Source organism: Azoarcus sp. PA01 (genome assembly GCA_001274695.2).
Taxonomy (GTDB): Bacteria; Pseudomonadota; Gammaproteobacteria; order Burkholderiales; family Rhodocyclaceae; genus Aromatoleum.
Genome location: LARU01000002.1, coordinates 917,785 through 1,033,127 on the forward strand (window position 1 = coordinate 917,785; position 115,343 = coordinate 1,033,127).

General features: G+C 67.4%; 102 protein-coding genes, 1 pseudogene and 2 riboswitches (2 of these 105 only partly in view). Of the genes and pseudogenes, 57 read left to right on the plus strand and 46 right to left on the minus strand.

Annotated elements, in window-relative coordinates:
* From PA01_05345 to PA01_05365, 5 genes are all read right to left on the minus strand, one after another.
* Positions 1-319, minus strand: partial view of a TolC family outer membrane protein gene (locus tag PA01_05345; GenBank protein KON81112.1) — the start only. The gene continues 1,046 nt to the left of window position 1, outside the view; only the first 319 of its 1,365 coding nucleotides appear in the window; it begins with the start codon at positions 317-319; its stop codon lies off the left edge, out of view.
* A gap of 17 nt (positions 320-336) precedes the next feature.
* The gene (locus PA01_05350) at positions 337-660 is read right to left on the minus strand and encodes a rhodanese-like domain-containing protein (protein KON81113.1); all 324 of its coding nucleotides are present in this window, start codon (positions 658-660) and stop codon (positions 337-339) included.
* 84 nt (positions 661-744) lie between these two features.
* Positions 745-1,398 (minus strand): protein-L-isoaspartate O-methyltransferase, encoded by a 654-nt coding sequence (locus PA01_05355; GenBank protein KON81114.1) that lies wholly within the window; start codon positions 1,396-1,398, stop codon positions 745-747.
* A 71-nt stretch (positions 1,399-1,469) separates the two neighbouring features.
* Positions 1,470-4,697: an efflux RND transporter permease subunit gene (locus tag PA01_05360; protein KON81115.1), complete on the minus strand. Its 3,228-nt coding sequence runs from the start codon at positions 4,695-4,697 to the stop codon at positions 1,470-1,472.
* Entirely contained in the window at positions 4,694-5,791 is a 1,098-nt protein-coding gene (locus PA01_05365; GenBank protein KON81116.1) for an efflux RND transporter periplasmic adaptor subunit, read from the minus strand. Before PA01_05365 ends, PA01_05360 begins: the two co-directional genes overlap by 4 nt.
* A 302-nt stretch (positions 5,792-6,093) precedes the next feature.
* On the opposite strand from PA01_05365, the gene PA01_18580 reads away from it, so the two are divergent.
* The 6 genes from PA01_18580 (at position 6,094) to PA01_05390 (ending at position 8,899) form a co-directional block, all read left to right on the plus strand.
* Complete coding sequence (locus PA01_18580; GenBank protein KON81117.2) at positions 6,094-6,519, plus strand: hypothetical protein; 426 nt, start codon at positions 6,094-6,096, stop codon at positions 6,517-6,519.
* Between the two features lie 180 nt (positions 6,520-6,699).
* The gene (locus tag PA01_05375) at positions 6,700-6,972 is read left to right on the plus strand and encodes a hypothetical protein (protein KON81118.1); all 273 of its coding nucleotides are present in this window, start codon (positions 6,700-6,702) and stop codon (positions 6,970-6,972) included.
* Between the two features lie 92 nt (positions 6,973-7,064).
* Complete coding sequence (locus PA01_05380) at positions 7,065-7,346, plus strand: hypothetical protein (GenBank protein ID KON81119.1); 282 nt, start codon at positions 7,065-7,067, stop codon at positions 7,344-7,346.
* A gap of 69 nt (positions 7,347-7,415) precedes the next feature.
* Positions 7,416-7,706: a hypothetical protein gene (locus tag PA01_05385; GenBank protein ID KON81120.1), complete on the plus strand. Its 291-nt coding sequence runs from the start codon at positions 7,416-7,418 to the stop codon at positions 7,704-7,706.
* A 157-nt stretch (positions 7,707-7,863) separates the two neighbouring features.
* Positions 7,864-8,055: a hypothetical protein gene (locus PA01_18585; protein ID KAI5913039.1), complete on the plus strand. Its 192-nt coding sequence runs from the start codon at positions 7,864-7,866 to the stop codon at positions 8,053-8,055.
* A gap of 79 nt (positions 8,056-8,134) precedes the next feature.
* Entirely contained in the window at positions 8,135-8,899 is a 765-nt protein-coding gene (locus PA01_05390) for a protein phosphatase 2C domain-containing protein (protein ID KON81121.1), read from the plus strand.
* 28 nt (positions 8,900-8,927) lie between these two features.
* On the opposite strand, the gene PA01_05395 is transcribed toward PA01_05390, so the two are convergent.
* The 7 genes from PA01_05395 to PA01_05425 all read right to left on the minus strand — a co-directional run bounded on the left by PA01_05395 (position 8,928) and on the right by PA01_05425 (position 21,440).
* Positions 8,928-10,247 (minus strand): sigma-54 dependent transcriptional regulator, encoded by a 1,320-nt coding sequence (locus PA01_05395; protein ID KON81122.1) that lies wholly within the window; start codon positions 10,245-10,247, stop codon positions 8,928-8,930.
* Entirely contained in the window at positions 10,244-13,309 is a 3,066-nt protein-coding gene (locus PA01_05400) for a peptidase domain-containing ABC transporter (protein KON82325.1), read from the minus strand. Before PA01_05400 ends, PA01_05395 begins: the two co-directional genes overlap by 4 nt.
* Positions 13,310-13,324: 15 nt before the next feature.
* The gene (locus PA01_05405) at positions 13,325-14,077 is read right to left on the minus strand and encodes a peptidylprolyl isomerase (GenBank protein KON81123.1); all 753 of its coding nucleotides are present in this window, start codon (positions 14,075-14,077) and stop codon (positions 13,325-13,327) included.
* 34 nt (positions 14,078-14,111) lie between these two features.
* Entirely contained in the window at positions 14,112-15,485 is a 1,374-nt protein-coding gene (locus PA01_05410; GenBank protein ID KON81124.1) for an HlyD family efflux transporter periplasmic adaptor subunit, read from the minus strand.
* Positions 15,463-17,952: an FHA domain-containing protein gene (locus PA01_05415; protein ID KON81125.1), complete on the minus strand. Its 2,490-nt coding sequence runs from the start codon at positions 17,950-17,952 to the stop codon at positions 15,463-15,465. Before PA01_05415 ends, PA01_05410 begins: the two co-directional genes overlap by 23 nt.
* Positions 17,953-18,041: 89 nt before the next feature.
* Positions 18,042-19,475 carry an efflux transporter outer membrane subunit gene (locus PA01_05420; protein ID KON82326.2) on the minus strand — a complete coding sequence of 478 codons (1,434 nt, stop codon included), beginning with the start codon at positions 19,473-19,475 and terminating at the stop codon, positions 18,042-18,044.
* Between the two features lie 39 nt (positions 19,476-19,514).
* Complete coding sequence (locus PA01_05425; GenBank protein ID KON81126.1) at positions 19,515-21,440, minus strand: FHA domain-containing protein; 1,926 nt, start codon at positions 21,438-21,440, stop codon at positions 19,515-19,517.
* 675 nt (positions 21,441-22,115) lie between these two features.
* Here PA01_05425 and PA01_05430 point away from each other — a divergent pair.
* On the plus strand, positions 22,116-24,179 hold the full coding sequence (locus PA01_05430; GenBank protein ID KON81127.1) for a serine/threonine-protein kinase: 2,064 nt from the start codon (positions 22,116-22,118) through the stop codon (positions 24,177-24,179).
* A 61-nt stretch (positions 24,180-24,240) separates the two neighbouring features.
* Here PA01_05430 and PA01_18590 read toward each other — a convergent pair whose 3' ends face one another.
* Both PA01_18590 and PA01_18595 read right to left on the minus strand, forming a co-directional pair.
* Positions 24,241-24,891 carry a formylglycine-generating enzyme family protein gene (locus PA01_18590; protein ID KAI5913040.1) on the minus strand — a complete coding sequence of 217 codons (651 nt, stop codon included), beginning with the start codon at positions 24,889-24,891 and terminating at the stop codon, positions 24,241-24,243.
* A 29-nt stretch (positions 24,892-24,920) separates the two neighbouring features.
* Positions 24,921-25,415 (minus strand): hypothetical protein, encoded by a 495-nt coding sequence (locus PA01_18595; protein KAI5913041.1) that lies wholly within the window; start codon positions 25,413-25,415, stop codon positions 24,921-24,923.
* 348 nt (positions 25,416-25,763) lie between these two features.
* Here PA01_18595 and PA01_05440 point away from each other — a divergent pair, with 348 nt between their 5' ends.
* The 3 genes from PA01_05440 (at position 25,764) to PA01_05450 (ending at position 27,497) form a co-directional block, all read left to right on the plus strand.
* The gene (locus PA01_05440) at positions 25,764-26,150 is read left to right on the plus strand and encodes a DUF4399 domain-containing protein (protein ID KON81128.2); all 387 of its coding nucleotides are present in this window, start codon (positions 25,764-25,766) and stop codon (positions 26,148-26,150) included.
* Positions 26,151-26,204: 54 nt separating this feature from the next.
* A complete protein-coding gene (locus PA01_05445) occupies positions 26,205-26,636 on the plus strand; it encodes a DUF4399 domain-containing protein (GenBank protein ID KON81129.1) in 432 nt (143 codons plus the stop codon).
* Positions 26,637-26,906: 270 nt separating this feature from the next.
* A complete protein-coding gene (locus tag PA01_05450) occupies positions 26,907-27,497 on the plus strand; it encodes a hemerythrin domain-containing protein (GenBank protein KON81130.1) in 591 nt (196 codons plus the stop codon).
* A gap of 99 nt (positions 27,498-27,596) precedes the next feature.
* Here PA01_05450 and PA01_05455 read toward each other — a convergent pair whose 3' ends face one another.
* Together PA01_05455 and PA01_05460 are read right to left on the minus strand one after the other, a co-directional pair.
* Positions 27,597-28,142 carry a hypothetical protein gene (locus tag PA01_05455; GenBank protein ID KON81131.1) on the minus strand — a complete coding sequence of 182 codons (546 nt, stop codon included), beginning with the start codon at positions 28,140-28,142 and terminating at the stop codon, positions 27,597-27,599.
* Between the two features lie 19 nt (positions 28,143-28,161).
* Positions 28,162-29,331: a glutathione-dependent formaldehyde dehydrogenase gene (locus PA01_05460; protein ID KON81132.1), complete on the minus strand. Its 1,170-nt coding sequence runs from the start codon at positions 29,329-29,331 to the stop codon at positions 28,162-28,164.
* Between the two features lie 211 nt (positions 29,332-29,542).
* Between PA01_05460 and PA01_05465 the strand changes: the two genes are divergently transcribed.
* Positions 29,543-30,496, plus strand: coding sequence for a YihY/virulence factor BrkB family protein (locus PA01_05465; GenBank protein KON81133.1), 954 nt, complete (start codon positions 29,543-29,545; stop codon positions 30,494-30,496).
* Positions 30,497-30,615: 119 nt separating this feature from the next.
* Here the strand turns inward: PA01_05465 and PA01_05470 are convergent, their stop codons facing one another.
* Together PA01_05470 and PA01_05475 are read right to left on the minus strand one after the other, a co-directional pair.
* Entirely contained in the window at positions 30,616-31,812 is a 1,197-nt protein-coding gene (locus PA01_05470) for a hypothetical protein (protein KON82327.2), read from the minus strand.
* Between the two features lie 188 nt (positions 31,813-32,000).
* Positions 32,001-33,014 (minus strand): carbonic anhydrase family protein, encoded by a 1,014-nt coding sequence (locus PA01_05475; GenBank protein ID KAI5913042.1) that lies wholly within the window; start codon positions 33,012-33,014, stop codon positions 32,001-32,003.
* 158 nt (positions 33,015-33,172) lie between these two features.
* Here PA01_05475 and PA01_05480 point away from each other — a divergent pair, with 158 nt between their 5' ends.
* Positions 33,173-34,048, plus strand: a complete 876-nt coding sequence (locus tag PA01_05480) for a site-specific integrase (protein KON81134.1) — start codon at positions 33,173-33,175, stop codon at positions 34,046-34,048.
* A gap of 7 nt (positions 34,049-34,055) precedes the next feature.
* Positions 34,056-35,222 (plus strand): IS91 family transposase, encoded by a 1,167-nt coding sequence (locus PA01_05485; protein ID KON81135.1) that lies wholly within the window; start codon positions 34,056-34,058, stop codon positions 35,220-35,222.
* A gap of 344 nt (positions 35,223-35,566) precedes the next feature.
* On the opposite strand, the gene PA01_05490 is transcribed toward PA01_05485, so the two are convergent.
* Positions 35,567-35,965, minus strand: coding sequence for a hypothetical protein (locus PA01_05490; protein ID KON81136.1), 399 nt, complete (start codon positions 35,963-35,965; stop codon positions 35,567-35,569).
* Between the two features lie 163 nt (positions 35,966-36,128).
* A riboswitch (yybP-ykoY riboswitch) is annotated at positions 36,129-36,304 on the plus strand.
* Positions 36,305-36,310: 6 nt separating this feature from the next.
* Between PA01_05490 and PA01_05495 the strand changes: the two genes are divergently transcribed.
* From PA01_05495 to PA01_05520, 5 genes are all read left to right on the plus strand, one after another.
* Positions 36,311-36,889, plus strand: a complete 579-nt coding sequence (locus PA01_05495; protein ID KON81137.1) for a TMEM165/GDT1 family protein — start codon at positions 36,311-36,313, stop codon at positions 36,887-36,889.
* A gap of 86 nt (positions 36,890-36,975) precedes the next feature.
* A riboswitch (TPP riboswitch) is annotated at positions 36,976-37,077 on the plus strand.
* A 45-nt stretch (positions 37,078-37,122) separates the two neighbouring features.
* Positions 37,123-37,968: a bifunctional hydroxymethylpyrimidine kinase/phosphomethylpyrimidine kinase gene (gene thiD / locus PA01_05500; protein ID KON81138.1), complete on the plus strand. Its 846-nt coding sequence runs from the start codon at positions 37,123-37,125 to the stop codon at positions 37,966-37,968.
* 62 nt (positions 37,969-38,030) lie between these two features.
* Positions 38,031-39,947: a phosphomethylpyrimidine synthase ThiC gene (thiC, locus tag PA01_05505; GenBank protein ID KON81139.1), complete on the plus strand. Its 1,917-nt coding sequence runs from the start codon at positions 38,031-38,033 to the stop codon at positions 39,945-39,947.
* Between the two features lie 780 nt (positions 39,948-40,727).
* On the plus strand, positions 40,728-41,261 hold the full coding sequence (locus PA01_05515; GenBank protein ID KON81141.1) for a DUF2478 domain-containing protein: 534 nt from the start codon (positions 40,728-40,730) through the stop codon (positions 41,259-41,261).
* A gap of 88 nt (positions 41,262-41,349) precedes the next feature.
* Positions 41,350-41,604 (plus strand): YkgJ family cysteine cluster protein, encoded by a 255-nt coding sequence (locus PA01_05520; protein ID KON82328.1) that lies wholly within the window; start codon positions 41,350-41,352, stop codon positions 41,602-41,604.
* A gap of 88 nt (positions 41,605-41,692) precedes the next feature.
* Here the strand turns inward: PA01_05520 and PA01_05525 are convergent, their stop codons facing one another.
* The gene (locus PA01_05525) at positions 41,693-43,891 is read right to left on the minus strand and encodes a PhoX family phosphatase (GenBank protein ID KON81142.1); all 2,199 of its coding nucleotides are present in this window, start codon (positions 43,889-43,891) and stop codon (positions 41,693-41,695) included.
* A 193-nt stretch (positions 43,892-44,084) separates the two neighbouring features.
* Here PA01_05525 and PA01_05530 point away from each other — a divergent pair, with 193 nt between their 5' ends.
* From PA01_05530 to mgtE, 9 genes are all read left to right on the plus strand, one after another.
* Positions 44,085-44,909: an undecaprenyl-diphosphate phosphatase gene (locus tag PA01_05530; GenBank protein ID KON81143.1), complete on the plus strand. Its 825-nt coding sequence runs from the start codon at positions 44,085-44,087 to the stop codon at positions 44,907-44,909.
* Positions 44,910-44,970: 61 nt separating this feature from the next.
* Positions 44,971-45,555: an esterase gene (locus PA01_05535; protein ID KON81144.1), complete on the plus strand. Its 585-nt coding sequence runs from the start codon at positions 44,971-44,973 to the stop codon at positions 45,553-45,555.
* Positions 45,552-46,463 (plus strand): methyltransferase domain-containing protein, encoded by a 912-nt coding sequence (locus tag PA01_05540; protein ID KON81145.1) that lies wholly within the window; start codon positions 45,552-45,554, stop codon positions 46,461-46,463. The genes PA01_05535 and PA01_05540 overlap by 4 nt, the downstream gene beginning before the upstream one ends.
* A 90-nt stretch (positions 46,464-46,553) precedes the next feature.
* On the plus strand, positions 46,554-48,461 hold the full coding sequence (locus PA01_05545) for an RNB domain-containing ribonuclease (GenBank protein KON81146.1): 1,908 nt from the start codon (positions 46,554-46,556) through the stop codon (positions 48,459-48,461).
* Positions 48,462-48,473: 12 nt separating this feature from the next.
* Positions 48,474-48,962, plus strand: a complete 489-nt coding sequence (locus PA01_18600) for a hypothetical protein (protein KAI5913043.1) — start codon at positions 48,474-48,476, stop codon at positions 48,960-48,962.
* On the plus strand, positions 48,959-49,408 hold the full coding sequence (locus PA01_18605; GenBank protein KAI5913044.1) for a TonB family protein: 450 nt from the start codon (positions 48,959-48,961) through the stop codon (positions 49,406-49,408). Before PA01_18600 ends, PA01_18605 begins: the two co-directional genes overlap by 4 nt.
* A 2-nt stretch (positions 49,409-49,410) precedes the next feature.
* The gene (gene aroE / locus PA01_05555; GenBank protein KON82329.1) at positions 49,411-50,244 is read left to right on the plus strand and encodes a shikimate dehydrogenase; all 834 of its coding nucleotides are present in this window, start codon (positions 49,411-49,413) and stop codon (positions 50,242-50,244) included.
* Positions 50,241-50,933: a monofunctional biosynthetic peptidoglycan transglycosylase gene (gene mtgA, locus PA01_05560; protein ID KON81147.1), complete on the plus strand. Its 693-nt coding sequence runs from the start codon at positions 50,241-50,243 to the stop codon at positions 50,931-50,933. Before aroE ends, mtgA begins: the two co-directional genes overlap by 4 nt.
* A gap of 182 nt (positions 50,934-51,115) precedes the next feature.
* Entirely contained in the window at positions 51,116-52,558 is a 1,443-nt protein-coding gene (mgtE, locus tag PA01_05565) for a magnesium transporter (GenBank protein ID KON81148.1), read from the plus strand.
* A 44-nt stretch (positions 52,559-52,602) separates the two neighbouring features.
* On the opposite strand, the gene hemL is transcribed toward mgtE, so the two are convergent.
* From hemL to PA01_05580, 3 genes are read right to left on the minus strand one after another with little or no spacing between them, the layout of a single operon-like run.
* Positions 52,603-53,886 (minus strand): glutamate-1-semialdehyde 2,1-aminomutase, encoded by a 1,284-nt coding sequence (gene hemL / locus PA01_05570; GenBank protein KON81149.1) that lies wholly within the window; start codon positions 53,884-53,886, stop codon positions 52,603-52,605.
* Between the two features lie 46 nt (positions 53,887-53,932).
* Positions 53,933-54,559, minus strand: coding sequence for a thiamine phosphate synthase (gene thiE / locus PA01_05575; GenBank protein KON81150.1), 627 nt, complete (start codon positions 54,557-54,559; stop codon positions 53,933-53,935).
* Entirely contained in the window at positions 54,552-55,397 is an 846-nt protein-coding gene (locus tag PA01_05580; protein ID KON81151.1) for a hydroxymethylpyrimidine/phosphomethylpyrimidine kinase, read from the minus strand. Before PA01_05580 ends, thiE begins: the two co-directional genes overlap by 8 nt.
* A 135-nt stretch (positions 55,398-55,532) precedes the next feature.
* Here PA01_05580 and PA01_05585 point away from each other — a divergent pair, with 135 nt between their 5' ends.
* The 11 genes from PA01_05585 to PA01_05635 all read left to right on the plus strand — a co-directional run bounded on the left by PA01_05585 (position 55,533) and on the right by PA01_05635 (position 68,468).
* Positions 55,533-55,685: a rubredoxin gene (locus PA01_05585; GenBank protein KON81152.2), complete on the plus strand. Its 153-nt coding sequence runs from the start codon at positions 55,533-55,535 to the stop codon at positions 55,683-55,685.
* Positions 55,686-55,789: 104 nt separating this feature from the next.
* Positions 55,790-56,176: a response regulator gene (locus PA01_05590; GenBank protein ID KON81153.1), complete on the plus strand. Its 387-nt coding sequence runs from the start codon at positions 55,790-55,792 to the stop codon at positions 56,174-56,176.
* A 29-nt stretch (positions 56,177-56,205) separates the two neighbouring features.
* On the plus strand, positions 56,206-56,565 hold the full coding sequence (locus tag PA01_05595; protein KON81154.2) for a response regulator: 360 nt from the start codon (positions 56,206-56,208) through the stop codon (positions 56,563-56,565).
* A gap of 5 nt (positions 56,566-56,570) precedes the next feature.
* The gene (locus tag PA01_05600; GenBank protein KON81155.1) at positions 56,571-57,086 is read left to right on the plus strand and encodes a chemotaxis protein CheW; all 516 of its coding nucleotides are present in this window, start codon (positions 56,571-56,573) and stop codon (positions 57,084-57,086) included.
* 51 nt (positions 57,087-57,137) lie between these two features.
* The gene (locus tag PA01_05605; GenBank protein KON81156.1) at positions 57,138-59,279 is read left to right on the plus strand and encodes a methyl-accepting chemotaxis protein; all 2,142 of its coding nucleotides are present in this window, start codon (positions 57,138-57,140) and stop codon (positions 59,277-59,279) included.
* Between the two features lie 19 nt (positions 59,280-59,298).
* On the plus strand, positions 59,299-64,575 hold the full coding sequence (locus tag PA01_05610) for an Hpt domain-containing protein (GenBank protein KON81157.1): 5,277 nt from the start codon (positions 59,299-59,301) through the stop codon (positions 64,573-64,575).
* A gap of 134 nt (positions 64,576-64,709) precedes the next feature.
* Positions 64,710-65,276, plus strand: coding sequence for a YqgE/AlgH family protein (locus PA01_05615; GenBank protein KON81158.1), 567 nt, complete (start codon positions 64,710-64,712; stop codon positions 65,274-65,276).
* On the plus strand, positions 65,269-65,739 hold the full coding sequence (ruvX, locus tag PA01_05620; protein KON81159.1) for a Holliday junction resolvase RuvX: 471 nt from the start codon (positions 65,269-65,271) through the stop codon (positions 65,737-65,739). The genes PA01_05615 and ruvX overlap by 8 nt, the downstream gene beginning before the upstream one ends.
* A complete protein-coding gene (gene pyrR / locus PA01_05625) occupies positions 65,726-66,226 on the plus strand; it encodes a bifunctional pyr operon transcriptional regulator/uracil phosphoribosyltransferase PyrR (GenBank protein KON82330.1) in 501 nt (166 codons plus the stop codon). The genes ruvX and pyrR overlap by 14 nt, the downstream gene beginning before the upstream one ends.
* Positions 66,219-67,190, plus strand: a complete 972-nt coding sequence (locus tag PA01_05630) for an aspartate carbamoyltransferase catalytic subunit (GenBank protein KON81160.1) — start codon at positions 66,219-66,221, stop codon at positions 67,188-67,190. The genes pyrR and PA01_05630 overlap by 8 nt, the downstream gene beginning before the upstream one ends.
* Positions 67,191-68,468, plus strand: coding sequence for a dihydroorotase (locus PA01_05635; protein KON81161.1), 1,278 nt, complete (start codon positions 67,191-67,193; stop codon positions 68,466-68,468).
* 95 nt (positions 68,469-68,563) lie between these two features.
* Here PA01_05635 and PA01_05640 read toward each other — a convergent pair whose 3' ends face one another.
* From PA01_05640 to PA01_05655, 4 genes are read right to left on the minus strand one after another with little or no spacing between them, the layout of a single operon-like run.
* Entirely contained in the window at positions 68,564-68,857 is a 294-nt protein-coding gene (locus tag PA01_05640) for a DUF167 family protein (GenBank protein KON81162.1), read from the minus strand.
* A 4-nt stretch (positions 68,858-68,861) separates the two neighbouring features.
* On the minus strand, positions 68,862-69,440 hold the full coding sequence (locus PA01_05645; protein KON81163.1) for a YggT family protein: 579 nt from the start codon (positions 69,438-69,440) through the stop codon (positions 68,862-68,864).
* 6 nt (positions 69,441-69,446) lie between these two features.
* Positions 69,447-70,271, minus strand: coding sequence for a pyrroline-5-carboxylate reductase (proC, locus tag PA01_05650; GenBank protein KON82331.2), 825 nt, complete (start codon positions 70,269-70,271; stop codon positions 69,447-69,449).
* Complete coding sequence (locus PA01_05655) at positions 70,268-70,969, minus strand: YggS family pyridoxal phosphate-dependent enzyme (GenBank protein ID KON81164.1); 702 nt, start codon at positions 70,967-70,969, stop codon at positions 70,268-70,270. Before PA01_05655 ends, proC begins: the two co-directional genes overlap by 4 nt.
* A gap of 104 nt (positions 70,970-71,073) precedes the next feature.
* Between PA01_05655 and PA01_05660 the strand changes: the two genes are divergently transcribed.
* Positions 71,074-72,117, plus strand: a complete 1,044-nt coding sequence (locus tag PA01_05660; GenBank protein ID KON81165.1) for a type IV pilus twitching motility protein PilT — start codon at positions 71,074-71,076, stop codon at positions 72,115-72,117.
* Positions 72,118-72,258: 141 nt separating this feature from the next.
* On the plus strand, positions 72,259-73,392 hold the full coding sequence (locus tag PA01_05665; protein ID KON81166.1) for a PilT/PilU family type 4a pilus ATPase: 1,134 nt from the start codon (positions 72,259-72,261) through the stop codon (positions 73,390-73,392).
* Positions 73,393-73,429: 37 nt separating this feature from the next.
* Here the strand turns inward: PA01_05665 and PA01_05670 are convergent, their stop codons facing one another.
* The 3 genes from PA01_05670 to PA01_05680 all read right to left on the minus strand — a co-directional run bounded on the left by PA01_05670 (position 73,430) and on the right by PA01_05680 (position 76,003).
* On the minus strand, positions 73,430-74,590 hold the full coding sequence (locus tag PA01_05670) for a THUMP domain-containing protein (GenBank protein ID KON81167.1): 1,161 nt from the start codon (positions 74,588-74,590) through the stop codon (positions 73,430-73,432).
* Positions 74,591-74,696: 106 nt separating this feature from the next.
* Complete coding sequence (locus tag PA01_05675; protein KON81168.1) at positions 74,697-75,116, minus strand: CopD family protein; 420 nt, start codon at positions 75,114-75,116, stop codon at positions 74,697-74,699.
* Positions 75,116-76,003: an SDR family oxidoreductase gene (locus PA01_05680; protein ID KON81169.1), complete on the minus strand. Its 888-nt coding sequence runs from the start codon at positions 76,001-76,003 to the stop codon at positions 75,116-75,118. Before PA01_05680 ends, PA01_05675 begins: the two co-directional genes overlap by 1 nt.
* Positions 76,004-76,024: 21 nt before the next feature.
* On the opposite strand from PA01_05680, the gene PA01_05685 reads away from it, so the two are divergent.
* Positions 76,025-77,050, plus strand: coding sequence for a CDP-6-deoxy-delta-3,4-glucoseen reductase (locus PA01_05685; protein ID KON81170.1), 1,026 nt, complete (start codon positions 76,025-76,027; stop codon positions 77,048-77,050).
* 4 nt (positions 77,051-77,054) lie between these two features.
* Entirely contained in the window at positions 77,055-78,191 is a 1,137-nt protein-coding gene (locus PA01_05690; GenBank protein KON81171.1) for an HDOD domain-containing protein, read from the plus strand.
* Between the two features lie 105 nt (positions 78,192-78,296).
* Here the strand turns inward: PA01_05690 and PA01_05695 are convergent, their stop codons facing one another.
* Entirely contained in the window at positions 78,297-79,379 is a 1,083-nt protein-coding gene (locus PA01_05695) for an IS630 family transposase (GenBank protein KON81172.1), read from the minus strand.
* A 122-nt stretch (positions 79,380-79,501) separates the two neighbouring features.
* On the opposite strand from PA01_05695, the gene PA01_05700 reads away from it, so the two are divergent.
* Both PA01_05700 and PA01_05705 read left to right on the plus strand, forming a co-directional pair.
* On the plus strand, positions 79,502-81,493 hold the full coding sequence (locus tag PA01_05700; protein KAI5913045.1) for an ATP-binding protein: 1,992 nt from the start codon (positions 79,502-79,504) through the stop codon (positions 81,491-81,493).
* Positions 81,494-81,544: 51 nt separating this feature from the next.
* Positions 81,545-83,707: an EAL domain-containing protein gene (locus tag PA01_05705; GenBank protein KON81173.1), complete on the plus strand. Its 2,163-nt coding sequence runs from the start codon at positions 81,545-81,547 to the stop codon at positions 83,705-83,707.
* 76 nt (positions 83,708-83,783) lie between these two features.
* Here PA01_05705 and PA01_05710 read toward each other — a convergent pair whose 3' ends face one another.
* Positions 83,784-84,092 (minus strand): c-type cytochrome, encoded by a 309-nt coding sequence (locus tag PA01_05710; GenBank protein ID KON81174.1) that lies wholly within the window; start codon positions 84,090-84,092, stop codon positions 83,784-83,786.
* 406 nt (positions 84,093-84,498) lie between these two features.
* Here PA01_05710 and PA01_05715 point away from each other — a divergent pair, with 406 nt between their 5' ends.
* Positions 84,499-84,852, plus strand: a complete 354-nt coding sequence (locus tag PA01_05715; GenBank protein ID KON81175.1) for a hypothetical protein — start codon at positions 84,499-84,501, stop codon at positions 84,850-84,852.
* 48 nt (positions 84,853-84,900) lie between these two features.
* Here the strand turns inward: PA01_05715 and queF are convergent, their stop codons facing one another.
* On the minus strand, positions 84,901-85,752 hold the full coding sequence (gene queF, locus PA01_05720; GenBank protein ID KON81176.1) for an NADPH-dependent 7-cyano-7-deazaguanine reductase QueF: 852 nt from the start codon (positions 85,750-85,752) through the stop codon (positions 84,901-84,903).
* Between the two features lie 160 nt (positions 85,753-85,912).
* Positions 85,913-87,367 (minus strand): TolC family outer membrane protein, encoded by a 1,455-nt coding sequence (locus PA01_05725; GenBank protein KON81177.1) that lies wholly within the window; start codon positions 87,365-87,367, stop codon positions 85,913-85,915.
* Positions 87,368-87,710: 343 nt separating this feature from the next.
* On the opposite strand from PA01_05725, the gene PA01_05730 reads away from it, so the two are divergent.
* Positions 87,711-88,289: a transglutaminase-like cysteine peptidase gene (locus tag PA01_05730; GenBank protein ID KON82332.2), complete on the plus strand. Its 579-nt coding sequence runs from the start codon at positions 87,711-87,713 to the stop codon at positions 88,287-88,289.
* Positions 88,290-88,312: 23 nt separating this feature from the next.
* On the plus strand, positions 88,313-90,265 hold the full coding sequence (locus PA01_05735) for an EAL domain-containing protein (GenBank protein ID KON81178.1): 1,953 nt from the start codon (positions 88,313-88,315) through the stop codon (positions 90,263-90,265).
* Here the strand turns inward: PA01_05735 and PA01_05740 are convergent, their stop codons facing one another.
* From PA01_05740 to PA01_05765, 6 genes are all read right to left on the minus strand, one after another.
* On the minus strand, positions 90,266-91,489 hold the full coding sequence (locus tag PA01_05740) for a glycosyltransferase (GenBank protein KON82333.1): 1,224 nt from the start codon (positions 91,487-91,489) through the stop codon (positions 90,266-90,268). It abuts the gene before it with no gap.
* A 73-nt stretch (positions 91,490-91,562) separates the two neighbouring features.
* On the minus strand, positions 91,563-94,232 hold the full coding sequence (locus PA01_05745; GenBank protein KON81179.2) for a retention module-containing protein: 2,670 nt from the start codon (positions 94,230-94,232) through the stop codon (positions 91,563-91,565).
* A 213-nt stretch (positions 94,233-94,445) separates the two neighbouring features.
* On the minus strand, positions 94,446-94,790 hold the full coding sequence (locus PA01_05750) for a hypothetical protein (GenBank protein KON81180.1): 345 nt from the start codon (positions 94,788-94,790) through the stop codon (positions 94,446-94,448).
* Between the two features lie 3 nt (positions 94,791-94,793).
* Positions 94,794-95,417, minus strand: a complete 624-nt coding sequence (locus tag PA01_05755) for a response regulator transcription factor (protein ID KON81181.1) — start codon at positions 95,415-95,417, stop codon at positions 94,794-94,796.
* On the minus strand, positions 95,414-96,832 hold the full coding sequence (locus tag PA01_05760) for an HlyD family type I secretion periplasmic adaptor subunit (GenBank protein ID KON82334.1): 1,419 nt from the start codon (positions 96,830-96,832) through the stop codon (positions 95,414-95,416). The genes PA01_05755 and PA01_05760 overlap by 4 nt, the downstream gene beginning before the upstream one ends.
* On the minus strand, positions 96,832-99,060 hold the full coding sequence (locus PA01_05765) for a type I secretion system permease/ATPase (protein KON82335.2): 2,229 nt from the start codon (positions 99,058-99,060) through the stop codon (positions 96,832-96,834). Before PA01_05765 ends, PA01_05760 begins: the two co-directional genes overlap by 1 nt.
* A 296-nt stretch (positions 99,061-99,356) precedes the next feature.
* Between PA01_05765 and PA01_05770 the strand changes: the two genes are divergently transcribed.
* From PA01_05770 to PA01_05785, 5 genes and pseudogenes are all read left to right on the plus strand, one after another.
* Entirely contained in the window at positions 99,357-99,809 is a 453-nt protein-coding gene (locus PA01_05770) for a transcriptional repressor (GenBank protein ID KON81182.1), read from the plus strand.
* Entirely contained in the window at positions 99,806-100,069 is a 264-nt protein-coding gene (locus PA01_18610) for a hypothetical protein (protein ID KAI5913046.1), read from the plus strand. The genes PA01_05770 and PA01_18610 overlap by 4 nt, the downstream gene beginning before the upstream one ends.
* Positions 100,066-100,833 (plus strand): ABC transporter ATP-binding protein, encoded by a 768-nt coding sequence (locus PA01_05775; protein ID KON81183.1) that lies wholly within the window; start codon positions 100,066-100,068, stop codon positions 100,831-100,833. Before PA01_18610 ends, PA01_05775 begins: the two co-directional genes overlap by 4 nt.
* Positions 100,830-101,699, plus strand: coding sequence for a metal ABC transporter permease (locus PA01_05780; GenBank protein KON82336.2), 870 nt, complete (start codon positions 100,830-100,832; stop codon positions 101,697-101,699). The genes PA01_05775 and PA01_05780 overlap by 4 nt, the downstream gene beginning before the upstream one ends.
* Positions 101,700-101,727: 28 nt before the next feature.
* Positions 101,728-102,637 (plus strand): annotated as a pseudogene (locus tag PA01_05785) (metal ABC transporter substrate-binding protein).
* 26 nt (positions 102,638-102,663) lie between these two features.
* On the opposite strand, the gene egtB reads toward PA01_05785, so the two are convergent.
* From egtB to ilvD, 6 genes are all read right to left on the minus strand, one after another.
* Entirely contained in the window at positions 102,664-103,965 is a 1,302-nt protein-coding gene (gene egtB, locus PA01_05790; protein ID KON81184.2) for an ergothioneine biosynthesis protein EgtB, read from the minus strand.
* Between the two features lie 40 nt (positions 103,966-104,005).
* Complete coding sequence (locus PA01_05795) at positions 104,006-104,812, minus strand: sulfite exporter TauE/SafE family protein (protein ID KON81185.1); 807 nt, start codon at positions 104,810-104,812, stop codon at positions 104,006-104,008.
* A 461-nt stretch (positions 104,813-105,273) separates the two neighbouring features.
* A complete protein-coding gene (locus PA01_05800) occupies positions 105,274-105,576 on the minus strand; it encodes a cell division protein ZapA (GenBank protein KON81186.1) in 303 nt (100 codons plus the stop codon).
* Between the two features lies 1 nt (position 105,577).
* Positions 105,578-105,772 (minus strand): hypothetical protein, encoded by a 195-nt coding sequence (locus PA01_05805; GenBank protein ID KON81187.1) that lies wholly within the window; start codon positions 105,770-105,772, stop codon positions 105,578-105,580.
* A gap of 32 nt (positions 105,773-105,804) precedes the next feature.
* Complete coding sequence (locus PA01_18615) at positions 105,805-107,031, minus strand: HDOD domain-containing protein (protein ID KAI5913047.1); 1,227 nt, start codon at positions 107,029-107,031, stop codon at positions 105,805-105,807.
* 237 nt (positions 107,032-107,268) lie between these two features.
* Positions 107,269-109,119: a dihydroxy-acid dehydratase gene (gene ilvD / locus PA01_05815; GenBank protein KON81188.1), complete on the minus strand. Its 1,851-nt coding sequence runs from the start codon at positions 109,117-109,119 to the stop codon at positions 107,269-107,271.
* 165 nt (positions 109,120-109,284) lie between these two features.
* On the opposite strand from ilvD, the gene PA01_05820 reads away from it, so the two are divergent.
* From PA01_05820 to PA01_05840, 5 genes are all read left to right on the plus strand, one after another.
* Positions 109,285-109,971: a YceH family protein gene (locus PA01_05820; protein ID KON81189.1), complete on the plus strand. Its 687-nt coding sequence runs from the start codon at positions 109,285-109,287 to the stop codon at positions 109,969-109,971.
* Between the two features lie 43 nt (positions 109,972-110,014).
* Positions 110,015-110,809, plus strand: coding sequence for a prolipoprotein diacylglyceryl transferase (gene lgt, locus PA01_05825; GenBank protein ID KON81190.1), 795 nt, complete (start codon positions 110,015-110,017; stop codon positions 110,807-110,809).
* Positions 110,810-111,186: 377 nt separating this feature from the next.
* Positions 111,187-112,566 (plus strand): malonyl-CoA decarboxylase, encoded by a 1,380-nt coding sequence (locus tag PA01_05830; protein ID KON81191.2) that lies wholly within the window; start codon positions 111,187-111,189, stop codon positions 112,564-112,566.
* Positions 112,567-112,578: 12 nt separating this feature from the next.
* The gene (locus tag PA01_05835) at positions 112,579-115,026 is read left to right on the plus strand and encodes an EAL domain-containing protein (protein ID KON81192.1); all 2,448 of its coding nucleotides are present in this window, start codon (positions 112,579-112,581) and stop codon (positions 115,024-115,026) included.
* On the plus strand, positions 115,023-115,343 hold the 5' end (the start) of the coding sequence (locus PA01_05840; protein ID KON82337.2) for a hypothetical protein. The gene runs 906 nt beyond the window's last position; only the first 321 of its 1,227 coding nucleotides appear in the window; its start codon is at positions 115,023-115,025; its stop codon lies beyond the right edge, outside the window. The genes PA01_05835 and PA01_05840 overlap by 4 nt, the downstream gene beginning before the upstream one ends.

Consider the following 115,343-nt stretch of genomic DNA (forward strand, 5'->3'; position numbering starts at 1 on the left):
CCTGCTTGTACTGCACCCAGTTCTGCCAGCGAAACAGCGGCTGCGTCAGCTGCACGCCGTACGCGTTGCTGTTGTAGCGCCGCTCGCCGAACTGGCTGCTATCGACGTCGTTCCACGTCGTGTCGGCCGACGCGCCGACCACCGGCAGCAACCCGGCGCGGCCCTGTACGACCCGTTCCTGGCCGGCATCGAACTGCGCGCGAGCGGCCGCATAGCGTGCGTCGTTCGCCAGCGCGTCGCGATACACTTCGAGCAGATCGGCGGACCACGCCGCTGCCGGGATCAGGCTCGCCACCCAGATTGCCAGCGCGCGCTTCATCGGCTTCCCCCTCCGCTTCAGTACCGGGCCATGGCCGGGTCGACCTGCGCCGCCCAGGCTGCGACGCCGCCCGCCAGATTGATGACGTTGCGAAAGCCCTGGCGCTCGAGGAACATCCCGACCTGGGCGCTGCGCGCACCGTGGTGGCAGATGACGACCGTCTCGGCGCCGCCGTCGAGCTCGCCGAGGTGGGCCGGCACCGTCGCCATCGGCATCGGCTGCGAACCTTCGATGTGGCAGGTTTCGAATTCCCACGGTTCGCGCACGTCGAGCAGCACGGGCTTTTCGCGCGACGCATCATTGAGCCGGTCGGCGAGTTCGGGAGCGGTCATCTGGCGCATCGTCACATCCTCCAAAGTGGAGTTTCGCTTACTCTCGCAGCGGTGGCATGCGCCCGCGATCCGGCAGGCGGAAGCCGCCGCTGCTCAGAACCTGAATTCGTCGGGGCGCTGCGCGTTCTTCAGCATCGGCACGACGGTCTCGAAAATGTCCTCGCTTTCGTACGCCCCTTCGCCGACACAGGTCACGAGCCGCGCTTTCATCACCGGCGCTTCGCCGACGAACGCGAACAGGCGCCCGCCGACCTTGAGCTGGGCGAGCAGCGCGGGCGGCAGCATCGGCAGGCCGCCGGACATGACGATGACGTCGTACGGGGCGCGGCAGCTCCACCCCGCGGCCGCGTCGCCGTCTTCGACGATGACGTTCTCGACGCCGTAGCGGGCAAGGTTTTCCGCGGCGAGCTTGACGAGTTCGGGCTCGATGTCGATCGTGCGCACCCAGTCCGAGCACGCGGCGAGCAGCGCGGCAAAGTAGCCGGAACCGGCGCCGACTTCGAGCACTGTGTCGGAGCGCTTGACCTGCAGCGCCTGCAGGATCTTGCCTTCGATGACGGGTTTCAGCATCGCCTGGCCGCAGCCGATCGGGATTTCGATGTCGGCAAAAGCGAGCGTCTTGTAGGCGGCGGGAGCGAACTCCTCGCGCCTGACCGCCATCAGCAGATCGAGCACGTCCTGATCCAGCACATCCCAGGGGCGGATCTGCTGCTCGACCATGTTGAAGCGGGCTTGTTCGAAATTCATTTTGGGCTTCCTGTGCAAATATTAGCACACGCTAATAGAGTGCGCGACCGGATGAGAAAAACCTTCGCATTCTAACGCACTTGCGACACCGCGGCGTTCGCCGCGGGGCGTGCGGCGCGCTCGTCCTCGGGCGGTTTCACGCGGTACCAGGCCGCGTACAGCGCCGGCAGGAACAGCATCGTCAACACCGTCGCGACCGTGAGTCCTCCCATGATCGCGACCGCCATCGGGCCGAAGAACGCGCTGTCCGACAGCGGGATCATCGCGAGGATCGCCGTGGCGGCAGTCAGCATGATCGGCCGGAAGCGGCGCACCGCCGATTCGACGATCGCGTCCCACGCGCTGCGCCCGGCTTCGCGGTCCTGGCGGATCTGGTCGATGAGGATCACCGAGTTCCTCATGATCATCCCCGCCAGCGCGATCGTGCCGAGCATCGCGACGAAGCCGAACGGCTGGCCGAACAGCAGCAGGAACGCGGTGACGCCGATCAGGCCGAGCGGCGCGGTCAGCAGCACCATGAACACCAGCGAGAAGCTGCGCAGCTGCAGCATCAGCACGGTCAGCACGACGACGAGGAACAGCGGCATGCCGGCGGCGACCGAACTGCCGCCTTTCGCGCTCTCCTCGGCCGAGCCGCCGACTGCGATGCGGTAGCCGAGCGGCAGTGTGTCGCGCAACGCGCCGATGCGCGGCGCGAGGTCGGCGACGACGCTCGCCGGCTGCGCCGTGCCGTACAGGTTCGCGCGCACGGTAACGGTCGGCAGCCGGTCGCGCCGCCAGATCACGCCCTGCTCGAAGCCGTATTCGGCGGTCGCGACCTGCGCGAGCGACACGCTGGTCCCGCTCGCGGTCGGGATCGCGAGGTCCGGCAGGAGCCCCAGATGCACGCGCTCGGACTCGGCCCCGCGCAGCACGACTTCGATCGTCTCGGTGCCGTCGCGGAACTGCGTCACCGCGAGACCCTGCAGCGACGTGTTGAGCAGGTTCGCGATGTCGCGCGTGCTCAACCCGAGCAGGCGCGCCTTGTCCTGGTCGATCTTCAGCCGCACCTGCTTCGACGGCTCCTCCCAGTCGAGGTGCACGTTCGACAGCGCCGGGTGCGCGCGCAGCGCCGCCGCGACTTCGTGCGCGATGCGGCGCATCTGGTCGAAGTCCTGGCCGCTGACGCGGTATTGCAGCGGAAAGCCGACGGGCGGGCCGTTCTCGAGGCGGTTGACGACGCCGAGCACGTCGGCCGGCCCTTCGTCGAAAAGGCGGATCAGCTTCGTGCGCACCGCTTCGCGCGCGGCCGGGCTTTCGGTGAGGACGACGAACTGCGCGAAGTTCGTCTGCGCGAGCGACTGGTCGAGCGGCAGGTAGAAGCGCGGGCTGCCGCCGCCGACCCACGCGACGTAGTTCTCGATGCCTTCCTGCTCGTCGAGGAAAGCTTCGAGGCGCCGCACCGCCGCGTCGGTCGCGTGGTGCGACACGCCTTCGGCGAGCCGCAGGTCGACGAGCAGCTCGGGCCGCGTCGAATCGGGGAAGAACTGCTGCGGCACGAAGCGCCCGAAAACGACGATCGACCCGGCGAAAATCAGCACGGTCAGCGCGATGACGACCCAGCGATGCCGGACGCACCAGCTCACGAGCGCGCGCAAGCGCGTGTAGAAGCGCGTGTGGTAGATCGCGTACTCGTCGTGCAGCTCGTGCCCGTACGCGGCGCGCGCCGCGAAAAACCGCCCGAGCCGCGGCGACAGCCGACCGGCGACGCCTGCGAGCCGCGACGGCCGCGTGCGCCGCGCGCGAAAGTCCGGCAGCAGGTGGAAGCCGAGGTAGGGCACGAACAGCACCGCCGCGACCCACGACACGAGCAACGCGATGACGGTGACCTGGAAGATCGAGCGCGTGTATTCGCCGGTCGACGACGCCGCGGTCGCGATCGGCAGGAAGCCGGCGGCCGTCACGAGCGTGCCCGACAGCATCGGCATCGCGGTCGAAAAATACGCGAAGCTCGCCGCCTTCGCGCGCTCCCAGCCTTCCTCCATTTTCGTCGCCATCATCTCGACGGCGATGATTGCGTCATCGACCAGGAGGCCGAGCGCGAGGATCAGCGCGCCGAGCGAGATCTTGTGCAGGCCGACGCCGAAGAGGTTCATGAACAGGAACGTGATCGCGAGCACGACCGGAATGATGATCAGCACGACGATGCCGGTGCGAAAACCGAGCGACAGCAGGCTGACGATCATGACGATGACGACCGCCTCGGCGAGCACGGTGACGAACTCGCCGACCGAGCGCTGGACGGTGCGCGGCTGGTCGGCGACGCGTTCGAGGCGCACGCCGACCGGCAGCTGCGCGACGATGCGCTCGACCGCGGCGTCGAGCCCGCGGCCGAGCGCGATGATGTCGCCCCCCGCGCGCATCGACACGCCGAGCCCGAGCGCGTCCTCGCCCATGAAGCGCATGCGCTCGGCCGGCGGGTCGGCAAAGCCGCGCTTGACGTCGGCGACGTCGCCGAGCCGGAACGCGCGGCCCTGGGCACGGATGACCGTGTCGGCGATCGCCTCGACGTCGTCGAACGCGCCCGACGGCCGCAGCCACACGCGCTCATCGGCGGTCTCGAAGAAGCCCGCGCCGGTCAGCGCGTTCTGCTCGGCGAGCGCGTCGACGAAGTCGCGCAGCGACAGGCCGAACGTCGCGAGCTTGGGGTTCGACAGCTCGATGAAAATGCGCTCGGGCTGCTCGCCGAACAGGCTCACTTTGGCGACGTCGGGCACGCGCAGCAATTCGCTGCGGATCGCCTCGGCGTAGCGTTTGAGGTCCGCGTAGTCGAGGCCGTCGCCGACGAGCGCGAAGACATTGCCGTAGGTGTCGCCGAACTCGTCGTTGAAGAACGGGCCGATCACGCCCTGTGGCAGCAAGGGGCGGATATCACCGATCTTCTTGCGGACCTGGTACCACACGTCCGGAATCTCGTCCGCGGGCGTCGAGTCCTTCGCGACGAAGAACACTAGGGATTCGCCCGGTTTCGAGTAGCTGCGCAGGTAATCCCCCTGCACGACCTCCTGCAGCTTCTTCTCGATCTCGTCGGTGACCTGCTCGGCGACCTCGCGCGCGCTCGCGCCGGGCCACTCGGTGCGCACGACCATCACCTTGAACGTGAACGGCGGGTCTTCGGACTGGCCGAGCCGGGTGTAGGAATAAAGCCCGATCAGCGTCAGCACGACGATGAAGTACAGCACCAGCGACGGGTGGCGCAAACCCCATGCCGAGATGTTGAAGCGGCCGTGACTGCCGCTCTCTCCGGCGCCGCCGCTCATCGCTTCACATCCACCGCGACCGGAGCGGCTTCGTCGACCGGCCGCACCGTTTCGCCTTCGATCAGGCGATGCACCCCGGCGACGACGACGCGCGCGCCCGGCGGCAGGCCTGAACGGATCACGACGCCGTTCTCGCGGAACTCTCCGGCCTCGACTGCGAGCGGGTGCACCGTCGAAGCGTCGTCGACGATCCAGACGACATCGCGCCCGTCGACGTGGGTCAGCGCCGGCAACGGCAGCACCGTCTGCGCCGTTGCCGCGGAGGCGAACGCGACGCTCGCGGTCGCTCCGAGCGCGAGCGCCTCGCCGGCGCGCGGGACGCTGACCCGCACCGCGAACGAGCGCGTCGCGGCGTCAGCCGACGGGGCAATCTCGCGCACGACACCCGCGAATTCGCGGTCCGCATCGGACCACGGGCGCACGATCGCTTTCGCGCCGACCGCGAGCGCGCCGACGCGGCTCTCGGGCACGTGGATCAGCACTTCGCGTTCGTCGAGCCGCGCCACGCGCACCACCGGTTGACCGCTGGAAACGACTTCGCCGGGCTCGGCAGGCGCCGCAATGACGACTCCGTCGTGGTCCGCGACAAGCGTCGCGTATTCCGTCTGGTTGCCGGCGCTCGCCGCTTCGGCGCGCGCCTGGCGCAACCGCGCCTGCGCCGCCTGCAGGGCGCTGCGGCGGCTGTCGAGCGCGGACTCGCTGATGAAATTGCTCTCGCGCAGGCTCTTGCTGCGCTCGAACTCGCTGCGCGCGAGCGCGACGTCCGCTTCGGCCGCGACAACCTGTGCACGGGCCGCGTTCGCGGCGAGCCGGGCATCCTGCGGGTCGAGCCGTGCGAGCACGTCGCCCCGCCGGATCCGCGCGCCGACATCGACGCGCCGCTCGGTGATCTTGCCGCCGATGCGGAATGCGAGATCCGTTTCGAAGCGCGAGCGGACTTCGCCCGTATACACATTCATCGTCGGCACGGACGTCTCGGCGACGCTGCGCACGAGCACCGCGCGTGGCGGCTTGTCGGCGACCGGCGGATCGGAACAGCCTGTCAGCAGCGCCAGCAGAACCAACGGGGCAGCGAGAAAAATCGGAACCTTCATCGGAAACCTCCGCCCGTGCGGAAACAACCGCGAGAGCGTCCAGGATCGAGTCGAAATGGAATTCGGCGTATCGGTCGGTATCCGCTGCGCAGCAGTACCGGCCGAAAGAATAGCGCGATCGCGGGCAATGCCGTAGCGGCGCAACGCTCCGCGTCGCCGTTGGATCGACTTCGACCGGGCGAAACGACGCGGCGCTGCGCTTCAGTCACCGACGAAAACGGGCGCGAAGCGACGCCGCGCTGCGGAAAACCGGCGCTCGATCCCGGCGCCCCGCGCGCATCCGCGCCAGCGAAAGCCTGCTGTTGCGAACGAGCAAACAGGATTGCGTCGACCTGTTCGGCTGGAACCACCATCGCTCGTTTCCACGCGCGACGCCGCAGCGCATGGATCTCGATGATTCACGATATATCTTTTCTTTTTCAATGCCTTGCGTAAAGCATCTGCTGTCTCCAGACAACTGGCACGATCTCTGCGATAGGTCTGCTGAGCGCGCGAAAGTGCTCGATGCAAATCCAACCCTTAACAGAGCTCTCAGGAGAACGACGATGAAATCCAACCTGATCATCAAGGACCTGTCCCTCGACAAAGCCCTCGACCGCAAAGCCATGTCGTCGGTTCGCGGCGGTGTCGGCAACCAGGCGAACGCGACCCAGCAGGGGAACTTCCAGGAAATGTTCGCACCGGTTGCGGTCGGCAACGGCGCCAATTTCGGGGCAGTGGCCCAGTGAATTTCCAGGTCACGTCCACGCCGACGCAAGACGCGTGGAACGACGCCGACAACACGAACAAGGTCCGTTATCCGCACTACTACGCCTACGCCGCGTAATACCGGCGGCCCGGCGAAGACCTCGCTACCGCCACCGGTTTTCGCCGCATCAATATCTCAGCAGACATTCAGGAGAATCATCATGAACTCGACTCTGACCATCAAGGACCTGTCCCTCGACAAGGCGCTCGATCGCAAGGCGATGTCCGCGGTACGCGGCGGCTTTTTCGATCAGGCCAACGCAACGCAGCAGGCGAACGGCCAGACGATGACGGCGCCGGTCGAAGTCGCGAACTTCGCCCACTTCGGCGGCAGCGGCCCGGTGAATATGCAGGTCACGTCGGAGCCGACGCAGCACGCGTCGAACGACAGCTACGGCAAAAACAAGATCGGCCAACCGTACTACTACTGGTAATCACGACGGTCCTGGCGGAAGCGGCGACCGCCTCCGCCAGCTTCCGCCGGATCAATACCCGCTTGCCCAACCGACGTTTCAGGAGAACTACCATGACTTCGACTCTCACCATCAAGGACCTTTCCCTCGACAAAGCGCTCGATCGCAAGTCGATGTCCGCCATGCGCGGCGGCTTCTTCGATCAGGCGAATGCGACTCAGCAGCAGAATTTCCAGTCGATGTTCGCGCCGGTCGCGGTCGCCAACGGCGCGAACTTTGCCGGCAGCGGCCCGGTGATCATCCAGGTCGACTCGATGCCGACCCAAGTGGCCTTGAACGACAGCGACAGCAAGAACCGCAACCTCTTCAATGACCTCTTCCGCGGCTTCGCCTGACACCGCGACCCCGGTGGAGGCGCGACACGGCTTCCACCGGATTCGAGAAAAGCTGCACCGGAGGTACAAATGGCTGCCATCACCGTCAAGGACCTGCGGACGGACCGTACCCTCGACCGCAAGACGATGTCCTCCGTCAAGGGCCGGGGAGGTGCGCCGTGGGTGTATGGATGGATAAGCCCTTATATCGGGCATGCGTCGACGCGCGTCGGCGCCGTGACGAACTTCTACCAGACCAACAACATCTTCGTCGCGGATCAGATCAACCATCAGATCCAGGTGATCGACATCGACAATTCCGCTGCCAATGCGGTCATCAACGTCGCCGCGACGCAGACCGCCGTCAACTTCAAGCGGTAGGCGGGACGGTGACGGCCCGCGCAGTTCGGCCCGTGACGGCGCAGGCTTTGCCATTCCCGCGCCAGCGCGAGCTACCGCTGCGGACAGCTCGCTTCGGTGACCTATACTGGGACATCGGGCGGTCGTCATTCCAGCCACGAACTTCGAGGAACACACCATGGCCACGATAGTTATCAGGGACTTGCCGGAAAACACCGCGCTCGACCGCGAGGCGATGCGGGCGATCAGCGGCGGCGCCCGCGTCGGCGGACGTGCGGCGGGCCCGCGCTTGGCACCGCGCACGGTTTTTCGTCCCGCTGCAGCCGAACAGGCGCCGCGCCGCGCCGCGCCGACGCTGCTGTTCGAGTAGCGGCCACAACCGCCCGGCCGACGAGTCGCTACCGGAGCGACACCAATAGCCGGCGACCCGCCGCTACGGCAAACCCCTCGTGACTCCTGCCGACCGGATCCGCTGGACTTCAGCGGCCCGCTGCCACGTGGGCCTGGTCCGCGACGTCAACGAGGATGCTTTCCTCGACCGGCCGGAGCGCGCCCTGTGGCTCGTCGCCGACGGCATGGGCGGGCACGAAGCGGGCGACCTGGCGAGTCGCATGATCGTCTCGGCGATCGACGGCCTCGCGCCGAGCGCGGACCTGACGACGCTCGTCGCCGCGGCGCGGCAGCGCCTGCAGGCCGTCAATCGCCAGCTTCGCGCCGAAGCGGCGATGCGTGACGTGCCGATCATCGGCAGCACCGTCGTCGTCATGCTCGGCTGCGGCGCGTTCTGTGCGTACCTGTGGGCGGGCGACAGCCGCATCTACCTCTATCGCGCCGGCCGGCTGATGCCGCTGAGCCGCGACCACAGCCACGCCGAGGAGCTGCGTGCGCAAGGCCTCGTCGACAATGAAGCCCTCGCGTCCGCGCAGAACCTGATCACGCGCGCGGTCGGCGCGCTCGACACGCTCGAGCTCGACGAAGGCACGCTGCCGGTCGTCGACGGCGACATTTTCCTGCTGTGCAGCGACGGCCTGACGAATTACGCGAGCGAGCGCGACATCGCCAGCGCGCTCGCCGCGGGCGACTGCGCGCAGGCGGCGGATGCGCTCGTCGAGCTCGCGCTGAAGGGCGGCGGACGCGACAACATCACCGCAGTCGTCGTACGCGCCGAAGACTGCTGCGACTCCGACAGGACGGTGCTCAATCCGGCGGTGTGACGCGGTTCCGGGCGGCTACGCCTGCGGGTCAGCGCTCCCCGTCGCCCTGCGACGGTGGCCGATTGCGGAAGTCCTTCGAGCGGATGCCGTGTTTTTTCAGCAGCGTCTGCAAATGCGAGCGGTTCATGTCGCAGCGCCGCGCAAGCTCGGCGACGGTGCCGCCGACCTGCTGCAGGCCGCGCTCGAGGAACAGCTTCTCGGCTTCGTCGCTGGCGGCGCGTTTCGCGTCGCTGAGCGATGTCGAGGCGGCCATCACGGCCGACGCGCCGCTCGCGGTGGGCAGCGCGGTCGCGGCGTTCGCCGGCGCCAGCTGCGCCGCATCGGGGCGGATGTCCGCGGGCAGATGCTGCAGGTCGGCGGTCTCCCCGGCCAGGCACGAGATGCGGTAGATGATGTTGCGCAGCTCCCGTATGTTGCCGGGATAGGGATAGCGCAACAGGAAGTCGCGCAGCCGCGGCGTCATGCGCACCGGGCGGCGCTTCAGGGCCGCCGCGGCCTCGTCGCCGAAGAACGCGAACAGCAACGGGATCTCGTCGCTGCGCTCGCGCAGCGGCGGCAGCGTCACGTGGATGACGCCGAGGCGGTAGAACAGGTCTTCGCGGAACCGGCCTTCTTCGCTCAGGCGGCGCAAGTTGCGGTTCGTCGCCGCGACGATGCGCGTGTCGACGGCGATCGGCTCGTCGGAGCCGACGCGCTGGATCTCATGCGATTCGAGCACCCGCAAGAGCTTCACCTGCCCGGACAGCGGCAGTTCGCCGATCTCGTCGAGGAAGATCGTGCCGGTGTGCGCGCTTTCGAACTTGCCTTTGCGGTCGCTGACCGCGCCGGTGAACGCCCCTTTGCGGTGGCCGAAAAGCTCGGACTCGAGCAGGTTGTCGGGGATCGCGCCGCAGTTGACCGAGATGTACGGCTTGTCGGAGCGCGCGCCGTTGGCGTGGATCACTTTCGCCATCAGCTCCTTGCCGGTGCCGCTTTCGCCGTCGATGAGCACCGGCAGGTCGGTCGGCGCCGCCTTCTCGGCGATCTCGAGCGCCTCAAGCAATTGCGGGTTGTCGCCGAACGCGCCTTCGAAGACGAAGCTGCGCTCGAGCAATGCGCGCCGCCGCGCGCCCGGCGTGCGCTCGACGCGCACGCTTTCGGCTGCGGCCGCCTCGACGAAGCGCTCCTTGTGCGACAGCTGCATGACTTCGTCGCGCACCGCGTTGGCCTGGCGCAACAGCTTCTCGATCTCGGGCCGCGCGAGCGTCGGCGCCCAGCGCAGCGTCGAGCGCAGGATCTCGATCTTCTCGAGCAGCCCGGCGTAAGAAATCGCCGGCGCGCCGCGCAGTCCCGGAGTCAGGATCTTCATACCGCCGCCAGCTGCTTCTGCACCAGTTGGTAATACATGCCGCGCCGATCGACCAGCTCGTCGTGGCGCCCCTGCTCGACGATCGAACCTTCGTACAGCACGAGGATCTTGTCGGCGCGCATGATCGTCGACAGCCGGTGCGCGATGACAACCGCGGTGCGCCCGGCGAGGATGTCCTGCATGTTGCTGATGATGTTGCTCTCCGACTGCGTGTCGAGCGCGGAAGTCGCCTCGTCGAACACCAGCAGGCGCGGGTCGTGGTACAGCGCGCGGGCGATGCACAGGCGCTGGATCTGGCCGCCCGAGAGGCCCACGCCGCGCTCGCCGACGATCTGTTCATAGCCCAGCGGCATCTTGCGGATGAACGCGTGGGCGTCGGCCATGCGCGCGACCTCCTCGATGCGCCGCCGGTCCGGCGCCTCGTCGCCGCTGGCGATGTTCTCGGCGATCGTGCCGGAGAACAGCAGGTTGCTCTGCATCACGTAGCCGACCTGCGCGCGGTAATAGTCCTTGTCGATCGTCGCCATGTCGTAGCCGTCGACGACGATGCGGCCGTCGGTCGGGGGGTAGAAGCCGACGAGCAGCTTCGCCAGCGTCGTCTTGCCCGACCCGCTGCGGCCGACGATCGCGACGAGCTCGCCGGGCTTGATCTCGAAGCTGATGTTCTCGAGCACGTACGCCGTCTCGTCGCCGCCGTAGCGGAAATACACGCTTTCGAGCGCGATGTGACCTTGCAGGTCCGGCAGCACGACGCGCGAAGCGGCCTCTTCCGGGCGCTGCTCCGGCTCCATGTCGAGCACGTCGCCGAGCCGCTCCATCGCGACCCCGGCGTCATTGACCTGGCTCCACAGCGCGACCAGCCCCATCAGCGGCGCGAGCACGCTGCCCATCAGCGCGTTGAACGCGATGAGCTGCCCGATCGTGAGCTGATGCGCGAGCACCTGCGACGCGCCGACCCACAGGATTGCGATCGTCGTCGCGGCGTTGAGCACCTGGCTGGCGATGCCGACGAGCACGTTGAAACGCTGCGCGCGGTACTGCACTTCGAGCGCCTTCGCGTATTTCTTCTCCCATTTCAGCCGCACCGGGCGCTCGATGCCCATGCCCTTGACCGTCTCGACGCCGCCGAGCGCTTCCATCAGGAAAGCTTTCGCATCGGTCGAGGTGGTGAACACTTCGCGCGCGTAGTTCTTGATCTTCGGCGTCACGACCACCGTCAGCGCCATGATCGGGATGACGAACGCGAGCAGCAGCAGCGTCATCTTCACGTTGTAGAGGAACAGGATCGTGAAGTAGATGAACACCATCAGCAGGTTGAGCACCGTCGTGACCGTCGATTCGGTCAGGAACGCGCGGATCGTCTGGTTTTCCTGGAAGCGCGCGAAGATGTCGCCGGTCTTGCGCTTGGCGAAGAACGAGAACGGCAGCGACAGCGTGTGCTTGAAGAACTGCGACATCATCGCGAAGTCCATGTTGCGCACCATGAAGTTCGCGAGGAACGCGCGGATGCCCGACATCAGCAGCGTGAAGAGGTTGGTGATGACGAGCCCGGCGATCAGCAGGTGCAACAGGCTGACGTTCTCGTGCACGATCACGCCGTCGAGGATGTTCTGGATGATCAGCGGCGGCACGATGCCCAGCACCTGGATCACGAAAGTCGCCATGACGAGGTGCGCGAGGATCTTCTTGTACGGCCGCAGGTACGACACGAAGCGCAGCCACGGCGAGCGCGACACCGTCAGCTGCGCGAGATTCTGCCCCGGCGTGAACAGCAGGCAGGTGCCGCTCCAGCCGCGCTCGAACTCTTCGATCGCGATCTTTCGGAAGCCGACTGCCGGGTCGGCGACCCATACCTGCCGCTTCGACACGCCATACACGACGATGTAGTGGTAGCCCTCCCAATGCACGATGAACGGCAGCTCGAAGCCGAGCAGCGCGTCGAACGTGCATTGCACGCCGCGCGTCGTGAAGCCGAGCGATTCGCCGGCGCGCGCGAGGCTGTCGAGCGTCGCACCCTGCGTCGTGACGTTCGCGAGTTCGCGCAGCTTGCCGAGCGTCATCGGGATGTCGTAGTGGCGGCAGATCATCGCCAGGCACGCCGCGCCGCAGTCCATTTCCTCGGCCTGCTCGACGAGCGGGAAGCGCCGGATCAGCCGCTCGCCGAGCGCCGGCTTCGACTTCAGGTCGAGCATGACGCGCAGGTTGCGCCGTTCGGCGAGCTTTTTCTGGCGCTGCAGCTCGCGCTCGACGAAGCGGATGCGCTCCTCGAGCACTTCGCGCAGCTTCGGATTGCGCTCCAGGATCTGGTGGACGGATTTTTCCGGGACCACCAGCAGCGTCGTATCGACGACCGCGACCACCGACGCGACCTGCTCCTGGCGCATCAGGCACGCTTTCTCGCCGAAGATCTCGCCGTGGCCGAGCGTCGCAAGCGGGTAATCGGTGCCCTGCTCGGTACGCACGAGGCGCACTTCGCCCTGGCGCACGACGTACAGGCGGCGGTCGTCGCGCGCGTCCTGCTTGAGGATCTCGCGGCCGGCGGCGACGCGCTTGACGCCGACGCTGCGCACCAGCTCCTCGAGCTCGGCGCGGTCGACCTTGCCGCGCAGATCGAACAGACGCGCGACGACGCCGCCAGCCGAGCCGATCGCGACATAGCTCGTGACGAACGCCTGCGCCGCCGGGTTCTTCGCGAGGACCGGCTCGAACGCGTGGCGCGGGATCAGCAGCAACTCGGTCTTCGCCGACGCGCGCGCCGAGAATTCGTGCCGGTATTCGCGCAGCATCGCCATCTCGGCGACGGTCTCGCGCGCCTTGCGCACGCCGAGGCTGATTTCCTTGCCGTGCTCGTCGGCGAACACCCGCACCGAGCCTGCGCGGATCACGAACACGCCGTCGGCCGGCTCGCCGGCGTTGCAGACGGTTTCGCCAAACGCGAAGAAACGCGGCTGGGCGTGGCTGGCAAGGTGATCGAGTTCGTCGCGCGTGAACGGCGACAGCAGCTCCACCGATGACAGGAAATCGGCGAGGGAATCGAGTTTCGGTGGGGCGTCCGTGGACATGATCACCTCGAGGGGCTAACGCATTTCGATGACGTGTTCCTGCGCCCGGGCCGCGAGCCAGCCTTCGCGCAGCAGCCGCCGCACTTCGGCCGCAGTCTCTTCGTCGAGCCGCGCCGGGTTTTTCGCATTCACGAGGAAGATTTCGTGGAACGCGCCGTCGGGCGCGGCGAACGGTCCGAGCAGGTCGCCGGGCGCGGCATTGAAGACCTTGGCCTCGATTTCGGTCTTCAGCGAACCGCGCATCACCTTGCCGATGAAGCCGCCGTCGTCGCGCGTGTCCGCGGTCGAGTGCTCGCGCGCGAGTTCGGCGAAGCTCTCGGGATCTTCTTCCAGCAGCGACATCATCTCCTTCGCCTGGCCTTCGGTTTCGAGCACGATGTGGCTGACCTCGATGCTGTCGAACTTCGGCGAGTTGAGCTGGAAGTATTCTTCGACCGCGTCGTCGCTGCAGACGCGCTGCATCATCTTTTCCTGGTACAGGCTGTCGGTGATGAACGCTTCGAACTCGTCGAGACTCACGCCGCGCGCGTCGAGGTAATGATTCATGTCGGCCGCGCGGTGCAGCCCCAGCACGCGGCGGAACTGATCGGCGCGCTCCTGGATCTCGTCGCCCGACACCGCGACGCCGTGCTTCTTCGCCGCATGGACGGTGAGCCGGTCGCGGACGATCTCGTCGATGAGGCTGTCGAAGCGCCCGGTGAGCTTCAGGATCCGGACGAATTCCTCGGTGCCGATGGATTCGTCGTCGATTCGCACTATCGCGGTCATCTCGTGTGCTCCTTCTGGTAAGCGCTGGATCCGGTCAGCCGCTGATCTGGCGGAACGGATCGAGCGCGAGGTCGATGAGGCGGCGCTCGCGGACGACGATCTCCGCGGTCGCCGTCATCCCGTAACGCACCGGATAGCGCGTGTCGGCGACTTCGTAGTGATCGCGCGAGAGCGTCACGTGGCCTTCGTAGACCGGCTCCTTGCTCTGCGCGGCGGGCGAAGTCGCCGGCGAGATGAACTCGAGCCGGCCGTCGATGAGGCCGTAGCGCTGGTACGGGAACGCGTTGAACTTGAGCTTCACCGGCTGGCCTTCGCGCAGGAACGCGCGGTCGCGCTCGGCGATGTCCATCTTCAGCACCGCGCGCGCGTCCTGCGGCGCAATGCCGCCGAGCGGCGTGTTCGCCTGGATCTTGTCGCCGGGCTGCGTCGAGGCGACGTCGGTGATGACGCCGGACACCGGCGCGAGGATCAGCAGGAAGTTGTCCTTGTCGATGTTCTCGAAGCGGATCCGTTCGGCCGCGTTCGCCGCGAGCCGCGCGGTCTGCAGCTGCAGCCGCAGCTTGTCCTCTTCGTTCGCGATTTCGCGCGCCGCCGCGTCGTACTCGATCCGCAGCCGCGTCAGCTCCTGGTCGCCGCTTTCGAGCTCGACTGTCGCCCGCGCGGTTTCCTGGCTCAGCCGGAAGTCGAGCTCGCCAAGCCGCGACTGCGCGACGCGCAGCGCATTTTCCGCGGCCAGATACGCGCTCTTCTTCGCTTCGACCTGCAGCTCCGACACCCCGCCGCCGCCGGGCAGCGCGAACAGGCGCTGGAAGCGGTCGAGCTCGAGGCGGGCGCTGTCGCGCGTGCGGCGCGCGTTGTCGAGCTCGCTGCGCGCCTGCTGCAGCTGCGCGCGCTGGGCTTCGGCGAGCTTCGTCGTGCCTTCCGCGGTGCGCCGCTCGTGCAGTTGCAGCGCCGCTTCAATCTGCTGCTTCAACGCCGCGACCTTGCGTTCAAGCAGCGCTTTGCGCTCGGGAAACCGCTTCCACTCCCGCTCGGCGTCCTCGAGCTTCAGCTGCGCCTCGAGCGCGTGCGTCGCCGCCTCGACCGCGCCGCGTGCGTTGAGCCGCGCGAGGACGTCGCCCTGCGACACGGGCTGCCCGGCTTCGATGTAGATGTCGGCGAGTTCGCCGTCGATCGGCGCATAGACGCGCCGCACGTCCGATTCGGGCGCGAGCACGCCGTGCGCGGTGACGATCACGTCAGCACGCCCGACGAACGACCACACCAGCGCGGACAGCACGAGCCCGAGGACGGCGGCGACGAGGGCGAGGCCGAAGCGCGACGGTTCGGCGATCAGGATCGCGATCCCTTCGGCGCTGTGATCCTCGAGCGCTTCGGTCAGCGGCTTAAGGTGATTTTCGCTCTTCATCGCTCTGCCCTCCGATCAGCGCCAGCTTGGCTTTGAGCAGCCCCGGCTCCAGCACCCTGTGAAGTTCCTGCAGCGACTGCCGCTGCAGCTCGGCTTCCGCGTCGATTTCCGCCTGGACCGCGGCCGCTTGCTCGCCGATGTCGGTTTTCAGCATCTCGTGGATCCGCGCGCCCTGTCGCGCCGCGGACTGCGCGTCGGCGAGCAGCCGCGCTTGCGTGCGGAACGTGCCGGAAATGCCCGATTCGAGCCGCTGCGCGCCGCCGATCCCGCCGGCGCTCCGGTACTGGCGCCACTGCGCCGCGGCGCGGGCCAGCAGGCCGTTGGCGCGCGCGAGCGCCTCGTCCCGGTACGCGGCGACGTCGGTCTCGGTCGCGCGGATGAAATAGGCGTCCTCGCGCTCGTCGAGCGCCGCGTGAAACGCCAGCAGCTGCTCGTCATAGCCTTTGCCGCCGCGCGCCTGCTGCAGCGCACTGAACTGCTGCAGCACGGTCCTCTTGCGTGCGAGCTCGGCGGCGGCGACTTGCGCCCACGGCCCCGCGGAAATCCGCTGCAGGCCGGCGAGCGCCTCGTCCCCCCGGCCTTCGCGCCACGCGCGCGCGGCCGCCTGGTGCTGGCGCACGACCTCCGCGGAAGGCAGTCGCGTCTCGCCGAGCCGGGCGAAATGCTCGCGGAAAGGCGGCGTCGAGAACTGCACTTTCTCGAGCAGCGCGATCAGCGGCTCGAGGCGGCGCGCCTGCAGCGCCCGGTCGAGCTCGACGAAGCGGCGCAGATCTTCGCGCACCGCGTCGAGCCCGGCGAGCCGCGGGTACTTCCCGGCGTAGTCGTCGAGCAGCGCGTCGAGCGTCTCGGCGCGGCCGGCCTCGAGTTCGGCCGCGATGCCGGCATCGAGCCGCTCGATCGCGGCGAGATACACCGACTCGTCGCTTTCGAGCCGGCGCAGATGGGTCAGCACTTCGGCATGAACGTCCCTGAACTCGGGCACGTGCGCCGCGACGCGGGCGAGCGCGCGCTGGCGGGCGCGGGGATCGGCGTGCCAGCGCTGCAGCAGCGTCCCGATCCGCTCCTCATCGGCGTAGATGCGGATCGGCGCGTCCACGCCGCCGCGCTCGACGACGAAGCGCTCGAGCTCGCCGACCCACTCGAGCTCGGCGAGCAATGGCTGCGCGTCGGCGTTGTGCGCGGCCTGCGCTTTCATGTCGGCGACGAGCGCCGCAGCCCGATCGAACGCGCGCGCCTGCAGGCTCGCCACCCATTCGGGAACCTTCGCTTTCAGCAGCGCCTCGGTGCCGAGCGCCTGCAGCGCCGTATCGTCCGGATCCCTCGCGAGATACGCGTCGGCGACCGCCGCGGCATGCGCGAAATCGCGTGCGGCGACAAGGCGCCCGAGTTCGCGTTCCGCACTGCCGGCGCGGTAGACGCCGAACGCGACCGCAGCGAGCAGTGCGACGACGGGAAAGCCCCAGCGCAGAATCCGTCTAACCCCCCCGCGGTCGCCGCCGGCGAAAGCCTTGCCGAGTTCGCGCACGAAAAGCACGCTCCGGCTGCGCTCGCGCCGCACCCGCGGCAACGGGCTGCCGGCTTGCGCCGCCTCGTCATTGACTTCGTCGGGCTGCGGCGGCGGGGAAATGCAGAAGATGTCGAGGAACGAGTCGGGCGCCGCGATGAACATCGTCCGGTCCGGGCTGCCCGGCTCATCTTCGACCCCCGCAGCGGCAGGGGTGAATCCGGTCACCGTCGGGTCGGTCTCGGCTTCGTGCTGCAGGCTCACGCGGTACACGAAGTGACTGCCGCCGAAGGCGACGACGTCGCCGTCGTGCAGCTCCACGGCGTGTTCGTCGAGACGCGTGCCGCCGACGAAAGTGCCGTTCGTGCTGCCCAGATCCTCGATGAACGGCGCGCCGCCCTTGAGGAAGATGTGCGCATGGCGACGCGAAATGTAATTGACCTGATGCGGATACGCGCTCTTGTAACGCGCGATCACGTCGTCGATCTTGCTGATCAGGAACGGGAAGCAGGCAATGACGACCGGTTCGAGCAGCAGGTCGTCGCGCTCGGGCGTCAGCGTCAGGCTCAGGAGCGTCCCGGCCCGCTGCGCTTTCTTCGCCCGCGCGACGAGCCGGACGCGATACGACAGCACGCCGCCGAAGCAGACTGCGTCGCCGTCGCGCAGCGCGGCGGGCGTCTCCCCGACCGCGACGCCATTGACGGTCGTGCCGTTCTTGCTGCCGAGGTCGGCGACGTACAGCTCGCCCGCTTCGCGGAACACCCGCGCATGGCGGCGCGACAGCTCGGCGACGATCTCCTTGTCGTACGTCGCGAACGGCAGCTCGTTGCGCCCGATCGCGAACAGCGACTCCTCGATGAGGATATCGCCGAGTTCGGGGCGCGACACCGCCTGCAGGAGCGCGTTGCGCTCCTGTCCGGCAGCACTCGGAGGGACGGCGATGAACGCCCCCGCGTCACTCATGCGGCAACACCAACATCATGAACAGGCCTCTTCCGCGTGGCGGGTCCGAACTTTCCGGTTTTCCCATAGGCACTTCCTCGTCTGTCTCTTCAGCGCCGGACATTCGCGACTTCGACCGTCGGCCAACCGCCGCCGAGCGCTTTGTAGAGCGTCACCGTGTCGGCGAGAATCTGCTGGTGGTTTGCGAGCAACGCGAGCTGCGCCGCGAGCAGCGAGCGCTCGGTCTCGAACACTTCGAGCTGCGACACGAGCCCTTCCCGCAACTGCGCCTGGATCTGCGCCGCGACGATCTGCAGCTGCTCGATCTGCTGCTGCAGCTCGGTGCGCTGCTGGCGATGAGCGTCGAGGTTCGTCAGCGCGTTCTCGACTTCCTCGAACGCGGCGATCACGGTGCGCTGGTACTCGTGCTCGAAGACTTTGGTCTGCGCCTCGCTCGTCTTGAGGCGCGCCTTGATGCTCGGGTCGAACGCGGGGATGTTGATGCTCGGCAGAAAGCCGAACGTGAAGGACTTCAGCAGGTCGCCGAGCGCGAAGCTCGACGTGCCGGCGCGGCCGGTCAGGCTGATCGACGGCAGCTGCGCGAGCCGCGCCTGCCCGACGAGGTCGTAAGCTTCGAGCAGCCGGAACTCGGCAGCGACGATGTCGGGGCGGCGGTTCAACAGCTCGGAAGGCAGCCCGCCCGGCACGCTCGGCAGCGCGATGCGCTCCTGCAGCTTTCCCGGCGGAACGGTATATTCGCCCGCCGGCACGCCGAGCAGCGTCGCCAGCGCGTTGCCGGCGAGGCCGCGGGCGCGCTGCAGTTCGAGCAGGTCGCGGGTCAGCGCGTTGTTCTCCGCGCGCTGGCGCAGCACCTGCGTGCGCGGCACGAGGCCTTGGCCGAGCATCGCTTCGAACGTCGCGAGGATCTCGCGGTTCCGGTCGAGCGCGCGCTGCTGGCGGTCGATCTGCTCGTCGAGCTGGAGAATCTGGAAATACGTCGTCGCGACGTCCGAGACCAGCGTCAGATATCCCGCGCGCCAGTCCGCTTCGGTCGCGTGGAATTCGGCCGTCTGTGCCTGCACGCCTTTTTCGACCTTGCCCCAGATGTCGATGTCCCAGTTCACCTGGGTGCCGAGGTTGAACTGCTTGCGGAAGTTCTGTCCGGTGCTTTTCTCGAAACTCGCGCCGGCGCCGACGTCGAGCGTCGGCAGCGCGCCGGCGCGCGCTTCGCCGATCTGCGCCTGGGCGACCTGGATGCGTGCGGCGAGGATCTTGACGTCGAAGTTGCCGGCGATCGCACGGCGGACGAGCTCGTCGAGGGTCGGATCGCGGAACTCCCGCCACCAGTCGGGCGCGATCGTGTCGGCCGCCGACACCGCCGGCCGCGACCACGACGCTTTGCCGGGTGTGTCGGGGCGCTGGTATTCGGGCACTTTCACGCCCGCGCAGCTCGCGAGCAGCAGCGCCAGCGAGCCGGCGAGCAACGCGCGCAGCAGCGGCAGCGCGCGCCCGGACGGCCTTGACATCGACATTGCGGAAGCCATTGCGTCTCCAGTTTCGGGAAAAATTTCGCGCGCCGCTGCTTAAGCCGCGGCCCACGCTTTCGATTCGACGAACACTTTGAACAACCGCGCATCGAGCCGTCCGGCGCGACATTCGGCATCCAGCAGGTCGAGCGCATGCTCGAGGGACATCGCTTTCTTGTACGGACGGTCCCCGGCGGTCAGCGCGTCGTAGATGTCCGAGATCGTCAGGATGCGGGTCTGGATGCTGATCTGCGCGCCGCGCAGCCCCATCGGGTAGCCGGAGCCGTCGAGCTTTTCGTGATGGGCGTGGGCGATCGCCGGCACGCCGCCGAGGTCGCGCGTCCACGGGATCAGGATCAGGAACGAATACGAATCGGCGACGTGCGACTCGATCTGCTTGCGCTCTTCGGCCGTCAGGCAGCCTTTGGGCACGCTGAGCGCCGCGAACTCGCTGTCGCTCAGCAACGGCACCGCAACCCCGTCCGCTTCGTCATAGGTGCAGCCGAGAATGCGGTCGAGCTCGTGCGAGCGCTCGGTGTACGAAATCGCCGGCTCGTTGGCGCGGCGGATCGCGGCGAGAAACTCGTCGAGGCGCGCGACCTCGTCGCGCAGTCCCTGTTCGAGGCGGCGCTTTTCTTCGCGGAACGCGGTGATGCCGAGTTCGCGCTCGCAGTGCAGCTCGGCCAGTTTCCGGTAGGCCTGCCGCTCGAGGCACGCGCACGCGTACTTGAAGCGCTGTTCGAGCAGGCGCATTTCGGCGTGGTGGAGCTTCTTCTCCTTGCGCAGCACATGCTCGCGCACGCCCACTTTGCCGAAGTCGTGCAGCAGCGCGGCGTAACGGATTTCGCGCAGCTGGTCTTCGGAGAACGCGATGCCGCGCAGTTCCGGTGCGTCGGCACGATCGACCGCCCGCGCGAGGTTCTCGGCGTAGTGCGCGACGCGGAACGAGTGCCCGGCAGTCACCGGATCGCGTTCCTCGATCGCCTGGACCGAAGCGCGGACGAAACCTTCGAGCAGGCGCTCGATATCCGAGTACAGCTGGAAGTTCTTCAGCGCGACCGCCATCTCCGCGCACACGCCGGTGAGCATTTCGAGATCCTGGCCTTTGAACGCGTACGGATCCGAAGACGTGTCGAGCTGGATCAGACCCAGCACCTCGCCCTCGAGCAGCAGCGGGACGCACATGACGCTCCGGATGTCCTGTGCAACGATCGATTCCTGACAGCCGAAATGGCGATCCGCGAGCGTGTCGACGGAGAGAATCGACAGTTTCCTGTTTAGCACCTCGTCCACGATAGTGCGAGAAATCCTCGCCCGCTCCGGGTCCTCGACGGTGCCGTCGCGCCAGCGCGCCGCGACCGGCACCGGCGCCTCGCTTTCGCTCTTCCTCAGCAGGATGAACGCGCGCTCGGCGCGCGGGAACAGCTCGAAGATCAGGTTCATGATCTTCTCGGTCAGCGTCGCGGCATTCGTGACGGCGCCGAGCGCGATGCCGACCTGCGCCATCGCGTGGAGTTTGCGAATCACCACCTCGGCGTCGCCGTCTTCGGTCGGCGGTGGCCCTTCGAGCGGCCGCGCGTACTGGGTCGCGTCAACGGTTTTCCGGATCACCGCCGGCGCGCTGTCGCGAGGCGGCACGAGCAGCGAATGGAACGCAAGCTGGGTCGACGCGATCGACAGCTCGTCGCCGTCGTGCAGCGGGTGCCAGACGCCCGGGCGCAAGCGCTTGCCGAGCACGAACGTGCCGTTGAACGAGTGCAGGTCCTCGACGAAATATTCGCCGCCGCTCAGGCACACGCGCGCGTGCCGGCGGCTGATGGTGTGCTCGGGGATGCAGAAGAAATGCCCTTCCGCGAGCGAATCCTGCGGGTCGCGGCCGATCACCACTTCGTCATGAAGGGGGAACACCTCGCCCGTTGCGGAGACTTCAAGGTACGCGGTCACGGGACCCGGTGACTCGGGAACGGCCACTGTGTTTCGCATTCCCACCCTCCCGCGTGCGCCGGACGATCGCTCAACTTTGACTCGGGACGAAAATGCCGGTTCCGCCTAGACCGGGCCGCGAAAGCCCCGCACGCCGCTCGCCCGCGTTTTCAAAAAAACGCGCGTCTTCGGTCACGGACCGGTTGCTGAGCGTCAAGGTTTTCATCAGGGTCTCCCGAAGTTCCGGTGCGGAGTGCGATCGAACACTTTTCGCAGGTTCGGCAGAGCTGTTGCAGGGAGCGTGCCATCTCATCGGCCGCGCGCCATAAAACGCTCCAAGCCGATGAAAAATCCTTTTATTTCACCGAAAAGAGAATTTTGCAGCGGACTTCCAGTGCCTCCCGCGCCGAGCTATAGCGGATTTCATCGAACACCTTTCAGCGACCCTGTTCGCCGTGTTCCAACACCTGCCGCACAAGTCCGCGTTCTGCGAGCAGAGCGCTTGCCGCTCGCACCGGGGCCGCCCGCCAAGCGCGCGCGGATGGGCTATATTTTTTATGGAGGCTTCGATGGACGAATCCGCGCAGCGTGTCGCCACAATCGTTCCTCGTGTTCGACACTACGCTCCGATGCGCGCCCATCCATCAACTCGTGGCATCGCCCGGCTCATCCTCGCAATCCCGACCGGGCGCGAACGTGAGCCCGGAAGACTCCTGGCCGACCGAGGGGAAGCAGATGGCTAGTCTTTCGCACGCGATTCACGCTTTCCGCAGCGGCGGTCTGTCGTCGAACGAATTTTTCGCGCAGGTGGATCGGGTCCTCGCGACAAACGAGCCCGACCAGGCGAAGCTTCTCGAAGTCCTGAGCGAAGAGCACACGAAGCTGCCGCTGCCGCCCGACGTGTACGCCGAAGTGCATCGGCGCATCGAGCACCTCACCGGCACCGGGCACCGGGATGCGAACGACGACCAGACGCGCATGCAGGCCGCTCCCGGCCCCGGTGCTCCCGGCATTCATTTCCCCGCGGCGGGAACGGCGCCGTCCGAGCCGGACCGCATCAAGGGCGTCGGCGACACGGTCAACGGCCGCTTCCTGCTCGAGGAATGCCTGGGCTTCGGCGGCATGGGCACGGTGTACAAGGCGCTCGACCTGCGCAAGCTCGAAGCATCCGACCGAAACCCGTATATCGCGATCAAGGTCCTGAACGTCCAGTTCCGCGGCCATCCGAAATCGCTGATCGCGCTGCAACGCGAGGCGCGCAAAGCCCAAGCGCTCGCCCACCCGAACATCGTCGCGGTGTACGACTTCGACCGGGATGGGTCGATGGTGTACCTGACGATGGAGTACCTGTCCGGCAAGCCGCTGAGCCGCGTGCTGCGCGCGCAGGGTTTCCGCGGCATGCCATACGCGCAAGCGCTGCCGATCATCACCGGCATGGCCAACGCGCTGGCCTACGCGCACGAGCATGGCTTCGTTCACTGCGACTTCAAGCCGGCGAACGTTTTCCTCACCGACAAAGGTCCGGTCAAGGTCATCGACTTCGGCATCGCACGCGTCTTCCGCCGCTCGGAGGAGGAAGCCGAAGCGACGGTCTTCGACGCCGGCAGCCTCGGCGGCCTGACGCCGGCATATGCGAGCCCGGAGATCCTCGAACATCGCGAACCGGACCCACGCGACGACATCTATGCGCTCGCGTGCATCACTTACGAGCTGCTGACCGGCGCGCATCCGTTCGGGCAGCTGCCGGCGACCCAGGCGCGCAATGCCGGGCTGCGGCCGCCGCGGCCGAAACATCTGCCCCCGCGAGCGTGGCGCACGTTGCGCACCGCGCTGTCGTTCGACCGCGAAACCCGCACGCCGAGCGTCGCGCAATTCCTCGCCGGGATGAAACCCGCGCGACGCATCCGGCTGCCGGTCGCGGCGGGGATTGCAGCGGCAGTGGCCGCAGCGCTCGTCGCGTTCGCGCTCCTCTACGATCGGAAACCGGCGGAAGTGGCGCCGGCCGAAGCGCCCTCTGCCGCTGTCGTTGCCCCCCCGGAGGCGCCGTCCCCGGTCGCAGCCGCGCCTGACGAAGCTTCGGCACCCGAGCCCGCAGCGCCCGCCGCTCCGGTGGTGGTCCCGCCGCTGTCCGTCGCGTCAGTCGCGCCGGTGCTGGCGAAAGTGCCCTGCTCGGCCCTTGCGGCATCGGCCAGCGGCAACACGCTGCAAGTGCACGGCTACCTGCCCGGCACGTTCGGGCTCGCACGCTTGCGCGACGCGCTGACCGCGATCCCCGGCGTGACGACGCTGAACACGGACGTGCACCAGGTTAGCGCCGACAAATGCAGCGTGATCGAGACGCTGGGGCCTTACTGGACGGGGAACCGGCAGGCCGGCGGCGAGACTTCGATCCGCATGCAGGCCGGTGGCACCGCGCTGACCGAGGGCGATTCACTGATCATCGACGTGACGACTCCCGCCTACGAGTCGTACGTGCACGTCGATTACTATGTCCTCGACGGCACTGTCGTCCATCTCGTGCCGAGCCGGCGGGCGAGCGCGAACCGGGCGCCGCCGCGTTACCGCGCGACGATCGGCACGGTGGCCGGATGGACGATTTCGCAGCCTTTCGGCACCGAGCTGATCGTGCTGCTGGTCACGCCGGCGCCGCTTTTCGACGCGCTGCGCGCGGAATCGGAATCGCGAGCGGATTATCTGCGCGCCGTCGACAAGCGCTTGCGCGACATCGCCGCGAAGCACGGGCAGGACAAGATCACTGCGGACTTCGTCCAGATCACGACTCGCGCCCGCGAACCCTGACTCCTAACCCTGAGCCCTGAAAGCGGCGACCCGCCGGCGCGCGCCGAGCTCCGCAGGATCGCTACTCGACGTCACGCGCGACGCGGAACCCGTTCTGCGAGTGCCGCACGCTGGCGCCGTACTTGAAGCGGGTCGACGACAGCATGTAGTCGGCCCCTTCGCGCCAGGAGCCGCCGCGTATCACGCGCACGCGGCAATCGGGTTCGTCCCAGGAACGCCCGTCGGCCGGAGCCCCCTTGTAGGAGTTGTGCCAGCAGTCGCTGACCCATTCCCAGACGCTTCCGTTCATGTCGTGCAGGCCGTAGGGATTGGCGCGGAACGAGCCGACATTCGCCGGCCCGGCTTCACGCCACGGGTCGCCGCAACCCTTGCAGTTCGCGTTGCCGCCGACGAACTGGTTGCCCCACCAGTATCGCGTCGTCGTCCCGCCTCGGATCGCGTATTCCCACTCCGCTTCGGTCGGCAGCCGGTAGGTCTTGCCGGTGACCCCGCTCAGCCACTTCGCATAAGCTCGGGCATCGTCCCAGTGCAGGTCGCGCACCGGCGCGTTCTTTGCCGCGCCCTCTTCTTTTGCCAGCTGCGCACACGCACCGGCTGCGACGCAGGCATCCCATTGCTCGTTCGTGACTTCATACATGCCGATCGCGAACGGCCGTGCGATCGAGACCCGATGCGCCGGCCTTTCCGACGGATCGTCGGTATTGCTTCCCATGACGAACTCGCCCCCGGGGAGCCCGACCATCACCGGGCAGGCAGGGCAATCCTTGATCTCGGCAAGACGCGCCGCTGCAGCCGGAGGTCTTTCCGGGGCCGGCGCTGCAGGGGCAGGAGCTGGGGCTGCGCGCGGGCGTTCCGGCGCGGCGGGGCAGCGGGCGCGGGCCGCGGACGCTCCGCTGCGGGCGGGGTCGGGCGCGGGGCCGGCGGTGGCTCGACTTTTGGCGCGGCCGCGCGCAACCGCTCGATGCGCGCGCGGGCGAGCGGTGCAAAACGTCCGTTCGGGTACGCTTTCAGGTACGCCTCGTAGTCGCTCGCATGTTCGCTGTCCTTGATCGAGTCCCAGAACGTCAGCTCGTACTGCTCCGCGCTGTCCTTGGGGAGGATTCCGGCAACCAGGACGGGCGCCGCAGGTGTGCTCCGCTGCGCCGTCCCGACGCCGCTACCGGCGCTCGTCGTGGCTTGGACAAATCCGGCCGCGAACGCCCCGAACACCCCGACGATGAGAAGTTCTCGCCACACGTGCAGACCCCGCTTGTCCCGTAGTGGAGATGCAGCCCCCAGCGCAGCTCCGGAGCTGGATTCAGTACGCTTCGCACGGGACTGCACCGCGCGGAGCAGGACATATTTCCGGTCACGACCCACCGGATTTCCGTTCCCGAGCGAGGCCGGGAAACGGCTACGTCCCGATTCATTATATGTATCTTTCAGCCAACTTCCGTCCTAATCTTAGGTGGCGATCCGGCCGGCCGCAGCGGATTCGGCAAGCGTTCGCTCCAGCGTTTACCCGACGTTTACCCCGCATGTTTCCTGGGGAGGATGCCCGACATGTCCAGGGAAATCATTCTTGGCTCGATAGCAGCAATCGTCATGGCAATCGGGCCCGCGCCCGCCTCCGCAGCCGGGACACCCTCGCCGAAAGATGCCGAGGCCTACATCATCTGGCCGCCGGATGGCGCCGTCATCAGTGGCGGCAAGCTGTGGGTGCGCATGGGGCTGCGCAACATGGGCGTGTGCCCGAAAGGCGTCGAACTGCCCAACGTGGGTCATCATCATCTGCTCATCGATACCGAACTCTCCACCGACGGGCAGATTCCGCTGGACCGGAATCACGTGCATTTCGGCGCCGGCGAAACCGAGGCGCGCATCGAGCTTCCGCCCGGCAAGCACACGCTGCAGCTGCTGATGGGCGATCACAACCACGAGCCGCACGATCCCCCTGTGCATTCGAAGAAGATATCGATCACGGTGCGCTGACCGGGTGACGCCCGGGTTCCAATTTGATCTTCCGTCAAGACCGGGAGCCGATCCATGCACAAGCCCATACACAAGCTGTTCATCGCCGCCGCGTTCCTGCTGCTCACCGAGGGCGCCGTCGCCGGCAGCACCGCTGCGCCGACCAATGCCTATCTTTACATCGGCTGGCCCAACGATGGCCAGGTCCTGCCTGCCGGACGGCCGTTCAAAGTGTGGTTCGGGCTGCGCAACATGGGCGTCGCGCCGAAGGACGTCAGCTTCCCGAACACCGGCCACCATCACCTGCTGATCGACGCCGATCTGCCATCGCCGGACCAGGAAATTCCTTCCGACCGCAACCACCTGCATTTCGGTGCCGGGGAAACGGAAACGACGCTGGAACTGCCGCCGGGCCGGCACACGCTGCAGTTGCTGATGGGCGACGACAAACACGTTCCACACAACCCGCCGGTATATTCGAGGAAGATCACGATCACCGTGCGGTGAGGGCGTTGCGGCGGAAGAGAATGTGCAGCCCGAGCCATGACGCGCCCGTCACGATAGCGTTCGTGCCGAGATCTACACACATATCTACACGCCCCTGTAAGACTTACCCCGCGACACTCCGCCGCCGTGCGCTGGCACGATCACGCCCGCATTGCGCCGCCGCTCGCGCCCCGCGCTGTCGCCGTTGATCGCTGCGGCGCGCGGATCCCGGCGCGGGAACGGCGCTTGCTGTCCTCCACTGCAGCCCTAACTCTTGACGGAGGCCAATCCATGAACCCGCTGATGCGCAAACTCTCGCCGAGTGCGACGCACATGATCCGTACCGACCACTCGCACGTGCTGTCGGTCTTCCATCAGTACGAAACCGACACTTCGCCGCAGACGAAGAAAGCGCTCGTGAACAGCGCGTGCCTGTCGCTCGAGATCCACGCCCAGCTCGAGGAAGAAATCCTTTACCCGGCAATGCGGCAGGCGATGGCCGAAAGCGCGACGGTGGACAAGTCCGTCGGCGAGCACGAGGAAATGCGGCGCCTGATCACGCAGCTGCGCGGCATGGAGCCGACCGACCCGCAATACGACGAGACTTTCATGAGCCTGATGCGTGATGTGCTGCACCACGCCGCCGAGGAAGAGACGATCATGCTGCCGAAAGCCGAACGCCTGCTCGGCAACCGGCTCAGCGAACTCGGCGCGGAAATGATGAAGCGCCGGCTCGAACTGTCCGCGCCGCACGCGGGCGAGATCGCGATGAACGGCGTGCGCACGATGCACACCGGCACGCTGGTAATGACGACCGGTGCGGCGGTCGCCGGCGCGTACCTCCTCAAGAAAGTGTTCGAGCGCGGTCACCATCACGCGTGACGGGCCACGGCGGCGCGTCACTGCCCGCCGTCGCTGCCGCAAACCCCGAAGGCCGCGGACTGTGACAGCGCCGCGGCCTTCGTCGTTCACATCCTGCTGTTACGGGCGCAGCGCCACCGGCGGCCACGGCGCGAGCAGCGCCGGCGTCGCCATGTCGGGCGGCATCTCGAAGTCCTTGCGCGCCGCGCCGCGCATCGCGACCGGCGGCAGCGGCAGACCGCGCCGGTCGTGGTAGTCGCGGACCGGCGGCCGCCCTCGCCGCTCGATGCGGTCGAGTGCGTTCGCGCACCCTGCGTCGAGCGCGGCGACCGTGGCGACCGTACCAAGCAGCACGCGCGACGCGGGACGCCGGACATTGCGCACGTTGCCGAGCGCCGCGAAATCGAATGCGTCGCCGGCGACGCGCACCCACATCCACGGTCCGGGCCGGCGCGCGGCAAGGATGCCGATGCCGGTGACGATCTCGCGCACGCCGCACGCGCGGACGAAGCGCTCGCTGCCGCGCATCCCGGCTACGCCCGCAACGAGCCGCGGCATCAGCACCTCGACGACGCCGAGCCCGATGCTGAACCAGCCGAGGCCGCGGGCGGCGGCGCGAATGCGGCGGTGACGGGCCGAAGTTCTCGTGAAGGCAGTCGCACTCATCGCTGATCTCCTCAGGGCTTCAGGGCTTCAGGACGACCTTGATGCAGCCGTCCTTCTTGTCGCGAAACGTCTTGTACAGTTCCGGCCCGTCCTCGAGCGCGGCAACGTGCGTGACGACGAAAGTCGGGTCGATCTGCCCTTCCTCGATGCGGCGCAGCAGATCGGCCGTCCAGCGATTGACGTGGGTCTGGCCGGTGCGCAGCGTCAGCCCCTTGTTCATCAGCGCGCCGAACGGCAGCTTGTCGATCAGCCCGCCATACACGCCCGGCACCGACAGCGTGCCGGCCGGGCGGCACACGTAGATCATCTCGCGCAGCACATGCGGCCGGTCGGTTTCGAGCATGATCGCCTGCTTCGCGCGGTCGTACAGCGAGTCGAGCGACTGCGTCGCGTGGGCTTCCATGCCGACCGCGTCGATGCACTTCTCCGGCCCCTTGCCGCCGGTCAGCTCGCTGAGCCGCTCGACGACGCTCTCGTCGTCGCAGTTGATCGTCGTCGCCCCCCCGGCCTGCGCCATGCCGAGGCGTTCGGGGACGCGGTCGATCGCGATGACCTGCGTCGCGCCGAGCAGCACCGCGCTGCGGATCGCGAACTGCCCGACCGGCCCCGCGCCCCAGATCGCGACCGTGTCGGTCGGCTGGATGTCGCATTGCACCGCCGCCTGCCAGCCGGTCGGCAGGATGTCGCCGAGGAACAGCACCTGGTCGTCGGAAAGTCCGCTCGTGATCTTCACCGGCGCGACGTCGGCGTACGGCACGCGCACGTATTCGGCCTGCCCGCCCGCATAACCGCCGGTCAGGTGGGTGTAGCCGAAAAGCCCCGCGGTCGAATGTCCGAACGTCTTGTCGGCGAGCGCCTTGTTGCGGTTGCTGCGTTCGCAGACGGAAAAGTTGCCGCGGCGGCACTGCTCGCATTCGCCGCAGCAGATCGTGAAGGGCACGACAACGCGATCGCCGACCTTGAGGCGGTGGTCCGCCGCGCCGACCTCGACGACTTCGCCCATGAACTCGTGGCCGAGGATGTCCCCGGACTCCATGCCCATCATGAAGCCGTCGTAAAGATGAAGATCCGAACCGCAGATCGCGCAGCTCGTCACCTTGACGATCGCATCGCGCGGATCCTCGATGCGGGGGTCGGGAACGGTGTCGCAGCGAACGTCCTTCTTGCCATGCCAGCAAAGTGCTTTCATCGGTGGCTCCTTCGATTCCCGGTATGTTTTTCTTCGGGGCAACGTCGCCTCGGCGACGACCGGCGTCTCGCGCGAGCGCAGCAAGCCTCATTCCTGTCTTGGCCTTGAGTGCAGCGGTCCGGCACGCGGAAAAAGCGGGTCGAGGACAGTGAAAAGCGGGTGCGGAGCGCAAAATGCTTCAGTGCATGAGTCCCGGCGCGAGGAGCTGTCCATGAAGAAAGTACTCGGCTACTGGTTCGGCGTGCTGCGCCGCGCGGTGAATTACTGGCTCGACAGCGACGCGTTCATCCACGCCGCAGCGCTCGCGTTCTTCACCGTGTTCTCGGTTGCCCCGGTCGTCATCATCGTCGTCAGCATCGTCGGCGCGGTGCTCGGCGAGGACGCCGCGCGCGGCCAGATCGCCACGCAGCTCGAACAGGCGATCGGCCCGGAAGCCGCCGAAGCGGTGCAGACCGCCGTCGCAAGCAGCCGGCTCGAAGCCAGCGGCCTGTTGCCGACGCTCGTCGGCATCGGCGCGATGCTGTTTGGTGCGACGACCGTGTTCGCGCAGATGCAGCGCTCGCTGAACGCGATCTGGGGAGTGATGGCGAAACCGTCGCGCAGCAGCGTCTTCCTGCTCGTCAAGGCGCGCCTGCTGTCGCTGATGGTGGTGCTGGCGATCGGCTTCGTGCTGCTGGTATCGCTGCTGCTGAGCGTGATCCTGAACTCGATCATCGCCTTCGCGAGCGACTGGCTCCCGGTGCCGGCGCCATTGCTCGCCGGCGTCGAGATGTTGGTGTCGCTCGCAGTCGTCACGCTGCTGTTCGGGACGATCTTCCGCGTGTTGCCGGACGTGATCCTGCGCTGGAAGGACGTCGCGCTCGGCGCCTTCGTCACGGCGGCGCTGTTCACGTTCGGCCGGTCGCTGATTGCGCTGTATCTGGCGAAGACGGCACCGGCTTCGACGTACGGCGCCGCGGGCTCGCTGGTGCTGCTGCTGTTATGGGTGAACTATTCGTCGCTGATCCTGCTGTTCGGCGCGGCGTTCACGCGCGCGCACCGCGAATGCCGCGGACTGCCGGTCCGGCCGCGCCATTCGGCGGTGCTGGTGCATACCGAAGTGGTCGAGGAAAAAGTTTCCGACCTCGAAGGCCGACCGCCGCCGCAACCGCCGTCGTCGGCGTGAGGACGGAACCGTCGGCAAAAGGTGCCGGCGATGCAAAATGAGAAGCGAACAGCACCCAGCGCTGGCGCGGAAGAACCGGCGCGAGCGCTGCGATCCCCGCGCTCCGCACGGACGGGGATTCACTGTTCGGCAGGCTTCAGCGCGATTTCGAAATCCCGGCCCGGATCGAGCGACAGCACGAGCGCGGCGAAGCGCAGCCGCGCTGCCTCGCGCGACGCTGCGCTCCAGCCCGAACCTTCGGTCATGAAAGGCCCTTCCGGGTGGAAATTCCACTGCGTCGGCCCGACGATCGAGTACTCGGCGACACACCCGTCGTCAAGCCGCACGGCGTGCAGCACCAGGCCCCGCGCAGTCTCGACCCACGCGAGTCCTGCCCGCTCGCCGAGCGGTGCCGCGTCGAGCAGCATCGGCATGTCGTCCGCGAGCGGGTGACGCAGACGGCTCGCACAATCCGCCAGGTCGATGACGCGCGCAAACAGGCGTGCGGCGATGCGGTGGCCTTTCTTCAGCAGGATGCGCACGAGCATCGAGCCGGCATGGCGCGCGAGCACGCCGGTTTCATGCGCCTGCCCGTGCAGCGACGGCGTGCGACAGAACTGCGGCGAAGGGAGCCCGCCGAGCGTCTCGCCCCACGCCTGCGCCGACAGCAACGGCAGAAGCGGCACGGCTTCGTGCTCTGCGGTCGATGGGCCGATTTCGATCAGGTCGGCGAGCGCCTCGCCGATCGTGCCGCCTTGTCGGGCACGCTCGACCAACTCGCGCAACGCCGTCGGCTCGCGCGTCGCGCGGAAGAAGCCCCCGAGCAGTTCGACCGCGACCAGATCGAGCAGATCGCCGCCGAGTTCGTAAGCTGCCCGCGCGTCGCCGATCTGCGCGAGTCCGTGGTGCAACACGGCGAAGCGCTCGCGTCGCGGCGCGTGGCCGAACAGCACCGGCCAGTCGAGCATCAGCCGCGACAGATGCTCCTGCGCGGTTTCCGCGGCGATCGTGCGCTCCTCGGCGCGCGCTTCGCTGCGCCCCGCCCCTTCGGCACCGGCGCCGGCAAAGGCCGCGACCGCCGCAATCGTCTGCGCCCGAGGAGCCGTTGCGCACAGCCCGGGGAGCCGCCCGAGCGCTTCCGCGACCGTGCAGCCGACGAGCGGCTGCGTATCCGGCAGGCAGGAATCGAGGAGGGCCGGCGCGGTGACGCGCTCGCCATCCCAGCGCGCCTCGATGTGCAGCGGCTCGCGCGGCGCGCGCCGCTCCCGAACTCGTTGTCCGGCCGCCGCCGCGGCAATTCCGACACTGCGAGCTCCCGCTACCACCCCTTCGAACATGACCCCTCCTTGCCCCGGTGTCCGCGATCCGCGTTCCGTCGTCATTGTGATTCGCTCACGAGATTCGCTCACTAGAGGCGGCGGCTGCGGCGGGAAGTCATGATAGGCGCCCAGGTGGCGCGGGGAAAGTCCGGAGCCGCAATCGAAGTGCGGCATCCGGAGCGAAGGGGGCGCTGCAAAGCGCCGCTTCAGCGCGACTCGAGCACCAGGCGGCCGTTGAGCGGCTGGATCGGCCGTCCGTTGCGTGGATAAAGACGCGCGAAGACGCGCACCTGCTCCGCCGATATCTTCACCGGCTCCTTCATGACTGCCCACACGACGCCTTCGGTGCAAGGCGGCGTGACCAGCGATCCGGCGTACAGGTAGTGGGCGGGACTGGCCGGCAGGAGGCTGGCGAGCTCGATCGGCGACGCCGGTGCGTAGCTGCTGCCGCGCTCCAGGGGCAGGCTGTTCCACAGTGCCTGAATCAGCGGATGTTCGCCAGCGGCGCCTTCGAGCAGCACCGCGACAACGGCGGTGCGTCCGGCCGCGTCGCGATGATGGAAATGCACTGCCATGTCGGACGCCTGCCCGCCCACGCGTGCGAGTGATGGACGGTGGAACTCGAGATGCTCGAGTTCATATCGCCGGCCACGGATCTCGACGCCCATGCCTTCGCCGACCCGCACTTCGAGCGTGCGCCCCGTGTCGGTGATGTGAAACTGCGTCTCCCGGTAATCGAAACGCAGCGCCTCGAGATCGACGGCGACGCCGCCGCCCAGCTCGATCGGCGACTGGCGCCGACCGTCGGCACACAGCGACCAGTCCGCCCGCAGCCTGCCCCAGTGCTCCGGGCCCGTCGCGCCTTCGTAGCTCCAGGCCGCATCGCTCGCGACGGGAACCCCGGCGGCTGGCAGAGTCTTCGGGAGCGCTGGCCGCGAAGCCTGCGCCGCACGCAACTCCGCCACCGTTACCGGCACGGGTTCCGGCACGGGTTCCGGCTCTGGTTCGGGCTCTGGCTTCACTTTCGGTTTCGCTTCGGGCAGGGGTGCAGTCGAAGCGACGGGGGCACGTACCGTTGAGGACGGCGCTTTCGGTGGCGGTTCCGCAGGCGCCTGCAGGGCGACCGCTGCGAGCCTGACCGGGGAGCCGATCGTCGAATCGTCGATCACGGCCGCCGTCGCGGCGACGACATCGTGCGCAACTTTTTGCAGGTCGCGCACCGACGCGGGCCGACAGATTTCCTGCCAGGGACTAAACCGCTCGCGCGGTAGGGCGTGCTGAACCGCTTCGGATGGTCAGGACGTCGCGGGTGTGCATCGGCAGTGCTCTGCCATGTTGGAAATGAGGCGATCCGCCTCGTTTTCGACAGGAGCAAGCCATGGAAACCCAGAAGCCGAGCATCAGTCCGTTGCGCCAACGCATGATCGAGGACATGCGGATGCGCAAACTGGGCGATCGAACCCAGGAAGGGTACGTGCGCGCCGTACGCTACTTCGCGAAGTATCTTGGGCGCTCCCCCGATACCGCGACCGTCGAGGATCTGCGGAACTACCAGCTGTACCTGGTGGATCACGGGACGTCGCCCACGTCGCTCAACGCGGCAATCTGCGGCTTGAAGTTCTTCTTCACCGTCACGCTCGACCGTCCCGAGCTGATGGCCAAGATGCAGCCGGTGCATCTGCCGCGCAAGCTGCCGGTGATCCTGAGTCCGGACGAGGTGAAGCGCCTGATCGCTGCGGCCGGCAACCTGAAACACCAAACCGCCCTGGCACTGGCCTATGCGACGGGCCTGCGCATCAGCGAAGTCGTGTCCCTGAAGGTCGCCGACATCGACAGCCAGCGCATGACGCTGCGGGTTGAACAAGGCAAGGGCCAGAAGGATCGCTATGCGATGCTTTCGCCGTTGCTGCTGCAACGGCTGCGCGTGTGGTGGCGAGTGGCCCATGCGCAGGGCAAGATGCTCGATGGCGGCTGGCTGTTCCCTGGTCAGGATCCGGTCCGACACCTCAGCGCCCGGCAACTCGACCGCGCCATCCACGCAGCCGCCGACGAAGCCGGCATCGACAAGCGGGTATCGATGCACTCGCTGCGCCATGCCTTTGCCACCCACCTGCTGGAGCAGAAGGTCGACATCCGCCTGATCCAGGTCCTGCTCGGGCACAAGAAGCTGGAAACCACCGCCCTGTATGCCCAGGTCGCCACCGACATCCTGCGCGAGATCGTCAGCCCGTTGGAGAAGCTGAACTCGCCGTAGCGCCGCCATGGGGCGGCCTGCCCTGGAGGTCGCCGACATCTTCCGCACCCATGGCCCCGCGTGGCGAACAAAGCAGTCAGGCCACCTGAGCCTCGGTCAGCTCAAGGTCATGTCGGCCATCGAACAGTGCCGTACCGCGGCGCTGGGCGGACACGCATTGCGTTGCAATGCCTGCGGGCATGAGGAGATCAGCTACAACTCCTGCCGCAATCGACATTGCCCCAAGTGCCAGGCGCGTGCCGCGCAGCGCTGGCTCGAGGCCCGACAGGCCGATCTGCTGCCCGTCGAGTACTACCACGTCGTCTTCACGCTGCCCGAACCGATCAGCACCATCGCCTACACCAACAAGGCGGTGATCTACCGGCTGTTGTTCGACGTCGCAGCGGAAACGCTGACGACCATCGCCGCCGATCCGAAACACCTCGGCGCCCAGATCGGCGCCACCCTGGTCCTGCACACCTGGGGTTCGGCATTGACGCATCATCCCCACGTGCATGGCATCGTCCCCGGCGGTGGAATTTCTCCAGACGGCAAACGCTGGGTCGCTTGCCGGCGCGGGTTCTTCCTGCCGGTGCGCGTGCTGTCGCGTCTGTTCCGTCGGCGCTTCATCGAGGAACTCGAGAAGCTCTATCGCGCCGGCCAGCTGCAATTCTTCGGCGAGCACGAGCCCCTGGCCGATGCCGGCGCGTTCGGCCAGTGGTTGGTGCCGCTGCGCAGGTGCGAGTGGGTGGTGTATGCCAAGCGTCCGTTCGCCGGTCCCGAGGCCGTATTGGCCTATCTCTCCCGCTACACCCACCGGGTGGCCATCTCGAACCGCCGATTGGTGGCGATGGATGAGCACGGCGTGTCCTTCCGCTGGAAGGACTACCGCGCCAAGGGGCGTACCCGCCACAAGACGATGACGCTCGCCGCCGATGAGTTCATGCGGCGCTTCCTGCTGCATGTGTTGCCAACGGGTTTCCACCGCATCCGTCACTACGGACTGCTGGCCAATGCCGGGCGACTGCAGAATCTGGCGAGGGCGCGTACCTTGCTCGATGTGCCTCGACCCGAACCGGTCGACAACGAAAGCGCCGTCACGCCACCGCCGACCTTCGTCTGTCGCTGCTGCGGCGCCGCCATGCTGGTCGTCGAGATCCTTATGCGTCGACAGCCGATTCGCGCTCCACCATGATCCACCGCCTGCAGTTCTCTCGTCACACGACAGCATCGGCACCCGAATTCCCGGCGCCGACAGCGGCCGGCTGTTGCTCGATGCCGTATCGCCAGCATTCGCCGCTTCCGGCACGCGCGATCGTGGCGCCAATGACCGCCCTCGGTGCCGAGCTGCGCGTCGCCGACGGTTCGATGCGCCAATCATCGGTCATCCCGGGAACAGCGACTGACTTCAAATCCCCATAGGTCGCGCCCTGCCCAAACCGCGCGGCAGCATTCCGCGGTTTCGTCCCTGGAGGTTTATTCAACGTCTGCCCGCAGGCGCTCTCGCGTCATCCAGCCTCGTCACGTGGAGGGCAGACGTCAAACAAACCTAAACCACAACCGCTCATCGACGCTGTTGCGCGCTGCCGATATCGGCCGCTGGTCGAGCACCGCTTCTTCGCGCAGCACGAACTGGCGCGCATCGAGGTACACGCGCTTGACGGTCTGGAAGCTGCGGTTGTGGCAATCGAAGCGGTTCAGCGCTTTCACCACGGCATAGCCTTCCGCAGCCGAGCGTTCCGGTGACAGCACGATCCGTCCCCACGCGACCTTGCTGCCGGCATCGGACGCCATGACGCTGGAACGGTCGACCTCGACCTGGCGCTCGCGGTCCCTGACGACGACCTCCCACTGGCCGGCGAGCGCGGCAAAGCTGACGAATGCCGGCGCGACGAGCAGGCAGCGGTGCAGGTGGGGCAGCGGGAATTTCATCGTCATCAGGAAGGCCGGGAGGTGTTACGGTCTTCGGCCGGGTTCGGGATATCTTTAGCGACAACCGGCTGCGATTCGTGAACGGGTGAAGAGTCCGCGGAGCCGGCGGCGATCCGTTTCGGCTTGCGCTTCGAATGCCTGTCTTCCCATCGACGCACCACGTCGGTAGAATTCGCGCCGTCATCAGGGAGTAGCCGCCCGCGCCTTCGCGGGGACCACGTCAACAGACTTGCCCGTCGGGCATGGCGTGGCCAGCCTTCGGGCCTGGCGAGACTTTTGGCTGCATGCCTTCCGATTTTTCGGGCCCGGGAGGCGTGCAGTCATCGGTCATCAGCCGGCCCGGAGAACCTGATGATTTTTCCTTCCGAAGCTTTCCTGATGTCCTCGGGCATCGTCGCGCTCGCCGAGATCGGCGACAAGACCCAGCTGCTCGCCTTCATGCTCGCGGCGCGCTTCCGTCGCCCGTGGCCGATCGTCGCCGGCATCCTGATCGCGACTGTCGCGAACCATATGTTCGCCGGCGCCGTCGGCACGTGGATCACGACGCTGCTCGGGCCGGAGCTGCTGCGCTGGGTGCTCGGCGCGTCTTTCCTCGCGATGGCGGTGTGGATCCTGGTCCCGGACAAGCTCGACGACGACGATCTCGCCACGCCGAAGCTCGGCGTGCTCGCGACGACGATCGTCGCGTTCTTCCTCGCCGAGATGGGCGACAAGACGCAGATCGCGACGGTCGCGCTCGCTGCGCAGTACGGCGCCTTCGCTGCAGTCGTCGCCGGCACGACCTTCGGCATGATGGTCGCGAACGTGCCGGCGGTCGTCGCCGGCGACCGCTTCGCGAACCGGTTGCCGATCCGCCTGATCCACGGCATCGCGGCGGCATTGTTCGCAGTGCTCGGCGTCGCCGCGCTCGCGGGCTTCGGCGGCGGGTGATTCCATCAGGCGTGCATGAGGAAATGAACGGTTTCGATCGCGACGCTAAAAATCCTTGCCGAAGCCCGTGGCGTCCGGTAACGTTCGCAGCTCGTTGGGGGTGCCCGTGCGGCTTTCGCACGCGCTGAGAAAAACCCTTTGAACCTGATCCGGATCGCACCGGCGTAGGGAAACGCTTTCATGCAGACCTGTTCACCACCGCTCCAGCGATTCTCCCGCACGGGACTGCGCGCATGACGCGCCCGCCTCCTAACGTCGTCTCGATCGCCGGCGTCGACCCGAGCGGCGGCGCCGGCGTGCTCGCCGACATCAAGACTTTCTCCGCGCTCGGCGCGTACGGCTGCGGCATCGTCGCCGCGCTGACCGCGCAGAACACGCAGGCCGTCACCGGCGTGCATACGCCGCCGGTCGCGTTCCTGCGCCTGCAGATCGACACGCTGTTCGCCGACGTCAGGCTCGCCGCAGTCAAGCTCGGCATGCTCGGGACCGCCGAAGTCGTCGCCACCGTCGCCGAGCGGCTCGCTCATTTCGGTGCACCGTTCGTCATCTGCGACCCGGTGATGGTCGCGAAGAGCGGCGATCACCTGCTCGCGAAGAACGCCGTCGCGATGCTGATCGAAGCGCTGCTGCCGCAAAGCTTCATGATCACGCCGAACCTCCCGGAAGCGGGCGTGCTGCTCGAACAGCGCGCGCCGGAATCGGTCAAGGAGATGTACCGCGCGGCGGAGCGGTTGCGCGACATGCTCCCGCTCTCAAGCGAGCGCTGGGTGCTGCTCAAAGGCGGCCACCTGCCCGGCGCCGAAGTCGTCGACCTGCTGTTCGACGGCGACCGGATGATCGAGCTGCCCTCGCCGCGCCTCGACACGAAGAACACGCACGGCACCGGCTGTGCGCTGTCGTCGGCGATTGCCGCGCTGCTGCCACAGCACGCCGGCAGCCTGCGTCCGGTCGAAGCTGCGGTGCGCGACGCGCGCCATTATCTGCTGCGCGCGATCGCGTCGGCCGACGCGCTCGCGGTCGGCCGCGGCCACGGCCCCGTGCACCATTTCCACGCCCTCCGGGCACGCCCGTCCGCCTAGCCTTCACTTCACATAACGAGACGCCGCCTGCGCGGCCCCTGCCCCCCAAAACGGAGAACACCATGAACGCCCACGACACTTTCATCGCCGCGAAAGCGCATGTCGACGAGGCCGCGGTCGCGCCGCTCCCGAACTCGCGCAAAATCCACGTCGCAGGCTCGCGCCCCGACCTCCGCGTGCCGATGCGCGAAATCTCGCAAGCCGACACGCCCGCGTCGATGGGCGCCGAGCCGAATCCGCCGATCTTCGTCTACGACTGTTCCGGCCCGTACACCGACCCCACGGCGAAAATCGACATCCGCTCCGGCCTGCCGGCGTTGCGTAGCCGATGGATCGACGAGCGCGGCGACACTGAAGTGCTCGCCGACCTGTCGTCCGAGTTCGGCCGCGCCCGCGCTGCGGACAAGGCGCTCGACGAGCTGCGCTTCCCCGGCCTGCACCGCCATCCGCGCCGCGCGAAGGCGGGCGCCAACGTCAGCCAGATGCACTACGCGCGGCGCGGCGTGATCACGCCCGAGATGGAATACGTCGCGATCCGCGAGAACATGAACCGCCGCGCCTACGTCGAATCGCTGCGCGCTGCCGGGCCGACCGGCGAGAAGATGGCGAAGCTCCTGACCCGCCAGCATCCCGGCCAGTCGTTCGGCGCGTCGATTCCCGAGGAAATCACTCCCGAGTTCGTGCGTAGTGAGGTCGCGCGCGGGCGCGCGATCATCCCGAACAACATCAACCACCCGGAAAGCGAACCGATGATCATCGGCCGCAACTTCCTCGTGAAGATCAACGCGAACATCGGCAATTCGGCGCTCGGCTCGTCGATCAGCGAGGAAGTCGACAAGATGACGTGGGCGATCCGCTGGGGCGGCGACACGGTCATGGATCTGTCGACCGGCAAGAACATCCACGAGACGCGCGAGTGGATCATCCGCAACTCGCCGGTGCCGATCGGCACGGTGCCGATCTACCAGGCGCTCGAAAAAGTCGACGGCAAGGCTGAAGAGCTGACCTGGGAAATCTTCCGCGACACGCTGATCGAGCAGGCCGAGCAGGGCGTCGACTACTTCACGATCCATGCAGGCGTGCTGCTGCGCTACGTGCCGATGACCGCGAACCGCATGACCGGCATCGTGTCGCGCGGCGGCTCGATCATGGCAAAGTGGTGTCTCGCGCACCACAAGGAGAGCTTCCTCTACACGCATTTCGAGGACATCTGCGACATCATGAAGGCCTATGACGTCGCATTCAGCCTCGGCGACGGCCTGCGTCCCGGCTCGATTTTTGATGCAAACGACGACGCGCAGCTCGGCGAGCTGAAGACGCTCGGCGAACTCACCGACATCGCGTGGCGCCACGACGTGCAGACGATCATCGAAGGTCCGGGCCACGTGCCGATGCACCTGATCAAGGAGAACATGGATCTCCAGCTCGAGCATTGCAAGGAAGCGCCGTTCTACACGCTCGGGCCGCTGACGACCGACATCGCGCCCGGCTACGACCACATCACGAGCGGCATCGGCGCGGCGCAGATCGGCTGGTACGGCACCGCGATGCTGTGCTACGTGACGCCGAAAGAGCACCTCGGCCTGCCGAACAAGCAGGACGTCAAGGAAGGGATCATCACGTACAAGCTCGCCGCGCACGCCGCCGACCTCGCGAAAGGCCACCCCGGCGCGCAGATCCGCGACAACGCGCTCTCCAAGGCGCGCTTCGAGTTCCGCTGGGAAGACCAGTTCAACCTCGGCCTCGACCCGGACAAGGCGAAGGAATTCCACGACGAGACGCTGCCGAAGGACTCGGCGAAAGTCGCGCACTTCTGCTCGATGTGCGGGCCGCACTTCTGCTCGATGAAGATCACGCAAGACGTGCGCGACTTCGCCGCGCAGGAAGGCATCAAGGAAGACGAGGCGCTCGCGAAAGGGATGGAAGTGAAGGCGGTCGAGTTCGTCAAGAGCGGTGCCGAAGTGTATCGGCAGGTGTAAGGCTTCCAAGCTTTCGCTTCGTACCGGCAACCGCGGCCCGGAAATTACGCCTTCGGCTCGTCCGCCTACGCGGTCTCGATGAGCGAAGCGACGACCGGACCGGGACGCGGCTGGGGACCGGGACCGGGCTGAGGCGGTGGGTAGGGGTCCGGCCCGGGCTGCGGAACCGGGGTTGGCGGGCTCGGATCCGGTTCCGGCGTCGGTCCCGGGCCAGGCTGCGGATCGGGGTTCGGGTTCGGGTTCGGGTTCGGGTTCGGGTTCGGGTTCGGGTTCGGGTTCGGAGTCGGGTTCGGGTTCGGATACGGCTCCGGGTTGGGGGTCGGGTAAGGGCCGGGATGAGGAGACGGAGTGGGGTCCGGCGTCTTCCCCGGGACGGGGTCGCCGATCGACGACCGCAGGGCCATGAGGACCGGAGCCCTCAGGTCCGCCGGGAGTCCGACGGAACACAACCTTCGGCGCCGGAAACCCGCTGTCGAAATGCCGGTGGCGATGAGGCTGAAGCGGGTCGTAGTCGGAATGGCCATTTTTTGAACTCCGCATGAATGCGCCTTCAGGCGCGAGTGGGGGAAGCGGCGCCCCGCTTGCTATCAACGCCGGCGGGACCGTCGGCGATTCCCTGCAAACCGCACTCCCGCGATGCCTTCGGCGCGCGCCCCCGCATCGGGGAGCGTCGGCACCCCGTTAACGCGACTGCTTGTGGGCAAAAAATCCGCTCCGCGCTTCATCGCTGCGGCGCCGGATGAGACAATCGCACCCTCATCCCGCCAATCCGAGTCCGCCATGTCCTCCGATGCCCTGCCGATCGCCGCGATCCTCTACACCCCTGCCGATCACATCGAGCCGGTGCTGATCGAAGCCGCACGGCGGCTGGCACAACAGGGCGTGCGGCTCGGCGGCGTGCTGCAGCACGACATCCCGACGACGACCGAGGATCCGTGCGGCATGGAGCTCGAAGACCTGTCGGGCGGCGAACGGTTTGCACTGTCGCAGGATCTGGGCAGCGGTTCGGAGGCGTGCCGGCTCGATCCGGATGCGCTCGCGCATGCCGCGATGGCGGTGCGCAATGCGCTCGAACAGGGTGCGACGCTGGTGTTCATCAACAAGTTCGGCGCGCAGGAGGCCTGCGGCTCGGGCCTGCGCGCCGAGATGGCGATGGCGGTCGCGTCCGGCGTTCCCGTCGTCACTGCCGTCGGCGAGCGCTTCCTCGACGAATGGCAACGCTTCACCGGCGGCGGTTCGACGCTGCTCGCGCCCGACGTCGGGGCGATCCTCGAATGGTGGGACACCGTGCGCGACGCGGCGCAGCCGGCGTGACCCTGCGCGGTCGGAGTCGGGGACCACGATTGCAGCGCCCGCTTCGGCTGCGACGCCGGTGACGACCCGCGCTGGCGGCTCGCGCGCGATGCAATGCCGGCCAGGCTGCGGCGCGTGCTGCATCGCGCCGTCGATCTCGTCGCCGATTCCCGGAATGCCGAACGGCAAGGCGGCGGGGGTGCGGTGTGTTCAGCTCACTGCGACGAACCGTTGCGCGATATTCGGCCGACCGGAACGCCCGGCCTGCTGCGCCGGGCTCATGCCCGCCGCCGAGATGTGCGGACACTCCGGCGCGGAGGCGCTGCGCTGGCTCGCGAAACTGGAGGCGGCGACGAGCCCGTAGCGTCTCGCCGTCCGCGGCGCGCTTCTCCGGAAAAACGCGGCCTGCGCCGTGCTCCTTCCCGCTCGTCGCAGAAGAGCCGGTCGCCGCGTCAGATGCCGATCTGGCCACCGTCCTCGCGCGTGATCACGATCGTCGCCGAGCGCGGCCGCGCACGGCCGCCGTCCGGCCAGTGGCTGCCGAAGCGAGCTGTCGCATAGTCCGGCCGCGTGGCCTCGCCCGGGTGCTGGATGTTGATGAACAGCGCCCGTCCGTCCGGCGTCTCGGCGAGCCCGGTGATCTCGCACTCCTTCGGCCCGACGAGGAAGCGGCGCAGGTTCTCCTCGCCGAGCTGCGCGCCGACGTGCGTGTTGACGGCCATGCTCGAAACGCCGTCGCTGCTGACGATCGTGCGCGGCCCGCCGTCGCCGACCTTTCCCGGCACTGCGGCGAGCAGCATGCAGTTCGTGACGTCCGTGTAAGCACGGTCGTCGGTCTCGATCCACAGCACGCCGGTCGCCGGGCTGAACCACAGGCCGTCGGGGCTCGAGAAGTCGTTCGCGTCGGTCAGTCCGGAGATGTTCACCGCCTTCGCGTCCGCGCTCGCCCGCGCGCCGAACAGGAACACGTCCCACGTGAAGCGCGTCGCCCCCGCGTCGCCACCCGCTTCGGCGAAGCGGATGACATGACCGTTGGGATTGCCGCGCTGGTCCTGGCCGGTCGTCTTCCGGTCGTTGTAGAAGCGCGGATTCGCGGCATCGAGCTCGGCGAGCGGGCGGCTCGATGCGTTCGCGTTCGTCAGTGAAACATAGACTTCGCCATTCGCCGGATTCACCGCCGCCCACTCGGGCCGGTCCATTTTCGTCGCGCCGGCGGCATCCGCCGCGAGCTGCGCGTGGACGACGACGTCGGCCTGGTCGGCGAACGGATACGCAGCATTCGCCGCCGTGACGTTGCCGACGCCAAAGCGCAGCTCGATCCATTTGCCACTGCCGTCGGCATCGAAGCGCGCGACATAGAGCCGGCCGTCGTCGAGGTACTTGTCCCCCGCGACGAGCCCGCCGTCCGCATCCGCGGGGTTCCACGGCTGGTTCGACACGTACTTGTAGATGTACTCGTCGCGCGAATCGCAGCCCATGTACCACACGAGCGGCGCGCCCGCGCGCACCGGTCCGAGCCACGCGCCTTCGTGCGCGAAACGCCCCAGCGCGGTGCGCTTCTTCGGCGTCGAGGCCGGCGCGAACGGGTCGATCTCGACGACCCAGCCATACGTGTTCGCGGCGTTGCGATAGTCGTCGCTGCCGTAGGCGGATGCGCCGAGCTTCATCGCGTTCCAGCGGCCGTAGAGCTCGTCGGGCGTGTCCGGCGTCACCGTCGCCCACAGCTCGCGTCCGTTGCCGCGCACGCGGTAGCGCGCAAACGCGGCGAGCTCCTTCGCGCTGCGACGAGGGTCGTCGACCGCCGCGATGCGGCGGAAGTAGCCCGCCCAGTGCTCCTCGCACGTCAGGTACGTGCCCCACGGCGTGTGCCCGCTCGCGCAGTTGTTGACCGTGCCGCGCGTGCGGCTGCCGTCCGGCGCGTATTTCGTGACCAGGTAGCGCGTCTTCGCCGCCGGCCCGGCAAGCGCCATATCCGTCAAGGTGTGGATGCGGCGGTTGAAGCGCGAGCTGCGCTCGTAGCGCCATTTCCCGCCCCCTTCGACGGTCTCGACCGTCTCGACGATCGTGACGCCGTGCGCGTAGAACTCGCGCAGCACTTCGCCGGCGTCGGTGCGCACGCCGTCGGCAACGGTCCGGCCGCGCGGGTGCAGATATTCCGGCGTGATCGCTTCGTGGTTCATGCACAGCAGCCCGCGCCGCGACGCGCTCCGGAGGTGCCGGCCGTTTTCGCCGAGCCCGAAGTAATGCATGCCGTCGTGGTGATCGCCGGCGCGCAGCGCGAAACTCGCGGGGTCGTCCTCGCCGTTGTTCAGGTACTCGCCGACGCTCGCCGCGATCGGGTCGCCGACGCGAAACAGCACGCTGCAGCGGTAGCCGTCGGGCAGCACGACGGCATCGTCGAGGCTTTTTGCGACCGGCGTGAAACCGAGCCGCGGCGCGCGGCGACCGGCAGCGGCCGCCTCGGGGACGGCGGGCGCCGCGAAAGCGCTCGGCACGCCGGCTCCGGTCAGCGTCAGCGCCGCAGCGCCGAGCGTCCCGCCGAGCAGCTGGCGACGCGACAACCGCGCGTGCAGCACGGCTTCGAAGCGGGTGTTCCCGGAGGTGTTCGTCGATGCGTCGTCGCGGGACGGGGACAGGCGGGAGTCGGTCATCGTGGAATCCTCTGCAGCGTTTCGGGTGCGGGAGCCGCTCCCGCACGGTATCCGGCAATTGCTGGAGCTGCATGACAACGCAACGCCCGTTCCCCGCCGTGCCGGAGCGACAGCGCCCGTTTATAGATCATTTCGCTGCCCCGCCACAATCCGCTCCGTATAATCCCGCCTTCGCACGCCCAAGGACTCCGGCATGGATCTTCCCCTCCTCGTTATCGCGCTCATTCTCGGCATCGTCGAGGGACTGACCGAATTCCTGCCGATCTCCTCCACCGGCCACCTGATCATCATCGGCGACCTGCTCGGCTACAACGACGCGACGAGCAAGGTGTTCAAGATCGTCATCCAGTTCGCCGCGATCCTCGCCGTATGCTGGGATTATCGCGAACGGCTGGTGCGCGTCGCGGCCGGGGTCGGCACCGAGCCCGCCGCGCAGCGCTTCATCGGTTTGCTGTTCATCGGCTTCCTGCCGGCGGCGGTGCTCGGCCTGATGTTCCATTCGACGATCAAGGGCCTGCTGTTCAACCCGCTGACCGTCGCGACGGCGCTCGTCGTCGGCGGCCTGCTGATCCTCTGGATCGAGCGCCGTGCGTACCATCCGCGCATCAACACGATCGACGAGATGCGCTGGCCCGATGCGCTGAAAGTGGGATTCGCGCAGGCCGCGGCGATGATTCCGGGCACGTCGCGGTCCGGGGCAACGATCCTCGGCGGGCTGGTGTTCGGGCTGTCGCGCAAGGCCGCGGCGGAATTCTCGTTCTTCCTCTCGATTCCGACCATGTTCGCGGCGACCGTCTACGACCTGTACAAGAACCGCGAGCTGCTCGACATGGCCGACCTGCCGGTGTTCGCGGTCGGCTTCGTCGCGTCCTTCTTCGCAGCGATGTTCGCCGTCAAAGCTTTCATCCACTTCATCTCGAACCACACGTTCGTCGCTTTCGCGTGGTATCGCATCGCGTTCGGGCTCGTGGTGCTCGCGACGTGGCAGCTGGGGCTCGTCGAGTGGAGTGAGTTCTAGCGGGCTGCAGCCCGCCGCGCGCGGCTAGACTGTCGCTTTCCGGCCGTCCCGAGAGGCTCCGATGATCATCTACCTGCACGGTTTCCGCTCCGCTCCGGCGTCGATCAAGGCGCAAGCGCTGCAGCGCCACATGGCGGCGAAAGGATTGGCGCACGCGTTCTGGTGCGAACAGCTGCCGGTGTCGCCGCACGCGGCGATCGCGCTGGTCGAGGCGCAGATCGCTAACTGCCGCCGTGAACGGCCGGAGCTTCGCCCGACGCTGGTCGGCAGCTCGCTCGGCGGCTTCTACGCGACCTGGCTCGCCGAAAGGCACGGGCTCGCGGCGGCGCTCGTGAACCCGGCCGTCGTCGCGCCGCTGTCGCTCGAAGTGTGGATCGGCCCGCAGACGAATCTTTACACCGGCGAGCGCTTCGACTTCACGGCGCAGCACATCGACGAGCTGCGCGCGCTCGACATCGCCGCGATCACGCAGCCCGAACGCTACTGGCTGCTCGCCGAGACCGGCGACGAAGTGCTCGACTACCGTGACGCGGTGACGAAATACGCCGGCGCGCGGCAGACCGTGCTCGCCGGCGGCGACCACGGCTTCTCGCGCTGGAACGATTATCTCGACGCGCTGCTCGAGTTTGCGGGACTGCCATCATGACCGGGCCCGATTTCGACGCGCGCCGCTTCAAGTCGATCGAGCGGGCCGGCTTCAACCGCATCGCCGCCCGCTACGCCGACGGCGCCCACCTGCGCGCGGACCTCGCCGACGCGCTGCTCGGCGCAGCACGGCTCGCGCCGGGCCGGCTCGTGCTCGACCTCGCGAGCGGCCCCGGCCTGCTCGCCCGCGCCGCCGCCCGCCAGGTGCAGCCGGGCGGCTGGGTGCTCGCGAGCGACATCGCCGAGGAGATGCTCGCCGAAGGCGCGCGGCGCACGCGCGGCGAAACTGCCGCCGCTGCGCTGCCCGCCAGCATGCCGGCGCTTTCGTTCGCTGCCGCCGACGCCGAACACCTGTGCCTGCCGGACGCGAGCTTCGACTGCGTGCTCGCCGGCCTCGCGCTGTTCATGTTCCCGCACCCGGAGCGGGCGCTCGCCGAGATGCATCGCGTGCTGCGCGCGGGAGGCCGCATCGCGCTGTCGACGTGGGGCGCGCGCGACGACGTCCCGCTGATCGGCTGTGCCCAGGACTGCATTGCCCGCCTGCTGCCGGCGCCGAAAGTCGCACGCCCGTCGGTGTTCCGCTTCGGCGACGCAGCGGTGCTCGAAGCGGCGCTCGAAGCGGCCGGGTTCGTCGACGTGCATATCGAGCCTTGCCGCTTCACGTGCCATTTCGCCGACGCCGCGGCGTACTGGCAGGCTTTCCTCGACCTCGCCGGCGGCGCTGCCGAGGCGCTCGCGCGCCTGCCGCAGACCGTGCAGCACGCGTTGCGCGACGCGGTCGCTGCCGAGCTCGACGCGCATCGCAGCACCGGCGGCAGCGGATATTCGCTCGGCGCGCTCGCGCTCGTCGCGACCGCGCAGCGCCCGGCGGAAGGAACCCTCGGCCGGCAAGGGGCGACCAACCGGTGACGACGCTCGCGCGCATCCTGGCCGGGACTTCGAGCCCGCTGCGAGCGAATCCTTTAAACTGTCGGGCTTGCTCATTGATGGCGGTAGCCGATGTTTGTGCTGTTCGAAGAGGACGGGGCCTTCAAGGCCGGGACGGTTCTCGCTGATAACGACTCCTCGCTGCAGGTGGAGACTTCTCACGGCAAACGCGTGAAGCTGAAAAGCAGCCACGTGCTGCTGCAGTTCCGCGAGCCCGCGCCGGGCGAACTGCTCGAACGCGCCGCGGCCGGCGCCGAGGAACTGGACACCGGTTTCCTGTGGGAAGTGTGCGGCGCCGACGAGTTCGGCTTCCAGGACTTCGCCGCCGAGTACCACGGCCACGCGCCGAACGCCGTCGAAGCTGCCGCGGTGCTGCTGCGCCTGCACTCGGCGCCGATCTATTTCCACCGCAAGGGGCGCGGGCGTTTCCGCAAGGCCCCTGCCGAGATCCTGCAGGCGGCGCTCGCCGGACTCGAAAAAAAGCGCCAGCAGGCCGAAGCGATCGAGCGCATGCGCAGCGAACTCGTCGCCGGACGCCTGCCGGCGGAACTCGCCGGCATGCTGCCGCAGCTGCTGTACCGCCCGGACCGCAACCGCATCGAGACCAAGGCGTTCGAGGCGGCCTGCGTCGACGCCGGCCTGTCGGCGCCGCGGCTGCTGCTCAAGTGCGGCGCGCTCGCGTCGAGCTACGATTTTCATTACAACCGCTTCCTGTTCGAATATTTCGAGGACGGCGTCGCGTTCCCGCCTTTCGAGCCGCCGCACGATCCGGCCGAACTGCCGCGTGCCGACGTCGCCGCGTTCTCGATCGACGACGCGACGACGACCGAGATCGACGACGCGTTCTCGGTCACCGCCCGCGAAGGCGGCGGCTGGCGCATCGGCATCCACATCGCCGCGCCGGCGCTCGGCTTCGCGCGCGGCTCGTCGCTCGACGCGATCGCGCGGCGCCGGCTGTCGACGGTGTATATGCCGGGCAACAAGATCACGATGCTGCCGGACGCGGTCGTCGAAGCGTTCACGCTCGCTGCCGGGCGCGACTGTCCGGCAGTGTCGCTGTACCTCGACGTCACTGCGGCGCTGGCGATCGTCGGCCACGAGAGCCGCGTCGAGCGCGTGCCGATCGTCGCGAACCTGCGCCACCACGACATCGAGCCGCTGTTCAACGAGCAGGTATTGCACGAGCAGGACGGCCCCGACTTCGAGTGGAAGCGCGAACTCACTTTGCTGTGGGACCTCGCGACGGTGCTCGAAGCCGGCCGCGGCAAAGCCGAATCGAACCAGAACCAGATCGATTTCAACTTCTACGTCGACTGGCAGACCGAGACCGCCGACGGCGCCGGCTACGTGACGATCACGCAGCGCCGGCGCGGTTCGCCGCTCGACAAGCTGGTCGCCGAGATGATGATCCTGGCGAACGCGACGTGGGGCAAGCTCCTCGACGAAGCCGGCGTGCCGGGCCTCTATCGCGCGCAGAGCGGTGGCAAGGTGCGCATGACGACCGTCGCCGCGCCGCACGACGGCCTCGGCGTCGACTGCTACGCGTGGTCGAGTTCGCCACTGCGCCGCTACGTCGACATGATCAACCAGTGGCAGATCATCTCGGTGCTGCGCGACGAACCGCCCGCTTTCGCGCCGAAGTCCGCGGACCTGATGGCGGCGCTGCGCGACTTCGAACTGACTTACGCCGCATATGCCGATTTCCAGCGCCAGATGGAGCGCTACTGGTGCCTGCGCTGGCTGCGCCAGCAGCCCGGCATCGCGGTCGACGGCAAGGTGCTGCGCGACAACCTCGTGCGCCTCGAAACGATTCCGCTGCTGCTGAAAGTGCCGTCGCTGCCGGTGCAGCTGCCCGGCAGCCGCGTGCGCCTGACGATCGAGGACAGCGACGTGCTCGACGTCGATGTCCGCGCGCGCTACGTCGAGACGCTCGCCGAGCCGACTCCGGAAGAGGCCGCAGACGCCGCGCTGGAAAGCTGAGCCGGGTGCGCAATGTCGAGCCGCCCGACCCTGCGCCGATCGAAGCCCGCCGCGAGCGCCCTGCGCCCGCTGCGGGCGAAGCTGACTGGCGGCGCGGGACGAGACGCGCGCCGGCTGCAGCTGGCGCTCGCCGTGTCGGTAGTGCTGCATGCGCTGATCCTGAGCATCAGTTTCACACTCCCGGCGCGCCCGCCCAATCGCGACCCGGGGCTCGAAGTCGTCCTCGTCAATGCCCGCCACGCGCGCGCGCCCGACAAGGCCGAAGCGCTTGCGCAGGCGAACGTCGACGGCGGCGGCAACAGCGACCGGCAAGTCAGGCCGAAGACGCCGCTGCCGGCACAGCAAGTCCGCCGCGACGGCGACGCCCCCGTGGAGGCGAGAAAGCGCGTCGCGCCGCCCGCGCCGGTCGAGCGCCGCGTGCTGACGCAGCCGAAAGCCGCGACCGCCGTCGCCCGCCCCCGCCGCGCGCGAGGAGCGACGCGCCGCCGGCACCCGCCGTGACGCCGTCCGGGCTCGACCTGCTCAACAGCGCTGCCACCGTCGCCCGTCTCGAAGTCGAGATCGGCCGCCAGCTCGACGATTACGCCAAACGCCCGCGCAAGAAGTTCATCGGCGCGCGCACGAAGGAATACCGCTTCGCGCAGTACGTCGAGGACTGGCGCCACAAGATCGAGCGCGTCGGCACGCTGAACTATCCGGAAGCGGCGCGCGGGCGGTTGTACGGGAGCCTGCTGCTGGTCGTCGCGATCCGTGCCGACGGCTCGATCGAGCGCGTCGAGATCCAGCGCTCGTCGGGCGAGCCGGTCCTCGACGAAGCGGCGAAGCGCATTGTCCGGCTCGCGGCGCCGTTCGCGCCTTTCCCCGGCGACATCCGCAGCGACACCGACATCCTCGAGATCGCCCGCACCTGGACTTTCACCAACGCCGACAAGGTAATCGCCCAGTGACCATCGACCGCTACGCCGTCATCGGCAACCCGATTTCCCACAGCCGCTCGCCGGCGATCCACGCCGAGTTCGCGCGGCAGACCGGGCAGCAGCTGTCGTACGAAGCGCTGCTCGCGCCGCTCGACGGCTTTCGCGACGCGGTCGAGCGCTTTCGCCGTGCCGGCGGCCGCGGCATGAACGTCACCGTGCCGTTCAAGCTCGAAGCGTTCGCGCTGGCCGACCGGTGCTCGCCGCGCGCGCGCGCCGCCGGCGCCGTCAATACGCTCGCGTTCGGCCCCGACGGCATTTTCGGCGACAACACCGACGGCGCGGGACTCCTCCGCGACATCGTCCACAACCTCGGTCGCCCGCTCGAAGGACAGCGCGTCCTGCTGCTCGGTGCCGGCGGCGCGGCGCGCGGCGCGCTGCTGCCGCTGCTCGCGGCGCGCCCGGCATCGCTGACGCTCGCGAACCGCAGCGTCGACAAGGCGCACGCGCTGGCTGCGGCGTTTCGCAACGACGCGCCGGACGTCGCGCTCGACGCGTGCGGCTTCGGCGAGCTCGCCGGGCGGACGTTCGATGTCGTTATCAACGCGACCGCCGCGAGCCTCGCCAACACAGCGCCGCCGCTGCCACCCGGGCTGTACGCGCCGGGCGCGCTCGCGTACGACATGATGTACGGGCGCGGCGACACGCCTTTCCTCGCCGCCGCCCGCAACGACGGCGCGACCCAGCGGGCCGACGGCCTGGGCATGCTCGTCGAGCAGGCAGCGGAGAGCTTCCTGCTGTGGCGCGGCGTAAGACCGGATACCGCGGCGGTGCTCGCCGCGCTGCGCCGCCAGCTTCTCGGCGGATGAAAACCGTGCTGCGCGGCGCAGGCTGGGCGCTGCTCGCGCTGGTCACGCTGTTCGTGCTGTACCAGCTGTGGATTTTCACGCTCGTGCTGTGGTGGAGCCACTTCAATCCGTCGAGCACGAGCTTCATGCGGCTGCGCCTCGACGAGTTGCAGGCAAAGCGACCGGATGTCGAGCTGCGGCACGAGTGGGTGCCGTACGAACGCATCTCGATCCACCTCAAGCGCGCCGTGATCACCGCCGAGGACGACACGTTCATCGACCACGACGGTTTCGATTGGGAAGGCATGCAGCGCGCGCTCGAGAAGAACCAGCGCAAGGGCCGCGCGGTCGCCGGCGGCTCGACGATCAGCCAGCAGCTCGCGAAGAACCTGTTCCTATCGCCGTCGAAAAGCTACTTCCGCAAGGCCCAGGAAGCACTCATCACGGTGATGATCGAAGCCGTGTGGAGCAAGCGCCGCATCCTCGAGGTCTATCTGAACGTCGTGGAATGGGGCAACGGCATTTTCGGCTGCGAAGCGGCTGCGCGACGCTATTTCCGCGTTCCGGCGAACCGCCTCGGCGCGGCCGAAGCCGCGCGCCTGGCGGTGATGCTGCCGAATCCGCGGCGCTACGAGAAGCAGTTCGGAGCGCGCCTCGCCGCCCATGCGCAACGCATCCGGTCGCGCATGGGCTACGCGACGGTGCCCTGAAACCGGCGCCCGCCGAACGCAGACGGCGCAGCAGAGGCACGCGTCGCCGAAGTCCGCCGGCAGACTTTCGCGGCGGCGCAGCATTTTGCGGGATCCGGGGTCGCAAGGGCGGGTCGAAGCCCGTAGAATTCGCGCCTTACGCCCTGACCCCACCCGATTTCACTCCCGCCCCGGAGGCGCCGATGAGCGCGCAAGACGAGCTCCACCCGGACGATATCCAGCAACACCTGCGCGAAGTGCAGGCGCTGCTGTCGCGCCACAAAGTGGTGGAAGAACTCGTCCATCGGCAGGACATGCCGCGCCACGAGCTCGTCGAAAACCTCGTCCACAAGCAGCATCTGGCCGAGCTGCAGAGTCGCCTCGACAAGCTCCACCCGGCCGACATCGCGTACATCCTCGAAGCGCTGCCGCCCGAGGACCGCCTGTTCGTCTGGGACCTCGTCAAGGCCGACCGCGACGGCGAAATCCTGCTGGAAGTGTCGGACGCGGTGCGCGAGACACTGATCGAGACGATGCGCCCCGACGAGCTGATCGCCGCGGCCGAGACGCTCGACGCCGACGAGCTCGCCGACCTCGCACCCGACCTGCCACCGGAAGTCATGCAGGACGTCTTCCAGGCGCTCGACAGCGAAGGCCGCGAGCAGCTGCGCGCGGCGATGTCGTTTTCGGAGGAATCGGTCGGCGCGCTGATGGATTTCGACATGGTGACGGTGCGCGAGGACGTCACGCTCGAAGTCGTGCTGCGCTACCTGCGCCGCTTCGACGAGCTGCCCGACCACACCGACAAGCTGTTCGTCATCGACCGCAACGATCACCTGAAAGGCATCCTGACGCTCGAGTCGCTGCTGATCAACGATCCGGAGATGACCGTTGCGGATGCGATGCATCGCGAGAACATCATCAGTTTCGAGCCCGACGACGAAGCCGACGATGCGGCCCAGGCGTTCGAGCGCTACGACCTCGTTTCGGCGCCGGTAGTCGACCGCGAGCGGCGCGTCATCGGCCGCCTGACCGTCGCCGACGTCGTCGATTTCATCCGCGAAGAGTCCGAAGCCGAGATCCTCAGCCACGCCGGTCTGCGCGAGGAAGAGGACATTTTCGCGTCGGTGTGGGATTCGGTGAAGAACCGCTGGGCGTGGCTCGCGGTGAATCTCGTCACGGCGTTCATCGCGTCGCGCGTGATCGGCGCGTTCGAAAACTCGATCGAGAAGCTCGTCGCGCTCGCCGCGCTGATGCCGATCGTCGCCGGCATCGGCGGCAACTCGGGCAACCAGACGATCACGATGATCGTGCGCGCGATCGCGATGGGCCAGGTCGAACCGTCGGCGATGCAGCGCCTGATGAAAAAGGAGATCGGCGTCGCGCTGTTCAACGGCGTCGTATGGGGCGGGCTGCTCGGCGTGCTCGCGTGGTGGCTGTACGACAGCGCGTCGCTCGGCGTCGTGATGACGGCGGCGATGACGCTGAACCTGCTGCTCGCCGCCGCTGCCGGCGTCGTGATCCCGATGTTGCGCATGCGCCTCGGCGCCGACCCGGCGATCGGCGGCTCGGTGATGATCACCGCGCTGACCGACTCGGGCGGCTTCTTCATCTTCCTCGGGCTCGCGACGCTGTTCCTGCTGTGATCCCGCGCTGCCGCCAGGCGGCGGGACAGGCGCAGCCCGCCGGTTCAGCCGAGACGCGCGAACACCGTGCGCGCGGCCGCGATCGTCTCGTCGATGTCGGCCGCGCCATGCGCCGCCGACACGAAACCCGCTTCGAACGCCGACGGCGCGAAGTAATGACCGGCGTCGAGCATCGCGTGGAAGAAGCGGTTGAACGCGTCGCGGTCCGACGCCATGACGTCGGCGAAGGACGTCGGCACGGCGGCGCTGAAATACACGCCGAACATGCCGCCGACCGAGTCGGCGCTGAACGTGACGCCGGCGTTGCGCGCCGCGGCGGCGAGCCCCGCGACGAGCTGCGACGTGCGCGCGGCGAGGTTTTCGTGGAAACCCGGCTCGCGCAGCAATTTCAGCGATGCGAGGCCGGCGGCGACCGCGACCGGGCTGCCCGACAGCGTGCCGGCCTGGTACACCGGGCCGAGCGGCGCGACGTGCTGCATGATGTCGCGCCGGCCGCCGAACGCGCCGACCGGCATGCCGCCGCCGATGACCTTGCCGAGCGTCGTCAGGTCCGGCGTGATGCCGTAGAGCCCCTGCACCCCTTGCGGGCCGACGCGAAAACCCGTCATGACTTCGTCGAAGATCAGCACCACGCCGTATTCGCTGCATAGCCGGCGCAGCCCTTCGAGGAAGCCCGGCAGCGGCTTGACGAGGTTCATGTTGCCGGCGATCGCCTCGACGATGACTGCGGCGATCTCGCCGCCGCGCGCGCGGAACACGTCCTCGACCTGCTGCAGGTCGTTGTAGTCGAGCACAATCGTGTGCTTCGCGAAATCCGCCGGCACGCCGCCCGACGACGGATTGCCGAACGTCAGCAGCCCGGAGCCCGCTTTGACGAGCAGGCTGTCGGCATGGCCGTGGTAACAGCCTTCGAACTTGACGATCGCGTCGCGGCCGGTGAAGCCGCGCGCGAGCCGGATCGCGCTCATCGTCGCCTCGGTGCCCGAGCTCACCAGCCGGACCATCTCGATCGACGGCATCAGCTCGCAGATCAGCTCGGCGATTTCGACTTCGGCTTCGGACGGCGCGCCAAACGACAGCCCGGCGAGCGCTGCTTCGCGCACCGCCGCGACGATCGCCGGGTGCGCGTGGCCGGCGATCGCCGGCCCCCACGAGCCGACGTAATCGACATAGGCCTTGCCGTCGGCATCCCACACGCGCGCCCCTTCGGCTCGCGCGATGAAGCGCGGCGTGCCGCCGACCGAGCGGAACGCGCGGACCGGCGAGTTGACGCCGCCGGGAATGGACTTCTGGGCACGCTGGAAAAGGGCTTCGTTTCTGTCGGTCATGTCGATGGCAACCCGTGATGGCATTTGAAGGGAAAAAGCGGACGCGTCAGGTGTCGAACAGCGTGCGGTAGGCGGCGGCGCGCGCACCGGGATCGGGCGCGTCGAAGACGTCCGCGACGACCGCGACAAGACTCGCGCCGGCCGCGATCACTTGCGCCGCGTTGTCGAGCGTGAGGCCGCCGATCGCGGCGAGCGGCACATCGAGTTCGCGCCTGCCACGAACGAACAGCTCGAGCGGAGCGCGGACGGCGGCCGGTTTCGTCGCCGACGGGAACACCGCGCCGAACGCGACGTAATCGGCACCCGCCGCGCCTCCCGCCACCGCGCGCGGCCACTCGTCGTAGCAGGTCACGCCGAGAATCCTGTCCGGCCCGAGCGCGCGCCGCGCCGCGGCGAGATCGCCGTCCTCGCGGCCGAGATGCACGCCGTCCGCGCCGCTTGCGAGCGCGAGCTCGAGGCTGTCGTTGACGATGAACGGCACGCCGGCTTCGCGGCACAGCGCCGCGATCTGCCGCGCCTGCCCGAGCTGCAGCGCGGCGTCCGGCTGCTTGCTGCGGTACTGCAGCAGCGCGGGCCGCCCGCCGAGCGCGCGCTCAACCTGCGCGACGAGCGTTGCCGTATCGGGAGAGTCTGGGGTGATCAGGTACAGCCCGCGCAGACGTGCGTCACGCATCGTCGCGCTCCTCGGGCCGTGCCCAGAAGAAGCGGTCGGGCAGCGCCAGCCCCATCCCCGGCCGGTATGCGCCGGAGAGCGCCTGGAATGTGAATTCCTGCGCTTCGCGCACCGCTTCGGGAACTTCCATGCCGTGCGCGAGCGCCGCCGCGACCGCACCGGCGAGCGTCGCCCCGGCGCCGAGAAAACGCCCCGGCAGCCGCTCCCACGCATCGGTGCGCACGACCCCTTCGTCCCCCATCAGGATATTGACGACCTGCGGCCCCGGCTCGCCGGCTCCGGTCAGCAACACGTATTCCGTGCCGAGCGCGAGCAGGTGCGCGACCGCGTCTTCGAGCAGGAGCTGCTCGTCGGCGTCGGCGTCCTCGAGGCTGGCGTTCGCAAGCCGCAGCACTTCGTGGCGGCTCGCGACGAGCACCGTCACCTGCGGCAGCACCAGTTCGGCCAGCGCGGCGAGCATCTCGTCCGCGGCGCCATCGTCACCGTCGACGTACGACAGCGCAGGCTCCAGCACGAGCGGCAGATCGGGGTAGTCGGACAGGATTTCGGCGATCGCGGCAACGTTCTCGACGTTCCCGACCAGCCCGAGCTTGAGCGCGTGCACCGGGATGTCTTCGAGCACCGCGCGCGCCTGCGCGGCGACCGCGTCGGCATCGAGCGCGAAGAGCTCTTCGATGCCGCGCGTGTCGCGCACGGCGACCGCCGCGACGACTGTCAGCGGGTGGCATCCCATGCTCGCCAGCGTCAGGACATCGGACTGCAGACCGCCGCCACCCGTCGCGTCGCTGGTGGCAAAACAGAGCACGGAAGGCGGAACATCCGGGGTACCGTAAGACATTTATTCAAGCTACCTGCGATGGGGTAATGCAGCTGGTCTGGCGCGGCAGGGAAAATGCGGTAAGATGCGGCGGATTTTACAGCCAATTCGCGCCGAGCACGCTGCCAGATGGCCAACACGCAACACAGCACCTGGATGTGCCTGGTCTGCGGCTTCATCTATGACGAAGCCGTCGGACTGCCCGCTGAAGGGGTTCCGCCGGGCACCCGCTGGGAAGACCTTCCACCGAACTGGACCTGCCCCGAATGCGGAGCCCGCAAGGAAGACTTCGAGCGGGTCGAGCGCTGAAGCGTGCGGAGGTCCGCGCAGGCCGCGGACGGTGCGCCCGGCCCCGCCCCTGGTCGGGGTGCCGGTGGAAGGGCCGCAAGAACGAACCAGCGAGGATTGACGTCATGGATCTGACCGGACTCAAGGTGATGGTGATCGACGACAGCAACACCATCCGGCGCAGCGCCGAGATCTTTCTGACCCATTCGGGCTGCGAGGTGCTCCTCGCCGAGGACGGCTTCGACGCGCTCGCGAAGATCGCCGACCATCGCCCCCATGTCATTTTCGTCGACATCATGATGCCGCGCCTCGACGGCTATCAAACCTGCGCGCTGATCAAGAAGAACCCGCGACTTTCGGCGACGCCGGTAATCATGCTGTCATCGAAGGACGGGCTGTTCGACCGCGCCCGCGGCCGCATGGTCGGCTCCGACGAATATCTCACCAAGCCGTTCACGAAAGACAGCCTGCTCAGGGCGGCAGCTGCCCACGCCAGCCGCACCGCAGACTGACCGCCACGGGAGCACCGCGACAAATGACGATCAAGAAAATCCTCGTGGTCGACGACTCGCCGACCGAACGCTTCGCGCTGACCGAGCTGCTGTCCGCTCGCGGCTACCAGGTGGTCACGGCCGAAAACGGCGAGGACGCGATCGCGAAGAGCAAGAGCGAAATGCCCGACCTCATCCTCATGGATGTCGTCATGCCCGGCATCAACGGCTACCAGGCCACGCGCATGATTGCGCGCAGCGAATCCACCCGCTCGATCCCGATCATCATCTGCACTTCCAAAGGCCTCGAGACCGACCGCATCTGGGGCATGCGCCAGGGCGCCCACGACTATCTCGTGAAACCGGTCGACGGCGCTGAACTGCTCGTCCGCATCCAGGCGCTGGGCTGACGCGGATGGCGAAGCGACTGAGCCTGCGCGAGTTCCAGGAAGACCTCGTGCGCCGTTTCGCCGAAGCCCGCAGCGGCGACCGCCACGCGCTGCTGGGCGTGCAGGCCGGTGCGGAAAACTGGCTGATCAACCTGACCGACACCGGCGAGATCGCGCCGCCGCCGCCGCTCGTCCCGGTGCCGCTCGCGTGCGAATGGTTCCGCGGCCTCGTGAACGTGCGCGGCACGCTGTTCAGCGTCGTGGACTTTTCGGCCTTCCACGATGGCGCACCGATCGATCCGGGCGGAGCGGCGCGGCTGCTGCTCGTGGGCATGCGTCACGGTGTCAATTGCGCGCTGCTCGTGTCGCGCGCGATCGGCCTGCGCAGCCCCGACGACTTCCACCCGGACCGCAACGGCGGCGACGACGCGCGACCCTGGGTCCAGGCCCGCGTGCGCGACGCGCGAGAGCGCCTGTGGCTGAAGCTCGACGTCCCGCAACTCCTTGCGCATCGCAGCTTCCTGAACGCCGCGATCGACTGACGCACATCCGTTTTTCCCCTGAACGCCGATCCGAACTCGCGGAGCAAGAACATGGCCCTCAAGCTTCCAAAGCTGGACTTCACCATCGCCAGGACGGCCTACGTCGAGGACGCGCCGGCCGCGACCACGATCATGGAAGCGCCGCTGCACCGCGCTGCACCGAAGGAACGGAAGGCGCGGCCGCAAAAGCGCCCCCGCACCGCGTCCGAAAAAATCGCGCTGCTGGGCATGGCCTTCGCGCTGACGACGATCGCGGGTCTCGGGCTGATCTTCCATCAGTTCCGCGAATCGGCGAACGCGACGTCCTACATTTCCGTCGCCGGTGAAATGGAGACGCTGTCGCAACGGATCGCGAAGGCGGCACAGCTGTCGCTGCAGGGCAACCCGCAGGCGTTCGTCGACCTGCGCAGCGGGACGAGCCGCTTCGCCGAACTCCTCGACACGCTCGATCAGGGAGGCTCGATCGCCGGCAGGGAAATCCCGCCGGCACCTGCCGTCGCACAAGCCGGAATCGCCGCGCTGCACGCGGCGTGGAGCGAGACCGAGCGCAATGCCGCCCGGCTGCTCGGCCAGGAGAAGACCCTTCTCACGCTGACCGACGCCATCACGACGCTCAACGAGGAGGACGAACAGCTGTTCCAGCAGGCTCGGCAGCTGGCGCAAGTCAAGCTGCAGACCAACACTTCAGGTGCCGACATCGCCGCGGCCAGCACCGTCGTGATGTTGACGCAACGCATCACGAAAAATGCGAACGCGCTGCTCGCCCCGAACGCGGTCGAACCGCAGACCGCGGCTGCGCTTGCTCAGGACGCGCGCGCCCTCGTCGAGCTCGTCGCGACGCTCGCGCAGGCGACGACGGATCCCGCGGCGCGTGCGCGCCTGCAGGGTTTCGAGGCGCACGCGCAGGGCACTCTCGCTGCGGTCAACCGCATCGTCGACAACATCGACGTCCTCGTGCGGGCGAAACAGGCCGGTCGCTACATCTTCTATCGGGATTCCGAAGCCCTGACGACCCATGTGCGCGCGCTGTCGGCCACCTTCGACGAAAGCGTCCGCGGCCTGACTCCGGCGACGCTCGGGATCGCCCTCGTCGCCCTGCTCGGCCTGGCGATCCTCGGCCTGATGGCGAAGATCAACAATGCCGAGATCGCTGCGCGCGGCGCCGAAGCCGAAGCGTTGCGCAAGAACGCCGAGGACGAACACAACCTTGCCCAGCAGGCGATCCTGCGGCTGATGAACGAAATGGGCGAGCTCGCCGACGGTGACCTGACGGTGCGCACGACCGTCTCGGAAGACATCACCGGCGCGATCGCGGACTCGGTCAATTACACGATCGAGGAACTCTCGGTGCTGGTGCGGCGAATCAACGACGCTGCCGGCCGCGTGACCGCCGCGACCGAATCGGCGCAGCGCACCTCGACCGAGCTGCTCGACGCAACCGGACGCCAGTCGCGGGAGATCCAGGAAGCCGGCGCGGCCGTGCAGCAGATGGCGCGCTCGATGAGCGAATCGTCCGAACTCGCGTTGCGCTCGGCGCAGGTCGCGCGGCGCTCGCTCGACTCGGCGCGCAAAGGCGCCGGCGCGGTCGAGAACACGATTCGCGGCATGAACGACATCCGCGGCCAGATCCAGGACACCTCCAAGCGCATCAAGCGGCTCGGCGAGTCGTCGCAGGAAATCGGCGAAATCGTCGAACTGATCTCGGACATCACCGAACAGACCAACGTGCTCGCGCTGAACGCGGCGATCCAGGCTGCGTCGGCCGGCGAAGCGGGACGCGGCTTCACCGTCGTCGCCGAAGAAGTGCAGCGCCTGGCCGAACGCTCGGGCGAAGCGACGAAGCAGATCGCGGCGATCGTGAAGACGATCCAGACCGACACCAAGGACGCGGTCGGCTCGATGGAAACGGCGACGCGCGACGTCGTCGAAGGGGCGCAGCTGTCCGACGCCGCAGGCCAGGCGCTGGCTGAGATCGGCGACGTGTCGACGGAAACGGCGCGCCTCATCGAACAGATTTCCGGCGACACGCAGCAGCAGGCCGCGGCCGCGACGCGCGTCGCCGACGCGATGAAGGAGATCCTCGCAGTCACCGAGCAGACGGCACGCGGCACGCAGCAGACTGCCGTGTCGGTCGGCCAGCTTGCCGACCTCGCCGTCGAGCTCAAAGGCTCGGTGTCGGGCTTCAAGGTCTGAGCCGCCCTCGAGGACGCCCATGAGCCACCCTGACGCCCTGGATCTCGGCCCGCTGAGCTGGGTCAAGACCGAAATCGACCTCGCGCTCGCGCGTGCCGACGAAGCCCTCGAGCAAGCGCTCGGCGCCGCCGCGCCCGCCGCCTGCGTCCAGTTTGCGCAGACGCATCTGCACCAGGCATGCGGCGCGCTGTCGATCGTCGGCCTCGACGGGCTGAGCCAGTTCGCGTCCTCGCTCGACCAGCTGCTGGGCCTGCTCGCGCACGGCGAACGCCCGACCGACGCGGCGACGGTGGAGCTCGCACGCCGTGCGCTGGCGACGATCGGCAACTATCTCGAAGAGCTGGTGCACGGCACGCCGGACCAGCCGCTGCGCCTCCTGTCGCTCTACGAGGAAATCGGCGCCGTCCGGGGCGTCGCGCCGGTGTCGCCGGCGGAACTGTTTTTCCCCGACCTCTCGCTGCGTCCGGCGCGCCGCGGCACGGCGGACGGATTGAACGAAGACGTCCGCCAGCAACAGCTGCGCGCCCACCGCGCGCTGTTCCAGCGCGGCCTGCTGCAATGGCTGCGCACCCCCGCGGACGTCGCCGGTCCGCAGACGATGCTTGCAGCAGTGCGCGACATCGAAGCCCTGCATACCGGCACGCCGGTCGGGATGCTGTGGTATGCCGCACAGGCTTTCCTCGAGACGCTGATCCATCAGGACCTGCCGGCACGGCCCGACATCAAGCGCCTGTGCTCGCAGCTCGACGCCCAGCTCAAGCGCCTGTCCGACATCCCTGCCGTCGTCCCCGACCGCCTCGTGCGCGAGCTGCTGTACTGGACCGCCCAGGCGCCGGCGCGCACTGAGCACCAGAAGGCCGTCCGCGCGACCTGGCAACTCGACGCGCTGCTTCCGGAACCCGGCGCGACCGTCAGCGCGGCTCCGCTCGCGGCGCTGCTGAAGACGCTGCAAGGACTGATGAGCGCGGCGAAACAGGCCTGGGACGGCTTCGCGGAAGGCCACGCGGTGGAGCTGCCACGCTTTGACGCGCACCTCGCCGAACTCGCCGGGCAAGCTTCCCGACTCGGCCGGCCGGCGCTCGACCGGCTGCTTCGCGGCGTCGCCGAGTTCCTCGCATGGCTACGCAAAGACCCGCTGCACTGCAACGACCCGATTGCGCTGGAAGTGGCGACCGCGCTGCTGCTGTGCGAAGCGGGGCTCGAACGCGGCGCCCCCGGTGCCGAATTTTCCGCGCACGTCGATGCTACGGTGGCGCGGCTCGAAGCGCTCGCGCGAGGCGAACCGGTCGCGGCGGTCGAGCGTTCGCCGGCAGCACAGACGGCACGCCGCGCGCAAGAGCGCGACGCGCTCGGGCAGCTTTCGCGTGAAATCCTGTCGAGCCTTGCGCAAGTCGAGCAGGTGCTCGACGATTTTTTCCGCAACGAGCAAAAACGCGCGCCGCTCGCGAACCTCGCAAAGCCGCTCAGGCAGATCGCCGGCGCGCTCGCGCTGATCGGCGACGCGCCCGCCGTCGCCCTCGTCGATGACGCTGCCGACACCATCGCCCGCCTCGCGGACGCCGGGCAGGACCTCGATCAGGGCGAACACGAACGGCTCGCGCGGCGACTGTCGGCGCTGGGTTTTTACGTCGAAGCGCTGCAGCACGGCCCGGCGCGGCTGGAACGCTTCCTCGACGCACGAGACGTCGAAGAGACGCCGGCGCCGGCCGCTGCGCAGGCCGCAGAAGCTGCTGCGCCACCGGCAGCCGAAGCCGCCGAACTCGATGCCGAACTGCTCGCGATTTTCATCGAGGAAGCCCATGAAGTCCTGGCGGTGATCGGCGAACGCCTCGAGCTGTCGGGCCGCGATGCCGATGCGCCCGAGCATCTCGTCGCGATCCGCCGCGGTTTTCACACGCTCAAAGGCAGCGGCCGCATGGTTGGTCTGCACGACCTCGGCGAGACCGCCTGGGAGATCGAACAGACCCTGAACCGCTGGCTGCAGCTCGAATGGACGCCGTCAGGCGCCCTTCATCAGCTGATCGACGCGGCCCGCGCGCTGTTACTGGAATGGGTGCGCGATCTGGAAGCCGGTCGAAGTCAGCTGCGGGACGTCGCCGCACTGGTCCTCGAAGCGCAGCGTCTGCGCAGCGACGAGCGCGCAGTCGAAGCCGCGCCACCTGCCGGACCGGAAGTGATAACCGAGGCGAAGGCAGCCACCGAGCCGCTGGCTGAAATCGCGCTGCCCGAAGACGACGCGCCGCCGGAGTTTTCCGGCCATCCCGCCGAACCCGACACGCTTCCTGCCTGCACGGCGCTTGACGACGCGACAGCCGACCCCTTCGCTCCGATCGTGCCCTGCGACGACGAGCTTCTTGTCGGCCTCGAAATCGAGAGCTCGATCTTCGATTTCGGCGATCTTCCCGAAAGCGATCCCGAAGCGACCTTGTTGCCGTTCGGCCCGGAGACCTTCAGCGTCCCGTCGGACGCGTCGTTCGACGCCGCGGCGCCCACATCCGAGACCGACGAGCCCGCCGCACTGTGCCCGGCCGCCGAGCGCGAAAGCGTGCGCATCGGCGCGGTGGAGATCAGCCGGCCGCTCTACGACCTTTACATTGGCGAAGGACGTCAGCACCTCGCCGTCCTGCACGCCGAGCTCGCGCGACTGGATGCCAATCCGACGCTGATACCGGCGGAGGAAGCGCTTCGCGCCGCCCATACGCTGGGGGGCATCTCGGGCACGACGCGACTGATGCCGCTGCACGAGCTCGCACGCGGACTCGAACACGCGCTCGAACGCCTGCGCGACACTGCACAGGTGCCGACGGCCGAACAGACTGCGCTGCTGAAGTCGGTGAACGACACGCTCGACGCGATGCTGGCCGAAGTCGGCGCGCGCCGCATGCCGCTCGCAGTGCCGGAGCTCGTCGAGCAGCTCGACGACCTTGGCCGCGAGACACCGCTGGAAACCGGCATCGAAGCGCTGCCGCCAGGCGCCGACGGCATCAGCTTCGAAAACCTCGTCGCCGCGCGGCCCGTCGAGACCCCAATCGTGCCGTCCGGGCCCGGCTTCGCACTCCGGGACGAGCTCGACGCGCAGCTGCTGCTGGTTTTTCTCGACGAAAGCGCCGAGCTGCTCGGCGAGCTGCACGCGGCGCTGCGCCACTGGCGCGCGGGCGGCGCGGCCGATGCTGCGCAAGCCACGGCGCGCCTGCTGCACACGCTCAAGGGCAGCGCACGCATGGCCGGGGCAATGACGCTCGGGCAGCACGTGCACGAACTCGAAGCGCAGCTCGTCGCGGCACTCGAAGCCGGACAGGAGCCGAGCGGCGGGCTCATCGACGAACTGACCGCCGGGCTCGATCGGGCCGAACAGCTGATCGACGCGATCGCCGGCGGCGAACCCGCACCCCAGGCACCTGCATCGGGGCATGCAGCGCCGGCAACGCCAGCCGAGCAGGAAGGGGCGAGCGGCGCCGCGACCTTGCGCGTGCGCGCAGACGCGGTCGATCGCTTCGTCAACCAGGCGGGCGAAATCGGCATCACCCGCACGCGCGTCGCCGGCGAACTGCGCACGCTGCGCCGCTCGCTGCTCGACCTGACCGAAAACGTCATCCGCCTGCGCAACCAGCTGCGCGAAGTCGAGCTCCAGGCTGACGTGCAGATGCAGTCCCGCCTCGCGCGCAGCGACGCGCACGACGGCGAGTTCGACCCGCTCGAGATGGACCGCTACACGCGGCTGCAGGAACTCACGCGAATGATGGCCGAAAGCGTCGGCGACGTGACGACCGTCCAGCAGAGCCTGTTGCGCAACCTCGACGGCGCCGAGCTCGCGCTCAACAGCCAGGCGCGCCTGTCGCGCGATCTGCAGCAGGCGCTGATGCAGGTGCGCATGGTGCCGTTCGACAGCCTCGCCGACCGGCTCTACCGCGTCGTGCGCCAGAGCGCGAAGGAACTGGGCAAGCGTGCCGACCTCGACTTGCGCGGCGGACGCCTCGAGATCGACCGCAGCGTGCTCGAACATCTGGTCGCGCCGCTCGAACACCTGCTGCGCAACGCCGTCGCGCACGGCATCGAACTGCCCGACGCGCGGCGCGCCGCCGGCAAAGGCGAAATCGGCCGGATCACGCTGAGCGTGAGCCAGGAAGGCAACGAAATCGCGATCACGCTCGCCGACGACGGTGGCGGCCTCGACTACCGGCGCATCGCCGAACAGGCACGCGCGAGCGGCCTGCTCGGCGCCGACGAGGCGGCCGACGAGTGGCGTCTGACGAACCTGATCTTCATCCCGGGTTTTTCGACCGCGGCCAGCGTGTCGCCGCTCGCCGGCCGCGGCGTCGGCATGGATGTCGTGAAGTCCGAGACGGCGGCGGCGGGCGGGCGCATCGACGTCCATGCCGAAGTCGGCCGCGGCACCGAGTTCCGCATCCATCTGCCGCTCACGCTCGCCGTCACGCAGGCCTTGCTCGTTCGCGCCGGCGGCCGGACTTACGCGATCCCGTCGAGCATGATCGCGCAAGTGCTCGAACTCAAGGCCGAGCCGCTCGACGCGCTGCGGCGCGAAGGCAGCACCGAGTGGCAGAGCCGGCACTTCGCGTACCGCTATCTTCCGCAGCTGCTCGGCGAGCGCTTCGCCCAGCCTCCCGAGCAGCGCTTCAACTGGGTGCTGCTGCTGCGCGTCGGCGCGCAGACGCTGGCGCTGCACGTCGATGCGCTGCGCGGCAACCAGGAAATCGTCGTCAAGAGCGCCGGTCCGCAGCTCGCGCGCCTGGTCGGCATTTCCGGCGCAACCGTGCTCGGCGACGGCGAGATCGTGCTGATCCTGAACCCGGTCGCGCTGGCAAGCCGCCGCGTCGCCGAAGCCGCCGCGAGCGCGGCAAACGCCGGCGGCGAAGCGCCGGAACCGCTGGAGCCGTTCGAAGCGGCGCCGCTCCGTGTCCCCACCGTGATGGTCGTCGACGATTCGCTGACGGTGCGCAAGATCACCGGACGCCTGCTGGAACGCGAAGGCTACCGGGTCGTCGTCGCGAAGGACGGCGTCGATGCGCTGGAGCGGCTGCTCGAAGCGGTGCCGGACGTGATCCTGTCGGACATCGAGATGCCGCGCATGGACGGCTTCGACCTGCTGCGCAACATCCGCGCCCACGAGCGCACGCGCGACGTGCCGGTGATCATGATCACGTCGCGACTCGCCGACAAACACCGCGAGTACGCCGGACGCCTCGGCGCGAACCATTATCTGGGCAAGCCGTACGACGAGAACGAGCTGCTCGGGCTGTTGCGCACGCACACCGGGCAAGCCGCCGTGGCGGCCTGACGACGGGTGCGGAGAAAACGGCGGCCTGGGAGCGTCAGTTGCTACGCAGGAGCTGCCCCGAGGGCGCTGCGGCGAAAGATCTCCCTTCCGCCGCATTCCTGCGCATCCTCGCCACGACGAGCTAAAATGCACCCATGAGCGCAATCACTTCGAATCTCACGCACCATTTCCTGATCGCCATGCCGAACATGGCCGATCCGAATTTCGTGCGCAGCCTCACCTACATCGCTGAGCATAACGAGCAGGGCGCGCTCGGGATCATCGTCAATCGACCGATCGACATGACGCTCGCGGCGCTGTTCGAACGCATCGACGTGCCGCTCGAAGCCGACGGGCTCGCCGGCCAGCCGGTTTATTTCGGCGGCCCGGTGCAGACCGATCGCGGCTTCGTGCTGCACCGTCCGGCCGGCGAATGGCATTCGACGCTCGTCGTCAACGACGAAGTCGGCCTGACGAGTTCGCGCGACATCCTGCAGGCGGTCGGCGCCAGCGGCGAGCCGCCCGAAGTGCTGGTGACGCTCGGCTACGCGGGGTGGACCGCCGGTCAGCTCGAGCAGGAGATCGCGGACAACAGCTGGCTGACCGTGCCGGCCGACCTCGCGATCGTTTTCGGACTCCCGCCCGAGGAGCGCCTCGCCGCGGCGATGCAAATGCTCGGCATCGATTTCGCGAACCTGAGCGAGTCCGCGGGGCATGCCTGACGTGCCGGGTCGGGCGCCCGCCGCCCTGCCCGCCCGTGGCACCCTGCTCGGCTTCGACTTCGGTCTCGCGCGGGTCGGCGTTGCCGTCGGCGAACTCGAAACCGGCCGTGCGAATGCGCTGCTGACCCTCCACGGCGAAGCCAGCGCGCCGCGCTTCGCGGCGATCGCCAAGCTCCTCGACGAATGGCGGCCGGTCGGACTGGTGGTCGGCATGCCGCGCCATCTCGACGGCACGCCACACGAAATGACCGCCCGCTGCCGGCGTTTCGCGAACCAGCTGCATGGCCGGTTCGGCCTGCCGGTGCTCGAATGCGACGAGCGGCTGTCGTCGGCCGCGGCGGACGCCGCGCTGGCCGAAGCGGGGACGCACGACTGGCGCGCCCGCAAGCAAGTCCTCGACGCGGTCGCGGCCCAGCTCATCCTGCAACACTTTCTGGACACTCATGGACATGCAAAGCCTTGATGCCGAGGCGCTCTGCAAGACGCTGGTCGAGCAGATGCGCCCGCACGTCTCACCGGCGACCGCGCTGGTGGGCATCCATACCGGCGGCGTGTGGCTCGCCGAGCGCCTGCACCGCGCGCTCGGCCTGAGCCAGCCGCCGGGTTCGATCGACGTGTCGTTCTACCGCGACGACTTCGGCTCGAAAGGGCTGCACCCGCAGCTCAAGCGCACCGAAATCCCGTTCACGGTCGAAGGCGCCGACGTGATCATCGTCGACGACGTGCTCTACACCGGACGCACGACGCGCGCGGCGATCAACGAGCTGTTCGACTTCGGCCGCCCGGCGCGCGTCGACCTCGCGGTGCTCATCGACCGCGGCGGCCGCGAACTGCCGATCGCGCCGCGCTACTGCGCGCTGACCCTGCCCGAACCCCTGCCCGCGAACCGGAGCCTGCAGCTCGAGACCGGCGCGACGGGCGAACTGACGCTGAGGCTGATCGATGCGTAATCCGCAGCTCAACAAACACGGCGAACTGCAGCACCTGCTGACGATCGACGGCCTGCCGCGCAGCATCCTGACCGCGATCCTCGACACCGCCGCGCCGTTCACCGAAGTCGCCGAACGCGAAGTGAAGAAGCTGCCGCTGTTGCGCGGCAAGAGCATCTTCAACCTGTTCTTCGAGAACTCCACGCGCACGCGCACGACGTTCGAGATCGCCGCGAAGCGCCTGTCGGCGGACGTCGTCAATCTCAACGTGTCGACCTCGTCGGCCGCCAAAGGCGAGAGCCTGCTCGACACCGTCGACAACCTGTCCGCGATGCAGGCCGACATGTTCGTCGTGCGCCACGCCGCGAGCGGCGCGCCGTTCCTGATCGCGCAGCACCTCTTCACGACCGGGCGTGACCACATCCACGTCGTCAATGCCGGAGACGGACGCCACGCGCACCCGACGCAGGGGCTGCTCGACATGTACACGATCCGGCACTTCAAGCGCGACTTCACGAACCTCACCGTCGCGATCGTCGGCGACGTGCTGCATTCGCGCGTCGCGCGCTCGCAGATCGGCGCGCTGACGACGCTCGGCGTGCCCGAAGTGCGCGTCATCGGCCCGAAGACGCTGCTGCCGACCGACGTCGAGCGGCTCGGCGTGCGCGTCTTCCACGACATCCGCGAAGGCCTGCGCGGCGTAGACGTCGTGATGATGCTGCGGCTGCAGAACGAGCGCATGAACGGCGCGCTGCTGCCGACGCCGCAGGAGTTCTACAAGGTGTGGGGCCTGACTGCCGAGAAGCTCGCACTGGCGAAGCCCGACGCGATCGTGATGCACCCGGGGCCGATGAACCGCGGCGTCGAGATCGATTCGTCGGTCGCCGACGGCGCGCAGGCGGTGATCCTGCCGCAGGTCACGTTCGGCATCGCGGTGCGCATGGCAGTCATGAGCATGCTGGCCGGCCAGCAGGGGAGCAAGTAAATGAAGATTCGCATCGCCAATGGCCGCGTCATCGACCCGGCCAATGGAGTCGACGACACGCGCGACATGTATCTCGCGGACGGCAAGATCGTCGCCCACGGCCGCGCCCCCGACGGGTTCGCCGCGGAACGCACGATCGACGCGACCGGCCTCGTCGTCGCACCCGGCCTGATCGATCTCGCGGCGCGCCTGCGCGAGCCGGGCTTCGAATACCGCGCGACGCTCGAATCCGAAATGGACGCGGCGATGGCGGGCGGCGTCACGAGCCTCGCGATCCCGCCCGACACCGATCCCGTGCTCGACGAACCCGGCCTCGTCGAAATGCTGTGCTACCGGGCGAAGAAGCTCAACCGTGCGCACGTCTATCCGGTCGGCGCACTGACGGTCGGGCTCAACGGCGAGCGCCTGTCGGAGATGGCCGAGCTCGTCGAAGCCGGCTGCGTCGCGTTCGGCCAGGCGAACGTGCCGGTCGTCGATAGCGCAGTGCTGCTGCGGGCGATGCAGTACGCCGCGACTTTCGGCTTCCGCGTGTGGCTGCAGCCGCTCGCGCCTTTCCTGTCGCGCGGTTTCGCGCACGACGGCGAAGTCGCGACCCGCCTCGGCCTGCCGGGCATCCCGACCGCTGCGGAAACGATCGCGCTGTATGCCCACCTCCAGCTCGCCCGCGCGACCGGCGCACGCCTGCACGTGACGCGCTTGTCGAGCGCCGAAGGGCTCGCGCTGATCCGGCAGGCGCGCGCCGACGGGCTCGACGTCACCTGCGACGTGTCGGTCAACCACCTGCACCTGTCCGAGATGGACATCGGCTACTTCAACAGCAACTGCCACCTCGTGCCGCCGCTGCGCAGCCAGCGCGACCGCGACGCGTTGCGGCAGGGGCTCGCCGACGGCAGCATCGACGCGCTGTGCTCCGACCACACGCCGGTCGATGACAACGGCAAGCTCACGCCGTTCAGCGAATCCGAGCCCGGCGCGACCGGCCTCGAACTGCTGCTGCCGCTGACGCTGAAGTGGGCGCAGGAAACGGGGCTGCCGCTGGGTCAGGCGCTCGCTCGCGTCACGTCCGACGCGGCACGCATCATCGGCATCACGAAAGCCGGGCATCTCAGCGCGGGGGCGCGGGCCGACCTGTGCCTGTTCGATCCGGCCGCCCACACGACGGTGCGCCGTGACACGCTGCGCAGCCAGGGCAAGAACACGCCTTTCCTCGGGCTGGAACTGCCGGGACGCGTGCATTACACGCTGGTCGAAGGTCAGGTGATGCACGAGCTGAGCTGAGCTTGAGCTGAACACCTCGTTGGACCGGCTCGACGGGAGCTGGGGTGATGCAGGCGGGACGCCGATCGGTCACCCCCGCCTCCGCAGCGAACGAGCTACCCGAGCGCGCGCAGACGGGCGAGCGCTTCGCTGCCCGCCCCTTCGATCCGCACGCGTTTCGCGCGCGAAGTTTCGCCGCTGACGAGGCTCACCGCTGAACGGCCGACGCCGCAGAAAGCGGCGAGAAAAACCGTCAGCGCGGCGTTCGCATTGCCATCGACGGGCGGCGCGGCGAGACGCAGCTTCATCGCGTCGCCGTGCGGACCGACGAATTCCGTCTTTTTCGCTGCCGGCTGCACATGCAGCGACAGGACGAGGCTGCCGTCCGCAGCTTCACGCAGCCAGTCCACGCTGTCAGCCGACGAGCAGCGCCGCAAAGTTGCCGCGCAGGCTGCTGACGACCATCAGCACGATCTGCAGCACCAGCAGCAGTACGAGCGGCGACAGGTCGACGTTCGCGATCGGCGGAATCACGCGGCGGAACGGCCGCAGGAACGGCGCCGACAGATTGTGGAACACCGATGCGGCCGGGGCATGCGGGCTGACCCACGACAGCACCGCCGACATCAGCACCACGGCGATGACCAGGTAGATCGCCATGCGCAACAGCTCGAGCAGCCCGAGCCCCCAGACGCCGAGCAGCAGGCCGGCGACGCTGCCGTCGAGCGGCACGCCCCTGACCCACAGCTCGATGAACACCATCAGCGTCTGCAGCACCCACGCCGGCACGAGGCTCGCGAGGTCGATCCCCATCAGGCCGGGAATCACGCGGCGCAGCGGACGGACGACCCAGTCGGTCGTCGCGACGACGAACTGGCCGATCTGGTTGCGGAACGACACCCGCTGCCACTGCATGAAGAAGCGGGCGAGCAGCATCAGCGTCAGAAAGCCCGCGGCGGTGTTCAGGATCAGGAGCAGCACGTTGCCGAGCATGGGCGATCAATCCTTTCCGAGCTGTTCGCCGAGTTCGCGGCCGCGCACGTCCGCGGCATGTACCGCGCGCACGATCGCGTCGAAGACGCCCGACGAAGCCATGCTCGCGAGCGCGGCTTCGGTCGTCCCGCCTTTCGACGTCACGCGCTCGCGCAACACCGCGGGCGCCTCGTCGGCGCCGGCCGCGAGTTTCGCCGCGCCGAGCACGGTGTCGAGCGCCAGCCGCCGCGCGGTTGCCGCGTCGAAGCCGAGCGAGACGCCGGCCGCTTCGAGCGCTTCGATGAAATGGAACACGTAGGCGGGCCCGCTGCCGGAGACCGCCGTCACCGCGTCCATCTGCGCTTCGTCGGCGATCCACACCGTGCTGCCGACCGCGCCGAGAATGCGCTCGGCGGCTTCGCGCCCCGCGGCATCGACCGAAGGATCGGCGTACAGGCCGGTGACGCCTGCGCCAATCAGCGCCGGCGTGTTCGGCATCGCGCGCACCAGGCGATGGTAGCCGCCGAGCCAGCGACCGACGTCGGCGAGCCGCAGGCCGGCGGCGATGCTGACGACCACCTGGCGCGTCAGTCGCCCGGCGAGCGGCGCGACGGCGGCTTTCATCTGTTGCGGCTTGACTGCGAGCACGACGACATCGCACCCGAGCACGTCGTCATCGACGGCTTGGGCGGTGCGGATGCCGAAGCGCTCCGCGAGTCGCGCGCGGCTGTCGGCCTGCAGGTCGACTGCCTGAATGTCCGGGCTCGCAAAACCGCGCTCGGCGAGGCCGCCGATCAGGGCGGTCGCCATGTTGCCACCGCCGAGGAAACTGATCTTGATGCGTTCCGTCATGCTCGCTCCTCGCGCACGTGCCGTGCGCCGAAAATTGCGGTGCCCACGCGCACCATCGTCGCGCCTTCGGCGATCGCCAGTTCCAGGTCGTCCGACATCCCCATCGACAGCGTGTCGAGCGCGAACCCCGCGTCGTTGAGGCGATCGCGAAGCTGTCGCAACGTCGCGAAGCGCGCGCGCAACAGGGCTTCGTCGCCTCCGGCTTCGGGAATGCACATCAGGCCGCGCAGCGCGAGACGCGGCAGCTTCGCGACCGCCGCAGCGAGCGCCGGCACTTCGCCGGGCGCGACGCCGCTCTTGCTTGCCTCGCCGCCGAGATTGACCTGGATGCATACGTTCAGCGGCGGCAGATCACTGCCGCGCTGCTCCGACAGCCGTTCGGCGAGCTTGAGCCGGTCGACCGAGTGGACCCAGTGGAAATGCGCCGCGACCGGGCGCGTCTTGTTACTCTGCAGCGGCCCGATGAAATGCCATTCGAGTTGCAGCGCGTGCAGCTCGGCCGCTTTCGTGGCACCTTCCCGGACGTAATTTTCGCCGAACAGCCGCTGCCCGGCGTGCGCCGCTTCGACGACGCATTGCGCCGACTGCGTCTTGCTGACGGCGAGCAGCGCGACGTCCTCCGGCGTGCGTCCCGACGCCCGGGCAGCCGCCGCGACGCGCTGGCGCACGGCTTGCAAGTTCGCGGAGATTGATGTCATATAGCGGCGGATTTCGGCCGTGGATCAGGCGAGCGAGTATAGCATCGCGACCGGGACGCCCCCGCGCCCCGCAATCCGCCCGGTCAACCTCAAGCGACAATCCCATGGACATCACCGAACTGCTTGCCTTCGCGGTCAAGAACAAGGCATCCGACCTGCATCTGTCGTCCGGGCTGCCGCCGATGATCCGGGTGCATGGCGACGTGCGGCGCATCAACCTGCCGCCGATGGAGCACAAGGACGTGCACTCGATGGTGTACGACATCATGAACGACGGCCAGCGCAAGCAGTTCGAGGAAGTGCTCGAATGCGACTTCTCGTTCGCGGTGCCGAACCTCGCGCGCTTCCGCGTCAATGCGTTCAACCAGAACCGCGGCGCCTCGGCGGTGTTCCGGACGATTCCGACGAAAGTGCTGAGCCTCGAGGAGCTCGACGCGCCGAAGATCTTCAAGGAGATCGCCAAGCAGCCGCGCGGCATCGTATTGGTGACCGGCCCGACCGGCTCGGGCAAATCGACGACGCTTGCCGCGATGGTCGATTACGTCAACGAGAACGACTACGGCCACATCCTGACGATCGAGGACCCGATCGAATTCGTGCACGAATCGAAGCGCTGCCTGATCAACCAGCGCGAAGTCGCCCGCGACACGCTGTCGTTCAACAACGCGCTGCGCTCGGCGCTGCGCGAGGACCCGGACGTGATTCTCGTCGGCGAGCTGCGCGACCTCGAGACGATCCGTCTCGCCCTGACCGGCGCCGAAACCGGCCACCTCGTGTTCGGCACGCTGCACACCTCGTCGGCGGCGAAGACCGTCGACCGGATCGTCGACGTTTTTCCGGCCGCCGAGAAGGACATGGTGCGCGCGATGCTGTCGGAGTCGCTGCGCGCGGTGATCTCGCAGACGCTGCTGAAAACCAAGGACGGCCAGGGCCGCGTCGCGGCGCACGAGATCATGATCGGCACGCCGGCGATCCGCAACCTGATCCGCGAGAACAAGATCGCGCAGATGTACTCGGCGATCCAGACCGGCCAGGCGGTCGGCATGCAGACGCTCGACCAGAACCTCATGGACCTCGTGCGGCGCAACGTCGTGTCGGTCGGCGAAGCCAGGGTGCGCGCGCAGAACAAGGACAATTTCGCCGGGTAATTTTCTTTCGCCCGGTGAATTTCGTCGGATAATTGCGGCCGGATTCGCCGCGCGCCGCAGTTCCCCTGTTTCACCCCGAGGGGCGGCGGCAGTCGGGCGACGCGGCCTCACAGCCGACACTTTTTCCGCGGGAGCGCAGCAATGGAACGCGATCAGGCCCTGAAGTTCATGCACGACCTGCTGCGGCTGATGGTGCAGAAAAACGGCTCGGACCTCTTCATCACCGCGGGTTTTCCGCCGGCCATCAAGGTGGACGGGCGCGTCACGCCGCAGTCCAACCAGACGCTGACGGCGCAGCACACGACCGAACTCGCGCGCGCGATCATGAACGACCGCCAGGCGGCCGAGTTCGAGTCGACGAAGGAGTGCAACTTCGCGATCTCGCCGCCGGGCGTCGGGCGCTTTCGCGCGAACGCGTTCATCCAGCAGGGCAAAGTCGGGCTGGTGCTGCGCACGATCGCGCAGACGATCCCGAACTTCGACGAGCTGGGCATGCCGCGCGTGCTGCGCGACATCGCAATGGCCAAGCGCGGGCTGGTGATTTTCGTCGGCGGCACCGGCACCGGCAAGACGACGTCGCTCGCAGCGATGGTCGACTTCCGCAACGAGCACTCGTACGGGCACATCATCACCGTCGAGGACCCGATCGAATACGTGCATCAGCACAAGAACTGCATCGTCACGCAGCGCGAGATCGGCATCGACACCGACAACTGGGAAGCGGCGCTGAAGAACACGCTGCGCCAGGCACCCGACGTGATCCTGATGGGCGAAATCCGCGACCGCGAGACGATGGACTACGCGATCGCGTTCGCCGAAACCGGGCACCTGTGCCTCGCGACGCTGCACGCGAACAGCGCGAACCAAGCGATCGACCGCATCATCAACTTCTTCCCCGAAGACCGTCGTCCGCAGCTCTTGATGGACCTGTCGCTGAACCTGCGCGCGCTGATCTCGCAGCGCCTGCTGCCGCTCAAGGAGCGCAAGGGCCGCGTGCCGGCGGTCGAAGTGCTGCTGAATTCACCGCTGATCGCCGACCTGATTTTCAAGGGCGAAGTCCCGGGCATCAAGGAAGTCATGAAGCGCTCGCGCGAACTCGGCATGCAGACGTTCGACCAGAGCCTGTTCGACCTCTACGAGGAAGAGCGCATCAGCTACGAGGACGCGCTGCGCAATGCCGACTCGGTCAACGACCTGCGCCTGCAGATCAAGCTCAACAGCAGGCACGGCGACAAGGACCTGGTGTCCGGCATCCAGCACCTCGACATCGTGTGAAGCATCCTCGCGCCGCCGCCCCGGCGGTCCGACGCGCCTACTCGCCGGCCGCCGGCTTGCGCCGCATGCTGCCGGCGACCATTCGGTATTCGAACAGCCGGCACTCGAGCGCACCGTTGAAGAGCGGCGTGCGCTTGCTCGCCTTGAGCCCGATCAGCTTGGGCAGCGCCGGGTCGGCGGTGAGGAAATAGCAGCGCCAGCCGCTCCAGCGCTGCTTCAACGCGTCGCCGAACTGCGGATACAGCGCCGCCAGCTCTTCGGCCTCGCCGATGCGCACGCCGTAAGGCGGATTGGTCACCAGCACGCCCGACTCCGCCGGCGGGTCGAGCTTGAGGAAATCGGCGCGGTCGAGGACGACGCAGTCAGCGAGCCCCGCCGACTGCAGATTGACGCGCGCGCGCCGCACCTGCTCGCCGACGATGTCGGAACCGTAGATCTTCAGCCGCCGCGGCGGCTGGCGACGCGCTTCGGCCGCCTGGCGGATGCTCGCCCAGGCCGCGCGATCGAGATGGCGGAAGCGCTCGAACGCAAAATCGCGCCCGAGGCCAGGCGCGATATCGAGCGCGATCTGCGCCGCCTCGATGAGGAAAGTGCCGCTGCCGCACATCGGATCGAGCAGCGCTTCGCCGGGCTGCCACCCGGACAGCCGCAGGATGCCGGCGGCGAGGTTTTCCTTCAGCGGCGCTTCGACGGCAGCCGGCTTGAAGCCGCGCTTGTACAGTGGCTCGCCGGAAGTATCGAGATACAGCGTGACGCGGTCGCGCGTCAGGAACGCATGGATGCGGATCGCGGGGTTCGCGGTATCGACGCTCGGGCGCTTGCCGGTCACGGTGCGGAAGTGATCGCACACCGCGTCCTTGATGCGCAGCGTGATGAATTCGAGGCTTTTCAGCGGCGACTGCTTGGCCGTGACATGGATGCGGATCGTGTCATCGACGGTGAACCACTTCGCCCAGGTCACGCCGTAGGCGAGGCGATAGATGTCGTCCTCGCTCTGGTAGCGGCCTTCGGCGAGGCGCCACATGACGCGGGTCGCGAGCCGGCTCTCGAGATTGGCGCGGTAGCACACGCGCCAGTCGCCGGAAAAACCGACTCCGCCGTGCGTCGGTGCAATCGACGCGGCGCCGAGCGTCGCGAGTTCCTCGGCGAGCGTCGGCTCGAGGCCGCGCGGACAGGGGGAAAAAAAGGATTCGGACATAGCGGGGACCACGATCGGAAAAAAACAGCATCGGAAAGGAGGCGGTGCCTCGGAGAGGCGCGGCGGCAAAGCGATCGTGCGACCGCGTCGCCGTCGGCAGGGTACGTCAGAACGGCTTCAACACTGCGAGAAAGACCACCGCGAACAGCACCAGCACCGGCACTTCGTTGAACACCCTGAACCAGACATGGCTGCGGGTGTTGCGCCCGGCAGCGAAATCGCGCATCAGCCGGCCACAGTAAAGGTGGTAGCCGATCAGGAAAACCACCAGCAGCGTCTTCGCGTGCAGCCAGCCGGCGTTGCCGAAACGGTCGCCGAAGCCGAACCACAGCCAGAAGCCGAGCACGACCGCGAGGATGCCGAGCGGCGTCATGAAGCGATAAAGCTTGTATTCCATCAGCGCGAGGCGCTCGCGCGTCGCTCCATCCTCGACCATCGCATGGTTCACGAACAGGCGCGGCAGATAGAACAGCCCTGCGAACCAGCTGACGACGAACGTGATGTGCAGCGCCTTGACCACCAGCATCAAATGTTTCCTCCGCGAGTCTTGAGTGCCGCGGCGAACCCTTCGCGCACGGTCGGGTATTTCAGGCGGGCGCGCAATTCACGCCGGATGCGCTCGTTCGACAAACGGCGCGACTCCGACAGGAACGACAGCGCCATCGGCGAGAGCGTCGCGGCGATGTCGGCCCGGCTCATGCGCGGCGGCCGCGGAACGCCAAAAAAATCCGCCGCGAAGTCGAAATAATCTCCCATTTTCATGCTCGTATCATCGACGGCGTTATACACCCGGCCCGGTCGCGCGCGAAAGATCGCGAGACAGGCGAGCTGCGCGAGGTCGTCGGCATGAATGTGGTTGGTATGGACGTCCTGGGCGGTGAGCAGCACCGGCTCGCCGCGCTGCAGACGCGCGAGCGGCAGGCGGTCGGCAGCGTAAATGCCCGGCGCGCGCAGGATGCTGACCGCGACTGCGCAGCGGCGGCCGAAATCCCTCACGCGGCGCTCGGCGTCGACGCGGCGTCGGGCGCGATCGGTGCGCGGCACGCAAGGACTCGCCTCGCTGACCCACGCGCCGCCGCAGTCGCCATAGACGCCCGTCGTACTAATGTATATGACCCGCTGTGGTAGACTCGGCCGCTGCGCCAGCGCTGCCAGCAGTGCGGCGGTACGCGGATCCCGGACGCCGCGAGCCGGAGGCGGGGCGAAATGCAGGACCACGTCGGCGATCCCGGCCAGGCGTGCGAGGCTGCGCCGGTCGTCGAGGTCCGCGGGCAATGGGATCGCGCCACGTGAGCGCAGCGCCGCGCATGAGGCAGCGCTGCGCGTCACGGCATACACGCGGAAGCGTTTCGCCAGCCACGGAATCGCCCGCATGGCAACGTCACCGCTGCCGACGATCAATATTCTCTTCATGTTTTGATTATCTCACGCCCGATGCCGTTCCAGATTTCACTCGAGCCTGACGGACAGCGCTTCACTGCCGAAGACGACCAGACGATTCTCGACGCCGCGTTCGCGGCCGGCCTGCTGCTTCCGCACGGCTGCCGGGACGGCGCGTGCGGCGCCTGCAAGGGCCGCGTGCTCAGCGGCGAAGTCGACATCGGCGAAGTTTCGGCGAGCGCGCTGTCCGACGCGGAGCGCGCTGCCGGCCTCGCGCTGTTCTGCCGCGCCCGCGCCCGCAGCGACCTCGTCCTCGAAGCGCGCAACGTGCGGCGCGCCGGCGACATCCCGGTCAGGAAGCTGCTCTGTCGCGTGCAGCGCCTGCGCCGCGTCGCTCACGACGTGATGATCGTCGAGGTGAAGCTGCCGGCCAGCGAGACGTTCCGCTTCCATGCCGGCCAGTACATCGACTTCATCCTCGCCGGCGGCGGCCGCCGCAGCTTCTCGATCGCCAATGCGCCGGACGACGCCGATCACCTCGAACTGCACGTTCGCCACGTGCCCGGCGGACAGTTCACCGACCACGTGTTCAACGCGATGAAAGAGCGCGACATCCTGCGCTTCGAAGGCCCGCTCGGCAGCTTCGGTCTGCGCGAGGACTCCACCGGGCCGGCGCTGCTGATCGCGGGCGGCACCGGGTTCGCGCCGATCAAGAGCATCGTCGAGCACGCGATCCGCACCGGACAAGGGCGGCCGATGACGTTGTACTGGGGGGCGCGCGACCGCGCCGGCCTTTACCTCGACGAGCTCGCGCGCTCCTGGGAATCGCTGCTGCCCGGTTTCCGCTATGTACCGGTCCTCTCGGAGCCGGGCGCGGGCGATGCGTGGAGCGGGCGGACGGGCCTCGTCCACCACGCCGCAATGCGGGACCTCCCCGACCTTTCCGCCCATGAAGTCTATGCCTGCGGCGCTCCGGCGATGATCGACGCGGCGCGCCGGGATCTGGTCGCCGAGCGTCGCCTGCGCGCAGAGGCTTTTTTCTCCGACGCCTTCACCTTTGCTTCCGACGCGGGCCGCTGAAACGATGGCCGAGACCGCCTTTCTCACGCGCGAACCGGTCGTCAACCGCAACCGGGCGATCACTGCGAACCGCCTGATCGCCCATGGCCCGAACATCGGCGCCGTCGTGGAAATGCTCAACGGACTCGGCGAGATGTGGCCGACTCATCACCCGGTTTTCCTCTGCCTCGGCAAGCTCGTGCCGACGCCGGAGCTGATGAAGTGGCAGGCGCCGACGAACGCGATGATCGAGATCCCGGTGCAGGCCCTCGCCCATCCGCAGACCCAGGCCCTGCTGCCGCAGCTGCGCGAAGCGGGGGTAAGCGTATGCCTGAGCTGGTTCGCGCCGGGAACGCCCGTGCCGGCCGGCTACGACTGGCGCTTCGTCCTGATGGACAGCAGGAAGCATCAGCTGCCGTCGGGTGCGCCCGGCATTGCCCTCGCGTGGGGGCTGCCGAATGTGGAGGCCTTCGGGCAGGCTATCCAGGCAGGCTACGACGGCGCCTCCGGCTGGTTCTTCCTGCACGGCAACCAGCCGCCGAAGCAGCTGTCGCCAGCGCACGCGCAGCTCGTCCGGCTGATCGGGCTGGTGCGCAACAACGCCGAGCTCCGCGAGATCGAGGCCGTGCTGCGCCAAGACGTCGCGGTTTCCTACAAGCTGTTGCGCTACATCAACTCCGCCGGATTCGGGCTGATGTGCGAGATCCAGTCCTTCCGCCATGCGGTCAGCATTCTGGGCTACGCGAACCTGCACAAATGGCTGTCGTTGCTGCTGGTCACCGCGAACCGCGATCCGGGGGCGCCCGCGATGATGCAGACATCGATTTCGCGCGGCCGCTTCATGGAGGAGATCGGCATGTCGTTCTTCGACAAGTCCGAGCGTGACAACCTGTTCATCACGGGCGCATTTTCGCTGCTCGACGTGATGCTCGGGACGTCGATGCAGGGCCTGCTCGAAGAGATGAGCCTTCCCGCTGCCGTCAGCGACGCGCTGCTTCTGGATCAGGGCCCCTATGCACCTTTCCTGCAGCTGGCGAAAAAGTGTGAAAGTTTCGACCCGGCGGCGTTGCAGCAGCAAGCGGCGGAACTGCAGATCGCTCCGGAGCAGATCAACCGCGCGCTCGTCCGCGCACTGGGCTTCGCAGACAGCCTGCAGGCCTGATAGGGGCCGGCGGACGGCCCGATCGGCCGCGTCCGGAGATGCAATATTTGTCAGGCGGTGTCGTTGCCGCAGGCATTCGGTCACATCGCGCGCAGCGCGTCGCCCCTAGTGTGCTGAGTTAGAAATTCGCATACAAAATCGTTCAAGGCTGGCGAGGATGTCGTCAGTTGATTTGGTCCATGCGAAGGGTTTGGGATCATCGTTGTAGCGAGCAAGGTAGTCGCGGATGGCCTGCTCGAGTTGGCGGGTGGAACGGTGGGTGCCGCGACGAATCTGTTTTTCGGTGAGCTCGGCAAACCAGCGTTCGACCTGGTTGATCCAGGAGGCCGAGGTCGGGGTGAAATGGACGTGGAAACGCGGATGACGGGCAAACCAACTCCTGACCTTTGGCGTCTTGTGCGTGCCGTAGTTGTCCATCACCAGATGGATGTCCAGACCGGCTGGGACGTTGGCTTCGATGGTGCGCAGAAAGGCCAGAAACTCGCGGCTGCGGTGGCGTCGGTGCAGTTCCCCGATGACTTCTCCGGTGGCGACATCGAGCGCCGCAAACAAAGTCGTTGTGCCGTGGCGCATATAGTCATGCGTTCGCCGTTCGGGAAGTCCCGGCGCCAGCGGCAGGATCGGCTGGGTGCGGTCGAGCGCCTGGATCTGGCTCTTCTCATCGACGCACAACACCATCGCCTTGACCGGGGGATCCAGATACAACCCGACGATGTCGCGGACCTTGTCGACGAACAGCGGATCGGTCGAGAGCTTGAATGTTTCCTGCCGGTGCGGTTGCAGGCCGAAGGCGCGCCAGATGCGGCTGACCGCCGTCTGCGACATCCCCATCTCGCGCGCCATGCTGCGCGTACTCCAATGGGTGGCATTCTTCGGCACCGTTTCGAGCGTCTTGGCAATCACCGCATCGACACGGGTATCGTCGATCGTACGCGGCGCCCCCGAGCGCGGGGCATCGAGCAGGCCATCGAGCCGATTCGCGTCAAAGCGGTTGCGCCATTTCGATACCATCTGCTGCGACACCGACAAGCGTTGCGCGACAACCTTGCTGTCGACACCCGTCGCACACTCGAGAACGATCCGCGAGCGCAATGCGAGCGCCTGCGCGGTCTTACGCCGACGCGTCCAGGCTTCAAGCTGCTCGCGCTCGCTCTCGTTCAGCACGATCTCCACCTTCGGTCTGCCCATCGCTGCCTCCTGTCGCCAATCGTACGGCATGAGAGACCAGCGGATGAGCTAGTTGTTCAACAAATTTTTAACTCAGGACACTAGAATGCGCCATCGTCCCGACAAAAGCGCCCGGTCACCCGATGACGGTCCTGTCCGAGCAACGCCTCTTCCCGTTTCGTTCTTTCGCCCCGCTCGCCGAGCACCGGGAGCGTGCGCTGCGGCTGCTCGCTCCCGATGCGCCCGACTGGGACGAGCTCGCGTCGCTGATCCTGCGTGACCCGGCCCTGCTCTGTTCGATTTTCGTCGCTGCCCCGCTGCCGCCGCGGCAGCGCCTCGCCTCGACGCTGCGCCTCGAACTCTCGCAGCGGCTGCAGGTCCTCGGCGCCAGCGTGCTGCGCGCGTGGCTGCTGCAGCTCGCGTGGAACGCGGCTCCGCTCGAGCACGCGGTCCGCCTGCGCTCGGGCCAAGCCTTGATCGTGGCCGAATGCGCGCTCCATCTCGCGCTGGAAACCCGTTACGCGTATCCGGACGAAGCCTATCTCGCCGGTTTGTGGCACCCGTTCGGCTCGACGGTCGTCCAGCGCTGCGGGCTCGCCGGCCCGCTTGCCGACGCGCTGGCATTCGACCATCCGCTGGAAGAAGCTGCCCGGTCCGCCCATCCGCTGGTGCCCTTGCTGCACACGGCGCGCCGGCTCGCCGGCGAGGGCTGGGAGCACGAGCTGCCCGGCCTCGCGCAGAAGTGCGGGCTGAGCGTCGAAGCGCTGCTGAGCCTGCGCACCGACGTCGGTTTCCTCGTGCGGCAGTCCTCGATCCCGCCCGCGCTGAGCGACGGGACCGCCGAGGAATCGCGTGACGAGACAGGCGGCGCCGCGCCGCGTGTTGCCTGGCCCGCAGCGTCTTGCGGATCGGGTCTTGATCCGATGCTCGACACGGCGCTGTCGGCACTCCTGCGCACCGCCTTCATCGACCTCGACCCGCCGCGCGTCACGGAGCGCCTTACCCTGGCGCTTCGCCTGCTGTGCGGAAACGATGCGGATCCAATGTTCGTGGTCGCTGCCGACGAGCACGGCATCCTCCAGGCGCTGCCGCTGGGCGCAGGGCACGATATTGCGCAACCGTACGGCGAATTGGGGCTGCGCCTCGAGGACGAAACCAGCATCATCGCGCTGACGGCCCGCACGGCGAACCCTTCGTCATGTTTCCTGCGCCCCGGCATCCCTCTGCGAAGCGTCCCCGACTGGCATATCGTGCGCTGGCTCGGCCGCGAAGGGATTCGCTGCATGCCGCTGGAATTGAAGGACGGCACAGGCGTCGCCGTCATCGCGGCCGACGAGCTCAACCCGCTGCCGCCCGCCGCCGCGCGCGTCGTGGCCGCCCTCGCGAGCGCTGCGGCGCGGGCGCTGCGCGATCTCGACCGGCGGCGCAGCGCGCGCGCCGAAACCGAAGAACGCATCGAGGCGCATCATCGCGAACATGTCCGGCGCATCGTCCACGAAGCGCGCAGTCCGCTGACCGTCATCAAGAGCTATCTTGGCCTCGTCGCCCAGCACCATCCGGATGCGCCGGGGCTCGCCGGAAAAATGGATGCGCTGCACGGCGAGATTGACCGCATCACCGAGCTTCTGGAGCGCGCAGCCCGCACTCCCGTTGCCGAACCCGAACCCGCACGCTGCCGCGTCCCCGAGCTGCTGCAGGAACTCCACGGCCTGTACGGCGAATCCCTGTTCGCGCGGCGCGGCATCCATTTCGAGGTGCGCGCCGCAGCCGCTGTGCCTGCCGCCGCGATCCCGGGTTCGGCACTGCGCCAGGTGCTGTTGAACCTGTTCCGCAATGCGGCCGAGGCCCTCCACCCGGGAGGCCGCTTCTCGGTCGCCGTCCCCGGCCAGCTGCTTGCGAACGGCAGGCAATGCCTGGAAATCCGCCTGATCGACAACGGCCCCGGCCTGCCCGCGGAACGGCTCGCGGATCTTTTCAGTCCGCGCCCGAGCGGCAAGGGCAGCGGACACGACGGCATCGGTCTGTCGATCGTCCAGGAAATCCTCCAGCAATGGCACGGCCTGATTCTTTGCCGCAGCCAGGCCGGGAGCGGCACGAGCTTCCAATTGCTGTTACCTCTGGATACAAACGCCTGAACTGAGGCATTATTGTCCGTCCAGCGAATGCATTGATCAGAGCGGAGAACCATGGCTATTCCGGCAGAAGAGCCTTTCTATGACAGTGCATCCGACGCTCGGACGGATTGCGCCTCGGCGCGCATCCTCGTCGTCGATGATGACGCACCGCTGCGGCGCACCCTGCCGCATCTGCTCGCAAGCGAAGGGCGCAGCTTCGACGATTGCGCGAGCGTCGCCGAAACGATCGTCCGGCTGCACGACACGCAGTACGACCTGATCCTGCTCGACTACCGCCTGCCCGACGGCACCGGTCTTGCCGTGCTCGACTGGCTCGCGAGCCGTCGCCGCAGCGAAGCCGTGATCATGATTTCCGGCGAGGATGCGATCGACGCCGCGATCGGCGCGCTGCGACGCGGGGCGGACGACTTCGTGCGCAAGCCCTACCATGTCGCGCAGCTGCAGCGCGCCGTGCAGGGCGCGCTGCACAAGACGGCGCTGGAGCGCGCGAATCAGGCGATGAGCCGGCGCCTGCGCGCCTCGGAGCGACTGCACCGCTATCTCGTCGAGAGTTCGCCGGACCTGATCTTCACCCTCGATACCGCCGGGCGCTTCAGTTACCTCAACCCGCGCGTCGAAGAGCTCCTCGGATTCGAGCGCGACCAGCTGATCGGCACTCCGTTCCTGTCGCTCGTGATGCCGGACGACGCGGAGCGCATCGAACGCCTGCTGGAGGCGGAACAAAAAGGCGCCGGCGCCGCGTTTTCCGTCGAGCTGCGGCTGCGCCGCCCGAGGCCCGCAACGGCCGGATGCGTCACCGTGGCGCTGCAGGCCACGCCGATGCTCGCCGCGACCGCCGACCGGCGCTCCTGCGGGCTCTACGGCGTCGCACGCGACATTTCCGAGCGCAAGCGCGCCGAAGAGATCATCACTTTTCAGGCCTATCACGACCAGCTCACCCAGTTGCCGAACCGCGTGCTGTTCAAGGACCGGCTCGAGCTGGCGATCGTCCAGGCGCAGCGCCAGCGCAGCATGCTCGCCGTGATGTTCATCGACGTCGACCGCTTCAAGCTCGTCAACGACAGCTACGGCCACGCCGAGGGCGACGCGTTGCTGCGCGGCATCGCAGGGCGCCTGGCGGCGGCGCTACGGCGCGGCGACACGCTGGCGCGCCTCGGCGGCGACGAGTTCACCGTCCTGCTTCCGGACATCGGCCACGCCCGCGATGCCGAAACTGCCGCGCGCAAGATCCTCGCGGCGCTCGACACCCCGTTCACGCTCGGGCACGGCGAGTTCCGCGCGACGGCAAGTGTCGGCGTCGCGCTCTATCCGCGCGACGGCGGGACTGCCGAAGCGCTGACACAGCACGCCGACATCGCGATGTATCAGGTCAAGCGCTCGGGGAAGAACGGTTTCCGGTTTTTCGACCCGGAACTCAACCACGACCACCATGACCGGATCACGCTCGAGAACGATCTGCGCGCGGCAGTCGACCAAGCGCAATTGCAGCTTTACTTCCAGCCGCAGGTCAGCCTTTCGCAACAACGGGTCGTCGGCACCGAGGCGCTGTTGCGCTGGAACCGTCCGGCCCATGGTTTCGTCGCCCCCGACCTGTTCATCCCGCTCGCCGAGGAACTCGGCCTGATCGGCGAAATCAGCCGCTGGGTGCTGGATGCGGCCTGCGGACAACTGGCGCAGTGGCGACAGGCAGGGTTTGCCGACCTGAAGATGTCACTCAATCTGTCGACGCACGATTTCGAGCGTGAGGACATCGTCTCCGCAGTCATCGAGTGCCTGCAACGGCACGACATCCCGCCCGGCCGTCTCGACCTCGAAATCACCGAAAGCATGATGATGCAGGATACGGCGCTCGTCGCACACAAGGTGCGGCAACTGCGCGACGCCGGCCTCGGCATCGCGATCGACGATTTCGGCACCGGTTATTCGGCGCTTGGATATCTGCAGAAAATCCCCGTCAGCACGCTGAAGATCGACCGCAGCTTCGTGCGCGACCTCGACGGACCGGTGACGAACCCGATCATCTCGGCCATCACCGGGATTGCGCGCGGTTTCGGGCTGCAATTGATCGCCGAAGGCATCGAACGCCCGGCGCAGGCCGAAACGCTCCGCGCCCTCGGATGCGACGTGATGCAGGGCTTCTACTATTCGCGTCCCACGCCGCCGAATGAAACCATTGCGTGGATGACGACGCCGCCCGCGCGTTTGCTGAACTGAAGCCGCCGGGCACGGTCGCGTCGAACGGGCCAAAAAAAAAGCCAGCACGCGGCTGGCTCTTTCGATAGGGCGCCGATTACTTCTGCGACATCACCCAGGTGGCGAGCAGCTTGGCCTCGTCGGCGCTGACTTGCGGATTTGCCGGCATCGGCACCGGGCCCCACACGCCCGAACCGCCTTTCTGGATCTTTTCGGCCAGCTTGGCGACCGCGTCGGCCTGACCGGCGTATTTCTTCGCCACGTCCTGGTACGAAGGGCCGACCAGCTTCTTGTCGACCGCATGACAGGCGAGGCAGTTCTTGGCCTTGGCAAGTTCAGCGGAGGCGAACGCCGGAGCGGCGGACAGCAGGCCCGCGGCAACCGCGGCGGCAACGAACAGTTTCATGCTCTTTTCCTCATCAGGGGTGGTGTAAAAAGGTCGCCGGATATTAAACCAGCGACCCGGATTTGACTACGATGCAACACGGTTGCGCGATCTCGGTTCAAGTCTCGCCCGCGCGCTTTATCCGAGCCCAAGCAATCAACGCCGCAGTACCGGTTTGCGTTGACGTCGACTTTCCTGCTCCGGGATGCAGGGCCTGCGTCGCAGCCCGCCCGCCGGCGAATGTTCTCCTCTGGCCGGAACTGTTCGACGCGTGAAACGCTCCCCAGCATAAGGCCGGCTCGTGACCGAGGAGGAGATACGTGTCCGGCGAGAATATCAGCAGTGGCCCGGCCGAAACGCGCGAACGCAGCGATCTCGAGAGAGGCGGCGGTACGGCCTGTTGCGGCCAGCGACGAAGGGGCGAGCGATGAGTATTGGCAACGAGCAATCGGATTTCCCCCGACCCGGCGAGCCCTTGTGGCGTCTGGTCTACCGTTTCCTGTGGCCGTTCCAGTATTTTCGCGACGTCACGCGTGGCAGCCGCGTCGAGCGCCAGCAGAACTACCGCCACAACCGGGCGATGCGCGTGTATCTGCCCGGCTTCATCATGAAATGGGTGATCCTGACGGGACTGTGCTACAGCGCCGGGAGTGCGTTGTGTCACGTCGGCGCGGACGTGCTCGCGGCCGGCTGCTTCGTCGTCGCGTGCTGGGCGCTGATCGTCGTCGTGCTGCTCGGTGTCGACTGGCTGTGGCTCGGGCGCTTCACCGATCTGTATTAGCAGCGAGCGCTGCGCTGCGGCATCGCGCGGCGGCGAAAGGGAGCGGGTTTATTGCCGCACTTCGGCGACATTGTCGAATTGCGTGAAGTGCCCGGTCGAGCGGAACGGGTTGATATCGAGCCCGCCGCGCCGCGTGTAGCGCGCCCACACCGCAAGATGCCGCGGCGCACAGCGGCGCAGCACATCACAGAAGATCCGTTCGACACATTGCTCGTGGAACTCGTTGTGGCTGCGGAACGAGACGATGTAACGCAGCAGCCCGGCACGGTCGATCGGCGCACCGATGTAGCGCACGACGACCGTCCCCCAGTCCGGCTGGCCGGTGACGAGACAGTTCGATTTCAGCAGATGCGAATAGAGCGTCTCGCTGACTTCATCGGCGGCGGTGTCGGCTTGCAGGAAAGCGGCGTCGGTCTGATAAGTGTCGATCTCGATGTCGATCTCGTCGAGCAACACACCGTGCGGGTAGCCGAAAACACGCGTCGGCCGGCGCGACAGGACCTCGATCGACACCGCGACCGGCGCCCCGGCGGCGGCGGACAGGTCGCGCGTCAGCGTGTCGTGCACGAGCGCGGGATCGACGAATCGGTGCTGGTTGAACGAGTTCAGGTAGAGCTTGAGCGATTTCGACTCGATCAGGCGCGGGGACGTGACCGGAACGCGAAACGTGCCGAGCGCGGCAACCGGCTTGCCGCGCGAGTTCAGCCACGACAGTTCGTATGCATTCCACAGGTCCTCGCCGGTGAACGGCAGCGTGTCGGGCGCGATACCCAGTTCGTCGCGCTTGATCTGCCGCGCGATCGGAAACAGGAGCTCCGGGGCGTAGGCGTCACGATAGACGACGGACCGGCCCAACGGCGACGCCTCGGCGCCGTGGTCGTGCGTATCGGAAGTACTCATGCCGGCGATTGTAAGGGAATTGCCTCTTTCCGGAACCGCTACCTGAATGGCGAGTGCCGATAGGAGCCCGCTGCGGACAGGCCCCCGTTCAAGCGAGGCGCTGACTGCCGCGGCAGCAGGAACGCCGGCGGCAGTCGCGTCTCGGTGCGGCCGAAATCGCTCAGTTGCCGGAGCGCGTCGTGCCACCGACGGCCCTGATCGCCTCGGACAGCAATGCTTCCTTGTCGACCTCGACGATTGCGGGCGCTTCCGGCGGGCAGACCGTCTGCGGATCGATGCCGCTGCGGTCCTGGCCGATTTCTTCGGGCGCGGGCAAATCCTCGCGCGCGACACCGAGAGCGCCCATCAGCTGCCCCATGCCGGTGAGCGTGCGGGCCTGCGCGATGATCCGGTCGTATTGGGCGTTCACGTACGCGCGCCGGGCCTCGAAGTATTCGTTTTCGGTGTCGAGCAGGTCCAGCAGCGTGCGCTGCCCGATGTCGAACTGCCGACGATAGGCTTCGCGCGCCTTCTCGATCGAAAGCTGGTGCTGATCGAGATACACGAGCTGTTCGGTCAGCCGTCGCACGTCGTTGTACGCGATCGACAGCGTCTGGCGCAGGTCGCGGCACGCTTTCTCGCGCAGGTCCTTGGCCAGGTCGAGCGTTTCGGCCGCCTGGCGCAGCCGCGCCTGGTCGGCGCCACCGCGCGACAGGTTGTAGCTCAGGACGGCTTCGACCGCGCCATCGCGCGAACGTCCATCGAGGCCTTCGAAGTTGTGATCGACCCCTCGATGCGCCCGCACATCGACTCGCGGATGGAACGCCGCCTTGCGCGACTCGATCTGGGCCTGTCCGGCGCGAACGTTCTCGACTGCGGCATTCAGCGACGGGCTGGTCACGAAAGCGGCGCGCAGCGTCTCCCGCACGGTCGGGGGAATCGCACCGACCACCGTGTCGGGCGCAAACCGCTGCGCCTGCGCGGGCGGCGCTTCACCGACGATGCGCAAGTAGCGCGCGCTGACGTCGTGGAGATTGGAGACTTCGGTGAGCAGGTTCGACTCGGCCAGCGCAAGGCGCCCGGCCGCCTGCTCGAGATCCACCCTTCGGCCCACCCCGGCGCCGGCGCGCTCGGCGATCTGATCGTGGATCTGCTTGTGCTGGACGTAGTTTTCCTGCGCGAGGCGCGTCAGATCACGGTAGCGCAGCACATCGCTGTACGCACGCAGCGCTTCGAGCGCCGCGGTCTCGGAGACGTCGCGCAGCTCGTAATAGCGGGTGAGCTTCGCGTAGCCGAGCCTCGACACCTCGCTGCGCGTCAGGAAACCGTCATAGACCATCTGATTCAGCGAGAGGCTCACGCGGCGATGATTGAAGTCGTCCGACGACTGCCCCGGGCGTTTCAGCGTTTCGCGCCCCGCACCGGCGATCAAGTCGACGTGCGGGAAGTAGCGGCCGCGCGCGGCGCCCTGCTCTTCCGCGGCAGCCCGGAACGCATGCCACCCCGCCTGCACTTCGGGATTGGCGACGACCGCCTTGCGGGCCGCGTCGCGCAACGCTTCCGGGACTTCTGCCGCCGCGAACCGGGGCAGCGCAGCCAGGACGGCAACACAGATCACGGTTCTCAGGTTTTTCATGTCATCTCCATAACGGTGCGTGGCTCCGTGCACGAATCCCGCGAATGCAGGGCACAGGTCACTCGATCCGGCTGGATAAATGATATGCGGTTGAATTTGGCCGCTCCGCCAACTACGCAACACTTCCCGTCAAATAAGGGCGTGACGCGCCACCTGCGGCCTTCGGCCGATACCCGATAATGGCGACGACCGAACCGCGTGCCGTCCGATGCCGACACACCTCCTTCCGCACGGAATGTTTTCCCGGCGATGCCGACCGGGCACCTCGGCGCTTGTCCGGCTGGGTGGCCTGTGCGTAGTAATCGGCGTCGGGCTCGTGAGCGCCCGCGGCGATGCGGATCTCATGGAACGCTTGGCCGGCGAACGTTTCGGCACGCCAGGGACGACTTCGGTGCGCGCGTGGCGCCAGATGATCGCCGACGCGCTGCCGCTGGACGACCTGGAAAAGCTGCAGCACACGAATACGTTTTTCAACCGGCGCATCCGCTTCGACGACGACGCGGCGATCTGGAACGAGGCGGACTACTGGGCAACTCCGCTCGAGACGCTCGGCCGCGGAGCCGGTGACTGCGAAGACTTCTCGATCGCGAAATACATGAGCCTGCGACTGCTCGGCATTCCGGCCGACAAGCTGCGCCTGATCTATGTCCGGGCGCAGATCGGCGGCGCGCACAGCGTTCTTTCGCAGGCCCACATGGTCGTCGGCTTCTACCCCTCGCCGCAGGCCGAGCCGCTCGTTCTCGACAACCTGATCGGCGAAGTGCGGCCGGCCGGGCGGCGGCCCGACCTGTTGCCGATATTCAGCTTCAACAGCGCGGGTCTGTGGATCGGCGGCGCGAGCGCCTCGTCCGCGGATCCGACCACCCGCCTGTCGCGCTGGCGCAGCGTGCTCGTGCGCATGCAGCAGGAGGGCCTGCAATGACAGCCCACCGGAGATTTGCAGTCATGTCCCTGATCAAGCAACTGTGGATCGCGATCGCGATCGTGATGTCCCTGTCGCTCGGCGGCAGCCTGGTCGTCAGCACGCTCTCGGCACGGCATTACCTCGAGCAGCAGCTGCAGGTGAAGAATCTCGACAACGCCACGTCGCTGGCGCTGGCGCTGTCGCAGCTGCCGAAAGATCCGGTCACCGTCGAATTGCAGGTCGCTGCCCAGTTCGACGCCGGCCACTACCGGCTGATCCGTCTCACTGCCCCGTCGGGCGACGTCGTGGTCGAACGCGAGTACGCCGGCCCGCGCAACGCCACGCCCGAGTGGTTCATGCGGCTGATTCCGATCGAGGCGCGGCCCGGCATCGCCCAAGTGCAGGACGGCTGGCACCAGTTCGGCACGCTCACGCTCGAGAGCCACAAGCGTTATGCGTACGAAGCGCTGTGGATCGGCACGCAGCAGCTGCTGCTTTGGTTCGGCCTCGGCGGCGTGCTGAGCGGCCTGATCGGCACGCTGATCATCAAGCACATCACGCGACCTCTGGGGCAGGTCGTCGAGCAGGCGGAGGCGATCGGCGAGCGGCGCTTCGTCACGACGCCGGAGCCGAACACGATGGAGTTTCGCCGCCTGGTGCATGCGATGAACACGCTGAGCGAGCGGGTGCGCACGATGCTCGCGGATGAATCGCGGCGGCTCGAGGAGTTGCGCCGCCACACGCAGCATGACGACGTCACGGGGCTCCTCAACCGCGGCCAGTTCATGAACCGCCTCGACTCGGTGCTGGCGCGCGACGACGCGCATTCCGCCGGCACTTTGCTGATCGCGCGCCTCGGCGACCTTGCGGCGCTGAACCGGCGTCTCGGACGGGATGCGACAGACCGCCTGCTGCGCGATATCGCGGACCAGTATGCGGCGTTCGCCGCGGCCCACGGGGACTGGGAAACGGGCCGCATCGGCGGCAGCGATTTCGTGCTGCTCGCGCCCGGCGGCGCGGATCCGGCAGCACTCGCGGGCGAGCTTGCGCACACGCTGCATGCGGCGCTCGATGTCAGCGCGGCCGGGCGCGGAATCCGCCTGCCGCTGGCGGCCGGTGCATTTGCGGCAGGGGAATCGCGCTCGTCGTTGCTGGCGCGCGTCGACGGCGCACTGGCCGTGGCTGAACGCGCAGGGGAACGCGCAATCGAAATCGCCAAAGCGCGCATCACCGCCGTGCCTTTTCCCGATCTTCAGGCCTGGCGCAGCGCGCTCACCGAGTCGCTCGAGCGCAACGGCATTCGCCTCGGCCGGTTCCCGGTGCTCGCCGCTGACGGCACGCTGCTTCACGACGAAGCGCCGATGCGCGTGATGCTCGATGGCACTTGGCAGGCTGCAGGCTATTTCATGCCGTGGGTTGCGCGTCTCGGCCTGGCGCCCCGCTTCGACGCAGCCGTCGCACATGCCGCGATACGCGAAATCGCCGGCAGCACAACACCGCTGGGAATCAACATTTCCGCCGAATCGCTCGCTGAGGCGAGCTTTTGCAGTGAACTGTTCAGCCTGCTGCAGCGCCATCCGGCCGCCGCGCAACGCCTCTGGATCGAGGTGCCGGAATACGGCGCGGTGCTCCACCAGCCGGAATTGCGCGCGTTCTGCCTCGCGCTGCGACCGTTCGGCTGCAAACTCGGCATCGAACATGCCGGTCCGCGCTTTGCCCGCTTGAACGACCTGCACGAGCTCGGCCTGAACTACATCAAGATCGACGCCGCGCTCGTTCGCGGCATCGACGGCGACGCCAGCAGCCAGGGCATTCTGCGCAGCCTGTGCACGATCGCCCATTCGATCGGACTGCTGACGATCGCCGAAGGGGTCGGCACCGAAGCGGAGAGACGCGCGCTGCCCGCTTGCGGCGTCGACGGCATGACCGGGCCGGCGATCGCGGCGCCGCAGCCGCTCCAGGCCGGCCCCGCTCCCGGTGCCGCACGACCGTAATCAGCCGATCAGCGCGCGCCGGCCGATCGCCATATCGAAGATGCGCAGATAGCTGGCCGCGACGTTGCGGATGTGGAATCGTTCGCGTGCATCCTGCAGCGCATTTTCGCCGAGATGGCGGAAATCAGCCGGAGCGTCGATCACCTCCATGGCATACTGCACCCACGTCTGTATGTCTTCGTACTTGCACAGCAGACCGTTGTAGCGATGCCTGATGACTTCGGGGACGAAACAGCGATCGCTGCCGATGACCACCTTCGCGCGGAACAACAGCTCGAAGAGCCCCCAGTTCGCGGAGCCGAACTGCAACGGATACAGGAAGAGATCCATCGCTTCGACATAGCCGGCGAACTCGTCGTACGACGCGAAATCGACATGCTGGAACGCCGAATCCGCGCCGAGCGTGATTCCTTCGCGTTCCAGCACGTATTTCATGAACGACTCGGGCCGGTTCTCCTTTTCGAAGCAGCTTTGCAGGAACGCGTCTTCGTAACTGTAGAGCACTTTCGGCGCGCCGCAGAAGACGAAGCGGACGTTCTGCCTTTTCTTCAGGATTTCCTTCGCAATCAGGATGAACTGCTCGAACCCCTTCGCCGATGACAGGTCGCGCGCGGCAAAACCGATGTGGAAAATGCCGTCCTTCCTCGCGAAAGTGCTCGGCCGGCGGGTGATGTCGAAGCCCTCCATCTGGGCGATCACCTTGTCGTGCAGGCAGGCCGGAAACATCGCTTTCGCGTAGGCGCTCGGCACGATCACGAGCTCGCTCTTCAGCACTTGGTGATAGCTGGTCATTTCGAACACTTTGTCGCGATAGGACGCGTAGTCGGGCTGCGGATACTTGGGGTCGTAGCCGTGGTGCGTGAACGACGGGAACTCGATATAGGTGATGATCGGAATGTCGAATTCGCCGAACAGCTGCAGCGGAAAGCCGCCCGACCCGTGCGCAACGATGACATCGATGCCGGTACGTGCGAGCAGTTCGGAGATCGATTTCCTGATCAGGAACGAGCGCTGGATGCGGGCTTCGAGATTTTTCGTATAGAAATAGGTATTCGCGTTCTCCGCCGGCACCTGGAACGGCACGAGGTTCGGGATCCTGTCCTTGTTCGCCTGATAAACCGAGGTCGAGCACAGGAACCACGAATGCGCGAGGCTTTCGGCATTCAGGTACTCGTGCAATGTCTGGAACTGACCCAGTCCTTCGTGTATGAAAAGTATGCGCATTGCGATGTTTTGCTGATCCATCCGGGAAATGGCGGAGCCGCCGGCCCGCCATCGCTGTCACGTCATTGCCGCGTCATTCGCCTGAAGGAACGTCGTTCCTCAGCATCCGGCTCAGCGAATCCTGATCGAAGGATTCGAATGCGTCGCCGCGGGGGGTACCCGAACCACTCGTTTGTCCGGGGCCTTCGATCAGCGAATCGTCGTCACTGATCACATCGATCGCCGCCAGTTGCCGAACCGGCGAATGACCGGTCTCGGCAGTCACCGTCTCGGTGACGGTCTCGGTGAAGTGGCCGACGGTCACCGTCTCGGTGAATTCGCCGACTGTCACGGTGTCGGTGAATTCGCTCACCGTGATGGTGCTGGTGAATTCGGTCAGCGTGACTGTCTCGGTCGGGCCGGCAATCGTTTCCGTCGCCGACACCACGGTTTCGGTGACGAAGCTTGCCGTCTCGGTGCCCGAAGTCACGGTCGGGGTCATCGCAGTGCCGAACTCTTCGACCGTCTGCGTGCCGACGGTCACGGTGCCGGTCACGGCTTCGGTCGCCGTCACGTCCACCGTCTGCGTACCCGTCGTCACGGTTTCAGTCGCGCCTTGCGTCGCTGTCACTTCGATTGTCTGCGTACCCGTCGTCGCCGTCTCGGTCGCCGCTTCGGTCGCCGTCAGCTCGACCGTCTGCGTACCCGTCGTCACCGTCTCGATCGCGGCTTGCGTGGCCGTCACTTCGACCGTCTGCGTGCCGGTCGTCACCGTCTCGGTCGCCGCTTCGGTCGCCGTCACCGCGACCGTCTGCGTGCCTGTCGTCACCGTCTCAGTCGCGGCTTGCGTGGCCGTCACTTCGACTGTCTGCGTGCCCGTCGTCACCGTCTCGGTCGCCGTCACCTCGATCGTTTGCGTGCCTGTCGTCACGGTCTCGGTCGCGCCTTGCGTTGCCGTCACTTCGACTGTCTGCGTGCCCGTCGTCACGGTCTCGCTGACAGTTCCGGTCGCGGTAAGGGTGACCGTTTCGGTTGCCGTTGCGATGACCGTTTCAGTCACCTGCACGTCCGTTGCAACCCCGACAATGGGACCGAGTCTGAACGCTCCGCTCATGCCGGTAACGGTCAAGGCAGTGTAATCGCCGGGAATGAGAACAGTCCCGCCTGCGGTCGATACCGTGCCGCCGCTGCCGTTCGAGGCCGACCAGTCGAAGCTTGCGGAACCGCCCGGCACAAAGATTTCGAGCGTCACGTCATTGACGGGCGCGGGCAGGCCTTCCGCTTCGAAACGAATGAAGAGCGTCTCGCCCGGATTGATGTTGAGGTTATCGATCGCGATATAGCCGTTGTTCGCGTTAACCAGATGTCCAGCCGTTGTCGAAAATACGACTGTCAGCGGAGCATCCGTGACCGAATATTCTCCATTCGGACCAGCCGCAGTGATCGCCAGATCGGACGTATCGAGCAACGTGGTCGTCGTGATCGTTTCGGTGACGTAGGTGTTCGTGACCGTATCGGTCCCGACAGTGACCGTCTCGGTTGCAGCTTCGGTCGCCGTCACGTCCACCGTCTGCGTGCCCGTCGTCACGGTTTCGGTCACCGCTTCGGTCGCTGTCAGCTCGATCGTCTGTGTGCCCGTCGTCACGGTCTCGGTCGCGGCTGCAGTTGCCGTCAGGTCGACCGTCTGCGTACCCGTCGTCACCGTCTCAGTCGCCGCTTCGGTCGCTGTCAGCTCGATCGTCTGCGTGCCCGTCGTCACCGTCTCGGTCGCGGCTTCGGTCGCCGTCAGCTCGACCGTCTGTGTACCCGTCGTCACCGTCTCGGTCGCGGCTGCGGTCGCCGTCACGTCCACCGTCTGCGTGCCCGTCGTCACCGTCTCGGTTGCGGCCGCGGTCGCCGTCAGCTCGATCGTCTGAGTGCCCGTCGTCACGGTCTCGGTCGCCGCTGCGGTCGCCGTCAGCTCGACTGTCTGCGTGCCCGTCGTCACCGTCTCGGTCACGGCTTCGGTCGCCGTCACGGTCACCGTCGCCGTGCCCGTCGTCACCGTTTCGGTCAATGCGGTCCCCGTCACCGTTTGCGTGCCGGACGTCACGGTTTCCGTGATGCCGGTGACCGTGATCGTCTGACTGCCGCCGACGGTGGCCGTCACGATTCCGCGCTCCGTCGCGGTGATGACGCCTGTCATCGTGGCGGTCACCACCCCTTCCACGGTGTCGGTGACGACTCCCGTCACGGTGCTGGTAACGGTCAGCGTTTCGGTCAGCGTGGGCGTGACCGTCGCCGTCTCGTCGACGAACGACGCGTTGCCGCTCGGCACCGGCAGCAACTCGTCCTCGGCGAAGAAGTCGAATTCGACGGGATTCACCTCTTCGACGATTCGCAGCAGGCGCACGAAGTCGTTGCCTTCGCCAGCGCCGCCTCCGGCGAGGCCGGCCGCGGGAGCCTCGAGGACGTCATCGAGGTTCGCGCCCTCGTTGATCGCATCGATGATCTGGTTGACCGTGTCGCTGGCGATGCGGGCATCCTGCGCGTCCGGCCGGGATGCTTCGGTGAGGTCGGCGGCGAGCTTGACGGACTGATTTTCGGCCAGCGTGAACAGGTCGCCATCGGGGAGGGTGATTTCGACGCGGGCGCCCCCGGCGGCGACGACGGTCTCTCCTTCCGCCAGCACGTCCCCTTGCGTTAGGGATCGAACCTTGCCTTCGGCGTCACGTGCATATGCGTTACCGGTGACTGTAATGACGGTTGCGAGCGGGCCGGCCATGATTGTTGCTCCAGAAGGGTCGAGTGAGGCGCTGCCGGCACCTCGCCGGCGGCACGACATCTGCTGTCGACGGATACCGTACGCTGCCCCTCGCGCCGAACCTATTGCACCGTAGGACAAGTGCCGTGAGAAATTTCACGACTTGCTGCAATTACGCCGGCATCGTTCCGATGACGGCGTCAATCGCCGGAAAACCGGCCGCGAAGCAGCCTGTTACAGCACGTCGTCGCTCCCGTCGAGCGACGCCAGCCGGTGCATCGCGTCGCGGGTGCCGCGCCGCTCCATCAGCTTGCCCTGCGCAGCGGGCGGCAAGTCGGTGAAGCGGATCACGCCGCGGTCGATCAGCAGGTCGATCAGGTCTTCGAGCACGCGCACCAGCCCGAGGTCGGAAGGGCTCAGCGGATTCGCGGATTCGGTGAGCAGAGCGAAGAAGGCGACGACTTCAGGTTCGTCACCGTTGGCGACGTCCCAGCCGCCTGGTTCGAAGTTGTCGCAGCCGACCGGTTCGCGGCTCGCGGCAATCACTTCGCCGCTGGCGTTGCGCTTGATGAAGATCATCGTTCAGTCCGCGAGCGCCGCGCTGCGGTGTGCCGACAGGCGGAGGACCAGCTGCAGCCGGTCGCGCACCCCGAGCTTGTCGAAGATCGCACCCAGGTGCGCCTTCACCGTCCGTTCTGTGATGCCGAGCTTCAAAGCGATCTCCTTGTTACTCAGCCCCGCGGCCGTCTCGCGCGCGACTTCACTCTCGCGCGCGGAGAGACTCGCCGGCAGCGGGCCTCGTCCGGGGGCGGCGAGCACCCGGGCAGCGGCCTCGACGACCCGCGCCATCAGTTCCGCGCCCACCCACAGGCCGCCATGCCGGGCGACGAGTTCGACCTCGCGCAGCAGTCCGGGTACCGCCAGCGCATGGCAATAGCCGCGCGCGCCATGCTCGAGCGCGATGATCGCCTCGTCGGCTTCGGGCACCATCGTGACGACGACGAGCGGGGACTGTGGCAGCGTGCGATGGAACCGGGCGACCAGCGTCGGCCAGTCGGCATGGGCAGTGGCGACCCAGATGACGTCCGACGGGAGCCCCGTCGCGAGGACCGCCTCGGCCTCCGTGCACATGCCACCCGGAAACGCTTCGAGCCAGCGTTCGGACGGGGCCACCGCTGCAGAGCAGGCGAAGAGGTTGCGGTTCATCGTTCGGACAGTGCGTTGGCCTTGGCCCGCAGCACGGGCTTCAGCAGGTAGGAGAGGATGGTTTTCTTGCCGGTGAGGATGTCGATCTCTGCGACCATGCCGGGAATGATCGGAAGGTTGTCGCCCAGACTCGAATTTTGCGTGCGCACCCTGAGGGTATAGAACGCGTTGCCTTTGTCATCAATGACGGTATCTGCGCCGATATGCTCCACCGTCGCCTCGAGCCCGCCGTAAATGGCGAAATCATAGGCGGTGAATTTGACGAGCGCCGTCTGTCCGGGCCGCAGGAAAGCGATGTCCTTCGGCTTGACCTGCGCTTCGAGGATCAGCGCGTCGTCGAGCGGGACGATCTCGACGATCTCCCGCCCCGGCTGGACGACGCCGCCGACGGTATTGACGAGCAGGCGCTTGACGGTGCCGCGCACCGGCGAGCGCACGTCGGCATGCTTGACGCGGTCGGCAAGCGCGCGGCTGCCTTCGGACAGGCTGCCGAGCGTGGCCATCGTGTCCGACAGCTCGCTGCGCATCCCGTTACGCACGCTCAGCTCGACTTCCTGAATCTTGCGCGTCGCCTCGGCAATTGCCGACTGGATGCGCGAGATCTGCGCGGCGGACTGGTCGCGATCGCCGCGCAGACGCGACACCTCGCGTTCGAGACGCAGGATATCGACTTCCGACACCGCGCCGGACTTGACCAGCGGCCGCGTGACGCCGAGTTCCTGCATCGCCAGCTGGAAACCGCGGCTCGCCTGTTCGTGCCGCGCGCGCACTTCGTTGAGCTCCTGCTGGCGCTGGCTCAGCTGCTGGCGGGCAATCGACAGCTGGGCCTCCATGCCGGCAACGCTGGATTCGTACAGCAGGCTTTCGTGGGCGGCGATTTCCGGGACTTCGCGCAGCACTTCATCGGGCAGCGTGAAGGCAGTGCCGTTCGTCAGCGCCTCGAGGCGCGCGGCCTTCGCCTGCAGCGCGAAGAACTGGGAGCGGTTTTCGGCCAGCGACGAGACGAAGCGGGTCGGATCGATGCGCAGCAGCAACTCGCCCGCATTGACGATCTGCCCTTCGCGCACCGGCATCTGCTCGACGACGCCACCGTCCACGGTCTGGATGATCTGCACCTGCGACGACGGCACCACTTTCGCGTCGCCGCGGGTGACTTCGTCGACCTGCGCGAAACCCGCCCACAGCAGCAGCAGCACGATCACGCCGGCGGCGACGCGCAGCAACATGCGGGCGCGCAGCGGTTCCTGCTGCAGGCGCGCCCAGTCGGCGTCGCACGCCCAGTCGAGGCCGTCGTCCGCCGCCGGAGGCGGAATCAGGCGGGCGAAAAACCGTCCGAACAACGGGCGCGCCGGCTGCGCGATGCGCGCCGACACGTCGCCGACGCGCTCGAACGCCGCCTGGCCATAATCACCGATCACGGCGCCCTCCCGATGCGGCCCTGACGCAGCGCTTCGACGACCTGCTCCTTCGGGCCGTCGGCAACGATCCTGCCGCCGTCGACGACGATGATGCGGGTGACGAGGTCCAGCAGCGAAGTACGGTGAGTGACGACGATCATCGTCTTGCCGCACGCGAACGCCCGCAGCCGGCCCTTGAGCTCCTCCTCGCTTGAGCGGTCCATCGACGCGGTCGGCTCGTCGAGCAGCAGGATCGGCGGATCATTGATGACCGCGCGCGCGATCGCGACCCCCTGCCGCTGGCCGCCGGACAACAACGCGCCGCGCTCGCCGACCTGCATGTCGAAGCCTTGCGGATGAATATTGACGAACTCGGTGAGGCCCGCGGTCGTCGCCGCGCGCACCACTGCGGCATCGTCGGCGAACGGCGCCGCGATCGTGATGTTCTGCCGCAGCGACCCGTAGAACAGCGTAACGTCCTGGGCGACATAGCCGATATGGCGGCGCAGTTCGGCCGGATCGAGCTGGCGCTGGTCGATGCCGTCGATCAGCACCGCCCCGGCGGTCGGGCGGAACAGCCCGAGAATAAGCTTCTCGAGCGTCGTCTTGCCCGAGCCGATGCGGCCGAGGATCGCGACGTGCTCGCCGGCGCCGATCTGCAGCGACACGTTGCGCAGCGCTTCGGTCTCCTGGCCCGGATAATGGAAGCTGACGTTGCGCAACTCGATGTCGCCGCGGAACGAGCGGCGGCTGATGAACGACGACGTCTCGGGGCGCTCGATTTCCTTTTTCATCAGCGTGTCGAGCGATTCGAGCGCCGTGGCTGCGGCATGATACTGAACCAGCAGTCCGGCGACCTGGCCGATCGGCGCCATCGCGCGCGACGAAAGCATGAAGCACGCGACCAGCCCGCCGACGCTGAGCCGGCCGTCGCCGATCAGGTACACACCGACAATGATGACCACCACGCTGACGCTCTGCTGCACCCACGCCGCCCCGTTCGTCGCCGTCGCCGACAGCAGCCGCAACTGCGAGCCGACGCGTGCGAGCAGCGCGACGCTCTTCTCCCATTTGCGCTGGATCGGCGCTTCCGCGCCGAGCGCCTTGACCGTCTCCATGCCGACCAGGGCCTCGACAAGCGTCGCGTTGCGTTGCGCGCCGGCGCGATAAGTGGTCTCCGCGAGTTCATGCATCCGCCCCTGCACCGTCATCGCGTACACGAGCAGCAACGCGACGCCGAACAGGAAAGGCAGCACCAGCGGCCACGCAATCCAGCCGATCACGAGCAGGAACAGCAGCGCGAACGGCACATCGATGAACGCGACGACCGTGGCCGAGCTGATGAAGTCGCGCACCGACTCGAACGCGCGCAGGTTCGCGGCGAACGATCCGGCCGATTCCGGACGCTGCTCCATGCGCAGGCCGAGGACACGCTCCATGATCGCGGCCGAGAGCTTGACGTCCGCGCGGCTGCCGGCAAGATCGACGAAGTAGCCGCGCATCGTGCGCAGGACCACGTCGCCGACGAGCACGATCAACATCCCCGCACCCAGCACCCACAGCGTTTCGACGGCCTCGTTCGGGACGACGCGGTCATAGACATTCATGACGAACAGCGGCATCGCGACGGCGAACAGGTTGATCATCAGCGCTGCCAGCAGCACGTCCCGGTACAGCGCGCGATTCTCCGCGATCACGCCCCAGAACCAGTGCTGGCGGCGCGCCGCTCGCACTTGCGGCACCCGCGCATCGAAGCGATGCGCGGGGCGCACGTAGATCGCATCCCCGGCATAGCGCGCCTCGAGGTCTGCCATCGGCAGTGCGACCTCCGAGTCGCCCAGTTCCGGGAACACCACGCGGGCGACGTTGCGCTGCGCATCGCGGCCGAGCAACATGCACGCGGACCGGCCATGGAGCAGCAGGACAACGGGAAACAACGCATCGTTCAGGCCGTCGAGCGGGCGTCGGACGATGCTGCTGTTCAGGCCCGCGCGCTTTGCCGCGCGTGCAAACAGCGATGGCGGCAGGCGGGCGCCGTCGAGCGGCAAACCGGCGACGGCCGCATCGCGCGTCAGGTTGCCGCCGTACGCACGCGCGAGCAGCAGCAGGCACTCGAGAAGCGGGTCAGCCGGTTCCGACGCCCGTGCATCGCCCGGTGACGGATCGGCGCGAGCCGGGTCGGGCTCGCAGCGATCTCCGATCGCGGCGTGAGCGCAGTCACCAGAACGTTTGTCCGCTTCTGCCACGCACTCTCCACCGGGAATACTGAAAACAGGACCGGCAACATCGCGGCTTCACCCCACTCGTTGCCTCGAACAAATTGTTACATAGCGCCGATCAGGAGCTCGTGACAGGCTTCTCACTTCAGCGCGGGCCGCACCCCTTCACTGCCGCACCCGCGGCAAACCTCCGGACACTGCAATTCGTAGCGGCGAGAATGCCGGGCACGCGAGGAAGAGCACGCGAAATCAGCCGATCGCGGAGCGCCGGCGTTGAAATGCTACAATGTTGCATTAGTGACGCCCTGCTCCTTGCGCCAGCCATGACCGCTCCGACCCTGCCTGCCGAAAAAAGCGCAGCCGCGTTGATCGCCGGCTGCGGGGGACGCATTACGCGCACCCGCCTCGCGGTGCTCGGCATCCTGCGCGACAGCGCCCATTCGCTGAGCCATGACGACATCGCGGCGCGGCTGCTTGCGCTCGACGTGCATCACGACCGCGTCACGCTCTACCGCACGCTCGACTGGCTCGTCGAGCAGGGCCTCGCGCATCGCGTCAGCGGGCCGGACCGCGCGTGGCGCTTCAACAGCGGCGGCGACAACGGCGGAGCGCATGCGCACTTCCATTGCGACCGCTGCGGCCACATCGTGTGTCTGGAATCGATCCGCGCGGACGAGAGCCTAGCGCTGCCTGCAGGATATCGCCCCGAGCGGGCCGAACTCGTCTTTCACGGTACGTGCCCGGACTGCGGCCGGCGACGGGCCGACGACGCATGAGCGCGGACGTACCCGGCACTTCCCGCGACGAACCGGCCACCCCTCCTCCGACGATGAATCCCGCCCACTCTCCGGCCGCCGCAACCGCGCCGCACCACCCCATCGCGCACGAACATGGCCGGCGCGCGCCGCTCGCGCCTGCTTACCCTCACCCCACGTTCAGCGCGTCAGTTCTCGTACAGGGGGTGGGCGCCCGGCTCGCCCTCGCCGCGGTCGGCGCAGCGCTGTTGTGGGTCACGATCGGCTGGGCGCTGTCATGAAACGCGCCACCGACGTCCCGGCGCTGCGCCTGGAAAACCTCACGCTCGGCTACGACCGGCACCCGGCCGTGCATCATCTGAGCTGCGACATCGCGAGCGGCGCGCTGGTCGCGATCGTCGGCCCGAACGGCGCCGGCAAATCGACGCTGCTCAAGGCGCTGACCGGCGAACTCGCGCCGCTGCAGGGGACGTTCCGGCTGAAGGCCGGTCGCGCGGGCATCGCCTACCTGCCGCAACAGAATGAGATGGACCGCAGCTTTCCGGTATGCGTCTTCGACATGGTCGCGATGGGATTGTGGCGCGACATCGGCGCATTCGGCGCGCTGCGCGGCGACCAGGCCGAACGCGTGCACGCGGCGCTCGCCGCAGTCGGCCTGTCCGGCTTCGAGTCGCGGCAGATCGGCGCGCTGTCGGGTGGACAGCTGCAGCGTGCGCGCTTCGCCCGGATGATGCTCCAGGACGCGCCGCTGCTGCTGCTCGACGAGCCGTTCAACGCGATCGACACCCGCACCATCGAGGATCTGGTCGCGATCGTCCTCGGCTGGCATGCCGAAGGCCGGACGATTCTCGCGGTGCTGCACGACCTCGAACTCGTGCGCCGGCACTTTCCCGAATGCCTGCTGCTTGCGCGCGAGCCGGTCGGCTTCGGCCCGACCGCTGAAGTCCTCACCAGCGAGCGGCTCGCGATCGCGCGCCGCCTCGCGAGCGATTTCGACGACGCGGCGCAGGTCTGTCAGCGGCAACCCGAGCGGGGGGCCGCATGATCGCGGACGCGCTGTTCGCGCCGTTCTCCGACTTCGAATTCATGCGCCGCGGCCTGGCAGGCTGCCTCGCGCTCGCGCTGGGCGCGACGCCGGTCGGCGTGTTCCTGCTGTTGCGCCGCATGAGCCTGATGGGCGACGCGATGGCGCATGCGATCCTGCCGGGGGCGGCACTGGGCTACCTCGCGTTCGGCCTGTCGCTCGGCGCGATGACGGTCGGCGGAATCATCGCCGGGCTGGTCGTCGCGCTCGCCGCGGGGCTCGTCGCGCGCTCGTCGATCCTCAAGGAGGACGCCAGCCTCGCCGCGTTCTACCTGCTGTCGATCGCGACCGGCGTGATGATCGTGTCGCTGCGCGGGCGCAACCTCGACCTGCTGCACGTGCTGTTCGGTTCGGTGCTCGCCCTCGATGACAACTCGCTGCTGCTGATCAGCGCGATCTCGACGCTGACGCTGTTCGCGCTGGCGCTGCTCTACCGGCCGCTGGTGATCGAATGCTTCGATGCCGCGTTCCTGCGCAGCGTCAGCGGCACGAGCCCGATCGCCCACTATGGTTTCCTGGTGCTCGTCGTGCTGAACCTCGTGAGCGGCTTTCACGCGCTCGGGACGCTGATGGCGGTCGGCATCATGATCCTCCCCGCTGCCGCGGCGCGGCTGTGGGTCAGGCGCCTGCCCGCGATGCTGGCGCTGGCGATCCTGATCGCGCTGGCAAGCGGCATCGGCGGCATGCTCGCGTCGTTTCATGCCGATGTCCCGGCAGGACCCGCAATCATCCTGACCGCCGGCGCGGTGTATCTGCTGTCGCTCGCGCTGGCGCCCGGCGGCATGCTCGGGGCGCGGCTCGAGCGCCGCCCGCATCTCGAATCCTGAAGCCCCTGTCGTCACCGTCACGGAATCGATGAATCAGCTGAAAATCGCCCTGCTCGCCGCGCTCGCGCTCGGTCTTGCCCTCGCTGCCCGGCGCTGCGCGCCGCACCGCTCGAAGTCGTCGCGAGCTTCAGCATCCTCGGCGACTTCGTCAGCCGCGTCGGAGGAGAACGGGTCGCCGTGACGACGCTCGTCGGCCCCGGCGCCGACGCGCACAACTACCAGCCCGCCCCTCCGACGCCCGGCGCCTCGGCAACGCGCAGCTCGTCGTCGCCAACGGCCTCGGCTTCGACGAGTGGATCGAGCGCCTGGCGCAGTCGGCGGGCTACCAGGGCACGATGCTGAGCGCGAGCGCCGGGATCCGGCCGCTCGCGGAGGACGACGAACATGGCCATGCCCACGAAGGCGCCGTGGACCCGCACGCGTGGCAGGACGTCTCGAACGCGATCCGGTACGTCGCCAACATCGCCGACGCGCTGAGCCGGGCCGATCCGGGCGGCGCGGCCATCTACCGGCGCAACGCCGCCCGGTACGCCGCGGAACTGGAAGTCCTCGACGCGACGATCCGCCGCACGCTGGCGACAGTGCCGGTCGAGCGGCGCAAGGTCGTCAGCTCGCACGACGCGTTCGGCTACTTCAGCCACGCGTACGACGTGCGCTTCCTCGCCGCCGCGGGCGTCAGCACCCAGTCCGAACCTTCGGCGGGCGGCATCGCGCAGCTGATCCGCCAGCTGCGGCGCGAAAAAGCGCCTGCCGTGTTCGTCGAGAGCATCAGTGATCCGCGGCTGGCCGAACGCATCAGCCACGAGAGCGGCGCGCGGCTCGGCGGGATACTGTACTCGGACGCGTTGTCAAATGCCGACGGCCCCGCGCCGACCTACCTCGACATGATGCGTCACAACCTCGAGACGCTGATGGAAGGATTGGCGCCGACACCCTGAGCGCCGATCCGGCCTGCAGCGGATTTTCAGTCGCCGTCCTCGGCGAGGCGAAAGCCCTGGAACTGCCAGCGCTCGTGCGGATAGAAGAAATTCCGGTAGGTCGGGCGCACATGATCGGCAGGGGTCGCGCATGAGCCGCCGCGCAGCACCATCTGGCCGCACATGAACTTGCCGTTGTACTCGCCCAGCGCGCCCGCTGCGGCATGAAAGCCCGGATACGGCAGATACGCCGAGACGGTGTGTTCCCACACGTCGCCATAGAACTGGCGCAAGCCTTCACCGGCGTCGGCGACGACGGGATGGAGATAACCCGCATCGCGGAAGTTTCCGCCCACCGCTCGATCCGCAACGGCCACTTCCCATTCGGCCTCGCTCGGCAGGCGCCGCCCCGACCACGTCGCGAAAGCGTCCGCTTCGTAGTAGCTGACGTGGCACACCGGTTCGTCCGGATGCACGCGGCGCATTCCGCCGAGCGTGAACTGCCACCATTCGCCGTCGATGCGCTCCCAGTACAGCGGACTGCTCCACTCCGACTGTTTGACCCGCGCCCAGCCGTCCGACAGCCACAGCGCCGGATTGGCATAGCCGCCGGATTCCATGAACGCGAGATACTCGCCGTTGGTCACCGGCCGGGACGCCAGACGGAAAGGGTCGAGCCACACGCGATGGCGCGGACGCTCGTTGTCGTACGCGAATCCTTCGCCGGCATCACCGATTTCGCACAGGCCGCCCCCGAAACCTGTCCACTCGAGCGCGCTGCGCGAACGCGCCGGCGGTACCGCCAGATCGGCACGGTAGGCGGGACGCAGCGGACTGACGCTGAAATTGCGCTTGATGTCGGTCAGCAGCAGTTCCTGATGCTGCTGTTCGTGGTTCAGCCCGATTTCGAGGCGTTCGAGGATTTCCGGCCACGGCCGGTCGCGCCGGTCGTCGAGCAGTTCGAGCATGTGGCGATCGACGTGGGCGCGATAGCGGTAGATTTCCTCGACGGTCGGCCGGGAAAGGAATCCGCGTGCCGCGCGCGGATGAAAAGCGCCGATCTGTTCGTAATAGGAATTGAACAGCACCCGGTACGCGGGATCGAACTCGGCGTAGCCCGGCGAGTATTCGCGCAGGATGAAAGTCTCGAAGAACCAGCTGACGTGAGCCAGATGCCACTTCGCGGGGCTCGCCTCGTCGGCAGCCTGAATGACGAAATCCTCGATGCACAACGGTGCGACCAGCGCTTCGCTGTCCGCGCGGATGTCGCGATAGGCCGCGCTGCAGGCTTCGCGCAAGGCTTCCGGATCTGCGTCAGCCATCCCGCTGACCGCGCGCAATCGCTTCATGTCTCGCCCTCCCCGTTGCGGCCCCGCAAGCCGGCCCGACTCAAAAGAAAATCGCGTGCAACATCTTCGCGCACAGCAGGATCAGCACGCCCGCGAACACCTTCTTCAACGTTGCGACCGGCAACTGGTGGGCGAGTTTCGCGCCGACCGGAGCGGTGAACATGCTCACGCTGCTGACGAGCAGCAACGCCGGCAGGTAAATGAAACCCAGACTGTATTCGGGCATTCCCGTGCCGTCCCAGCCATTGACGAGGTAACCCACGGTTCCAGCAAGCGCGATCGGCAGTCCGATCGCCGCCGACGTGCCGATCGCGTTATGGACTTTGACGTTGCACCAGGTCATGAACGGCACGGACAACGACCCGCCACCGATCGCGACAAGGGCGGACACGCCCCCGATCCCTGCCCCGACCGCGCTCATGCCGAGCCATCCCGGCAGCTCGCGCGACGGCTTCGGCTTGACGTTCGCGAGCATCTGCAGCGCGACGTAAGCCATGAAGCCGGCAAAGAAGATCGCCAGCGGCTCGGACGCGACCCGCGACGCGATGAAGGTCGCTGCAAAAGTGCCGAGCAGGATTCCCGGCGTGATGCTGCGCACGACATCCCAACGCACCGCGCCATGGCGATGATGGGCGCGCAGACTGGACAGCGAAGTCATGACGATCGCCGCCATCGACGTACCGAGGGCGAGGTGCACGACGCTGTCGACGGCGAAACCCTGTGCGACGAAGAGGCTCGTCAGCACCGGCACCATGATTCCGCCGCCGCCGACGCCGAGCAGGCCGGCAAAGAAACCGACGAACGCACCGAGCGCCAGGTAGCTCAACCACCACACATCGAAAACCATGCTTCCAGTCCTGTCCGCCGGCCCTTATTAAGGCAGTAATCAAATACAACCATTGCCAAATACAACCGTTCGCCCTGAACTTGTCGAAGGGCGCTGCCAAGGCTTCGACAGGCCTGTCCTGAGCGAGGCCGAAGGGCTCGGCCCGAACGGTATCGGGTGGCCGGTTTAATAATGAAAAATGAAAAACGCCCGCACAAAACAAGAGAGGCACGGACCGTGATCCGTGCCTCTCAATTTGGCCCCCCACCTGTTTCGTCTCCGCCGGCATCCTGAACCTGGGGTTCAGGGAGGTCGCTTCCCTTCCGCATCAGGCTCACCCGGCGAGGGGCGTGCACACCTGCGGCATCCATGGTCCGCGACCAAGTCTCTCGACATTGGTCCAAGGAATCTACGACTTCAACGAACAGGCGGGGGATTGATCTTTCAGCTCACGCCTTTGCCCAACTCGCGCCAAGCCTTTGTCAGAAAAGCTTTTCCCGCTGCGCGAGCACCCCGTCGAGGCGTGCGTTTACGAAATTGATTCTACGCTTCACGGCCTGCATGTCAAACCCGCCGGTGCGCTGAAACTGCAAGAATTCGTGGGCGATGTTCAGCGCCGTCATCATCGCGAGCTTCTCCCCGGACGCATGCGTCTTGCTCGCCAGGCTGTTGAGTTTTTCGTCCAGGTAGGAAACCGCCGCGAGCAGATCTTCCTTGTCTTCGGCGCGACACGTCACCGAGTAGGCTTTGCCGAGCAGCGTGATGTCGAGGGTGTCCGAAGGCATGTCAGGATTCCGGCAATTGTTCGAGCAGCGATTCGAGTTTGCCCGTCGCGAAACGCACCTTCTCGGCCAGCGCCCGGTTATCGGCCTCGAGGCGGGCAACCCGGGTCCGCAGTTCGCGTATTTCGACCCTGCCCGATTCGTACAGGCCGATCAGCTGTTCGAGCTGGTTCTCGAGCTTGTTCAGTTCTGCGTCCATGCGGCGGATGGTAGAGGGCGGTCGGCAGCCGGTCAAGAAGGGCTGCTGGCGGCCTGAACCCAGTCGAGCGCCTCGAACTGGAGCCGGGCGAGTGCGTCCGTTTCGACGCCCAACACGTCCGCGAAGGATTTCATCCGCGGCACGTCGCCCTCTTCGAGCGCCAGCGCCAGTTCGAGATAAGGCGCCATCGGCCCGCGCCGCGCGAGGATCGCGTCCTGCATCGCGACCGAGAGTTTGAGCGGGCGAATCGCGTCCTCGATCGGCACTTTCAGCGCGACGTCGAGCAGCGAAAAAAGGCCCAGCACGAACAGCTGCGCAGCCGGGTCCCGCTCGCCGCGAAGCCCCCCGAGCAGCTCGAGGAAGCGGGCTCGCGTCAGCGCCACTTCGAGCACCGCGCCTGCGCCGGGCACGCTGCGCGCGCTCCCGAGCAGCATCATCGAGACCCAGCGCTGCAGCGGCTCGCGACCGAGCAGCACCACCGCCTGCTCGACCGAGGTGATGTGGTGGTTGAGCCCCCACCCGGCCGCATTGACATAGCGCAGCAGGCGATAAGCGAGCGCCAGGTCGTGCTTGAGGATCTGGGCGATTTCCTGGGTCTCGACGCCGTGTTGCAAGCGCACGAGCAGCGACGCGAGGCGTGCCGCGTGAGGCGACAGGCTGTTGCCTTTCCAGTCGTCGCGGCGGGTGACGAATCCACCGGAAAACGCCGAGCATCCGGCGCTGCGCGCGAAGTCGAAGTCGTCGTGCGTGCCGACGTCCCATGCCCAGACTGCCACGCCGGGCTGCTGCCGCGCGACTGCGCGGGCGAACAGCGCGACCTCCTCGGGCACGCAAAATCCCATGCGGAACACGACCGCATCGGCAACCGGCAGCAGGCTGTCGAGCCACGGCCCGGGATCGTTGTGATCGAGCACGATGCGCATCCCCAGCCCCTGCAGCCGTCGCGCCCGGACGATCGTTTCGCGGCCGGCCGCCCGGGCAGGGTTCTCGGGCTGGACGAGCAGCGCCATACGCAGCCCCGCGAGGCATTCCAGCACCGGCTGGGCGAGGAATCCGTCCCAGACGCGTATGCAAAGCTCGCGATTGCGCAAGGCTGCGCCGTGCCGGTAGCGGGCAAGCTGCTCGACGAGCAGCCCGTTGACGAAGTCGCGCGCATGGCGTCCGGGAGCGCGGATGTTGCCCGCGAGATCCTCGCGCAGTTCGAACGCGTAACCGAGGGGGCACTGGTCGCGATCGAGAATTTCGCTGCGACACAGCAACGGTGCGGCTGCGGCCTCCCGCTCTTCGCCTACCGCCAGCTCATCCGACGCGGCGGCCGGTCGAACGGCGGCTGCAGGCGCCGCGAGGGCGTCGGCCGAGGGGGCGCGACCGTGACGGGCGGCGGCGCAACGACGAGCGTCGCCGCCGGCCTGCCGCCGACGAGCCGCATCAGCCAGCCGAACAACTCACCCGCCGCAGCAGCGCCGCGCCTTTCACCGCAGTCGGTCCGCCTCGCGTCAGCGCTGGACTTGCGTGACGTCGCGCACGCCGCCGGTGTCTGCGCTGGTCGTCAATGCGGCGTAGGCCTGCAGCGCCGCCGAGACGACGCGCTGACGCCCTTGCGGCTTCCACGCCTTGCCGCCTTTCGCGTTCATCGCGGCACGGCGCGCGGCGAGCACTTCGTCGGGCACGACGAGCTCGATGCGCCGGTACGGGATGTCGATCTCGATCGAATCGCCCTCCTCGACCAGGCCGATCGCGCCGCCGCACGCCGCTTCCGGCGAGACGTGGCCGATCGACAGGCCCGACGTGCCGCCAGAGAACCGGCCGTCGGTCAGCAGCGCGCATTCCTTGCCGAGCCCTTTCGATTTCAGATAGCTCGTCGGATAGAGCATCTCCTGCATGCCGGGACCGCCTTTCGGCCCTTCGTAGCGGATCACGACGACGTCGCCGGCGACGATCCGGTCGCCGAGAATGCCTTCGACGGCCGCTTCCTGGCTCTCGAACACGCGCGCGCGTCCGGTGAAAGTCCAGATCGATTCATCGACTCCGGCAGTCTTGACGATGCAGCCTTTCTCGGCGATGTTGCCGTACAGCACCGCGAGGCCGCCTTCCTGCGTGAACGCGTTCGCGCGATCGCGAATCACGCCGTGCGAGCGGTCCATGTCGAGTTCGTTCCAGCGCCGGTTCTGCGAGAACGCGACCTGCGTCGGCACGCCGCCGGGTGCGGCCTTGTAGAACTCGAACACCGCGTTGTCGTGCGCCTGCATGACGTCCCAGCGCGACAGCGCTTCGGCCATCGTCTTGCTGTGCACCGTCGGCAGCTCGGCATGCAGCAGGCCGGCGCGGTTCAGTTCGCCGAGGATCGCCATGATGCCGCCGGCGCGGTGCACGTCCTCGATATGCACGTCGGCCACCGCCGGCGCGACCTTGCACAGGCACGGCACCTTGCGCGAGATGCGGTCGATGTCGGCCATCGTGAAGTTCACTTCCGCCTCACGGGCGGCGGCGAGGAGATGGAGCACGGTGTTCGTCGAGCCGCCCATCGCGACGTCGAGCGTGATCGCGTTCTCGAACGCCTGGAACGTCGCGATCGAACGCGGCAGCACCGACGCATCGTCCTGTTCGTAGTAGCGCCGCGCCATGTCGACGATCGTGCGGCCGGCGCGCAGGAACAGCTGCTCGCGGTCGGCATGCGTCGCGAGCACCGTGCCGTTGCCCGGCAGCGACAGGCCCAGCGCTTCGGTGAGGCAGTTCATCGAGTTCGCGGTGAACATGCCGGAACACGAGCCGCAGGTCGGGCACGCGGAGCGCTCGATCGCATCGACTTCGGCGTCCGAGCAGCTGCTGTCGGCCGCCTTGACCATCGCGTCGACGAGATCGAGCGAGATCACCTTCGCTTCCCACTTGACCTTGCCCGCTTCCATCGGCCCGCCGGACACGAAGATCGCCGGGATGTTCAGCCGCAGCGCGGCCATCAGCATGCCGGGCGTGATCTTGTCGCAGTTCGAGATGCACACCAGCGCGTCGGCGGTGTGCGCGTTCACCATGTATTCGACGCTGTCGGCGATCAGCTCGCGCGACGGCAGCGAATAGAGCATCCCGGCGTGGCCCATCGCGATGCCGTCATCGACCGCGATCGTGTTGAATTCCTTCGCCACGCCACCGGCCGCCTCGATCTCGCGCGCGACCAGCTGACCGAGGTCTTTCAGGTGCACGTGGCCAGGCACGAACTGCGTGAAGCTGTTCGCGATCGCGATGATCGGTTTTTCGAAGTCGCCGTCCTTCATGCCGGTGGCGCGCCACAGCGCGCGGGCGCCCGCCATGTTGCGGCCAGCGGTGGAAGTGCGGGAACGGTACTGGGGCATGATGTCCTCGGCTCGGAATTCGGGCGCTCGGCTCACGTCGGCCTGCGCCCCTTCAGGTTCAGACCTGGAATTCTAACCGAAGCGAAACCTAACCGAAGCGAAACGCCTGTCGGCTATCATTCCCCTCCCGCCGCGGGCCCGCCCGCGGCACTGCATGGGAATGCAATGACCGACCATACTCCGGCCGACGACGGTGAAGGCTTCGACCTCGACCCCGTCGAGATCCGTGTCCTCGGCGTGCTGATGGAAAAAGCCTTCGTCACGCCGGACAACTACCCGCTCTCGGTGAACGCGATCGTCACCGGCTCGAACCAGCTCACCGGCCGCGACCCGGTGATGAATCTCACCGAACCCGAAGTCCAGGACGCGCTCGACCGGCTCATCGCGCGCAAGCTCGTATCGAAGCGCGACCAGGCCGGCGCGCGGGTCGGCAAGTACGAGCACCTCGTCCGCCTGCGCCATTCGCTGCCGCCGCCCGAACAGGCTGCGCTTGCGACGCTGATGCTGCGCGGGGCGCAGACCGCTGGCGAGATCCGTCAGCGCAGCGAACGCATGCATCGCTTCGACGACATCGCCGCTGTGGACAAGGTGCTCGAACACCTCGGCGAAAAATACCCGCCGATGGTCGCGGCGCTGCCGAAAGCGCCCGGCACGAAGGAGACGCGCTACGCGCATCTGCTGGGCGGCCGGCAGGCGTTCGCCCAGATGGGCGAAGCCGCGGCGAGCGGCTACGCCGCAGGAGGTGCGGGGCGCGGGCGGACCTCGGAACTCGAGGAGGAGGTGCGACGCCTGCGCGACGAATTCGACCTGTTACGCAGCGAGTTCGAGAAATTCCGCTCGCAGTTCGAATGAGCGGCGGATTCCCGTCCCTCTGACTTCTTTTCGCCCGCCGCCCATGCTGATCCATCCCCAGTTCGACCCCATCGCATTTTCCGTCGGCCCGCTGTCGGTGCGCTGGTACGGTCTCATGTACCTGATCGCGTTCGTGCTGTTCATGACGCTGGGGCGCGTGCACGCGCGGCGCCGCCCCGAGCTGGGCTGGAACGCGCAGCAGCTCGACGACCTGCTGCTGTACGGCATGCTCGGCGTCGTGCTTGGCGGGCGGCTCGGCGAAGTGCTGTTTTTCCAGCCCGCGTATTACCTCAGCCACCCCGCGGAGATCCTCGCGATCTGGAAAGGCGGGATGAGTTTCCACGGCGGCTTTCTCGGCGTGCTCGTCGCAATGTGGCTGTATGGACGCCGCAGCGGCAAGGGGTTCTGGCAAGTGACCGATTTCATCGCGCCGCTGGTGCCGACCGGACTTGCCGCCGGGCGCCTGGGCAATTTCATCAACGGCGAACTGTGGGGCCGGCCGGTCGAGAGCAACGTGCCCTGGGCGATGGTGTATCCGTGGGTCGATGCCCTCCCCCGCCATCCGTCGCAGCTCTATCAGATGGCCGGCGAAGGCCTGCTGCTGTTCGCGATCCTGTGGGTCTATTCGGCCCGCCCGCGGCCGCTGAAAGCCGTCTCCGCGATGTTCCTGATCGGGTACGGCACCCTGCGCTTCGCCGCCGAGTTCTTCCGCACGCCGGACCCGGGAATATTCGGCACCCTGTCGCTCGGGCTGTCCACGGCCCAGTGGCTGTGCGTGCCGATGATCGTCGCCGGCCTCGGGTTGCTCGCGTCGCCTCGGGCAAGTCCGGCGCATTGACCGCTTTCGCCACTCGCGATGTCGTCCGCTGCCCCCGCCAACCGCTTCAGTGCGGCACGCAGCATGACGCGCAACGGCCTTCCGGGAACGATCTGTCGCCGGCGCTGATATCGGCGCAGCGCTAGCATTCGGCGTCGCACGGAAAACAGTTCGCCCGATCCTGCCACAGCCCCGGCGCTGATGACATTGGGGATTCCACGCGACCCCGGGCAGACTCCGCGCATCGCGCGTGCGAAATCCGCAACCAGGCCGGAACAGGGGGAGCAACGTCATCTCCCTGCATCGAAGGGCTGCGCCTCGTCATATCTGACACACTTAGTCACATTTACATACTATGATCCTCTCATTGCAAGAAGAGCGACTTTAGGAGGCGTGACGTGGCATCCGGACTTGTTTCTCGCGGCCTGTCGAAAGTACGCGCGATGGTCGCCGGAGCAGGAGGAAAAAGCGGCGAGCCGTCGGAAAAAGTGCTCGCGCGCATCCGCCGGCAACTGAAGGAGTGCGCCGAAGGACTGGGCGGTGAAGTGTCGACGCGGCTGCGCGCAGGCCGTCTCGCTGAAACCTATCTGAGCCTCGACGATGCGGGGCGGATCGCATTCCTGCGCATGATCGCGCTCGAGTTCGGCCCGGACCCGGAAAAAATCGCCAAAGCCCACGAAGCGTATCAGGCCGCAGTCGGGACGGAGCGGCAATGGGATGCCGAAGCGCAGCTGCGCGCCGCGATGCGCTCGTCGCGAATCCGCATCCTGACCCAGTTCAACGCGATCCCGCAGGGCGTGAAGTTCCTCGTCGACCTGCGCGCGGACCTGCTTCGCTTTCTCGAGCAACACAAGGAACTCAAGTCGCTCGACCGCGAACTCGAAGCGCGCCTGACGGCGTGGTTCGACGTCGGCTTTCTCGAGCTCACGCGCCTCACGTGGAACTCCCCTGCCGCGCTGCTCGAGAAAATCGTCCAGTACGAAGCGGTACACGAGATCCAGTCGTGGCGGGACCTGAAGAACCGGCTCGGCTCCGACCGTCGCTGCTACGCGTTCTTCCACCCGCGCATGCCGCAGGAGCCGCTGATTTTCGTCGAAGTCGCGCTGATGGAGGAGCTCGCCGACAACGTGCAGAAACTGCTCGACGAAAACGCTCCCGCCGCCGACACGGGCCGCGCGACCACGGCGATCTTCTATTCGATCAGCGCCACCCAGGACGGGCTGCGCGGCGTGTCGTTCGGCAATTTCCTGCTCAAGCGCGTCCTCGACGATCTAAAGCGCGACTTCCCGAAACTCGACACCTTCGCGACGCTCTCGCCGATCCCGGGACTGGTGCGCTGGGCGTCGAAGCACCCGAACGAAGTTGCTGCCGCGTTCACCGAAGCCGACTGGAAGCGCCTCGCCGCGGCCGGCATCGAAGGTCCCGAGTCGGAGCGGCTCAAGCCGGTACTGGCCGGACGTCATGAATGGGTCGCCGACCGGCCGTTGGCGCGCGCGCTGCGCGACCCGCTGCTGCGGGTCGCTGCCGCATACCTGCTCGGTGGGCGGCGTGACAGCAAGGCAATCGATCCGGTCGCCCGCTTCCACTTGGGCAACGGCGCCCGCATCGAGCGGCTGAACTGGCTCGCGGACACCTCGGACAAGGGACTCGACCAGTCGTGGGGGATCATGGTCAATTATCTCTATGATCCGGAACGCATCGTGACGAACGTCGAGACTTTCACTGCCAGCGGGGAAATCGACGCGGCAGCGGGTGTCAAGCGGCTTGCGCGGCGCTGACAGCGAGAGCTCGTGAAGTTTCCTTTCCGCAGCACTTCGATCCGCGTCCGCCTGCTGCTGGCGAGCACCGTTGTCCAGGTCCTGCTGCTGACGCTGCTGCTCGCCAACAGCGTGCGGCTGATGAACGACGCGACCTCCGCGAGCCTCGACACCCTCATCGACCAGAACGCGACGATGCTCCACGCGATGGCGGCCGCGTACGGCGACCAGCGCCAGTTCGGCGTGCTGCAGGACGTGCTCGGCGAGTTGCTCGGCGAAGCCGATGAAGGCCTTGTGTATGTGCGCATCGGCACTGCGGACGGGCACTTCCTCGTCAGCGCGGGAATGCCCCGGATGGCCGCCCTGCCGCCCGACAACTCCGAGGTCGCTGACGGCAACCGCCCCGACGAGCTGATCCACGTGCGCCGGCCGCTGCTGCTCGAACGCAACGAAATCGGCTTCCTGCAGTTCGGCGTATCGGTGTCGGTGCTCGCGGCAGCGCGCCAGGCGATCACCGAGCAGGGCGGGATGATCGCGCTGATCGAAATCCTGCTGACGTTCGCGCTGCTGTCGGGCATCGGTTTCCTGCTCACCCGCAAGCTGAGCCGATTGCTGGCAGGCAGCCAGGCGATCGCCGAGGGGCGGCTCGACCACCGCCTGCCGGAAGACGGCCACGACGAGCTCGCGCGCCTCTCCCAGCATTTCAACGTCATGGCCGCGAACCTGCAGGAGCGGATCGGCGAACTGCAGGACACGGCGGCGCGGCTCAAAGCCAGCGAGCAGCGGTACGAACTCGCGATCCAGGGCGCCCACGACGGTCTGTGGGACTGGGACATCGCCGCCGGCTCGGTGTATTGCTCGCCGCGCTGCTGCGAGATCGCCGGCCTTTCGGCCGACCCGCCGCAGCAGTCGCCGGCCGACATCCTCGGCGCCATCCACCCGCTCGACGTCGCGGCGTACCGCAACACGCTGGTCGAGCACCTGAAAGGAGACAGCACCCAGTTCAAGGTGGAATACCGCATGCGCCAGCACGATGGCAGCTATCGCTGGGTCATGAAGCGCGGCGTGGCGCTGCGCGGCGCCGATGGCCGCGCGTTCCGCATGGCAGGATCGATCAGCGACATCCACCTGCACAAGCTCGCGCAGATGCAGCTCCAGTTCGATGCGCTCCACGACAGCCTGACAGGATTGCCGAATCGTGCGCTGTTCCTCGAGCACGTGCACAGCGCACTCGGCCAGCAGCAGCGTCGCGCCGACCGCTTCGGCTTTGCGGTGCTCGCGATCGACCTCGAGCGCTTTCGCCTCGTCAATGACAGCTTCGGCCACGCTGCAGGGGACGAGTTGCTGAAGAAAGTGGCGGAGGCGATCCGGGCGACGCTGCGCCAGGGCGATATCGCCGCGCGCGTCGGCGGCGACCAGTTCGCGCTGCTGCTCAACGGCATCGACGATCCGGCCGAGTCGCTGCGCCTGGTCGAGGCGCTGCGCGAGAACCTCGCGAAGCCGACATGCCTCGCCGGGCACACGCTGTATCCGAAATGCCGCGTCGGCATCGCACTGAGCACCGACCACGACAACGGCGAAGCCCTGTTGCGCGACGCCGACAACGCCTTGCAGCAGGCGCGCGAAGGGAGCTGCGAGGGGCGCGTCGCGATGTTCCATGCGTCGATGCACACCCACGCGCTGCAAAGCCTGCGGCTCGAAGGCGAACTGCGCACGGCGCTGCGCGGCGGCGGGCTGGCGGTGTATTTCCAGCCGATCGTCGCGCTCGCCACTGGCAGCATCAGCAGTTTCGAAGCGCTGGTTCGCTGGCCCCACCCCACCGAAGGGATGCTGGCACCGAACCTGTTCATTCCGCTCGCCGAGACTCTCGGCCTGATCCACGAACTCGACATGCTCGTGCTCCGACGCGCCTGCGAGCACCTGCTGCAGTGGCAGCGCAGGGCCAACGGCGAACCGGTCCCGCGCGTCAGCGTCAATCTCTCCGCGCTGCAGTTTTCCCGACCCGATCTGGCCGGCGAGATCATCGCGGAAGTGCGCCGCCATGGCTTGCCTCCCGGACTGGTGCGCGTCGAAGTCACCGAAAGCGTCCTCGCCGAAGCGTCCGGCCCGGCGACCCAGGTGCTGCAGCGCCTGCGCGACATCGGCATGTCGGTGCTGATCGACGATTTCGGTACCGGCTACTCAGCGCTGAGCTATCTGCACACCATCCCGTGTGACATCATGAAGCTCGACGGTTCGTTCGTCCGCAGCCTCGAGCACGACGAGCGCCTGCGCAAGATCGTCGCGCGAAGCATCGAGCTCGCTCACGACCTCGGCATCCGCGTAGTCGCCGAGTGCATCGAAACGCCCCAGCAGGACGCGCTGCTGCGGGCGATGGGATGCGACTACGGGCAGGGCTACCACTATTCCCGCCCGCTCGACCCTTTGGCGACCGAACAATTGCTGTTCGGCGCGTCGACGGCAACCGAGCCCTCCACATGATCTTCCATTCCCTGCATTGCACACGCGTCCTCATGCTGCTGATGCTGTGCGCGGCTTTCCGCACGACCGACAGCGCCGCGGCCGACGCGGCGAAGCCCGAATTCTCGGGTTTCGCAACGCTCGGCGCCGTAACCACCGACCGCGACGACATGTGGTTCATGCGCTACGGCGTCAACTACCCCGGCAGCAGCGATCCCGACTTCAGCCCCGACTCGCTGCTGGGTTTGCAGGCGAGTCTGCGGCTTCTGGCCGACAACGACGTCACGCTGCAGGCCCTCGTCATGGAGAACGGGAGGAACAGCTACGACCCGCGAGTC

Excerpts from the sequence above, each read along its gene's own strand:
- ruvX (KON81159.1), top strand. The coding sequence starts at position 65,269 with ATGCCTGACGTGCCGGGTCGGGCGCCCGCCGCCCTGCCCGCCCGTGGC.
- PA01_05405 (KON81123.1), bottom strand. The coding sequence starts at position 14,077 with ATGACCGCGATAGTGCGAATCGACGACGAATCCATCGGCACCGAGGAA.
- PA01_05400 (KON82325.1), bottom strand. The coding sequence starts at position 13,309 with ATGTCCACGGACGCCCCACCGAAACTCGATTCCCTCGCCGATTTCCTG.
- PA01_05670 (KON81167.1), bottom strand. The coding sequence starts at position 74,590 with ATGTCCGAATCCTTTTTTTCCCCCTGTCCGCGCGGCCTCGAGCCGACG.
- PA01_05700 (KAI5913045.1), top strand. The coding sequence starts at position 79,502 with ATGACGGTCCTGTCCGAGCAACGCCTCTTCCCGTTTCGTTCTTTCGCC.
- mtgA (KON81147.1), top strand. The coding sequence starts at position 50,241 with ATGAAAACCGTGCTGCGCGGCGCAGGCTGGGCGCTGCTCGCGCTGGTC.
- thiE (KON81150.1), bottom strand. The coding sequence starts at position 54,559 with ATGCGTGACGCACGTCTGCGCGGGCTGTACCTGATCACCCCAGACTCT.
- PA01_05520 (KON82328.1), top strand. The coding sequence starts at position 41,350 with ATGCAATGCCGGCCAGGCTGCGGCGCGTGCTGCATCGCGCCGTCGATC.
- PA01_05530 (KON81143.1), top strand. The coding sequence starts at position 44,085 with ATGGATCTTCCCCTCCTCGTTATCGCGCTCATTCTCGGCATCGTCGAG.
- PA01_05455 (KON81131.1), bottom strand. The coding sequence starts at position 28,142 with ATGAGTGCGACTGCCTTCACGAGAACTTCGGCCCGTCACCGCCGCATT.
- PA01_05490 (KON81136.1), bottom strand. The coding sequence starts at position 35,965 with ATGACGATGAAATTCCCGCTGCCCCACCTGCACCGCTGCCTGCTCGTC.
- PA01_05715 (KON81175.1), top strand. The coding sequence starts at position 84,499 with ATGAGTATTGGCAACGAGCAATCGGATTTCCCCCGACCCGGCGAGCCC.
- egtB (KON81184.2), bottom strand. The coding sequence starts at position 103,965 with ATGAAGCGATTGCGCGCGGTCAGCGGGATGGCTGACGCAGATCCGGAA.
- PA01_05415 (KON81125.1), bottom strand. The coding sequence starts at position 17,952 with ATGAGTGACGCGGGGGCGTTCATCGCCGTCCCTCCGAGTGCTGCCGGA.
- PA01_05590 (KON81153.1), top strand. The coding sequence starts at position 55,790 with ATGGATCTGACCGGACTCAAGGTGATGGTGATCGACGACAGCAACACC.
- PA01_05460 (KON81132.1), bottom strand. The coding sequence starts at position 29,331 with ATGAAAGCACTTTGCTGGCATGGCAAGAAGGACGTTCGCTGCGACACC.
- PA01_05740 (KON82333.1), bottom strand. The coding sequence starts at position 91,489 with ATGCGCATACTTTTCATACACGAAGGACTGGGTCAGTTCCAGACATTG.
- PA01_05685 (KON81170.1), top strand. The coding sequence starts at position 76,025 with ATGCCGTTCCAGATTTCACTCGAGCCTGACGGACAGCGCTTCACTGCC.
- PA01_05645 (KON81163.1), bottom strand. The coding sequence starts at position 69,440 with ATGCTCGGCAACGTGCTGCTCCTGATCCTGAACACCGCCGCGGGCTTT.
- PA01_05480 (KON81134.1), top strand. The coding sequence starts at position 33,173 with ATGGAAACCCAGAAGCCGAGCATCAGTCCGTTGCGCCAACGCATGATC.
- PA01_05770 (KON81182.1), top strand. The coding sequence starts at position 99,357 with ATGACCGCTCCGACCCTGCCTGCCGAAAAAAGCGCAGCCGCGTTGATC.
- PA01_05605 (KON81156.1), top strand. The coding sequence starts at position 57,138 with ATGGCCCTCAAGCTTCCAAAGCTGGACTTCACCATCGCCAGGACGGCC.
- PA01_05660 (KON81165.1), top strand. The coding sequence starts at position 71,074 with ATGGACATCACCGAACTGCTTGCCTTCGCGGTCAAGAACAAGGCATCC.
- PA01_05630 (KON81160.1), top strand. The coding sequence starts at position 66,219 with ATGCGTAATCCGCAGCTCAACAAACACGGCGAACTGCAGCACCTGCTG.
- PA01_05365 (KON81116.1), bottom strand. The coding sequence starts at position 5,791 with ATGAAGGTTCCGATTTTTCTCGCTGCCCCGTTGGTTCTGCTGGCGCTG.
- PA01_05615 (KON81158.1), top strand. The coding sequence starts at position 64,710 with ATGAGCGCAATCACTTCGAATCTCACGCACCATTTCCTGATCGCCATG.
- PA01_05485 (KON81135.1), top strand. The coding sequence starts at position 34,056 with ATGGGGCGGCCTGCCCTGGAGGTCGCCGACATCTTCCGCACCCATGGC.
- PA01_05600 (KON81155.1), top strand. The coding sequence starts at position 56,571 with ATGGCGAAGCGACTGAGCCTGCGCGAGTTCCAGGAAGACCTCGTGCGC.
- thiD (KON81138.1), top strand. The coding sequence starts at position 37,123 with ATGACGCGCCCGCCTCCTAACGTCGTCTCGATCGCCGGCGTCGACCCG.
- PA01_05465 (KON81133.1), top strand. The coding sequence starts at position 29,543 with ATGAAGAAAGTACTCGGCTACTGGTTCGGCGTGCTGCGCCGCGCGGTG.
- PA01_05470 (KON82327.2), bottom strand. The coding sequence starts at position 31,812 with ATGTTCGAAGGGGTGGTAGCGGGAGCTCGCAGTGTCGGAATTGCCGCG.
- PA01_05430 (KON81127.1), top strand. The coding sequence starts at position 22,116 with ATGGCTAGTCTTTCGCACGCGATTCACGCTTTCCGCAGCGGCGGTCTG.
- PA01_05585 (KON81152.2), top strand. The coding sequence starts at position 55,533 with ATGTGCCTGGTCTGCGGCTTCATCTATGACGAAGCCGTCGGACTGCCC.
- PA01_05675 (KON81168.1), bottom strand. The coding sequence starts at position 75,116 with ATGCTGGTGGTCAAGGCGCTGCACATCACGTTCGTCGTCAGCTGGTTC.
- PA01_18585 (KAI5913039.1), top strand. The coding sequence starts at position 7,864 with ATGGCCACGATAGTTATCAGGGACTTGCCGGAAAACACCGCGCTCGAC.
- PA01_05535 (KON81144.1), top strand. The coding sequence starts at position 44,971 with ATGATCATCTACCTGCACGGTTTCCGCTCCGCTCCGGCGTCGATCAAG.
- PA01_05805 (KON81187.1), bottom strand. The coding sequence starts at position 105,772 with ATGGACGCAGAACTGAACAAGCTCGAGAACCAGCTCGAACAGCTGATC.
- PA01_05355 (KON81114.1), bottom strand. The coding sequence starts at position 1,398 with ATGAATTTCGAACAAGCCCGCTTCAACATGGTCGAGCAGCAGATCCGC.
- pyrR (KON82330.1), top strand. The coding sequence starts at position 65,726 with ATGCAAAGCCTTGATGCCGAGGCGCTCTGCAAGACGCTGGTCGAGCAG.
- PA01_05445 (KON81129.1), top strand. The coding sequence starts at position 26,205 with ATGCACAAGCCCATACACAAGCTGTTCATCGCCGCCGCGTTCCTGCTG.
- mgtE (KON81148.1), top strand. The coding sequence starts at position 51,116 with ATGAGCGCGCAAGACGAGCTCCACCCGGACGATATCCAGCAACACCTG.
- PA01_18600 (KAI5913043.1), top strand. The coding sequence starts at position 48,474 with ATGTCGAGCCGCCCGACCCTGCGCCGATCGAAGCCCGCCGCGAGCGCC.
- PA01_05655 (KON81164.1), bottom strand. The coding sequence starts at position 70,969 with ATGACATCAATCTCCGCGAACTTGCAAGCCGTGCGCCAGCGCGTCGCG.
- PA01_05780 (KON82336.2), top strand. The coding sequence starts at position 100,830 with ATGATCGCGGACGCGCTGTTCGCGCCGTTCTCCGACTTCGAATTCATG.
- PA01_18610 (KAI5913046.1), top strand. The coding sequence starts at position 99,806 with ATGAGCGCGGACGTACCCGGCACTTCCCGCGACGAACCGGCCACCCCT.
- PA01_05730 (KON82332.2), top strand. The coding sequence starts at position 87,711 with ATGGAACGCTTGGCCGGCGAACGTTTCGGCACGCCAGGGACGACTTCG.
- PA01_05545 (KON81146.1), top strand. The coding sequence starts at position 46,554 with ATGTTTGTGCTGTTCGAAGAGGACGGGGCCTTCAAGGCCGGGACGGTT.
- PA01_05540 (KON81145.1), top strand. The coding sequence starts at position 45,552 with ATGACCGGGCCCGATTTCGACGCGCGCCGCTTCAAGTCGATCGAGCGG.
- PA01_05580 (KON81151.1), bottom strand. The coding sequence starts at position 55,397 with ATGTCTTACGGTACCCCGGATGTTCCGCCTTCCGTGCTCTGTTTTGCC.
- PA01_05800 (KON81186.1), bottom strand. The coding sequence starts at position 105,576 with ATGCCTTCGGACACCCTCGACATCACGCTGCTCGGCAAAGCCTACTCG.
- PA01_18590 (KAI5913040.1), bottom strand. The coding sequence starts at position 24,891 with ATGGGAAGCAATACCGACGATCCGTCGGAAAGGCCGGCGCATCGGGTC.
- PA01_05420 (KON82326.2), bottom strand. The coding sequence starts at position 19,475 with ATGGCTTCCGCAATGTCGATGTCAAGGCCGTCCGGGCGCGCGCTGCCG.
- PA01_05425 (KON81126.1), bottom strand. The coding sequence starts at position 21,440 with ATGCGAAACACAGTGGCCGTTCCCGAGTCACCGGGTCCCGTGACCGCG.
- thiC (KON81139.1), top strand. The coding sequence starts at position 38,031 with ATGAACGCCCACGACACTTTCATCGCCGCGAAAGCGCATGTCGACGAG.
- PA01_05395 (KON81122.1), bottom strand. The coding sequence starts at position 10,247 with ATGAAGATCCTGACTCCGGGACTGCGCGGCGCGCCGGCGATTTCTTAC.
- PA01_05690 (KON81171.1), top strand. The coding sequence starts at position 77,055 with ATGGCCGAGACCGCCTTTCTCACGCGCGAACCGGTCGTCAACCGCAAC.
- PA01_05495 (KON81137.1), top strand. The coding sequence starts at position 36,311 with ATGATTTTTCCTTCCGAAGCTTTCCTGATGTCCTCGGGCATCGTCGCG.
- PA01_05635 (KON81161.1), top strand. The coding sequence starts at position 67,191 with ATGAAGATTCGCATCGCCAATGGCCGCGTCATCGACCCGGCCAATGGA.
- PA01_05725 (KON81177.1), bottom strand. The coding sequence starts at position 87,367 with ATGAAAAACCTGAGAACCGTGATCTGTGTTGCCGTCCTGGCTGCGCTG.
- PA01_05610 (KON81157.1), top strand. The coding sequence starts at position 59,299 with ATGAGCCACCCTGACGCCCTGGATCTCGGCCCGCTGAGCTGGGTCAAG.
- PA01_05350 (KON81113.1), bottom strand. The coding sequence starts at position 660 with ATGCGCCAGATGACCGCTCCCGAACTCGCCGACCGGCTCAATGATGCG.
- PA01_05525 (KON81142.1), bottom strand. The coding sequence starts at position 43,891 with ATGACCGACTCCCGCCTGTCCCCGTCCCGCGACGACGCATCGACGAAC.
- PA01_05795 (KON81185.1), bottom strand. The coding sequence starts at position 104,812 with ATGGTTTTCGATGTGTGGTGGTTGAGCTACCTGGCGCTCGGTGCGTTC.
- PA01_05820 (KON81189.1), top strand. The coding sequence starts at position 109,285 with ATGACCGACCATACTCCGGCCGACGACGGTGAAGGCTTCGACCTCGAC.
- PA01_05705 (KON81173.1), top strand. The coding sequence starts at position 81,545 with ATGGCTATTCCGGCAGAAGAGCCTTTCTATGACAGTGCATCCGACGCT.
- PA01_05750 (KON81180.1), bottom strand. The coding sequence starts at position 94,790 with ATGATCTTCATCAAGCGCAACGCCAGCGGCGAAGTGATTGCCGCGAGC.
- PA01_05375 (KON81118.1), top strand. The coding sequence starts at position 6,700 with ATGAACTCGACTCTGACCATCAAGGACCTGTCCCTCGACAAGGCGCTC.
- PA01_05755 (KON81181.1), bottom strand. The coding sequence starts at position 95,417 with ATGAACCGCAACCTCTTCGCCTGCTCTGCAGCGGTGGCCCCGTCCGAA.
- PA01_05735 (KON81178.1), top strand. The coding sequence starts at position 88,313 with ATGTCCCTGATCAAGCAACTGTGGATCGCGATCGCGATCGTGATGTCC.
- PA01_05440 (KON81128.2), top strand. The coding sequence starts at position 25,764 with ATGGCAATCGGGCCCGCGCCCGCCTCCGCAGCCGGGACACCCTCGCCG.
- PA01_05385 (KON81120.1), top strand. The coding sequence starts at position 7,416 with ATGGCTGCCATCACCGTCAAGGACCTGCGGACGGACCGTACCCTCGAC.
- proC (KON82331.2), bottom strand. The coding sequence starts at position 70,271 with ATGACGGAACGCATCAAGATCAGTTTCCTCGGCGGTGGCAACATGGCG.
- PA01_05360 (KON81115.1), bottom strand. The coding sequence starts at position 4,697 with ATGAGCGGCGGCGCCGGAGAGAGCGGCAGTCACGGCCGCTTCAACATC.
- PA01_05680 (KON81169.1), bottom strand. The coding sequence starts at position 76,003 with ATGAAGAGAATATTGATCGTCGGCAGCGGTGACGTTGCCATGCGGGCG.
- PA01_05380 (KON81119.1), top strand. The coding sequence starts at position 7,065 with ATGACTTCGACTCTCACCATCAAGGACCTTTCCCTCGACAAAGCGCTC.
- ilvD (KON81188.1), bottom strand. The coding sequence starts at position 109,119 with ATGCCCCAGTACCGTTCCCGCACTTCCACCGCTGGCCGCAACATGGCG.
- PA01_05665 (KON81166.1), top strand. The coding sequence starts at position 72,259 with ATGGAACGCGATCAGGCCCTGAAGTTCATGCACGACCTGCTGCGGCTG.
- PA01_05410 (KON81124.1), bottom strand. The coding sequence starts at position 15,485 with ATGAAGAGCGAAAATCACCTTAAGCCGCTGACCGAAGCGCTCGAGGAT.
- PA01_05745 (KON81179.2), bottom strand. The coding sequence starts at position 94,232 with ATGGCCGGCCCGCTCGCAACCGTCATTACAGTCACCGGTAACGCATAT.
- PA01_05710 (KON81174.1), bottom strand. The coding sequence starts at position 84,092 with ATGAAACTGTTCGTTGCCGCCGCGGTTGCCGCGGGCCTGCTGTCCGCC.
- hemL (KON81149.1), bottom strand. The coding sequence starts at position 53,886 with ATGACCGACAGAAACGAAGCCCTTTTCCAGCGTGCCCAGAAGTCCATT.
- PA01_05775 (KON81183.1), top strand. The coding sequence starts at position 100,066 with ATGAAACGCGCCACCGACGTCCCGGCGCTGCGCCTGGAAAACCTCACG.
- queF (KON81176.1), bottom strand. The coding sequence starts at position 85,752 with ATGAGTACTTCCGATACGCACGACCACGGCGCCGAGGCGTCGCCGTTG.
- PA01_05695 (KON81172.1), bottom strand. The coding sequence starts at position 79,379 with ATGGGCAGACCGAAGGTGGAGATCGTGCTGAACGAGAGCGAGCGCGAG.
- PA01_05515 (KON81141.1), top strand. The coding sequence starts at position 40,728 with ATGTCCTCCGATGCCCTGCCGATCGCCGCGATCCTCTACACCCCTGCC.
- lgt (KON81190.1), top strand. The coding sequence starts at position 110,015 with ATGCTGATCCATCCCCAGTTCGACCCCATCGCATTTTCCGTCGGCCCG.
- PA01_05450 (KON81130.1), top strand. The coding sequence starts at position 26,907 with ATGAACCCGCTGATGCGCAAACTCTCGCCGAGTGCGACGCACATGATC.